Below are 115,343 nucleotides of genomic sequence, written 5' to 3'. Positions count from 1 at the left end.
TCAACATATTGCAAGTAAGCAAATACGCTTGCAAGAAGACATACAATAAAAAGGATCAGGGTGCTAATTAGTCCCAATATTTTTGTTTGTAATGGAATCTTATTTTTCTTCAATGTATTTTTTCCTTTTCGACTAGTGTACTTCATTTATTACTGTTAATTTTCACCTCACTATAGTTAAAAATATGCCACTCCAATTATTTAAAAAGCGAAAACTTTTTTCATGTCGTTGCTAGGAAATATAAAGACAAAGCTATGTAATCTGACTGCTTTTTTGAATAGGAAGAATCTATAAAAACTTACTAAATATCATAAGAAAGGCTAGTTTGAATCAAACTTAATTTCTTGATTATACTATAGTTCAAAGGAATAGTTGAATAGCCTTCAACCAAATCAGTTGAAGGCTTTATATACCATTAAATGACAGAGGACTTTTGAGAGGAAAACATAAATTATAATTATTGCAGAAGTTTTTAATCTTTATAAAAAACCTTGGTACAGTAACAACTACTCTGCTTTATTTGTCCATTAAACCTTGGATTACTCACTGTTAAGTTAAAAAAAGGTCTTATACTTTCAAACGCTAAAAGACGCATTTTTAAATTCTTTTTATTGGATAAGATATCCACATAAGTGTTGCAAAAAAGTTGTATACTTAGGAATTAATAAAAATCCTCAATATAGGACATAAAGCTCCTTTATTGTGGGTTTTGCTTTTAATTTTCATTATCATTGGAAGGAAAGTGTGTTTCTCGATTATTTATAATAATTGTGTATGGCTCGATCCTTTTAATTTTATAGTTGATTTGTTGCCCAACAATTGCACACGATTGTTGAATATAAAAATACACGAAAATTAGATTGTCATCATCTATGTTGGGGAAAATCCATATTTGTGTATCATTAACGCTTCTTTACTTCCTGTTGTTAAACATACCTACAGTCTTGTTGCTATTGTAAAGATCTAACATTTCTTTTGATGTATGACACTTAGAAAATCTCCCTTCATATTGAAACTCATCTACATCCAAAGAACTCTCAGTTCAAGTCTGATTCTGTAACAGCAGGGGCTAGAACCTTTTGCCTGCATTTTTGAACCTTTACTTTTTAACTCCTAAGCTAGAAGTCAAATATGGTTTTTTTCAAATTAATAAACCTGATTTTTTAGTAGAGTATATTCCGTGTATACAAAACGATGGATTTATGTACAAATTTCTAATGAGAAAAAAATACCTTACTCCTTTTAGGAATAAGGCAAAAAAATTTCAATGTTTTTTATTTGTTTTTAAGTTCATTTTTTATATCTTTTAATAACTCAATTATCTCTGAATTTTTATCATTCATTTTTTCTATTTTTTTTTCTATTGTGCTACTCGTGAAAAAAATAATTAATAATATTGCTATTAAAACTATAATGTCCATAATTTATCTCCCTTACGGCTAATTCATATTAAATATAAAAAGACAAAACCTAAATAATTGATTTTGTCTTTTAATATTTAAAAAATTATTGCCATTCTAGTCTAGCATAAATACTTGAGTTTGTTGCATATACTGCAAGATCTCTTGTAACTGTGTACAAACCTGTTTTATGAGAAGCCTTGAATTTCCAAGCAGTTCTAGCTGGTTTTGAACTAGTTGCCGTTGGATTAGTAGCTTTTTGATCCAATGTTAACCAATCGTATAAAACCATATCAACATATAGGTCTCTAGGATCTGTTATTGTAGTTTGTCCACCCTGTACACGAGTTACTGTTGTTTTATATGAAATAGTCCATATTAAATCATTGTATTTTACTGTAACAGTACATGTATTATATCCAGAACCTGAAGAACAACTGTTGCTCACAGGTACTTCAGAATACCCATATGGTGTAATTAAATTTTCTTCTTCCATTTGTAAAGCAATTCTCGAACCGTCATCAAAAACTATGATATTTGTTTCGCCATCTGGTAGTAAAACAAGCTCATGTTCTTTTTCTTTAATTTTTTCAGGGTTTTGTGAATCTAATAGCTCCCCATTTAATACTTTTTGAATTAGCTTTTCTCCTGTTACTTCATCAATACCTAGTGATATGTAATTTTCTCTCAATTTTTCAATCTCTGTGTCGTTTAAAACTACTTCACTTGCATTAGATGTACCGACATTCAATAGAAAAATAAACGCAAAAGAAAAAATTACTGAAAAAAACCTTTTAGTATTCATTTTCCATTTCCTCCTCTATTTGGTTTACGATATTAGTGTAACATAATAAACGCAAAAGTATATGCATTGCAAGTAAATTGGTAATTAACTACCAATATAACCGAAATATTATTATTTAAATATATGTTCCGGTCTAAAAGTATTGATTTAATTCTGGGAAAATAGACTGATAAACAGTGTTTTTATATGCGCTTATTGTTCAGCAGCAATGCATCAATAGTTTGTTTTGAACTCTAATTAATCTAAAAGGCACTTTCCACGTTTCCAGGAAAGCGCCCTATTATTGAAATACTATTACATGATGTCCTCAAAATGTTCAGTAACATAATTTTTTAATTAAACCTTTTTAAATTTTAACCATACTATCCTTACATTGTAATTATGGGTATTATGGGTGGAAATCCAAAAGATGAACCATTGCATTATGGTGAAGTATTTAGTGTTTGGTCGGGTTTAGTTGTGAACAACTATGGTATAATTTCTGGCTATCAAACATTTTACAATCATGCTGGAGATGAAGACCTTAAGAAAATTATTGAAGATATTATTGAACTTTGTAGAGATGAGTAAAACAATTAGAAAAAATTCTAAAAACTAATGGTATTGCTCTACCTCCTGCTTCACCCGAACGACCTGTTGCAAGGATGGAAGATATTCCTCCTGGAGCAAAATTTAATGATCCTGAAATAAGTGCTGCACTTACAGCCGACCTTGCTACAGGATTAGTTGCATGCAGTCAAGGAATGGGAACATCTACTCGAGAAGATATTGCACTAATGTATAGTCAATTTCATACAGCAAAAGCTCAAATCGGTGCAAAACTACTTCGTCTAAATAAAAATAAAGGTTGGTTAGTTCCACCACCATTACATGTAGATTATCCAGAAAAATAATATTTTTACCTGACAAACCGTCTCCCCAGTATCAAACTGGGGTTTTTGTTATCAATAAAATGTACAAGAACCATTAATCTGTACAAATTATTTTTGAATGTACCCAACGTACTTAAATACATACTTATTAAGACGAAAAGGAAAACAATGATTCTACATCTTTTTCTTTGCATATATTAGTGTTACTTCTTATTTAGAGAAATGCGCCCGATTGTGGAAGAGGACAAATCTCTCCTGTAGGAGGATATATAGGGGATATTCAAATCATCTATATATTAAAAGAAAAAATGTATCAAGTAAAATCAATTAAATTTATACCTCATGAGTGTTCTCGAAACTTTACTGACTATTCTACTGATTTGCTAAGTTAATGGAGGTAAAACCTTCCAAATATTGGTTTGATAACATAATATAAATGAAAATGATTTTATTCCACAATCTGGCCCGTTTGAAGAATAACAAAAATGAGATTTTAATTATTGGCTAGAATATAAAAGAAAATCTCAAAGCTATAAAACTTTAAAGAACCTATTCATAAACACTAAAAAACCTCTTGCCAATATTTTATTGGCAAGAGGTTTCTTTATCAGACTTTTTTACGTATTATCAATCTTTTACCCTTATTATCAGTCTTTTTTACGTATTATCAATCTTTTTTTCAAGTCTACAAATACAACTTTTTTAACATAAAACCTTACTCAACAGTCACTGATTTTGCTAAGTTACGTGGTTTATCCACATCACAGCGGCGATGTAGAGCAGCATAGTAACTAATTAATTGTAGTGGCACTACAGACACAAGTGGTGTTAGTAATTCGTGTACATGTGGTATTACTAGACGGTCACCATCTTCGTCAATGCCAGCCATTGCGATAATACATGGATATGCCCCACGAGCCACTACTTCTTTAACATTACCTCGGATGTTTAGCCCGACGGATGCTTGTGTGACAAGAGCAAACACTGGAGTACCTTCTTCGATTAAGGCAATTGTTCCGTGCTTTAGTTCTCCACCAGCAAAGCCTTCTGCTTGGATGTAAGAGATTTCTTTTAGTTTTAATGCCCCTTCAAGGCTTACATAGAAGTCCATATTACGGCCAATGAAGAATGCGTTCCGTGCGATTTTTAAGTAGTCTTCTGCAATATCTTCTAACACGTCTTTTGAATCAATGATTGTTTGGATGCCATTTGCAGCAATCGCAAGCTCTTGTTTTAAATCAAATTCTAAGCCTTTGCCATTTGCCTTTGCCGTTACATAGGCTGCTAAAGCAAGAACCGCTACCTGTGCAACATAAGCTTTTGTAGAAGCTACTGCAATTTCCGGACCTGCATGTAATAACAATGTATGATCTGCTTCACGTGATAGTGTGGAGCCAGGTACATTTGTAATTGTTAGTGTTGGGTAACCAAGCTCTTTAATTTTCACAAGCACTTGACGGCTGTCTGCTGTTTCACCTGATTGTGTTATAAAGATAAATAATGGTCTTTCTGAAAGTAATGGCATATTATAGCCGAATTCACTAGAAATATGAACCTCTACTGGAATACCCGCCATTTTTTCGAAATATTGCTTACCAATTAATCCTGCATGGTAGCTTGTGCCTGCTGCGATAATATATAAACGATCTGCAGCTCGTAATGCCTCTAAAATCTCTGCGTCAATCGTTAAATCGCCATTGTCCCCTTCATATGCTTGGATAATTTTACGAATAACTGTAGGCTGCTCATCCATTTCTTTAAGCATATAGTGAGGATATGTCCCTTTTTCAATATCACTCATATCAAGCTCAGCTGTATATGGCGCACGCTCTACTACAGAACCATCTAATTTTGTAATTTCAACACTTGCTTTGTGTACGATAACTACCTCTTTATCGTGAAGCTCTACGTATTGATCTGTTACTTGTAGCATCGCCATTGCATCTGAAGCTACAACATTGAAGCCTTCACCAATTCCAACTAGAAGTGGCGATTTATTTTTCGCTACAAAGATCGTATCTGCCGCTTCTGCATCTAATAGTGCAAGTGCATATGAACCATGTAATAGAGATAGAGTTTTACGGAAAGCATCAGCTGTGCTCAAACCTTCTTTCACAAATAACTCTACTAATTGGACGATAACCTCTGTATCTGTATCAGATTTCATTGGAATGCCTTTTAAATATGTTTTTTGTAATAAATGATAGTTTTCAATAACGCCATTATGCACAAGTGTAAAGCGTCCTGATGCACTTTGATGTGGGTGAGCATTTAAACGATTTGGCACACCATGTGTTGCCCAACGAGTATGACCAATACCAATTTTTGCTGCAACTTCCTCATCTACCGCTTCACGTAAGTCGGCAATACGTCCTTTTTCTTTAAAAACCGTTACGCCTTCTTCATTGCGAACTGCAATACCCGCTGAGTCATAGCCACGGTATTCTAGTTTTTCTAAGCCCTTTAATAAGATTTCCTTTGCATCTGATTCCCCAATATATCCTACAATTCCACACATAATTTTTCTTCCTCCGATAATGTCAATTTAATGCAATGACAAATTAGACCTCATCTTATCAAACTTTTTTGAATGGACAAGCTATACTTTATTTTTATAAAAAATAAAGCCTCCTGTACATGCAAACAAATTACTGATTCAGCCATTCTGAACCGAGCTCTTTCGATATGTGAAGTTTCTTCTATTTATCTTTTGCTTTTAACTATACCTTTTTCATTTTCTGTACATTCAATCACTTAAATGCTTTCAAAATGAAAAATGACAATCGGGTATGTCGATCGGGAGGCATCCGCCGAATTTTCGATAATCCTCCACCTCGTCTGCTGAAGATCTATTCGTCCGATTTCTTCAGCTCAGGCGCTATAATTGTTTTCCGATTTTACGCTTTCTTCCCCTCCTTATGCGCTCGTTAAAGAACAAGGTCGGACCTCATCTTCAACTTCTCCATCATACTCAATCATATGCTATCCGTCAAATTTTCGTTATAAAAAAGACCTATTCATAATGCTTTTTCGTGACAATTATGTAAACAAAATAATATTAGCTATCATAAAAGAGTTACCAATTGATATGATCAAATAACATATGAATTCATTTACAGGTCAACGCCAGAGCCATAAAAAAGCACAAGCAACTTCATGCTTGTGCCCGCTTTTTATTTACTACCCAATAATTTAACGATTTCTCTATTAAAGGCTGGGAGGTCATCTGGTGTTCTACTTGTTACAAGCTGCTTTTGACAAACAAAGACTTCTTCATCATGGAATATTGCCCCAGCATTTTCTAAATCTACTTGAATGGATTTATAGCCTGTTGCATCACGACCATTTAAAGTCTTAGCTGTAATGAGCAGTTGTGGTCCATGACAAATGGCAAAGGTAGGCTTCATATCATCCATAAAGGATTTAACAAATGCCACTACACGATCATCCGCGCGTAATATATCAGGAGAAAAACCACCAGGGATAAAGAGAGCATCGAATTCTATAGCTTTTACTTCATCAATGCCTTTATCGATTTTTACGGTCGCTCCATGTTTCCCCTTTACTTCCTTACCTGCTTCCGTATCAATTGTTACTAGCTGATGTCCAGCCGCTTCTAAAGCTTCTTTAGGACTTGTAAATTCAATGTCCTCGAACATATCCGTAATAACTGTAGCAATTTTAGCCATATCAATAAAACACTCCTTGTTATTGTGACTCCTTATTACTGTTCCCCATCTCACTTATTTAAAACATTTTTACAAATAAGAAAAACCCGATCTCCTGTAAATGGAAATCGAGTTTCTAATTAACACTATTCTGTTAAACCCATTTCTTGACGTACAACGTCCGCAATACGCTCAACAAAATGCTCACAATCATTTTCTGTTGCAGCTTCCACCATAACACGTACTAGTGGCTCTGTACCTGAAGGACGTACTAAGACACGACCATTGCCTGCCATTTCAGCTTCTACATCTGCAATTACAGCTGCAACCTTCGTATTATCCGTCACAGCATGCTTGTCTGTTACGCGAACATTAACAAGACGCTGAGGGAATATTTTCATGTCAGCAGCAAGTTCTGAAAGCTTTTTACCTGTCGCTTTCATAATATTAACAAGCTGAATTCCTGTAAGTAAACCATCACCTGTTGTATTAAAATCTAGAAAAACGATATGTCCTGATTGTTCGCCACCTAAATTGTAATCATTGGCACGCATTTCCTCGACAACATAACGATCTCCTACAGCTGTCTGTACACTTTGCATATCATTGTCTGCTACAGCTTTGTAGAAGCCCATGTTGCTCATTACTGTTGAAACAATTGTTTGCTTCTTCAAACGTCCAACCGCATTTAAATGCTTACCAATGATAAACATAATCTGGTCCCCATCAACAATTTTACCGTTTTCATCTACAGCAATTAAACGGTCGCCATCACCATCAAATGCTAAACCTACATCTGCATTTTTATCTAAAACAAATTTAGCTAATCCCTCTGGATGTGTTGAGCCTACACCATCATTAATATTTAAGCCAGTTGGGGAAGCACCCATTGTAGAAATGTCAGCTTCTAGATCCGCAAATAGATGTGTAGCCAATGATGATGTTGCACCATGTGCACAATCTAGTGCGACATGGATACCATCAAATTCTTCATCCACTGTTTGCTTTAAGTATTGAATATATTTTTGACCACCTTCGAAGTAATCACTTACAGAACCTAATTCTGCGCCGATTGGACGTGGTAATGTATCCTCTTGAGCGTCCAGTAGTACTTCAATTTCCTCTTCTTGTGCATCAGTTAGCTTAAAGCCATCCGGACCAAAAAATTTAATGCCATTATCAGCAACTGGGTTATGTGAAGCTGAAATCATGACGCCTGCATCTGCGCTCATAATACGAGTAAGATATGCCACACCTGGCGTTGAAATAATACCCAGACGCATTACCTCTACTCCAATTGATAAAAGACCAGCAACAAGTGCACCTTCAAGCATTTCACCTGAAATACGTGTGTCACGACCAATTAAAACCTTTGGACGGTCAGTTGCATCCTTTGTTAAAACATAGCCACCTATACGACCAAGTTTAAATGCAAATTCCGGTGTTAATTCACTATTCGCGACGCCACGGACGCCATCTGTTCCAAAATATTTACCCATTCTACTTATTCTCTCCTTCAATGCAAGACTGTGCCTAATGAATAAATTCATTAGATACTTGTCCGCCTACTTTTGGAAAAGTCTGTTTTGTTCATTCATTGGTAATTATTAACATTCCTATCAGCCAGTTTGTTTGGTGAAAGAATAATTCCTACTCACCAAAACAAACTCCGATTGGATTTTTGATTTAGAATCAAAATAAAATTATAGTCACATATTGTTTAAGAATCAATATCTTCCGTTTCCTCAGTTGGCGTATTTTTATCAGTAGTAGTGTTATCATCAACCTCATCAGTTTCTTCAGTTGGAGGTGGCGGTAACTGTGGCGTTTCCTCTGTAGAAGCTGGTGTTTTCGGTTGTTCCTCTTTCTCTACCTTTGTAATATCTGCCTTCACTTTTATTTTTTTGTCAGATATTTTTGTTACACCATCTGGTAATTTTACATCAAATTCATATGTTTTGGACTCTGTAATTTTTGACAGGTCAACTGTAATTGGTATTTCAGTTAAACCATCAATAATTGATTTTCTACCAAATACTTTAATCATTTTCGGTGTAAATGTTAATGAATTAATCGTAATGTCTTGTGCCGCTTGCCCTGTTTCCCTGAGCACAACAGGTATCTCTCGACTATATTCTTCGATATCTACTTGAACCTTAACTGTTTCAGGTTCAATTGTCACATCTAACTTATTTAAATCTCGATCTAATACTTTTACTGCTGCCTCCTGTGAAAATGACTGAGTAAGACCTTGTTCACCTGTAACAGTAGCTTTTACATAGCTTATGCTTTCAATAGCACTTTTTGCACCCGTCACGTAAACGGTAGGAGGATTGGCTGTCATATCTTTTAATATATAACCTTCTTGGATGAGACGCTTATTCATTTCAGGGTCAACACGGAATTCCTGTGTGACCTTTTCCTCAATATTCACATGAACTGTTGCAGGGTCTAATGTAACCTTTAACTTATCAGAAATATTTTCGTATTTTAGCTTTACATCATGCTCTCCAATCAATAAATTGCTTAAATCAACAAATATAGAAAAGTCTTTTGCGGCTTTTGCTTTTAAAACCAGAGGCATTGGACCTTCAATGGTAACATCGACTGTTTCAGGTAAGCCTGATACAATAAGATTTTCATTATCGTAATAAACATCTACTGGAACATCACGAATGACATCTGTTTGTTCGTTCGTTGTTGTTTTACTTATTGGAGATAGCTCAGTACGAACTGAGAAAAAAAGCAAAAATGCTAAAAATAGCGCGATGATTCTTAATACCCAAGGGCTATCCATCATTTTATCCATTCTTTTTCCCCCTCCAAGTCAACTTAGAGGCTGCATTAGATTCCTGTGCTGAACCGAACCACATTTTGCGTAACAGTGTTTCGAACTCCTCTAGAGAAAGATTGCGATGGAGATTACCGTTTAATGTAAGACTAATTGCACCCGTTTCCTCTGATACAACAATTGTAATAGCATCTGTAACTTCACTTAAACCAAGTGCAGCACGGTGACGTGTCCCTAGCTCTTTTGAAATAAACGGACTTTCAGAAAGTGGTAAATAACATGCTGCTGCCGTAACTTTATCTTTTTGCATAATAACCGCTCCATCATGTAGCGGCGTATTAGGTATAAAGATATTAATGAGAAGTTCTGACGAAATTTCAGCATTTAGTCCTATACCTGTTTCAATATATTCATTAAGACCCGTTTCTTTTTCTATAGAAATTAACGCACCAATTCGTCTTTTAGCCATATAACTAACAGACTTCTTCATAGCCTCAATGAGTCTTGTTTGTTCTTCTTCTTCTTGACTAGATGAACGTTGGAATAGCTTTCCTCGGCCAATTTGTTCTAGACCACGTCTGATTTCAGGTTGGAATATGATAATAATCGCTAAGAAACCAAACTCAATGACCTGTTGTAACATCCAGCCTAGTGTTTGTAACCCTAAAAGGTCTGTTGCAATTCGTGCAATAATAATGACGAAAATTCCCTTAAGTAATTGGACAGCCTTTGTACCTTTAATGAGGGTTAAGACTTTATAAACAACGTACCAAACGAGCAGTACATCAATGAAGTTAATAACAATATTCACAGGAGTTAAATCCGTGAAATGTTCGATAATTTGCACGTGGCATCCCCCACTTTTCATTGCGAATCCATACACATTCAAGTATATCACATTCTTAACAAATGTAACTTTTTTCAAATAAAAAGTCTACTCTAAAGAGTAGACCTTTCAGCCTCTCACGTGCACTATTTTTTAGGACGTATAGAGTGTTATTTAGTTTCTTCTTTTTCCTCAAATGTCATGGCCGTCTTTACAGAATTTTTAATCGTATACCAAAGCCATTCAAATACTTCGTCAATTTCCTCAATTCTTCCGGAAACTACCGCTGAAGATGCCATATATTGCCCGTTAATCACTGTGACGTTGCCATCAACTTCACCTTCAACAATCAAATCGCCGTTTTTCACAACAATATCACCCTTCACCACTTCTCCTTCAGGTACAATCACCGTTTGACCATCCACAACTAAATTTGGTTGTTTGGTTACGGAGAAATGCTGATCATCCATGAAGCTACCTAATAATGTAGCACTCATAAATAAGCAAAATACTGCTGCTGCCACAAAAAACGGATGCCGGCGTATCCATTTTTGTATACCTACTCGACTTTTTGGCTTAGGTAAACGAGCCATTACTGCTGCTTCAAAATCCGGAGGCGCTGTAATATGGGAAGCACTCTTCACAAAGGCGATTGTTTCACTCAATTCTTGCATCAACTGTTTACAATCATTACATGTATGCAAGTGTTGTTTCAACTCTTGCTCATGCTCACGACTAATGTCACCGTCTAAATAATCATGCATATAGTCTATAATATGCTCTGGACAAGTATTCATGACGCTCCCCCTCCTACAGATTGTTTAACTGTTTACGTAATGCCTCACGTCCGCGGTGAATCCTTGTTTTCACCGTTCCAAGCGGCATATCTAAAATCTCGCTAATCTCTTGCAACGATAACTCTTCTATATACTTCAATACTATAACTGAACGGTATTTATCCGGCAAACGTCCAATTTCATATTGAATGCGATCTTGCAGCTCCATTTGCTCTAACTGCTCCTCTGGTAGCTGGTCGTCTGCTGCGATTTGCGAATACATATCAAGCCCTTCTGTACCAGCTACTTCTGCATCTAAATAATAATCCGGTTTCTTTTTTCGAATACGGTCAATGCAGAGGTTTGTCGCTATGCGATAAAGCCACGTCGAAAACTTTCTTTTCTGATCAAATGTATGCAAGTTCATATAAGCACGCACAAAAGCCTCTTGAGCAATGTCTTCGGACTCTTGTTTGTTGCCTAACATTCGATAGCATACTTGGTACAGTTTGTGCTGATAGAGACTCACAATATCGGCAAATGCGTTTTGATCGCCTTTAAGCACTTGTTTTATTCTCTTATTTACTAACGCATCCATCGTGTTGACTTCTCCACCTTTACAACTGTCTTATACTATACGACCCATCGATAAGAAAAGTTTCGTTTTAATTTAATTATAGCAAAAGATTTTTATGCAATGTGGCAACAGGCAATTTTTTGTAAAATTTTCTTTAAACTAGTGTTTCTCCAAATAATGATCCCATTAATGCAACAGCTACATTTGCCGTTGTATTCTTCTCATCTAAAATTGGATTTACTTCTACAAACTCCGCTGATGTTACCATCCCAGATTCCTGTAGCATCTCCATTGCTAAATGACTTTCACGATACGTAATTCCTCCTGGAACAGGCGTACCAACCCCTGGAGTATATAGCGGATCTAATCCATCTAAATCAAGAGATAAATGTAAACCATCAACATTACGCTCTTTTAAATAAGCGAGTGCATCTTCCATGACACGCGTCATTCCAAGTCGGTCAATCTCATGCATTGTATAAACTTTGATGCCTTGCTCTTTAATCAAATCACGCTCACCAGGATCTACTGAACGAGCTCCGATAATAATAACGTTCTCTGGTTTAATTTTTGGAGCATAGTTGCGAATTTGGACTAAACGTTCGTGACCTAGTCCGATACTAACCGCTAATGGCATACCATGGATATTACCTGAAGGTGTTGTCTCAGGTGTATTTAAATCCGCATGAGCGTCATACCAAATAACACCAAGGTTTTTATAATGCTCACCTAGTCCCGCTAATGTCCCAATCGCAATACTGTGATCTCCACCAAATACAAGCGGGAACTTTTTCTGTTCCACTACTTCATGCACACTATTAGCTAAAGCAGTACTAACCTCCACTACTTCCTCTAAATTAAGTAATTTTTCATCTACTGCGGCATCCGCTTGCTTTTGGCTAACACGAATATCCCCTTGATCTTGTACTTCGTGTCCAATAGCTTCTAAACGTTCTACAACCCCCGCATAACGGATAGCACTAGGTCCCATATCTACACCACGACGTGCTTGTCCGTAATCTGTTGGTACTCCAATAATAGAAATATTAAGTTTATTCATGTTTTTATACCCCCTAAAAGTTATAAGATTATTGTAAAGCCTACATACCACTTGGCTCAACCCGACAAAAATGTGCATATTTATTCAAATTTAGAGAACATAAAAAAATCTCCTACTGTTTTCAGTAAGAGATTAGTTATCAGTAATTAATATAACACTTTTGAATGTATTTTATTCTAAAAAAGTGAGCCATGAAGGACTCGAACCTTCGACCCTCTGATTAAAAGTCAGATGCTCTACCAACTGAGCTAATGGCTCATAAAAGAAAAATGGCTGGGGTACTAGGATTCGAACCTAGGCATGACGGAATCAAAATCCGTTGCCTTACCGCTTGGCTATACCCCAATCATTTATAAAACTGGTGGAGGGGGACGGATTCGAACCGCCGAACCCTAAGGAGCGGATTTACAGTCCGCCGCGTTTAGCCACTTCGCTACCCCTCCGGAATAACACAATAATGGTGGAGGATGACGGGCTCGAACCGCCGACCCTCTGCTTGTAAGGCAGATGCTCTCCCAGCTGAGCTAATCCTCCATAGAAACAGGTGTTATGTCACAGTTTATTTTCTTTTTAAAGCCTATGTTTTAATGGTGACCCCTACGGGATTCGAACCCGTGTTACCGCCGTGAAAGGGCGGTGTCTTAACCACTTGACCAAGGGGCCATTCTTATGTCTTAAACAGGACAAGACTTATAATAACATCTTTTCCTAATTGTTGCAACACTTTTCTACAAAAAAATTTTATGTACAACAGAATCTTAAAAATGGACAAAAAAATGGCTCCGAAGGCAGGACTCGAACCTGCGACAACCTGATTAACAGTCAGGTGCTACTACCAACTGAGCTACTTCGGAACAATACTATTCAATTCGGTTTTAAATAACCTCTTAAGTACATTTCTTATTATAGCAAGCATTCTAAATAATGCAACACATTTGGTGAAAATTTTTATATTTTTTTGTCGAAGGATGCTTACAGATTAATTCAATGCATAATAGTTCTCTATTATATCTAATATTTCTATTTTACGTACTAAATATTCTTGCTGTATATTATTGTAATTGTTAAAATAAAAATAGTTTTATGAATTTTCTATCAAATTTCCTGGGGGAGGAATGTTCTTATGGTATCAAATGATTTAATTGCACCTGAGTTTTATAACATCACAGAGGAATTAGAAAAGTTTTCGCAGGATAGTGATCGTCAAGCAATACGTTGGTTAAATACACAACAAGAGAGAAGAACAGTTTCATATGTTGAACTTGTCCAAAAAATGAACCAATACGCCAATGCGTTTACGAAGATAGGGCTTCAAAAAGGGGATCGCGTTTTAGTTATTATACCTCGCCTACCAGAAGCCTATTTCGTTTTTCTTGGCTGCTTAAAGGCTGGCATTGTTCCTATTTCATGTTCAGAAATGCTACGTGCAAGTGACTTGGAATATCGTATGGAACATTCTTCTGCTAGTGCCGTTATTGCCTATGAGGCATTTACTGGTGAGGTTGATCAAATAGCTTCTACTGTAGACGCATTAAATAACAAATTAGTTATCGGTAGTGCAAAAGAAGAATGGACTTCTTTAGATGAATTAGCAAGTACACAGCCAACTACATTTACAGCTGTAGCGACAAAACGTGATGATATGGCATTCCTTTCGTATACTTCAGGGACAACCGGTAAACCTAAAGGTGTTGTTCATTCACATGGCTGGGGATATGCACATATTCGAACAGCTGCTTCAAAATGGCTTTGCGTTCGTGAAGGTGATTTAGTTTGGGCAACTGCAGCCCCGGGATGGCAAAAATGGATTTGGAGTCCTTTCTTATCCACAATCATGCTTGGTGCCACAGCATTCGTTTATCATGGTGGGTTTGATGCAAAGACATACCTTCAATTAATGCAAGAGGAAAAAATTAATGTCCTATGTTGTACACCGACTGAATATCGTATCATGGCGAAAATTGATAATCTACAAGACTATAATCTTTCCTCTCTCCGTAGTGCCGTTTCTGCTGGTGAACCATTAAATCGTCCAGTCATCGAAACTTTCATGAAGCATTTTGGACTTAAAGTACGAGATGGTTACGGGCAGACAGAAAATACATTATTAATTGGTACACTTGAAAACACTGAATTACGTCCAGGATCAATGGGTGTTCCAACACCAGGTAATATTGTACGTATTATCGACAATGAAGGTAATGAAGCACCGGTTGGCGAGGTTGGTGATATTGCCGTTCACAAATCCTCCCCTGCTCTATTTAAAGAATATTACAAGGAGCCTGAACGTACTCAAGCAGCATTCCGTGGTGATTGGTATATTACTGGTGATCAGGCAAAATGCGATGAGGATGGTTACTTCTGGTTTGAAGGTCGTGGAGATGACATTATTATTTCATCTGGTTATACCATCGGACCATTCGAGGTAGAGGATGCCTTAAACAAACATGAAGCTGTACAAGAGTGTGCAGTTGTTGCCGCGCCAGATGAAATTAGAGGGCATATTGTAAAGGCCTTTATTATTTTACGAGACGGCTTCAAGGCCCGTGATGAAGAAGAGTTAATAAAGGAGCTACAAGAGCATGTAAAAACGTTAACAGCGCCTTATAAATACCCTCGAAGTATCGTCTTTATTGATGAGTTACCGAAAACAACATCCGGGAAGATTCGCCGTATTGAACTTCGAGCTTCTACTGTTCATACGCATTCATAACAACATATTGAAAATAAAAAGGCGCTCCTATTAAGGAACGCCTTTCTTACTATATACAATTTTTTTATCAGCATAAATAAAAAAAGCCACTACTGAGTGTATCAGCAGCGACTTTTTGCGCCTAGCGACGTCCTACTCTCACAGGGGGAAGCCCCCAACTACCATCGGCGCTAAAGAGCTTAACTTCCGTGTTCGGTATGGGAACGGGTGTGACCTCTTTGCCATCATCACTAGACTATATTCGACCTTCAATACACGGCGTATTACTCCGTCAGCTGCTCTCGCTCAATCAGTCACGTACATTAGTACGCTCCCTCAATCACTCGGTTGCTTCCTTGTTCTACTTGTGTCTTGAAGCTCTCATTTTTATTGTTGAAAGTATTGTTCTTTCAAAACTGGATAAACGGTGCATTGAATGCTTCAAACAATTTGGTTAAGTCCTCGATCGATTAGTATTCGTCAGCTCCATGTGTCACCACACTTCCACCTCGAACCTATCTACCTCATCGTCTTTGAGGGATCTTACTTACTTGCGTAATGGGAAATCTCATCTTGAGGGGGGCTTCATGCTTAGATGCTTTCAGCACTTATCCCGTCCACACATAGCTACCCAGCGATGCCTTTGGCAAGACAACTGGTACACCAGCGGTGTGTCCATCCCGGTCCTCTCGTACTAAGGACAGCTCCTCTCAAATTTCCTACGCCCACGACGGATAGGGACCGAACTGTCTCACGACGTTCTGAACCCAGCTCGCGTACCGCTTTAATGGGCGAACAGCCCAACCCTTGGGACCGACTACAGCCCCAGGATGCGATGAGCCGACATCGAGGTGCCAAACCTCCCCGTCGATGTGGACTCTTGGGGGAGATAAGCCTGTTATCCCCGGGGTAGCTTTTATCCGTTGAGCGATGGCCCTTCCATGCGGAACCACCGGATCACTAAGCCCGTCTTTCGACCCTGCTCGACTTGTAGGTCTCGCAGTCAAGCTCCCTTGTGCCTTTACACTCTACGAATGATTTCCAACCATTCTGAGGGAACCTTTGGGCGCCTCCGTTACCTTTTAGGAGGCGACCGCCCCAGTCAAACTGTCCGCCTGACACTGTCTCCTGCCCCGCTAAGGGGCATGGGTTAGAATTTCAATACAACCAGGGTAGTATCCCACCGACGCCTCCTTCGAAGCTGGCGCTCCGAGATCTCTGGCTCCTACCTATCCTGTACAAGTTGTACCAAAATTCAATATCAGGCTACAGTAAAGCTCCACGGGGTCTTTCCGTCCTGTCGCGGGTAACCTGCATCTTCACAGGTACTATAATTTCACCGAGTCTCTCGTTGAGACAGTGCCCAGATCGTTACGCCTTTCGTGCGGGTCGGAACTTACCCGACAAGGAATTTCGCTACCTTAGGACCGTTATAGTTACGGCCGCCGTTTACTGGGGCTTCAATTCGCAGCTTCGCTTGCGCTAACCACTCCTCTTAACCTTCCAGCACCGGGCAGGCGTCAGCCCCTATACGTCACCTTACGGTTTTGCAGAGACCTGTGTTTTTGCTAAACAGTCGCCTGGGCCTATTCACTGCGGCTCTCATGCGCTTGCACGCTCAAGAGCACCCCTTCTCCCGAAGTTACGGGGTCATTTTGCCGAGTTCCTTAACGAGAGTTCTCTCGCACACCTTAGGATTCTCTCCTCGACTACCTGTGTCGGTTTGCGGTACGGGCACCTCTCACCTCGATAGAGGCTTTTCTTGGCAGTGTGAAATCAGGAACTTCGTCCATACGGACTCGCCATCACAGCTCAACGTTACAATGTGCGGATTTGCCTACACACACGCCTTACTGCTTGGACGCGCATAACCAACAGCGCGCTTACCCTATCCTACTGCGTCCCCCCATTTCTCAAACGGTGAGGAGGTGGTACAGGAATATCAACCTGTTGTCCATCGCCTACGCCTGTCGGCCTCGGCTTAGGTCCCGACTAACCCTGAGCGGACGAGCCTTCCTCAGGAAACCTTAGTCATACGGTGGACGGGATTCTCACCCGTCTTTCGCTACTCATACCGGCATTCTCACTTCTAAGCGCTCCACCAGTCCTTCCGGTCTGACTTCAACGCACTTAGAACGCTCTCCTACCACTGACATCGTAGATGTCAATCCACAGCTTCGGTGAATCGTTTAGCCCCGATACATTTTCGGCGCAGCGTCACTCGACCAGTGAGCTATTACGCACTCTTTAAATGATGGCTGCTTCTAAGCCAACATCCTGGTTGTCTGTGCAACGCCACATCCTTTTCCACTTAACGATTACTTTGGGACCTTAGCTGGTGGTCTGGGCTGTTTCCCTTTTGACTACGGATCTTATCACTCGCAGTCTGACTCCCGTGTATAAATATCTGGCATTCGGAGTTTGTCTGAATTCGGTAAACCGGGATGGCCCCCTAGTCCAAACAGTGCTCTACCTCCAGTATTCTCATCACGAGGCTAGCCCTAAAGCTATTTCGGAGAGAACCAGCTATCTCCAAGTTCGATTGGAATTTCTCCGCTACCCACACCTCATCCCCGCACTTTTCAACGTGCGTGGGTTCGGGCCTCCAGTAAGTGTTACCTTACCTTCACCCTGGACATGGGTAGATCACCTGGTTTCGGGTCTACGACCACGTACTATTTCGCCCTATTCAGACTCGCTTTCGCTGCGGCTCCGCCTTCTAAAGCTTAACCTTGCACGTAATCGTAACTCGCCGGTTCATTCTACAAAAGGCACGCTATCACCCATTAACGGGCTCTAACTACTTGTAGGCACACGGTTTCAGGATCTCTTTCACTCCCCTCCCGGGGTGCTTTTCACCTTTCCCTCACGGTACTGGTTCACTATCGGTCACTAGGTAGTATTTAGCCTTGGGAGATGGTCCTCCCGGATTCCGACGGAATTTCACGTGTTCCGCCGTACTCAGGATCCACTCAGGAGAGAACGAACTTTCGACTACAGGGCTTTTACCTGCTCTGGCGGACCTTTCCAAGTCGCTTCATCTAACTCGCTCTTTTGTAACTCCGTATAGAGTGTCCTACAACCCCAAGAGGCAAGCCTCTTGGTTTGGGCTCTTCCCGTTTCGCTCGCCGCTACTCAGGGAATCGATTTTTCTTTCTCTTCCTCCAGGTACTTAGATGTTTCAGTTCCCTGGGTCTGCCTTCAAGACGCTATGTATTCACGTCAAGATACTACGCGATTAAACGTAGTGGGTTCCCCCATTCGGAAATCTCCGGATCAAAGCTCACTTACAGCTCCCCGAAGCATATCGGTGTTAGTGCCGTCCTTCTTCGGCTCCTAGTGCCAAGGCATTCGCCGTGCGCCCTTAATAACTTAACCAAGTTATTAAGCCTATAAAAAACTTAAAAAATAAATGTGTTTGTTACAATTTCAATGTCGTTTTATCCAGTTTTCAAAGAACAAAGTTACTGCCTGCTTCTACTTCTTCGCAGCTTTGCGACGAAAGCGTAGCGACAGGAGCACATATTTGAAGTATTTCATTCGGAAGAATGAACCTTCAAAACTGAACGCAAAACGTAATCTTACAAACCCTAGGTTTGTATTCCGAAAATATCCTTAGAAAGGAGGTGATCCAGCCGCACCTTCCGATACGGCTACCTTGTTACGACTTCACCCCAATCATCTATCCCACCTTCGGCGGCTGGCTCCAAAAGGTTACCTCACCGACTTCGGGTGTTACAAACTCTCGTGGTGTGACGGGCGGTGTGTACAAGGCCCGGGAACGTATTCACCGCGGCATGCTGATCCGCGATTACTAGCGATTCCGGCTTCATGTAGGCGAGTTGCAGCCTACAATCCGAACTGAGAACGACTTTATCGGATTAGCTCCCTCTCGCGAGTTGGCAACCGTTTGTATCGTCCATTGTAGCACGTGTGTAGCCCAGGTCATAAGGGGCATGATGATTTGACGTCATCCCCACCTTCCTCCGGTTTGTCACCGGCAGTCACCTTAGAGTGCCCAACTAAATGATGGCAACTAAGATCAAGGGTTGCGCTCGTTGCGGGACTTAACCCAACATCTCACGACACGAGCTGACGACAACCATGCACCACCTGTCACCGTTGCCCCCGAAGGGGAAACTATATCTCTACAGTGGTCAACGGGATGTCAAGACCTGGTAAGGTTCTTCGCGTTGCTTCGAATTAAACCACATGCTCCACCGCTTGTGCGGGCCCCCGTCAATTCCTTTGAGTTTCAGTCTTGCGACCGTACTCCCCAGGCGGAGTGCTTAATGCGTTAGCTGCAGCACTAAGGGGCGGAAACCCCCTAACACTTAGCACTCATCGTTTACGGCGTGGACTACCAGGGTATCTAATCCTGTTTGCTCCCCACGCTTTCGCGCCTCAGCGTCAGTTACAGACCAGAAAGTCGCCTTCGCCACTGGTGTTCCTCCAAATCTCTACGCATTTCACCGCTACACTTGGAATTCCACTTTCCTCTTCTGCACTCAAGTCCCCCAGTTTCCAATGACCCTCCACGGTTGAGCCGTGGGCTTTCACATCAGACTTAAAGGACCGCCTGCGCGCGCTTTACGCCCAATAATTCCGGACAACGCTTGCCACCTACGTATTACCGCGGCTGCTGGCACGTAGTTAGCCGTGGCTTTCTAATAAGGTACCGTCAAGGTACAGCCAGTTACTACTGTACTTGTTCTTCCCTTACAACAGAGTTTTACGATCCGAAAACCTTCTTCACTCACGCGGCGTTGCTCCATCAGGCTTTCGCCCATTGTGGAAGATTCCCTACTGCTGCCTCCCGTAGGAGTCTGGGCCGTGTCTCAGTCCCAGTGTGGCCGATCACCCTCTCAGGTCGGCTACGCATCGTCGCCTTGGTGAGCCGTTACCTCACCAACTAGCTAATGCGCCGCGGGCCCATCTTATAGCGACAGCCGAAACCGTCTTTCAGTGTTCCACCATGAGGTGGAACAGATTATTCGGTATTAGCCCCGGTTTCCCGGAGTTATCCCAAACTATAAGGTAGGTTGCCCACGTGTTACTCACCCGTCCGCCGCTAACGTCAAAGGAGCAAGCTCCTTCTCTGTTCGCTCGACTTGCATGTATTAGGCACGCCGCCAGCGTTCGTCCTGAGCCAGGATCAAACTCTCCATAAAAGAAATTTGATTAGCTCAAATTGTTTTGCTGGCATCAATTTTGATGTCCAAAATTTTGTTTTGTTCACTAGCCGAAACTAGTTACTTAAAACTTTATTGATTACGTTTTGCTTGTTCAGTTTTCAAGGTTCATGTTGTTGATTTCTCTGTCACCTCTTGGCGACTTATACATAATAACATCGATTATTCATGAAAGTCAACAGTAAATCATAAGTTTTTTTAAAGAGATTCATTTTTTCTTTAAAATTTTAGAAACGGGGTTATTATTATGGTCCGCAAAACGTTGATTTCACTGCTTTTTATCGTAACTCTCTTTGTTTTTCTAAAGCCTATAAATTCAACGATGATTTCTGTATTTAATATTGCTAATGCACCAGTAGTAGTCACGAAAGGACATTATGGTACGTCTCTTATTGTTGAGATTTCATTCTCAGATGACTCTCTATTAGAATGGCTCCAAACGGTAAAAGAACCTTATCCACTTTTACTTTTAGATACAGATTGGATTAAGCGTTCCCCCGAACATATAAAAATCATACATGAACGAAAATTACCTACGGGGTTGCTTGGCCCAGAAGATTCAACAGATGAACCAGTAGACATTGCTCTCATAGAAAAAGAAATTAATACCTATGAAAAATATTTGAAGGAAAAACCACTGTGGTTCGCTACTCGGAATCATCAATATTCACAGGACCTGCAAAAATCTCTGTTTCAGCAACAAATGAATTTATTGTCACCTTCTCTTATTTGGCAAGGTGAGAAGACTCCAAAATTGCAAAAAGGCGATTTTGTATTTTTCCCGCTCCATCAAAACAATAAAATACCTTTTAAAGATCTAAATAAACTTATACAACAAAATAAGTTTATGTCAATTGAAGAAAATATATTTGGCTATAAGGTTCAAACAAAAAAATCCCCATAAAAAAATTGCCTCCATTAGTAGAGGCAATTTTTCTTATGCATTTTTTGCTTGTTGACGACGTGCTTTGCGACGTGCTTCTAATTTTTGACGATCTTCATCGGATTTTGCATTATATTTCGGTAATACTAATAATTGATACGCATTAACAGCCAATAACGGGAATAATAATAGCGCAACATATTCATTAATGTTTTCATCACGACCCATTAAAGCAATTGTCCATTCCAATGTTGTAATCACAATCATAAAGAAAAGGGCAGAAATTAATACATGTTTTTTTCCTGTTAATTTTACTTTTTGGACCGCTGTCGCTAATGCTCCAAAAATGAGAACGATCAATAAACCCGTATAAAATAACCAGCTTTGCCCATCCTTTACCCCCGGTACGAAACGGAAGAAGACAATATCAAAAATAGTAATTGCGATTAATAAAAGCTGTACCCAATTCCATAATGTCAGTGTTCTAAAAATATTTACACCTACTTGATGAAGTGTTAAATAAGCAAAAAAACCTGCCTGTGCAATAACACTCATTGTAAAGCCTAAGAAAACCATCCATAAAAGACCAGCAAAAAACTCGCCCCATTGACCGTTTACTATGTAGGGTTGGAAGAATTCCCAGCGAATAAATAAACTAAAAACTCCGTTGACTACACCACCAACGAGCATTGCAAAGAAGAAAAACTTTGCCCAATTTCGTATCGTCACAACTAAAAGTCCCCCAATTTCTCAATATATCTGTCCTTATTTTATCAATGCATTGTTAAAAAAGCTAATTCTCATCCTATCCAATACATAAAGTCATCAGAAATGTGAACAATAATTGAAAGAGTCTATCTAGAGAAAGGACTGATTGTCGATGCGAAAATTCATCTTATTATTGATTTTAATGCTTTTTCTTTCTGCCTGTGCACAAGATAAAACCTCTACCATGTCCTATGATGAAATAAAAAAAATCATGATCGACTCTTTACAAACAGAGGATGGTAAGAAGGCATTGCGACAGCTTTTAGAAGAGCCAAGTTTCCGTGAGCTTTTGATTTTAGAGCATGATGAAGTGAAAAAGGCTACAGAAGAAACATTACTTTCCAAGGAAGCAGAAGACTTTTGGAAGAAAACCTTTGAAGATCCAAAATTTAAAGAAACTGTTGCGAAAAGCATGCAAAAACAGCAACAGGATATTATGAAGGAATTAATAAAAGATCCTACTTTCCAAAAGGATATGGAGGCTTTTTTCGGGCAACCTGATATGCAGAAGCAGTTAGAAACCATCCTAAAATCATCCAATATGCGCAAGCAAATGGAGGAAGTCGTGAAGGATACAATCGAAAGCCCTTTAATGCAATCTAAATGGCAAGAACTTATTAAAAAGAGTGGCGGCGGCGAAACGGGTTCATCTGGAAGTGGCGATAAGAAGGAAGCAAGTGGCGATAGTGCTGGCGGTACGGATAAGGAGCAAAAAGGCACTGAATAACCAGAATAGCAATATAAAAACCGGATTTTCCCCAAAGTGGAGATTATCCGGTTTTTTATTTATTTACTTAATTTCTCAATGACTTTCGTTGCGATATCTAAATAAATTTGACCTGTTGAATGGTTTTCAGCATAAACAGAAGGAGCAAAATCTTCATCCGTCCAATCAGGTTGCCCAAGTGGGATTTGTCCAAGTAGCTCTGTACGTAGCTCTTCAGCTAGCTTAGGACCACCGCCTTGACCAAAGACAAATTCTCGCTCGCCTGATTTAGATTCAAACCAAGCCATATTTTCAATAACACCTAAAATTTCATGGTCTGTTTGCAGAGCCATAGCGCCTGCACGAGCTGCAACAAATGCAGCTGTTGGATGTGGTGTTGTAACAACGATTTCTTTTGATGACGGTAACATTTGATGAATATCTAATGCTACATCACCTGTTCCCGGTGGCAAATCTAATAGTAAATAATCAAGCTCTCCCCATTCAACATCGCGGAAGAATTGATCTAATACTTTACCTAACATTGGCCCACGCCATACGATAGGTGCATTGTTTTCCACAAAGAAGCCCATAGAAATCATTTTTACACCAAAGCGATCTACTGGGTATATACGATTGTCTACTACCTTAGGCATATCTGTAACACCCATCATATCTGGCACACTAAATCCATAAATATCTGCATCAATTAAGCCCACTTTTTTACCTAAACGGGCTAAAGCAACAGCTAAGTTAACAGATACAGTAGACTTACCTACACCACCTTTACCAGAAGCAATAGAAATTACTTGAACTGTGCTTAATGGTGATAAAATATCCTGAGCTTCTGATTCTGTAGCTGTGCCACGGAAGCTTTGTAATTTTTCTGCTGATAATTCTTCAAAGCGAATACCGACTGTGTTTGCACCCGCTTCTTTTAAAACCTCAACAATTTTCATTTGAAGCTGTAATTGTTCTGGTGTGTTTAATTTAGCGATCGCAACTTTTACACTGACATGATTTTTTTCTTCTTTAATTGCTACGTTTGTAATACCATCTGTTTCTGCAAGCGATTTATGTAAAAATGGATCTTGTAGTTGTCCCAGTATTTCTCGTACTTGTTGTTCAGTAATCACGGCGAACACTCCCCTTATCTTGTCTCATTGTTAGTATATCATAATGATTTGATTTACGTTGTAGATGTTGCTCTACTCAATTTTAGCTAATAAATACTCTTCTATACCTTCAACTATAGCATCTGCCATTTTTTCTTGGTAATTCTTATCTATTAATAGTGCACGTTCCTCATCATTACTAATAAATCCAGTTTCCACTAATGCTGCAGGTACTTCCGCTTTCTTCAGTAAATAGATTTGTTTAATAGACAACGCTTCTCGATCGGTGTTTTTTAAGTTATTACGAATGGATTGCTGAATACTTTTAGCTAATATCTCACCATCAGCATGTCCTTCCTTATGATAAAATACTTGGGCACCACGCCATTTTGTTTCCGGTATGGCATTTGCATGAATAGTAATAAACACATCTGGTTTTTCTTTTTCCACGATATCCTTTCTTAAAAAGATATCCTGCTTTTTCCGTTCTCTTAATGTCCCATATTTTTCTGATGGCGCATGCTCATCAATAACATCTCCATTTTTTGTACGTGTCATTACGACTGTTGCGCCTTTCTTCTTTAATTGCTTCTCAACATGCTGAGCAATTGCAAGTGTAATATCCTTTTCAATTACTTCGCCCTTTGAAGCTCCTCCATCCTCCCCACCATGCCCTGCATCAATGACAATTTTAATGCCACCAAGTGGGTCTGGTAAAAAGAAGTTACGGTCCGAAGCATTTGTTTCATATGCCACGACCACTATACTCATTAGCATAATTACTCCTAGTGCAAGCCAGCGCTTCACCCATATCCACCACCCTTTTACATATAGTGTACGAAATTAGTGGATGAACTATGCCAGAAAGAAAAAAAAACTCCCAAGTATTGAACTGCCCCGTAAAAGTTAGACACCAATCTAACTTTTACGGGGGTTTTTTTATGGCAAAAGTAAAGGCTGAACAACGTATTCAAGCAGTCCAGCGATACTTAAATGGAGATGAATCTATGATTGAAATCGCAGAAGACATCGGAGTGACAAAAAGGGTTGTAAGTGAATGGGTTCGCCGATATCAAAAAAATGGTGTAGAGACTTTCTTAAAGTCCTATACAAACTATTCAGCTGACTATAAAATGAATGTACTAAATTATATGAACGAGACAGGTACATCTTCAGTTGATACAGCTGCTCTCTTTAATATTTCATCTTCTGGCTTAATTCGGGGTTGGAAATTAAAGTTTGAAGTTGGTGGTTATGATGCTCTTGTTTCCAAGAAAAAGGGGCGTCCATCCATGAAAAAAGACACAAAAAGAACAACGAAATCAATACCAGCTGAAGGGTCTGTTGAGGCGTTAACAGCACGTATTAAACAATTAGAAATGGAGAATGCCTACTTAAAAAAGTTGAATACTTTAGTTCAAATGAAAGAAAAATTACCAACCAAATCAAAGCGCAAGTAATTTACGAACTAAAGGAAATCTATGAAGTGGTGGAATTAATCAAAGTCGCTGATATTCCACGTAGTACGTATTATTACTGGGAAAAGCGTTTGAATCGTACTGATAAATACGCTGATGTGAAAGTCGCAATTCAGTCCATTTATCATGAACATAAGGGACGTTATGGCTATCGTCGGATTGCTAAAGAACTTAAAAAATACGGCATTGTTCATGATCCCAAAACGATTAACGGTTTGATGAATGCCATTGGCATAAAATGTGAAGTCCGCATGAGGAAATATCGTTCGTATAAAGGAAAAGTCGGAAAAATTGCCCCAAACATATTACAACGTGATTTTACAGCGAAAAAAATGAACGAGAAATGGGTAACAGACGTGACAGAGTTCCATCTATTTGGTGAGAAACGCTATTTATCACCAGTCCTTGATTTATGTAATGGCGAAATTATTGCATACACGGTAATGAATCGTCCAGTGTATAACCTCGTCCATGATATGCTAGAACAAGCATTGGAGCGCATTCAATCAGGTGATCAAGTCGTTCTTCATTCGGATCAAGGTTGGCACTATCAAATGAAAAAGTATCAACGAACCTTAAAACAACATGGGATTACGCAAAGTATGTCCCGTAAGGGCAATTGTTTAGATAACGCAGTCATAGAAAATTTCTTTGGCTTATTAAAATCTGAACTCCTGTATCTACAAGAATTTGAATCCATGGCACATTTCGAACAGGAACTTCATGACTATATTCACTATTACAATCACAAACGAATGAAGGCAAAATTAAAAGACCTAAGCCCGGTGGAGTACCGAACTCAGGTCTTAGAAGTAGCTTAACTAAATATGTCTAACTTTTTTGGGTCAGATCATATTGAACTTGAGAGTTTTTTTTCTTCTATATTAAAGGGAGGAAGAACAATTTTATTGCATTGTAAATTCTGGCTCGAATTCACCTTCGTATGGCTCATGCTCTACAAATACCGTTACATCATTACCATCTTTATCTTTACCTGTTCGTTTGTACGTAAACTTCTTATCATTCATTTCAGTAATTTCAAGTGCGACACCATATTTATTGTCACCAAGAGAAACGTGAGCTCTTATTTTATTATCATGGATGACATCAAAGTAGCCATAGTCTCCACGACTTTCACCCGTTTCAGGATTGAAAAATTCATATTTATTTGTATCAGCATCATATTTTGCAATGCTGATGAAATTTGAATTGAATTCTGTTACATCATGACCCGCTTCATCTAAAACAACAGTTCCATGCCATAGTGTGTTTGCTAAAATTTTGTCTCCATCAATGTTTGTAACAATATCACCAGTTGATGCATCTAGTGTTTTATCCGAATCTGTAAATGCCAAATCTTTTTCTTTATAAGGTATATGTTCCACAAATACTTCTACATCATTCCCAGCAGCATCCTTCCCCATTCGTTTATAAGTAAAGATACTATCGTTTAACTCAATAATCTCTACAACTGCTTGATAGTTCTTGGATTCAGAAATTAAAATCCTTTGTTTCCCATCATTTGTAATAAAGAATGTTCCTTTATCGTCACGACTTTCACCTGTAGCAGCATCAAAAAATTCATAGTGACCTGTTGCAACATCATACTTTGCTAAACCGATGAAATTTGAGTTCTCCGCGGTTAAATCATTTTGATCCTTATCGTATACTTTTGTACCTTGCCAGTTTGTACTGCTTAGAATATTGGCCATTTCTTGACCCTTCGTTAATTGCTCCTGCGCTTGGTCATTCGTTGGATTTTCTGATGTAGCACCTTCTGTTTTTACTTCCTCACTATTCGTAGTGTTGCCTTTTGCAGGCTCCTTATCTTGACATGCTGCAAGTAGTGCCATTGCTGCAACAGAAATTATTAAGAACTTTTTCATAGCTAGTTACCTCCACTGTTTATATTTTTGAGTTATGTCAAACTCATTATGAAAAAACGAAAGGTTTCTTATACCTTCAAAACTATATTAAAACGGAATGTTAAACTTCCTCTAAATAATTTCTTAAAAAAGCATAAACTTATGCGAAAATATTTTTAATAATTTTAAATGGGGCAACTGACTTATCAAACATGTTCTTCGTTCTCATCGTTGTACAATCTGTCCTTGTCTATTATATGAAAAAGCTAAGCCATGCATATTTTTTAAATATTATTCATGTAAAATGCTCCATGTTACCATATTTTTATAAGACGGTTAATGATGCTATAGCACGAAATCAGTTCTGCTAGTAACATTTAGCTGCTTTATTGTGGAGATATAATGAAAGAAGGTGGAGGAAATGGATGATCAATTGATTATTAACGCGGCGAACGGTAATACGGAGATAGTATTATCGCTTCTGCAAAATGGAGTGAATATCAATACCACCGATCAAATTGGAAGAACAGCTGTCTTAGCTGCAACCTATAATAATCAGGTGGATACTGTGAGGGTACTTATTGAGCATGGCGCTGATATTAATAGTAGAGATAATAATCTTGAGAATGTACTTTTACATGCAGGTGCATCAGGCTACCTTGAAATAGTAAAGCTTGCTATAGCAGCAGGAGCTGATACAAAGCTAACGAATCGCTTTGGGGGAGTAGCTATCATACCAGCTTCAGAACGTGGACATGTAGAAGTAGTTCGTGAGCTACTTAATCATTCAGATATTGATGTTAATCACATTAATCATTTACATTGGACAGCCCTATTAGAAGCAGTCATATTAGGTAATGGCGGTGAGAAACATCAGGAAGTCGTACAATTATTGGTCGATTATGGTGCTGATTTAAATATTGGCGATAGAGACGGTATTACACCGTTGCAGCATGCGAAAAAATTAGGTTTTCATGAAATCGAAAGTATTTTAAAAAACGCAGAATCTGAGCGCTCTTCTAATAGCTAACATAAGGAGGATTTTTCATGATTCAAGAAACAGATTTAAAGCATCTAAAGAGATGTATTGAACTTGCCCAAAATGCGCTAGATGCTGGTGATGAGCCATTCGGTTCGATTCTTGTGGCTGCTAATGGCGAGGTGCTAGCAGAAGATCAAAATCATGTATCTGGTGGTGACCATACACAGCACCCCGAATTTGCATTGGCACGTTGGGCAGCTAAAAATATGAGTCCCGAGGAAAGAAGTACGGCAACAGTTTACACTTCAGGCGAACATTGCCCAATGTGCGCTGCGGCTCATGGCTGGGTGGGGTTAGGAAGAATTGTTTATGCTAGCTCCTCTAAACAATTAGCACAATGGCTAAAAGATATGGAGATATCTTCTGCATCCCGTGTTCGTAATCTATCCATACAAGAAGTAATTCAAGATACTATCGTAGAAGGCCCGGTGGCAGAACTAGCTGAACAGGTGCATCAACTACATCGTCAGTTTCATAAAAAATAATACTAAGCAATCTTTGGGATCACTCCAAAGATTGCTCTTTTATATTGCTTCCTAACAAAAAAACTCTTTCCACAAAAGTAGAAAGAGTTTTTGTATAAACGCTGATATTAACGTTTTGAGAACTGAGGTGCACGACGAGCGCCGCGTAGACCTGGTTTTTTACGTTCTTTCATGCGTGAATCACGAGTAAGTAATCCAGCTGATTTTAATGCAGCACGGAAATCTGGGTCTACTTGAAGTAGAGCACGAGCGATACCGTGACGAACAGCACCAGCTTGACCAGTGTATCCACCACCGTTAACGTTTACGTGGATATCATAGCTTCCTGTAGTTTCAGTAGCTACTAATGGTTGTTTAATTACTTCACGTAATGCAGCGAATGGTACGTATTCTTCGATTTCACGTTTGTTGATAACAATTTTACCTGTACCTGGTACTAAACGTACGCGAGCTACAGAGCTTTTACGGCGACCAGTGCCGATGTATTGAACTTGTGCCAAAGTAATATCCTCCTCTTAATTTATATTATCCGCGAAGCTCGTATGCTTCTGGTTTTTGTGCAGCATGTGGATGCTCTGTTCCAGTGTAAACATTAAGTTTAGTGAACATTTTGCGACCTAAAGAGTTTTTAGGAAGCATTCCTTTAACTGCTAATTCGATCATTCGTGTTGGGTACTTGTCTAGCATTTCACCAGCAGTACGAGTTTTTAAACCACCAGCGAATTGAGTGTGGTGACGGTAAAGTTTACCTTCTAATTTGTTACCAGTTAAATGGATTTTGTCAGCGTTGATGATGATTACGTGATCACCTGTGTCAACGTTTGGTGTGAATGTTGGTTTATGTTTACCACGTAAGATTGCAGCTACTTCAGAAGCTAAACGTCCAAGAGTTTGGCCTTCTGCATCAACTACTAACCATTTACGGTCTACTTCGTGACCTTTAGCCATGAATGTTGTACGCATGTATATATCCTCCTAATCGATTCGATTACCGTTATTTTTCATTAAACTACACTATAAGTTTCGGGGCTTATTTGTGGTGGTAATGAAAATACCATCTGTTATCATATAATGAATGACTTCTAAAGTCAAGCAATTTCATTAAACACCTGGTGATGTTGTTCAGAATTTCAGAACCCTATTAATAGAACACCTTTTCTAAGTATAAGCCTTGTGGTGGTGCGGTTTTTCCGGCTTTATCACGATCTTCAGAAGCGACTACAAGTGCCAAGTTGTCTATTGTACGACGACCTACACCAACCTCCCAAAGTGTACCCGCAATAATACGCACCATATTATATAAAAAGCCATTACCTTCAATCACCATGTGAAGCTCTTCTCCATGCCATTCAAATTGCAGAGTCTTAACTGTTCGTACCTTATCCTTCACACTTGTATTCGCCGCACAAAAGCACGAAAAGTCATGTGTACCGATTATAGCCTTTGCTGCCTCCTGCATTGCCTCAACATTAGGCTTAACCCCATTTGTCTCAACCGTGTAATGTCTGCGGAATGGGCTTTGAATAAGCTCACAAGACCATATATAGCGGTATCTTTTCCCTACAACGCTGTAGCGTGCATGAAAGTCATTTGCCACTTCCTCTACCGATAATACACGAATATCTCTAGGTAGCTGTACATTCAATGCCTTGTGGTACTTTTCTGTTGGAATGGAGAGTGGTGTATCAAAATGCAATGTTTGCCCTGTTGCATGAACTCTAGCATCTGTACGCCCACTTGCAGTTACTTTAATCTTTTCCCCTTTATGCATAATAGCTAGTACTCGCTCCAGTTCAGCCTGCACTGTACGTTCCCCAGGCTGTACTTGATAGCCTGAGAAATGCGTTCCATCATAGCTGATAATTACTTTTAATCGTCGCATAAAGCTTACTCCTTTTAACTTCTATAGAAGAATAGCAATACGCCTATTGCTACTAATAGCACAAGCGCAAATGTGTCGCCCATATCCCATTTTAGTCTACGATATCTAGTACGACCTTCACCACCACGATAGCCTCTTACCTCCATCGCTGTTGCTAAGTCCTCAGCTCGCTTAAAGGCACTGACAAAGAGAGGTACAAGCAATGGTACGACAGCTTTTATTCTATCTTTTATCGGTCCAGAGGATAGGTCTGAACCTCGTGCCATTTGTGCTTTCATAATCTTATCTGTTTCATCCATTAAGGTCGGAATAAAACGCAATGAAATAGACATCATTAAAGCCAATTCATGTACTGGTACCTTCAATGCTTTTAATGGATTTAGAAGCACCTCAATACCATCTGTAATAGAAATAGGTGATGTTGTTAATGTTAAAATCGACGTCATAAAGACTAATACTAGAAATCGTATAGAAATATAGATCCCTCGTCTAATTCCTTCATCATAAATGGTAATGAACTTTGATTCAAAAATAGGAACGCCTTCTTTTGTCATAAATATATGAAGAAGGAATGTGAAGGCCATCAGAAAGATAACAGGCTTTAATCCATTAATTAAAAAATATAGGCGAATCCGTGATATTAAAACTACCAATAGTGTAAATGCCAGTAACATAGCGTATGTCACTGTATTATTCGCCAAAAAGACAATAATAATAAACGCAAAGACGAAAATGAGCTTAGACCTTGGATCCAGTTTATGCACAGGTGAATCACCAGGGAGGAAGCGTCCAAATATCATTTTTTCCATCATGGCTCTCCACGCTCCTCTCTTAGGCCTTGAGCAATTTCAGCTGCAAGCTCCTCCTCTGTTAAGCAAACCTTAGAGAAGGAACGTCCTATCATATGCTCAACCCTCTGCTGAAAGCGAACAATACGTGGTGGCTCTAAGCGGAAACTCTTTAATGTTTCTACATCTTTAAAAATATCCCGTGGTGTTCCACTTAAGACATTCTTACCTTCATGCATAATCACAATATTATCCGCATATCGTGCCGCATCCTCCATACTATGTGTTACTAAAATTGTTGTGAGATGTCGTTCTTGATGAAGCTGATAAAACATATCCATAATTTCTTTTTGACCTCGTGGATCAAGACCAGCCGTAGGTTCATCTAATACAATAACCTCTGGGTCCATTGCTAAAACACCTGCAATCGCCACTCGACGCATTTGACCGCCTGATAAATCGAATGGGGATTTCTCAAGTACGTTGTCAGGTAAACCAACTAAGCTAACAAGTTCCCTTGCACGAGCTTCTGCTTCCTCCTCTGATACTCCAAAGTTCATAGGGCCAAACATAATATCCTTTAAAACCGTTTCTTCAAATAATTGATGCTCTGGAAACTGAAAGACAATACCGACCTTTTGACGTACAGCTTTTAAATCCTTTGCTTTTTTACCAGCTACAATAATGCGATCCCCAATATGTACTTCTCCTGAAGTAGGTCTTAGAAGTGCGTTAAAATGCTGAAGAATAGTCGATTTACCAGAACCAGTATGGCCAATAATCGCTTGATAAGTATGGGAGGGGATATCAAAATCTACATCGAAAAGAGCCCGCTTTTCAAAAGGCGTCCCCTGCGAATAGGCATAGCTTACTTGTTGAAGTTTGATGTCCATAAATCATTCACCAACTCTTCTTCTGTCATATGTTGTCCCATTAACGGAACACCTTCCTTTTGCAATAGCTTTGATAACTTCAAGGCAAATGGTAAATCCAGTCCGAATTCAACTAGCTTGTCCCCGAGTGCAAAGATTTCAGCAGGTGTACCTTCTGCAAATTTCTTGCCATCATTCATAAAAAGAACACGATTTGCTAGCATCGCCTCTTCTAAATCATGTGTAATCGATATAACTGTTAATCCTGTTTCCGCACGTAAGGTCTGGACAGTTTGCAACACCTCTGCACGCCCCTGTGGATCTAACATAGATGTAGCCTCATCTAAAATAAGAAGCTTTGGCTTTAATGCAAGTGCTCCAGCGATGGCAACACGCTGTTTTTGCCCTCCTGATAGATGATGCGGTTCATGGTCTAAAAACTGGCTCATTTTTACTTGATCCAGTGCTGCATGGACACGCTTTACCATATCCTCAAAAGGTACACCGTTATTTTCGAGTGCAAATGCTACATCATCTTGCACGGTTGCGCCGACAAATTGATTGTCAGGGTTTTGAAATACCATTCCCATTAAAGAGCGGGACTCCCAAAGGTTATCTTCACTTAAAGGCTCACGTAATATACGTACATCTCCTTGTTGAGGAAATAATAAACCATTCATCAACTTAGCGATTGTGGATTTACCAGATCCATTATGACCTACTATGGCAATCCATTCACCTTCTTCAACTGCAAAGCTAACGTTTTCGACAGCATTACGGCTAGCTTGATCTTCTGGCGTATATGAAAAAGTCACATTATTTAAAGATAAAATTTCAGGCATATCTAGTACTCCTCTCTCCATGCTCTGCTCTACTAACTAACTTACACTTTTTTATGTATGAATTCTACTACATTCCGTATGTCGATAAAAGAAAAATACTACAATAACAAGTCAAACTAATAATAGGGTAATGGATAACAAATTAAAATCCATATATTAAAAAAAGCACCACAAATTGGCGCTGTCTTTAATAATAAAAAAGCGCGCACCTCATTCGATAGAAATGCGCTAGTCGTTACATTTACAAGAAATACGGGTGCTCAAGCCCTTATTTCTCCTGAATGAGGTGCGGAGAGCTAAACGAGACGCCACACCACATAGAGTGTCCGCTCATCATAACGCTCAGCTTAATTATTTGTCGTATAAATCATTTATAAAGAAAGAGGGTGGTGATTCCCACCCTCTTCACCACAAGTTTTCTCTTATGATTAAACTAGTTCAATCACAACAACAGGTGCACCGTCACCACGACGAGGACCTACTTTAAGAATACGAGTGTAACCACCTTGACGCTCTGCATAACGTGGTGCAACATCATCAAATAACTTTTGAAGTGCAAATGATGTTGTTTCGTTACCTTCAGCATCAGTCGTTGTTACTAGTTCACGACGGATGAATGCAGCAGCTTGACGGCGTGCGTGTAAATCTCCGCGTTTACCTAAAGTAATCATTTTTTCAACAGCTTTACGTACTTCTTTAGCGCGAGCCTCAGTAGTTTCGATACGCTCGTTAATGATTAAATCAGTAGCTAAGTCACGTAACATCGCTTTACGTTGAGAACTTGTACGACCAAGTTTTCTGTAACCCATGGATGTTTCCCTCCTTTATAGAAAAAAATCTGATCTTGTTAGTTGTTTTAAATCGCTTAGTCTTCTTTGCGTAATCCTAAACCAAGCTCTTCTAACTTCGCTTTTACTTCTTCTAGTGACTTACGTCCAAGGTTACGAACTTTCATCATATCGTCTTCTGATTTATTCGCAAGTTCTAGTACTGTATTAATACCAGCGCGTTTTAAACAGTTGTAAGAACGAACAGAAAGATCAAGCTCTTCGATAGTCATCTCTAAAACTTTTTCTTTTTGATCTTCTTCTTTTTCGACCATGATTTCAGCAGTTTGTGCCTCATCCGTCATGCCAACGAAGATGTTAAGATGCTCGGTTAAAATTTTTGCTCCGAGCGAAATCGCCTCTTTCGGACCGATGCTGCCATCTGTCCACACATCAAGAGAAAGTTTGTCGTAGTCAGAAGACTGACCAACACGAGTATTTTCCACTTGGAAATTGACGCGTGATACTGGAGTGTAAATAGAGTCGATCGGGATCACGCCGATAGGAAGATCCTCACGTTTGTTTTGATCAGCAGGAGTGTAACCACGGCCACGTTGTGCATACATACGCATACGTAAATGACCGTTTTTAGCGATTGTTGCAATATATAGATCTGGGTTTAAAATTTCTACGTCACTGTCATGTGTAATGTCAGCAGCCGTAACTGTACCATCGCCTTTTACATCAATCTCAATAACTTTTTCTTCGTCAGAGTAGATTTTAAGAGCTAGTTTTTTCACGTTCAAAATGATTGAAGCTACATCTTCTACTACGCCTTCTACAGTTGAGAATTCGTGAAGAACACCATCAATTTGAATTGAAGTGACAGCAGCTCCTGGTAATGAAGACAGAAGGATACGACGTAAAGAATTACCCAAAGTGTTTCCATATCCGCGTTCAAGCGGTTCTACAACAAACTTTCCATATTTGGAATCTTCGCTGATCTCCACCGTTTCAATCTTTGGTTTTTCAATTTCGATCATTTTATTTACCCTCCTTCAAAACATCGAATGTATAGGTTCTTTCCATCATAGATTCGATCGTCAATGACGTATCGTTTATTATCTGCACAAGACAGTCTGTACAAAAAATGATGTTCTCATACAATATGAGACGCACCCATTACACGCGACGACGTTTTGGCGGACGGCAACCATTATGAGGAACTGGAGTAACGTCTTTAATAGCAGTTACTTCTAAACCAGCAGCTTGAAGTGCACGAATAGCAGCTTCACGACCAGCACCAGGACCTTTAACAGTTACTTCCAACGTTTTCAGACCATGTTCAAGGGATGTTTTAGCAGCAGTTTCTGCAGCCATTTGAGCAGCGAATGGTGTAGATTTACGTGAACCACGGAAACCAAGAGCACCAGCACTTGACCAAGATACAGCGTTACCTTGCATATCTGTAATCGTTACGATTGTATTGTTAAATGTAGAACGAATGTGTGCAATACCAGATTCGATATTCTTTTTCACACGACGTTTACGAGTTTGTTGTTTACGAGCCATGTTAAGAAGGAACCTCCTTTACCAATTATTTTTTCTTGTTCGCAACTGTTTTACGAGGACCTTTACGCGTACGCGCATTGTTCTTCGTATTTTGACCACGAACAGGTAAGCCACGACGGTGACGGATACCACGGAATGAACCGATTTCCATCAGACGTTTAATGTTTAATGAAGTTTCGCGACGTAAGTCACCTTCAAGTTTGTAAGAATCTAATTGTTCACGGATTTTGTTTAACTCATCTTCAGTTAAGTCGCGTACGCGTGTATCTTCTGAAATACCTGCATCAGCTAGTACTTTCTGAGCTGTAGTTTTACCAATACCGAAAATGTACGTTAATGAAATTACCACGCGTTTGTCGCGAGGAATATCAACACCAGCAATACGTGCCATGTACGTTGTGCACCTCCTTTAGAATTAACCTTGTTTTTGTTTATGTTTAGGATTTTCACAGATTACCATTACTTTACCGCGTCGGCGAATTACTTTACATTTTTCGCAGATCGGTTTCACAGATGGTCTCACTTTCATCTAACCTAACCTCCTTAGTAGTCCGGAGCGCAAAAGATTATTTAAAACGGTATGTGATACGACCGCGAGTTAAATCATAAGGAGATAACTCGATAGTAACCTTATCTCCAGGTAGAATACGGATAAAGTGCATACGAATCTTACCAGATACGTGTGCTAGAATCACATGTCCATTTTCTAATTCTACCTTAAACATCGCGTTTGGCAAAGTCTCAACAACTGTCCCTTCGACTTCAATTACATCATCTTTCGCCATCTACTCTGTCTCCTCTCTATATGCAAATTAAAGTTCTCATCGTTACATCAAACGGATATCTGCTGCAACTATAGAAGCAACCTCGTTTCAACATATGTTTGGATTGTATGAGAGATGTTTGAAAGACGCTCGTCTGGTTTCGCTTCACACAATCCACGGAATATACAGAACCAGTAAGGGCACTGAATCTCCCATGTTTACACGAATACCGGAATGTCTTGGATGAGATATTCATACCCGTTACACAGATGCTTCCACGAAACCCATTATACTCCTCCAAAAGGTATGTTGCACTTTTTGGTAGAAATATATACCGGGCACAATATGCTTTTGCAACTCTCAAAAAAATTATGTTTCGTTGTTGCTCCCGCATGCCTCCCGCGGAAGCAGTATTCTGCGCCCGGAGCCGGGTATCAGCTGCGGCTGCCCTGTAAAAGAGCATCAAGATCAGCAAACACTTTGTTAATATCTTGCTGTCCATCTATATTAGTTAACACACCTTTTGCTTTATAGAAATCAAGTAAAGGTTGTGCTTGTTTCATATTTACTTCCAGACGGTTCGCAACCGTTTCAGGATTATCATCTGCACGTGTATAAAGCTCGCCACCATCTTTATCACATTTTCCTTCCTCAGCTGGAGGGTTGAAAATTAAATGATAAGAAGTACCACAAGTTTTACAAATACGTCGACCTGATAGACGAGCGATTAACTCATCTTTTTCAACTTGAATGTTAATTGTATGCTCAATCGCTTTATTTAGATCAGCAAGGATGCTATCTAAAGCTTCAGCTTGAGGAACAGTACGTGGGAATCCATCAAGTAAGAATCCCTTTTCACAGTCAGGTTTAGCCAGTCGCTCACGAACAATACCAATCGTTACTTCATCTGGTACAAGTGCACCTTGATCAATAAACGATTTAGCTTGTAAGCCTAGTTCAGTACCTTCTTTGATTGCAGCACGGAACATATCGCCTGTAGAAATATGAGGAATTGCGTACTTCTCAACAATTTTATCTGCCTGTGTGCCTTTACCAGCACCTGGCAGACCCATTAAAACGATATTCATTAGGAAATATTCCTCCCACAAAAGGTTTGCTGATTTAAGGAAACGATGGAACGTTCCCTAAAAACCAACATTACTTCATAAAGCCTTTGTAGTGACGTTTAACAAGTTGAGATTCTAGCTGCTTCATCGTTTCCAGCGCTACGCCGACTACGATAATAATACTAGTACCACCGATCTGCACTGAAGCAGGTAAATTCATAAAGTTTATGAATATAATCGGCATTACAGAAATAACAGTTAAGAAAATCGCGCCGACAAATGTCAGTCGATATAACACGCTTGTTAAATACGTTTGAGTGTTTTCACCAGGACGAATACCCGGAATATAAGCACCTTGTTTTTTCAAGTTATCTGCCACATTTTCTGGATTCACTTGTACGAATGCATAGAAATATGTGAACGCGATGATTAATGCAACATAAATAATCATCCCAACAGGTTTTGTATAATCAAAAGTGTTATTAATGAATGTTGTTACATTATTTTCACCGAAGAACGGAACTATCGTACGAGGTGTCATCAGAAATGCCGAAGCAAAGATTACAGGAATAACCCCTGCAGCATTTACTTTTAACGGTAAATGCGTTTGTTGACCACCCGTCTGTTGGTTACGCCCAGTAACTCGTTTTGCATATTGAATTGGAATTTTACGAAGTGCTTGTTGCACGTAAATAACTCCAACAACAACTGCTAATAAAACTAATACAAGCAACGCAAGGATGATGATGTTGATAAATAATTTATCTCCTGCACCCTCGATTTGCTGTGCAAAGATTTGGTTAATTCCTGTAGGCAATGCTGCAACGATACCTGCGAAAATGACAACAGAAATACCATTACCAACACCATGAGCAGTAATTTGCTCAGCAAGCCATACTAGGAATGCTGTACCCGCTGTCAATACTATAGCAATTGTAACATACGTTAGAACGCCTTCTTCTTTAATCAATGATCCACCGTACATTCTGTTAAAACCGAATGACATTGCGAATGATTGGATAAAAGCAAGAATAATAGTAAAGTAGCGAGTGAATTGTGCAAGCTTACGTCTTCCGACTTCACCTTGCTTTGCCCACTCAGCAAATTTCGGTACTACGTCCATTTGCAATAACTGAACAATGATTGAGGCCGTGATGTAAGGCATAATCCCCATCGCAAAGATGGAGAAGTTCTTTAAAGCACCACCGCCAAAAGTATTGAGGAAACCAACGAGGTTAAACTCATCAGTTGCCTTTAATACATTAGCGTCAACGTTAGGTACCGGAACAAATGTTCCAATACGGAAAACGATTAACATTAAAAGAGTGAAAATGATTTTATTTCTTATATCTCGAACACGCATAAAGTTAGAGATTGTCTGAAACATTAAATCACCTCAGTAGTTCCGCCGGCATTCTCAATTGCTTCTTTAGCTGAAGCTGAGAATTTATGAGCCTTAACAGTAAGCTTTTTATTAAGAGTTCCGTTGCCAAGAACTTTAATTCCAGCTTTTTCGTTACTCACTAGACCAGTTTCAAGTAATAATGCAGCAGTTACCTCTGCACCGTCTTCGAAACGGTTTAAAGCATCAAGGTTAACGATCGCGTATTCTTTACGGTTGATGTTCGTAAAGCCACGTTTAGGTAAACGACGGAATAATGGGTTTTGACCGCCCTCAAAGCCTGGGCGTACACCGCCACCAGAACGAGCGTTTTGACCTTTATGACCTTTACCTGCTGTTTTACCGTTACCAGAACCGATACCACGACCAACGCGATTGCGTTGCTTACGAGAACCTTCTGCTGGTTTTAACTCATGCAGTTTCATAGTGGGTGGCACCTCCTTGTTCAATAATTGAAAATTAAATTTCTTTTACAGTAACTAAGTGAGCTACTTTATCAAGCATACCGCGAGTAGCTGCGTTATCAGCTTTCTCTACAGTTTGGTGTAATTTACGTAAACCTAAAGCTTCAACAGTTTTGCGTTGTGCAGGTTTAGTACCAATCACAGATTTAGTAAGGGTGATTTCTAATTTGTTAGCCATTATCTTTCCCCCCTTATCCTAATAGTTCTTCCACTGATTTACCACGTAATTTAGCTACGTCCTCTACGCGTTTTAATTCAGTTAAACCTTGAATTGTAGCACGCACCATGTTAATTGGTGTGTTAGATCCAAGTGATTTTGAAAGAATATCAGTAATACCAGCAAGTTCTAGTACGGCACGTACTGGACCACCAGCGATAACTCCTGTACCAGGAGCAGCAGGTTTGATTAGGATTTCTCCTGCACCAAAGCGACCTTGCACTAAGTGTGGAGTTGTTCCACCTACGCGTGGCACTTCGATTAAGTTTTTCTTCGCATCTTCAACAGCTTTGCGGATAGCATCTGGCACCTCTTGAGCTTTACCAGTACCGAAACCAACATGACCGTTTCTATCGCCAACTACAACTAATGCTGTGAAGCGGAAGCGACGTCCACCTTTAACAACTTTAGCAACACGGTTAATAGTAACTACGCGTTCTTCAAGTTCTCCAAGTTTGTTTGCGTCAATACGACTCATGAAATGTGTCCCTCCTTCTTATTAAAATTCTAAACCGTTCTCACGTGCAGCTTCAGCTAAAGCTTTAACGCGTCCATGATATAAGTAACCACCACGGTCAAATACTACAGCAGTAATATTTTTTTCCGTAGCGCGTTTTGCGATTGTTTCACCGACTTTAGTTGCTGCGTCAACATTGCTACCAGCACCTTCGAAACCTTTTTCTTGAGAAGATGCGCTAACAATTGTTACGCCTGCTACGTCATCGATAAGTTGCGCGTAAATGTTCTTGTTAGAACGGAATACGTTTAAGCGTGGACGCTCAGCAGTACCCGAAATTTTAGAACGTACACGAGCATGACGTTTTTTACGAACCTGATTTTTATCTTGTTTCGTAATCACAAGGGTCACTCCTTTCTAATGCTTAAGCAGCATTATTTACCTGTTTTACCTTCTTTACGACGTACATATTCGCCTTCATAACGAATACCTTTACCTTTATAAGGCTCTGGTGGACGAACGTCACGGATGTTAGATGCAAGAGCACCAACGCGTTCTTTGCTGATACCTTTAACGATGATTTTAGTGTTAGAAGGAACTTCAATTTCAAGACCATCTTCAGGTGTGAACTCTACTGGATGAGAGTAACCAACGTTAAGTACAAGTTTTTTACCTTGTAATTGCGCACGGTAACCAACACCGATAAGTTCTAAAGCTTTTTCGAAACCTGCAGAAACACCAGTAACCATGTTCGCAAGAAGCGCACGAGTAGTACCGTGGTTTGTGCGGTGTTCTTTTGATTCAGAAGGACGAGATACAGTGATTACGTTACCTTCTTGCTCAATTTTCATATCTTGGTGGAAAGAACGAACAAGTTCGCCTTTAGGACCTTTAACAGTAACAGTGTTGTTTGTATCAACAGTAACAGTTACGTTAGCAGGTACCTCGATAATTTTTTTACCTACACGAGACATTTAGTTGCACCTCCATTCATTTATTGCTAATTACCAAACGTATGCTAGAATTTCTCCGCCAACTTGTTTAGCGCGAGCTTCTTTATCTGTTAATAAACCTTGTGAAGTTGACACTAAAGCGATACCAAGACCGTTCAATACTTTAGGTACTTCATTTGTTTTAGCATATACACGTAATCCAGGTTTAGAAATACGTTTTAAGCCAGTGATAACACGCTCGTTATCTTTACCGTATTTTAAGAAGATACGGATGATACCTTGTTTGTTGTCTTCCACGTATTCTACGTCACGTACGAAACCTTCACGCTTTAAAATTTCAGCGATCTCTTTTTTCACGTTGGAAGCTGGTACTTCTAACTTCTCGTGACGAACCATGTTCGCATTACGAATGCGAGTAAGCATATCTGCAATCGGATCAGTCATTGTCATTACATTTACCTCCTTCCCAAATTAGGGGATTACCAGCTGGCTTTTTTCACGCCAGGAATTTGTCCCTTATATGCAAGTTCTCGGAAACAAATACGGCAAAGTTTGAATTTGCGATATACTGAATGTGGACGACCACAGCGTTCACAACGTGTATACTCTTGCACTTTAAACTTTTGCTTACGTTGTTGTTTAACGATCATAGATTTTTTAGCCACGTTTTCGCCCTCCTTGTTTGATTACTTTTGGAACGGCATACCGAATTGTGTCAATAACTCGCGAGCTTCTTCGTCAGAATTCGCTGTCGTTACGATCACGATGTCCATACCGCGTACTTTTGAAACTTTATCGTAATCGATTTCTGGGAAAATTAATTGTTCCTTAACACCTAAAGTGTAGTTACCGCGACCATCGAATGCTTTTTTAGAAACACCACGGAAGTCACGTACACGAGGTAGTGAGATAGAAATTAATTTGTCCAAGAATTCATACATACGCTCACCGCGTAATGTAACTTTAGCACCGATAGGCATACCTTCACGAAGACGGAAACCTGCGATCGATTTTTTCGCTTTAGTTACTACTGGTTTTTGACCAGTGATAATTGTTAATTCTTCAACAGCTGCATCTAGCGCTTTTGAGTTTTGAACTGCATCACCAACACCCATGTTGATAACGATTTTCTCAACTTTTGGTAGTTGCATAACTGATTTATATCCAAATTTGCTCATAAGAGCAGGTGAAACTTCATTTAAATATTTTTCTTTTAGGCGGCTCATGTGTGTACCTCCCTTCTATTTATACTAATTAGTCGATTACTGCACCTGATTTTTTTGCTACACGAACTTTTTTACCGTTTTCGATTTTATAACCTACACGAGTCGGCTCGCCAGATTTAGGATCGATTAGCATTACGTTCGAAACGTGAATTGCAGCCTCTTGGCTTACAATACCACCTTGTGGATTCAATTGGTTAGGTTTAACGTGTTTTTTCACGATGTTCACACCTTCAACAAGAACGCGATCTTGTTTTGGGTAAGCTGCAAGGATTACGCCTTCTTTGCCTTTATCCTTACCAGTGATCACCTTAACCTTGTCACCTTTTTTTACATGCATGCTGTCGCACCTCCTTGATTGGCACTGTCATGAAATTAAAGAACTTCTGGAGCTAGAGAAACGATTTTCATGAAGTTGCTGTCACGTAGTTCACGTGCAACAGGTCCGAAAATACGAGTTCCGCGTGGTGATTTATCATCACGAATAATTACACAAGCATTTTCATCAAATTTGATGTACGTGCCGTCTTTACGACGAACGCCTGATTTAGTACGAACGATAACAGCTTTAACAACGTCACCCTTCTTGACAACGCCACCTGGTGTTGCTTTCTTAACTGTACAAACAACGATATCACCGATGTTAGCAGTTTTACGGCCAGAGCCACCAAGCACTTTAATTGTAAGAACTTCACGTGCACCTGAGTTGTCAGCAACTTTCATACGACTTTCTTGTTGGATCACTTAGGTTACCTCCCTTCGGAAATTGGTTGTTCCGAAATAGTTATTAAATAATAACCGCTTTTTCTACAACTTCTACTAGACGGAAACGTTTAGTAGCTGATAGCGGGCGAGTTTCCATGATACGTACGATATCACCGATTTTCGCTGTGTTTAACTCATCATGAGCTTTAAACTTTTTAGAGTATTTTACACGCTTACCATAAAGCTTGTGCTTTTTGTAAGTTTCAACTAAAACAGTTACAGTTTTGTCCATTTTATCTGAAACAACGCGGCCCGTGTAAACTTTGCGTTGATTGCGCTCAGTCATACTTGAAAACCTCCTTTATCAGTTATTTGCACTGATTTCTCTTTCACGAATAACAGTTTTCATACGCGCGATTGCTTTACGCACTTCACGAATACGAGCTGTGTTTTCTAATTGACCAGTCGCCAATTGGAAGCGAAGGTTGAAAAGCTCTTCTTTCAGTGATTTCACTTTTAATTCTATTTCAGAAGTAGCAAGGTCACGGATTTCATTAGCTTTCATTAGATTCACCACCAGTTTCTTGACGTTTTACGATCTTACATTTAACAGGAAGTTTGTGTGATGCTAAACGAAGTGCTTCACGTGCAACTTCTTCAGATACGCCAGCAATTTCGAACATTACTTTTCCTGGTTTAACTACTGCTACCCAACCTTCAGGAGAACCTTTACCAGAACCCATGCGGACTTCTAGAGGTTTTTTAGTGTAAGGTTTATGTGGGAAGATTTTAATCCAAACTTTACCGCCACGTTTCATGTAACGAGTCATCGCGATACGAGCAGATTCGATTTGACGGTTAGTAATCCAGCTAGCAGTTTGAGCTTGTAAGCCCCATTCGCCGAAAGTTACTTCTTTACCGCCTTTCGCTTCGCCACGCATGTTGCCGCGGTGTTCACGACGGTATTTAACGCGTTTAGGCAATAACATATTATTTGCCTCCTTCCACAGATTTCTTCGTAGGAAGAACTTCACCACGGTAGATCCATACTTTAACGCCTAATTTACCGTAAGTAGTATCAGCTTCTGCGTGTGCATAGTCGATGTCAGCACGTAGAGTATGAAGTGGAACAGTTCCTTCACTATAATGTTCAGCACGCGCGATATCAGCGCCACCTAAACGACCAGATACTTGTGTTTTAATTCCTTTTGCACCAGCGCGGATTGTGCGTTGGATCGCTTGCTTTTGCGCACGACGGAATGATACACGGTTTTCTAATTGACGAGCGATGTTTTCAGCTACTAGACGAGCGTCAAGATCAGCACGTTTGATTTCGATAATGTTGATGTGTACACGTTTACCAGTTAAATCGCTAAGGTATTTACGAAGGTTTTCAACTTCAGTACCACCTTTACCGATTACCATACCTGGTTTCGCAGTGTGAATTGTAATGTTTACACGGTTTGCAGCACGTTCGATTTCTACTTTAGAAACAGAAGCGTCTTTAAGAGCCGTTTCAATATATTTACGCACTTTGATGTCTTCGTGAAGTAGAGTTGCATAGTCTTTTTCAGCGTACCATTTTGACTCCCAGTCACGAATAATACCAACGCGTAGTCCTATTGGATGTACTTTTTGACCCACGGATTAACCCTCCTTCTTCTCAGATACCACTAGAGTAATGTGGCTTGTGCGTTTGTTAATTGCGCTTGCACGTCCTTGTGCACGTGGACGGAAACGTTTTAATGTTGGACCTTCGTCAACAAATACTTCAGAAACTACTAAAGAGTTGATGTCAAGATCGTAATTGTGCTCAGCGTTAGCAACTGCAGATTTTAATACTTTCTCAACGACTGGAGACGCCGCTTTTGGAGTATGACGTAAAATTGCAACTGCTTCACCAACTTGCTTACCTCGGATTAAGTCTACAACTAGACGTACTTTACGAGGAGCAATGCGTACTGTACGAGCGATAGCTTTAGCTTGTGTCATTAGGATTTACCTCCTCTCAAAATTAGCGTCTTGTTTTCTTGTCGTCTGCACCGTGACCTTTGTAAGTACGTGTCGGTGCGAACTCACCAAGTTTATGGCCTACCATATCTTCTGTTACGTATACAGGAACATGTTTACGTCCATCATATACAGCAATCGTTAAACCGATGAAGTTCGGGAAGATTGTAGAACGGCGTGACCAAGTTTTAATAACTTGTTTTTTCTCAGAAGCCTCTTGTGCTTCCACTTTTTTCATTAAGTGGTCATCAACAAAAGGTCCTTTTTTCAAGCTGCGACCCATGTAGGAACCTCCCTCCGTGATTCCACCACGGCTCTCACATAGAACCGTAGTTTAATCACTTTATTTTTTACGACTACGGATGATAAATTTATCCGATTTGTTTTTCTTCTTACGAGTTTTGTAACCAAGTGCTGGTTTACCCCAAGGAGTCATTGGTGATTTACGTCCGATTGGAGAACGTCCTTCACCACCACCGTGTGGGTGATCGTTAGGGTTCATTACAGAACCACGAACTTCTGGGCGTTTACCTAACCAACGGCTACGACCTGCTTTACCGATGTGTACAAGTTCGTGTTGTTCGTTACCAACTTGACCGATTGTAGCGCGGCAAGTAGCTAAAACTAAACGTACTTCACCAGATTGTAGACGAACGATTACGTACTTATCTTCACGACCAAGTACTTGAGCAGAAGTACCAGCTGAACGTACTAATTGTCCACCTTTACCAGGTTTTAACTCGATGTTATGGATTGTTGTACCCATTGGAATGTTTGCTAATGGTAATGCGTTACCTACTTTAATATCAGCATCTGGACCAGAAACGATTGTTTGACCAACCTCTAGACCTTTTGGTGCTAAGATGTAAGCTTTTGCTCCATCAGCGTAGTTGATTAATGCGATATTCGCAGAACGGTTTGGATCATATTCAATAGTAGCAACTTTTGCCGGAATGCCATCTTTAACACGTTTGAAATCGATAACACGGTATTGCTTCTTATGACCACCACCATGATGACGAACAGTGATTTTACCTTGGTTGTTACGACCAGCTTTGCGTTTAGTTGGTTCAAGCAATGATTTCTCAGGCTTGTTAGTTGTAATTTCCGCAAAGTCTAATGACGTCATGTTACGACGACCATTAGAGGTAGGTTTATACTTTTTAATCGCCATTGTGTTTCCCTCCTTCTTGAGTGTTCAAATCATATATCCATTAAGGATTACATTTCGAATAATTCGATTTCTTTGCTATCAGCAGTTAATTTAACAATCGCTTTACGACGTTTGTTAGTGTAACCACCGTAACGGCCAACACGCTTGAATTTACCTTTGTAGTTAAGAACGTTTACTTTCTCAACTTTTACGCCAAAGATTTCTTCTACAGCGTCTTTTACTTGAGTTTTGTTAGCGCGAGTGTCTACTTCGAAAGTATACTTTTTCTCTGCCATAAGTTCTGAAGAACGCTCAGTAATGACCGGACGTTTTAAAATATCACGTGCTTCCATTATCCAAGCACCTCCTCAACTTTTTCTACTGCAGATTTAGTGAATACAACTTTATCATGACCTAATAGATCAAGAACGTTGATTCCATTTGCAGTTAAAACTGTTACACCTGGGATGTTACGAGCAGATAATGCTACGTTTTCATCTAGGTCAGCAGTTACGAATAAAGATTTTTTCTCTAAAGAAAGATCTTTAAGAATTTTTGTGAATTCTTTTGTTTTTGGTGCTGCTAGAGTTAGAGCATCAAGAACTAAGAAGTTTTGTTCTACTACTTTAGCTGATAAAGCTGATTTAAGAGCTAAACGACGAACTTTTTTAGGTAATTTATAAGAGTAGCTACGTGGAGTAGGACCGAATACGATACCACCGCCGCGCCATTGTGGAGAACGGATAGAACCTTGACGAGCACGACCAGTTCCTTTTTGACGCCATGGTTTACGACCACCACCAGCAACCTCAGAACGGTTTTTAACCTTGTGATTACCTTGACGAAGAGAAGCACGTTGAGCTACTACAGCGTCGAATAATACTGCTTCATTTGGCTCGATTCCGAAGATCGCATCGTTTAATTCGATTTCACCAACTGAAGCACCTGTTTGACTAAGTACAGATACTTTTGTCATTCCTGTTTCCTCCTTTCCTGAAGTGATTACTTAGCTTTAATTGCAGTTTTTACTGTAACTAGAGCTTTTTTAGAACCAGGAACATTACCTTTAACAAGTAGTAAGTTACGATCTGTATCAACTTTCACGATTTCTAAGTTTTGGATTGTAACTACATTGCCACCCATTTGACCAGGTAATTTCTTTTGTTTGAATACGCGGTTCGGAGCAACTGGACCCATTGAACCAGGACGACGGTGGTAACGAGAACCGTGGGCCATTGGACCACGAGATTGACCGTGGCGTTTGATAACACCTTGGAAACCTTTACCTTTAGTAACACCTGTTACATCAATTACATCGCCTTCTGCGAAAATTTCTACTTTGACTTCTTGACCAACTTCGTATTCTTCCACGTTCACGTTGCGGAATTCACGAATGAAGCGCTTAGGAGCAGTGTTCGCTTTTGCTACGTGACCTTGTTCTGGTTTATTAGAAAGCTTAACGCGCTTATCTTCGAAACCAACTTGAATTGCTTCGTAGCCGTCTGTTTCAACAGTTTTCTTTTGAAGAACTACGTTTGGAGTAGCTTCGATAACTGTTACCGGGATTAAATCGCCGTTTTCAGCGAAAACTTGTGTCATACCAATTTTTCTACCTAAGATTCCTTTAGCCATTTGTCACACCTCCTGTAAGTTTTAAAAAGTTATATTGTTTTTACCATTAAAGTTTGATTTCGATATCAACGCCAGATGGTAAATCAAGTTTCATTAACGCATCAACAGTTTGTGGTGTTGGGTTAACGATATCGATCAGACGTTTATGCGTACGCATCTCGAATTGTTCACGAGAATCTTTATACTTGTGAACCGCACGAAGAATTGTGTACACAGACTTCTCAGTTGGGAGTGGAATCGGACCTGATACACTTGCACCTGAACGTTTTGCAGTTTCCACAATTTTCTCAGCAGACTGATCTAAAATACGGTGATCATACGCTTTTAAACGAATACGAATCTTTTGTTTTGCCATTATTTTCCCTCCTTCTCGCCTATTTTCTAGACATTCTCCACGAAAATTCTCCCACACACCGCCATGGCAAAGCGGCCGGGTGTGTCGGCAACCTCTCGCTTCATCGCAGTCAAAGACCAACATTCAACATTATATACAATAAAAAAAGAATAAGCAAGTCTTTTCGCTAAATTCTTTTAAATGTTGCAGATATTCTTAGTACTACTATTTTCTTCGCTTATTTAAGCCGTTTACTAGTATATAAAATTTTAAAACATAATGCAACACTTAAGGTTGTTATATCAACGTTTTCGGACATTTCAAACAACTTGTTAGAAGTAGTCTCTATAGTTTATAGAAACTACTTCTAACTTATAAAAAGAAAACACAGGCAATCCAGCCAAATACAATCAGGGGAATGTTAATAAAAATAAATGTCGGGACACAGGTATCCCAAATATGATGGTGCTGTCCGTCTACGTTTAAACCTGCAGTCGGTCCAAGTGTTGAATCTGAAGCTGGAGAGCCTGCATCTCCTAACGCACCTGCCGTACCAATTAAACATAGTATTGCTAAAGGACTCAATCCTAACCCTTGTGCTAAAGGAACAAATAACGTAGCAATAATAGGCACTGTTGCGAACGATGAACCAATCCCCATCGTTACAACTAAACCAACAACCAACATGATAAAGATCGCTAGACTTCTATTTCCTTGTAGAATAGTAATAGAGCTTGTAATTAAACTGTCCACATCGCCAGTAGCATTAATAACTGCTGCGAAACCATTTGCCGCAATCATTACAAACCCGATAAAGGCCATCATCTTCATTCCTTCAGATAGAATATCATCTGCCTCTTTCCATTTAAGCGCACCTGTAAAATACATGATCATAATGCCAGCGAACGAACCTACAATCATTGAATCTGTTAGTACTTGCGCACATAACGCTACAACTAATGCAAGTCCAGTAGAAAACATAACATACTTGGTGACGTTAACATTTAATGATTCCGTCTCCACATCATCCTGTCTATACTGTCGTGGCTTACGATAAATAATGAAAGCCATAATCAACCCTACCAGCATGCCTAGCACTGGGATCGCCATTGCTGCAGGAACATCACGTGAAGATACTGTCATTCCAGCCTCCGACACTTGCGTTGCCACGATATCTTGAAAAATCGCTCCAAAACCAGCAGGCACAAAACTGTAAGTACCTATTAAGCCTACAGCAATTAGGGTTGCAATTATACGTCGATCAACTTCCAAGATATTTAAAATTTTTAAAATGGGAGGAATCATTAATGGAATAAAAGCAATATGAATAGGAATGACATTTTGAGATAAAATAGACATCACGAAAATAAGGAAAAAAATTAAGACCTTCACTAACCCTTTTCTATTACTTTCTCCGTTGAGGATGTTTAACATTCCAGCAATCATTAATTCTGGTATTCCTGTTTTGGCAATGGCAATAGCAAAACCGCCAAGAAGACCATAGCTTAAAGCAATTGTTGCTCCTGCCCCTAACCCTTCTGTAAAGGATTGGACGGTTGCTTCAATGCCCATCCCACTTGTCAGGCCACCAACAAAGGCTCCTAAAACTAAGGAAAGAACCACATTAATTCGGAGTAAGCTTAATATTAACATAACGGCTACCGCCATTATAACTGCATTCATAACCACACTTCACTTTCACTTGCTAAATTACTAACATGTTAAACTTTATTATTCAGATAATTGAAAGTCAAGGATTTTCACGGTTTCAAAATAAAAACAGTGTGAAATAGAATCATCACACTGTTTTGAGTTTCTCATTATTAAATTGTTACAATGATTCTCGTACCACTTTTTTATAGTACCCTACCGAAAGGATGGCGAAAATTGTATATAAAGCGATATAACAGCACATCGCAATCCATAATGGGGCCGTTAACTCGGTGCCAAATAAGAACCAACCTGATTTAACAGCAAAATAGCTATGCAGTAAGCCAATAACTAATGGAACACCAAAATTAAACGCTTGCTTCATATATATACCCTTCATTATATCTCTTTCTGCAAAACCAATTTTTCTTAGGATCGTATAGGAACCACGCTCTTCCTCTGCCTCTGACATTTGTTTGAAGTATAGAATACTACCAGTCGTCATTAAAAATGCTAATCCTAAAAATGCTGTTGTAAAGATTGTAAGACCTAATGACTCAATATTATCTTTACGTTTCCCTTCATAAGATGATTGAGTATATTGCTGTGTCTCACCTTCAGGTTCTGTAGCCGTAACAACACCCGCATTAGTTTGAATATATAGTTCCTCTGCTCTTTCTAACTCCTCTTTTGACTTTAAAGTAATGGTTGTTTGTTGGTGCCAAGGATAAAACTCTGATTGTGTAGATAATTTTGTAAACATATCATCTGTCACAACAAAGATTGGGCCGCCACCACCAGCTGTTACAACACCACTAATAATACTTTTATCATGAACTTCTACAACGTGAAATGTTTCCTTCAGCTCCCCTGCCGTTACATTTAAGTCATGATCCTTCTCTAAGGGGAACATCTCGGCCATATACCCTCCATAGTTTGTTAAAACAACATCGTTACCTGTTAATGAGGCTTCTGGAACACTTTGCTGATAATCCGAAAGTGGAATGGTATAAATGGTTCCTTCCATTGTATATAAAGGATTATCCTTTTGCTTTTTAGACATTAATTGACCTACCGAAGCTGTTACACCTTGTAAACGATAATCTACTTTATCATAGGCAATGTTATTGTTCTCTAACTCATCTAAAAATTGAGTACCTTGCCCCTCAAGCAGAATGAAATCACCTGGTACTTGGCTATATGCAGATGCCTCTGACGAATAGTAGGCGATATAGGATAAAGTCGTTACACCTAGCGATACACCAGTTAACACGGTGATAAGTGTTAAAGACTTTGCGTTACTCTTCATACGATGCATAATTGGCGTTAATGCTAGTACATCTCGAATTGATAGATGCCCTTTTTTCTTTAAACGAATCGTATTCATAATAAATGCGACTGAGAAACGAAAGACAAGGAATGTCCCGCCTATTGTAGTAGCTAATATGATAATCATATTGATAAATAGGTTACCTGCAGATTCAATATCAAATAACTTTGTTGACGCATAGTAGCCATAAACAATCAGGACAAGCCCAATAAAGCCAATTGCCATTTGTAATGCACTAAAACGTCTTACACGCTCGTCTGCTTGTTTGGCTGCGCTAAATAATGATAATAATGAAACGTGATGGATCATCCAAGCCATCTGTACAAGGACAATGATTAAAAGAATGGTAAAGACAATCATTGACTGCTGTAATGCCTGTGTACTAAACGTCATAGTTACAAGCGCTTCTTTTTCAAGTACACGTAATAAAATCATCGCAAATACACGAGAGCTAAAGAAACCAGCAAGCATTCCTAAAATAACAGCCCCAACAAATAATAAAATGTTTTCGATTGCTAATAAACGGACAATCAATCCCTTTGTCATGCCTATCAATTGGTACAAGCCGATTTCCTTGCTACGTCGCTTCATAAATAAGTGATTTGCATATAGGACGAAGAACAAAACGATAAAATATAGAATATAAGTTGCTGCCTTAAATCCTGCTGTGGCCGTTCCGCTCATTTGAACAGCGTCCCATACTTCAGAATTATTTTGCAATGTTACAAAGGAAAAATATAAAGTAACACTAAAAATAAGTGCAAAAAAATATAGATAGTAGTGCTTCATATTTTTCTTCATACTCTTTAGCACTAACTTACTAAGACTCATAACCATCACCGCCTAGCACACCTTGAGTATGCATGATTTCCTGAAAGAAAGCCTGTCTTGTTTTATCGCCTTTATATAGCTCACTATAAATATGACCGTCTTTTAAAAATAAAACACGTGTACAGAAGCTTGCAGCGACAGCATCATGCGTAACCATCATGATTGTCGCTTCTTTTGTCTCATTAATGTTTTGTAGATTTTGGAGCAAGGCTGTGGCTGATTTTGAATCTAATGCACCAGTAGGCTCGTCAGCAAACACTAACGATGGATTCGTAATAAGTGCACGGGCAGCAGATGTACGCTGTTTTTGCCCACCTGATATTTCGTTAGGATATTTATTTAAAATTTCAGTGATACCTAGTAAGGATGTGAGTTCCTTCACTCTACTTTCTGCAACAGCTTTCGGTAACTTACTGATCGCTAACGGTAGAAGAATATTCTCCTTTACTGTTAAAGTGTCCAGTAAATTATAATCTTGAAAAATGAAACCAAGCTGCTCTCGACGGAAGTTCGCTAAAGCCTTTTCTTTCATACCACGCAAATTATGACCGTTTATTTCAATAACACCTTCTGTCGCAAAGTCAATTGAGCATAAGACGTTTAAAAGTGTTGTTTTCCCAGAGCCAGAAGGACCCATAATCCCTACGAACTCACCTTTATTCACTTCTAAATCAATACCCTTTAATACTTCTTGAGCGGTTGATTTTTTACCATATACTTTCTTTATCTTACGACCAATTAAAACTGTCACTTGATAGCGCCCCTTTCTATATTCCAAGTGTACCCTGTCACATCTGAACATTCGTGCGTTTTACATGACAATATAAAAAGGTAGGTGACATTTTCGTCATCTACCTGTTAGTTTGATATATTCATTTTGTAATGGGAAACGCAACGTAAATAATGAGCCTTCCCCAACACTCGATTGAACATTAATACGAATACCAATTTTCTGGGCTACATTATACGCTAAATAAAGACCCATTCCTGTAGATTGTGAGGATTCTCTTCCTGCTGTTCCTGTATACGATTTTTGAAAAATTCTAGGTAGATCTTCCAAGGGTATTCCAATACCTACATCTTTAATATGTAATAAAGTGGCTCCGGTTGGGTCAAGTTCAGTAAAGATCGTTATTTCAGAACTTGCTGGACTATACTTGATGGCATTTGAGAGTATTTGTCGAACAATAAACGCCAGCCATTTAGGATCCGTTGTAACCGACTCTGTGAGCTCATCGACTTCAAAGCCAATCCCCTTTTCAATACACCATGCTTGCAAATCCCTGATTTCTTTATATACGATCGGTTTCAGTTCAACTATATTTAAATAATTATCCTTTTCAATTGAGGCTAACCTTGTTAGATGCAGCTGTTGGTCAACCAAAAGATGTAACCTCAGCCATTCATTCTCTAATTTTCGACGCAGTTGTAAGTCTTCAACATGTTCTAACATTAAATTAATGGTTGTTAAAGGTGCCTTTACTTCATGAACCCAGGCCAATAACTCATCTGAATACTCTTGTAGCTGCACTTTAGCTTGATTTAATTCCCTGTTCTTCTCATCAAGGATATCTTCAACTTTTCGAAAGCATACATCCTGAAAAGGAGTTAAAGCAAGGCCGCCTTTATGTGCATCATCAAGATGGCTATCCATATTTCCCAGGAAATCTTTTAATTTCCCAACTTCAAAAACATAACGCCACATCAAAAAAAGTGAAAAGCTAACAAGCAAACTAACGTTAACATACCAAATGGAGACACTATTTAAACCAACATCTAGAAGAAATAACATATTTAACATTACAATAATGAAGATAAAAAAGCCTATCCATGCAATGCGTTCTCTAATAAATAATATCAAATTACTCACATCCCTTGGCTCACTGCCATATACCCCAGGCCTTTTTTCGTTTGAATCACATCACGTAAACCAATATCCTCTAACTTTGTACGTAATCGATTAACATTTACCGACAAAGTATTATCGTTTACAAAACGTTCATCATCCCACAGTTTTCTCATTAACTCATCTCTCGAAACAATATGATTAGCATTTTCTACTAAAATCCGTAATATAAAGAGCTCATTTTTAGTTAATGAAGCGATACTCCCGTCATACATAATTTCACTTCTAGCATAATCAATAACAGCATCATTAAAACGTGTGACGTCCATTTTATCATCAACATAGTCATATGTTCTTCGCAATATAGCCTGTGCTTTTGCAAGTAACACTTCCATATGAAAGGGCTTTTGTATAAAATCATCTGCCCCCATTTGCATGGCCATTACCATATCCATAGGATGATCTCGGGAAGATAGAAAAAGAATTGGTACTTTTGAAAGATGACGGATTTCTCGACACCAGTGAAAGCCGTCAAAGGCAGGCAATTGAATATCGATTAGCACAAGATGAGGCTTCTCCTCTATAAAATCATCCATTACTTTTTGAAAATTTTTAGGTCCGAAAACATGTAATGACCACTGCGCAAACCGTTCTTGAATCATCCTAAAAATAGAAGGATCATCTTCAATCAGCAATATTTTCATTTCCATATTCAAAACGCCTTTCTTTTTAAATATTTTTTCTAAATGACATGCTAACAACTATATACACATAAACTAATAAAAACCTTATTTTCCCTTTATTTTAACACAAAAAAACCAATCTGTAGGCGTCCCTACAGATTGGTTTGAAATTAGCATAAGCTAAAATTATTTTTGGATAGAAGCAACTACGCCAGCGCCTACAGTACGGCCACCCTCACGGATAGAGAATTTAGTACCTTCTTCTAGAGCGATTGGAGCGATAAGTTCAACTGTCATTTCGATGTTGTCACCAGGCATTACCATTTCAACGCCTTCTGGTAAGTTACAGATACCTGTTACGTCAGTTGTACGGAAGTAGAACTGAGGACGGTAGTTAGAGAAGAATGGAGTATGACGGCCACCCTCTTCTTTTGATAAAACGTAAACTTCAGCTTTGAAGTTAGTGTGTGGAGTGATTGAACCTGGTTTAGCTAATACTTGACCACGTTGGATTTCTTCACGAGCTACACCACGAAGTAAAGCACCGATGTTGTCTCCAGCTTCAGCATAGTCTAATAATTTACGGAACATTTCTACACCAGTTACAGTAGTAGATTTAGCTTCTTCAGCAATACCGATGATTTCAACTACGTCACCAACTTTAACTTGACCACGTTCAACACGGCCAGTTGCAACTGTACCACGACCAGTGATAGAGAATACGTCCTCTACTGGCATCATGAATGGTTTGTCAGTTTGACGTTCTGGAGTTGGGATGTAAGAATCTACAGCGTCCATTAATTCAACGATTTTTTCTTCCCATTCTGGTTCACCTTCAAGAGCTTTAAGAGCAGAACCTTTGATTACAGGAATATCGTCACCTGGGAAGTCATATTCAGATAGTAGGTCACGGATTTCCATTTCTACTAATTCTAATAATTCTTCGTCGTCAACCATATCACATTTGTTCATGAATACTACTAAGTATGGAACACCTACTTGACGAGATAAAAGGATGTGTTCACGAGTTTGTGGCATTGGGCCATCAGCAGCAGATACTACTAAGATACCGCCGTCCATTTGAGCAGCACCAGTGATCATGTTTTTAACATAGTCAGCGTGTCCTGGGCAGTCAACGTGTGCATAGTGACGAGTAGCTGTTTCGTATTCTACGTGAGAAGTATTGATTGTGATACCACGCTCTTTTTCTTCTGGAGCGTTATCGATGTCAGCGTAAGATTTAGCTGTACCACCCATTTTTTTAGAAAGAACTGTAGCGATTGCAGCAGTTAAAGTAGTTTTACCATGGTCAACGTGTCCGATTGTACCAATGTTAGCATGCGTTTTAGAACGGTCAAATTTTTCTTTAGCCATTAGAGATTGCCTCCTCAAAATTGTATGTTTTAGATTTAAAATTTATAGAATGAATGCTGATAGAGAACGGGCCCATCCCCTATCCTGCAATCATAGCTTACAAATTAGTTATACTTTATGCAAGATGAAATTTCAATTATTCACCTTTATTTTTTTTGATGATCTCTTCAGAGATTGATTTAGGTACTTCTTCATAATGATCGAATACCATTGAGAATACACCACGACCTTGCGTTGCAGAACGTAAAGTTGTTGCATATCCAAACATTTCTGAAAGTGGAACCATCGCACGAACAACTTGAGCGTTACCGCGAGCTTCCATACCTTCTACGCGGCCACGGCGAGAAGTGATGTTACCCATGATATCACCAAGATATTCTTCAGGAATTACAACTTCAACTTTCATCATTGGCTCTAAAAGAACTGGGCTACATTTTGATGCAGCAGCTTTAAGTGCCATAGATGCAGCGATTTTAAATGCCATTTCGTTTGAGTCAACATCATGGTATGAACCATCGAATAATTTCGCTTTGATGTCGATTAATGGATAACCAGCGATTACACCGCGGTCAAGCGAGTCACGAAGACCTGCTTCAACAGCTGGAATATATTCACGTGGAACTACACCACCAACGATAGCATTTTCGAATTCAAAGCCTTTACCCTCTTCGTTTGGAGAGAACTCGATCCATACGTCACCGTATTGACCACGACCACCAGATTGACGAGTAAATTTACCTTGAACTTGAGCAGAGCCACGGAATGTTTCACGGTAAGATACCATTGGAGCACCAACGTTAGCTTCTACTTTAAATTCACGACGCATACGGTCAACTAAGATATCAAGGTGAAGCTCACCCATACCTGAGATGATTGTTTGACCAGTTTCTTGGTCTGTATGTGCACGGAATGTTGGATCTTCTTCTTGTAGCTTTTGTAAAGCTTGACCCATTTTATCTTGGTCAGCTTTAGATTTAGGTTCTACAGAAAGAGAGATAACTGGCTCTGGGAACTCCATAGACTCAAGGATAACAAGGTTTTTCTCTTCACAAAGAGTGTCACCAGTTGTTGTATCTTTAAGACCTACAGCAGCTGCGATATCACCAGCGAATACTTTTGAAATCTCTTCACGGCTGTTTGCGTGCATTTGTAGGATACGACCTACGCGCTCACGTTTACCTTTTGAAGAGTTTTGTACGTATGAACCTGATTCAAGAACACCAGAGTACACACGGAAGAACGTTAATTTACCTACGAATGGGTCAGTCATAACTTTAAATGCTAAAGCTGCGAATGGCGCCTCGTCTGAAGATGGACGTTCAGTTTCATCACCATCTGGAGTTGTACCTTTAATAGCAGGTACATCAACTGGAGATGGTAAGTAGTCGATAACTGCATCAAGCATTTTACGAACACCTTTGTGTTTGAATGCTGTACCACAGATTACTGGATAGAATTCTACTGCGATTGTCGCTTTACGGATAGCCGCTTTAAGCTCTTCTTTAGTAATTTCTTCACCAGCAAAGTATTTTTCCATGATTTCTTCATTAACTTCAGCAATTGCTTCGATTAACTTTTCACGGTACTCATCTGCTTGAGCTTGATATTCTTCAGGAATTGGTTGACCTTCACGTAATGCTGTACCTTCTTCGTTATCGTAGTAAGTTACATCCATTTCTACTAAGTCAATAATTGCTTTGAATTCATCTTCCGCACCAATTGGTAATTGGATTGGATGAGCATTTGCTTGTAAACGCTCGTGTAAAGTACCTACAGAATATAGGAAGTCTGCACCCATTTTATCCATTTTGTTAATGAATACGATACGTGGTACACCGTAAGTTGTAGCTTGACGCCATACAGTTTCTGTTTGAGGTTCAACACCAGATTGAGCATCAAGTACAGTTACTGCGCCGTCAAGTACACGTAAAGAACGTTCTACTTCTACAGTGAAGTCTACGTGTCCAGGAGTATCGATGATGTTTACGCGGTTGCCTTTCCATTGAGCTGTTGTCGCAGCAGAAGTGATTGTGATACCACGTTCTTGCTCTTGCTCCATCCAGTCCATTTGAGAAGCGCCTTCATGAGTTTCACCGATTTTGTGAATCTTACCTGTGTAATAAAGGATACGCTCAGTTGTTGTTGTTTTACCAGCATCAATGTGAGCCATGATCCCAATATTACGAGTATTCTCTAGAGAGAATTCGCGTTTCATTAGGTATTTCTCCTTCCATATTGGGCTTATGCTATGTTTAGATTACCAACGGTAGTGAGCGAATGCTTTGTTCGCTTCTGCCATTTTGTGCATATCTTCACGTTTTTTAACTGATGCACCAGTGTTGTTAGAAGCATCAAGAATTTCGTTAGCTAAACGCTCTTCCATAGTTTTTTCACCACGAAGACGAGAATAGTTAACTAGGTAGCGAAGACCTAAAGTTGTACGACGTTCTGGGCGTACTTCAACTGGTACTTGGTAGTTAGAACCACCAACACGGCGAGCACGTACTTCAAGAACTGGCATTACGTTATTTAGAGCAGCTTCGAATACTTCGATTGGATCTTGACCAGAACGTTCTTTAACTAGTTCGAACGCACCGTATAAAATCTTTTGAGAAGTACCTCTTTTACCATCAATCATCATTTTATTGATTAAACGAGTTACTAGTTTTGAATTATAAATTGGATCTGGTAACACGTCACGTTTGGAAACAGGACCTTTACGAGGCATGTGTTTTCCTCCTTTCATTGAGTAAATAACTTATATATTTTATATTATTTTTTTTCTTTAGGGCGTTTTGTACCGTATAGAGAACGTGATTGCATACGACCGTTTACACCAGCAGTATCAAGAGCACCACGAACGATATGGTAACGAACACCCGGTAAGTCTTTTACACGACCGCCACGGATAAGAACAACACTGTGCTCTTGTAAGTTATGGCCTTCACCAGGAATGTACGCAGTAACCTCGATTTGGTTAGTTAAACGTACACGAGCGTATTTACGTAACGCTGAGTTTGGTTTTTTAGGCGTCATTGTACCTACACGAGTACAAACACCACGTTTTTGTGGAGATTTAACATCAGTTAAAGATTTTTTAAATGAGTTATATCCTTTGTTTAACGCTGGTGAATTTGATTTCGTGATTTTAGATTTACGAGGCTTACGTACCAATTGGTTAATTGTAGGCATCGATTTTTCCTCCCTTCATTCCTTCTTTTTTTAATACCACACATCCAGGTGGTTCATTTTTTGGGTAAAAACAAAGTCTTTGTGCTTTTTACACAAAAACTACTCTACAGTAATCGCAACTACTGCAGCTCCAACATGGATTCCACAGGCCTTGCCCAGTTCCTTTTTGGACTCAACAAGAATAACTGGTATACCGATTTCTCTCGCGAAAGATATGGCCGAATCGGTTACCCAATTGTCTGCATCAAGTGCCACAAAAAGTTCTTTCACTGAACCAGCTTGCATTGCTTTTACTGCTTGCTTTGTACCTATGATTGTTTGACTAGCCCTTACTTTATCATAAGACATTTTCATATCCTCCGAAGTACAGACAGTTAACTATCAACCTTCAATATATTATCATTACCAGATTACACTGTCAACCAATATCTTTAAAAAGTCCGAAGAGATGATGAAAATACATCTCTTCGGCCCTATTTTAATGTTTATTCAGCAGAAACGACTTCTGTGTCAAGCTCATCTTTTTCGATGCGGATTTGACGATAACGTTGCATACCAGTACCTGCTGGAACAAGCTTACCGATAATTACGTTCTCTTTTAATCCAAGAAGCTCATCACGTTTACCCTTAATTGCTGCATCTGTTAACACACGAGTTGTTTCTTGGAATGATGCAGCAGATAAGAATGACTCTGTTTCAAGAGAAGCTTTTGTAATACCAAGGATCACTGGACGACAAGTTGCAGGGTTTTTGCCATTCATAACAGCATCTGCATTTGCCTCTGAGAATTGGTGGATATCTAGTAATGAACCTGGTAGTAATTCTGTATCACCAGCTTCAATTACACGAACTTTACGAAGCATTTGGCGAACCATTACCTCAATGTGTTTATCCCCAATTTCTACCCCTTGCATACGGTATACTTTTTGAACTTCTTTTAATAAATATTCTTGAACAGTTGAAACGTCTTTGACTTTTAGCAATTGTTTTGGATCGATAGAACCCTCTGTTAAAACTTGACCACGTTCTACATTATCACCTTCGATAACTTTTAGACGTGCATTATAAGGTGCTTGGTATTTACGAGTTTCTACATCACCTTGAATAGTAATTTCTTTTAAGCCTTCACGAATTTCTGTGATATCTGAAACAGTACCAGCAATTTCTGAAATAACAGATTGACCTTTTGGATTACGTGCTTCAAAGATCTCTTGGATACGTGGAAGACCTTGTGTAATATCATCTCCGGCAACCCCACCTGTATGGAATGTACGCATTGTTAATTGTGTACCTGGTTCACCGATTGATTGAGCTGCAATAATACCAACTGCTTCCCCAACTTCAACCTTTTCACCTGTTGCCAAGTTCATGCCGTAACATTTTTTACATACGCCATGTTTTGTATTACATGTAAATGCTGAACGGATTGTCACTTCTTCAATACCAGCCTCGATAACTGCACGAGCGATATCTTGGTCGATTAATCCGTCTTTTTCTAGAATCACTTCACCAGTTTCAGGATGGAAGATTGTTTTCTTCGTATGACGACCAACAATACGCTCATCAAGAGCCTCAATTAATTCAGTGCCTTCCATTAATGCGCCAATTGTTAAACCGCGGTCAGTACCACAGTCATCTTCACGCACAATAACATCCTGTGCAACGTCAACAAGACGACGAGTTAAGTAACCTGAATCGGCAGTTTTTAGGGCAGTATCGGCAAGACCTTTACGAGCACCGTGAGTAGAGATGAAGTACTCTAATACTGTTAAACCTTCACGGAATGAAGATTTAATTGGAAGTTCGATGATACGACCAGCCGGGTTGGCCATCAGTCCACGCATACCAGCTAACTGAGTAAAGTTAGATGCGTTACCACGGGCACCTGAATCAGACATCATGAAGATTGGGTTTGTTTTCTCAAGTGATTTCATCAGCTTCGCTTGAATTTCATCTTTCGCAGCACTCCAACTTGAGATTACACGATCATAACGCTCATCTTCTGTGATGAAACCACGACGGAATTGCGCTTGAACTTTATCCACTTTTTCTTGAGCTTCAGCTAAAATTTCACCTTTATCTGGTAATACCACGATATCAGATACACCTACTGTAATACCAGCACGTGTTGAATATTTGAATCCTAGGTTTTTCATGCGGTCAAGCATTTTAGATGTTTCAGTAATGTGGAAACGTTTAAATACTTCTGCAATGATATTACCTAAGAATTTTTTACGGAATGGATTTACAACTGGTACAGATGCAAAATATTTACGTAATACAGCTGTACGTTGTGCATCGATTTTCCCTTTTTCATCAAGATTTTTGTAAGCATTATCTGATTCAAGCTCTTTTAGCGTTTCTTCGTCAATTGTTAAATTAGCGAAGTATTTTTCAGGTGTTTCATGCTCTAAGTTGAAATCAGTTGGCTCATTGATGTACGGGAATGACTCAGGCAATATTTCATTAAAGATAACTTTACCAACAGTTGTTAATAAGAACATATTATTTTGTTCTTCTGTGAATGTTGGGTTATTTAACGAACTTGCTTTAATAGCGATACGTGTATGCAAATGTACATGACCTGTGTCATAGGCAATTAACACTTCATTTGGACCATAGAATACAGTACCTTCACCACGAGCACCTTCACGTTCAAGTGTTAAGTAGTAGTTACCTAATACCATATCTTGAGATGGTGTTACAACAGGTTTACCGTCTTTTGGATTCAGGATGTTTTGCGCAGCAAGCATTAGAAGACGAGCTTCAGCTTGTGCTTCAGCTGATAACGGTACGTGAACCGCCATTTGGTCACCATCGAAGTCAGCGTTATAAGCTGTACATACTAATGGGTGAAGACGGATCGCACGGCCTTCAACTAGTGTTGGTTCAAATGCTTGAATACCAAGACGGTGAAGCGTTGGTGCACGGTTTAGTAGTACTGGATGCTCACGAATAACATCTTCTAAAACGTCCCATACGTCGTTGTTTAAACGTTCGATTTTACGTTTAGCAGATTTAATGTTATGTGCAAGACCACGTTCTACTAGCTCTTTCATTACGAATGGCTTGAATAATTCGATCGCCATTTCTTTCGGTAAACCACATTGGTACATTTTTAAGTTTGGACCTACTACGATAACGGAACGACCAGAATAGTCAACACGTTTACCAAGTAAGTTTTGACGGAAACGACCTTGTTTACCTTTCAACATATGTGAAAGTGATTTTAATGGGCGATTACCTGGACCAGTTACAGGACGTCCACGACGACCATTATCAATTAGTGCGTCAACAGCTTCTTGTAACATACGTTTTTCGTTTTGTACGATGATGCTTGGAGCACCTAAATCTAATAAACGTTTTAAACGGTTATTACGGTTAATTACACGACGGTATAAATCGTTTAAATCTGAAGTTGCAAAACGTCCACCATCTAATTGCACCATTGGACGAAGCTCTGGTGGAATAACAGGTAGTACATCTAAAATCATCCATTCAGGTGAGTTACCTGAGTTACGGAAAGATTCGACAACTTCAAGACGTTTGATCGCACGAGTACGTCTTTGACCTTGTGCAGACTTTAACTCTTCTTTTAAAGATTGTGTTTCATCTTCTAGGTCAATTTTGCCTAATAATTTTTTGATTGCTTCTGCACCCATTGAAGCTTCGAATGTGTTTCCGAATTTTTCACGGTATGCACGGTACTCTTTTTCAGAAAGTAATTGCTTGCTTTCTAAATTTGTAGCACCTGGTTCAATCACAACGTATGATGCAAAATAAATAACTTCTTCTAATGCACGTGGTGACATATCTAAAATTAGACCCATACGGCTAGGAATACCTTTGAAGTACCAGATGTGAGAAACTGGTGCTGCTAATTCGATGTGTCCCATACGTTCACGACGAACTTTAGCGCGTGTTACTTCAACACCACAACGATCACAAACAACGCCTTTATAACGTACACGTTTATATTTACCACAATGACATTCCCAGTCCTTAGTTGGACCAAAAATACGCTCACAGAATAAACCATCTTTTTCTGGTTTTAATGTACGGTAGTTAATAGTTTCAGGTTTTTTAACCTCACCATATGACCAAGAACGAATCTTGTCAGGAGATGCTAAACCAATTTTCATATATTCAAATTCATTAACGTCTATCAAGGAGCCTACCTCCCTCTAGTATAGGTCTTTATAAAGACTCTTTTACGCAGCTCGATAATCGTTTGCAAAGAATTGCCTCTTTGGCAAAGGATTAGAAATAGAATGATTTATTAAAAGAAAAAGCCAGGCAGGGCGTTAAATCCTGCCCGGCTAATTTGAAAAATAAGTTTGACCTATTCACAACTGTGAATTTGGTTTTCCATTATTCAAAAGACTCTACTGGCTCTTCTTCTGTATCTGGCTGTGGTGCAATGTTAAGTGCGTCAGCTGGTTGAAGATCGTCTTCTTCATCTAGATCACGAAGTTCTACTTCTTCATCATTAACTGTTAACATCTTAACATCCATACCAAGAGATTGAAGTTCTTTAATCAATACTTTGAATGATTCTGGAACGCCTGGCTCTGGTACACTTTCACCTTTAACGATGGCTTCATAAGTTTTCACACGACCAACAACGTCATCGGATTTAACTGTTAAAATTTCTTGAAGTGTATAAGCAGCACCATATGCTTCAAGTGCCCATACTTCCATCTCACCAAAACGTTGTCCACCAAATTGCGCTTTACCACCAAGTGGCTGTTGCGTAACTAGTGAGTAAGGACCAGTTGAACGTGCATGAAGTTTATCGTCAACCATGTGAGCAAGTTTGATCATGTACATGATCCCAACTGATACACGGTTATCGAATGGTTCACCTGAACGTCCATCATACAGGATTGTTTTACCATCACGGTTCATACCTGCTTCTTCCATCGTTTCCCAAACATCTTCTTCATTGGCACCATCAAATACTGGTGTAGCCATATGAACGCCAAGGTAACGAGAAGCCATACCTAAGTGCAACTCTAAAACTTGTCCGATATTCATACGAGAAGGTACACCAAGTGGATTTAACATGATATCAACAGGCGTGCCATCTGGCATGAATGGCATATCTTCCTCTGGTAAGATACGCGAGATAACCCCTTTGTTACCATGGCGTCCGGCCATTTTGTCACCAACGCGGATTTTACGTTTTTGAACAATATAAGCACGAACTAATTGGTTAACACCTGGTGGTAATTCATCGCCATCTTCACGGTTAAATACTTTAACGTCAAGAATGATACCGCCAGCACCGTGTGGTACACGTAATGAAGTATCACGAACCTCACGAGCTTTTTCACCGAAGATTGCGTGTAGTAAGCGTTCTTCAGCTGTTAATTCTGTAACCCCTTTAGGCGTTACTTTCCCTACTAGAATATCACCATCACGTACTTCTGCACCGATGCGGATAATACCACGTTCGTCTAGGTTACGAAGTGCATCTTCCCCAACGTTAGGAATATCGCGAGTGATTTCTTCAGGTCCAAGCTTTGTATCACGAGACTCTGATTCATATTCTTCAATATGAACAGATGTATAGACATCGTCTTTTACAAGGCGCTCACTCATAATGACAGCATCCTCATAGTTAAAGCCGTTCCATGTCATGAATGCAACTAATACGTTACGTCCAAGAGCTAGTTCACCTTTTTCCATTGAAGGACCATCTGCTAAAATGTCACGTGGTTTCACACGCTCGCCTACTTTTACAAGTGGACGTTGGTTATATGAAGTACCTTGGTTTGAACGAATGAACTTTTGTAATTTATATTTCGTTAAATCGCCTTTAACCTCTTTACCGTCTACGACTTCAATGCGGCGAACATGGATAGAGCGAGCTTCAACGTGCTCAACAATACCATCATATTTCGCTACTACAGCTGCACCTGAATCACGCGCATCAACATGTTCCATCCCAGTACCAACGAATGGTGCTTCTGGGTTAAGAAGTGGAACTGCTTGACGTTGCATGTTGGCACCCATAAGTGCACGGTTCGAGTCATCGTTTTCTAAGAATGGGATACATGCAGTCGCTGCAGAAACTACTTGTTTAGGAGAAACGTCCATGTAGTCCATTTGAGCTTTATTGAATACTGTATTATCCCCACGGAAACGACCTACTACTTCGTCGTTAGCAAAAGTACCGTCTGGATTTAACGGAGAGTTTGCTTGTGCTACGTAGTAGTTATCTTCTTCATCAGCTGTTAAGTAATCAATTTGGTCCGTTACTCGACCTGTTTCATGGTCAATACGACGATATGGTGTTTCGATGAAACCAAATTTATTTACTTTGGCAAATGAAGATAATGAGTTGATTAACCCAATGTTTGGACCCTCTGGTGTCTCGATTGGACACATACGACCATAGTGAGAGTAGTGAACGTCACGTACTTCGAAACCAGCACGTTCCCGTGTTAAACCACCAGGTCCTAATGCAGATAAACGACGTTTATGTGTTAACTCTGCTAATGGGTTTGTTTGGTCCATGAATTGTGATAATTGAGAACTTCCGAAGAATTCTTTAATTGACGCAATTACAGGACGAATATTAATTAATTGCTGTGGTACGATCGCAGCTGTGTCGTTAATTGACATACGCTCACGTACAACACGCTCCATACGAGATAAACCAATACGGAACTGATTTTGTAGTAACTCACCAACAGAACGTAGGCGACGGTTACCTAAGTGGTCAATATCATCTGTAGCTCCTACTTGGTAAAGTAAGTTGAAGAAATAACTTACTGAAGCTAAAACGTCAGCAGGTGTAATATTCTTCACTTCTTCATCAATGTACGCATTACTAATGATATTAATTTCTTTTTGCGCTTCATCTTTTGGTGCATAAATCTTAATAGATTGGATGGTTACATCATCCTCAAGCACACCACCAACTTGTGATAAAGTGCGGAAACCGATACCTTTCGATGAATCTTCAAGGTAAGGTAGGATTTTATCTAAAGTACGACGATCAAGTACAGTACCTTTTTCTACTAAAATTTCGCCTGTTTCTGGATCTACAAGCGTTTCAGCAATCGTTTGGTTAAATAAACGATTCTTAATATGAAGCTTTTTATTCATTTTGTAGCGACCAACATTCGCTAGATCATAACGTTTAGCATCAAAGAAACGAGAGTATAATAAGCTCTTCGCGCTCTCTACTGTTGGTGGCTCACCTGGACGTAAACGTTCATAGATTTCTAAAAGTGCCTTTTCAGTACTTTCAGAGTTATCTTTTTCTAACGTATTACGTAAATACTCGTTATCACCGATAATATCGATAATCTCTTGGTCTGAACCGAAACCTAACGCACGAAGTAACACTGTTACTGGTAGCTTACGAGTACGATCGATACGCACATATACTACGTCTTTTGCATCTGTTTCGTACTCTAACCACGCACCGCGGTTTGGAATAACTGTAGCGCCAAAACCTTTTTTACCGTTTTTATCAGTTTTATCATGGAAATACACACTTGGTGAACGAACTAATTGTGAAACGATAACACGTTCAGCACCATTGATAATGAACGTACCTGTTTCAGTCATTAATGGGAAGTCACCCATGAAGACATCTTGTTCTTTCACTTCGTCTGTTTCTTTGTTGTAAAGACGTACTTTCACACGTAATGGAGCTGCGTAAGTAACATCTCGCTCTTTACATTCATCAACATCATATTTAGGCTCACCTAATGAATAATCGATGAATTCTAATGAAAGATTACCTGTAAAGTCCTCGATCGGCGAAATGTCACGGAACATTTCACGTAAACCTTCTTCAAGGAACCACTCGTAAGACGCCGTTTGAATCTCAATCAGATTTGGAAGCTCAAGCACCTCTTTAATACGCGCAAAGCTTCTACGCTGGCGGTGTTGTCCGTACTGAACTAGTTGACCTGTCAACTCATTCACCCCTCAATAAAGCGATATTAGGTCTTTGCAAAATCATACAAATAGTGTATGATTTCGAAAGACAAAAAGAAAACGAGTCTTCAAAAAGATCTCATTTTCGGTTAACTAAACTTATCTTGGCAAGTATACCCACATTAAAACAAAATTATACAAAAAGGGCATACGACCTCAAAATAATATTTTTGCATTGTATCATATTATCATAGCCGATTTGTCAAGTCAATAAATTATACATATTTCATTTATTTTTTTGCACGTACTATCCAGTATCCTTTTTTCTTCTCAACAACATCGACTTCTGAAAATTTTCCTTCCAAGTAACTCACTGTCGATGGCGCTCCCTGTTTCTTCTGGATTACTACCCAAAGCTCACCTGAAGACACTAGTCGATCATAAGCTCCATCGTAAAAGCGGAAAATCGTTTCCTTCCCCGCACGAATTGGTGGATTCGTTAAGATAGCTGCTGCTTCCACATCGTTATCAACCATCGATAGGCCGTCACTCACAAATATTCGCACATTTTGAACACCGTTCACTTGCGCATTTTTTTGCGAAAGCGCAACTGCACGTTCGTTTATATCCATCATAAAAACGGTACGGTCTGGATTTGTTTTGGCAATCGATAACCCTATTGGACCATATCCACAGCCTACATCAAAAATCGCACCATCAATATCTGGCATTTGAAAAGCGTCTATTAAAACACGGGATCCAAAATCTACTTCGCTTTTACTAAAAACACCTGCATCCGTTTCAAAAGTAAACGAATGCCCCAGTAACTTGAATGTCCAGTGACGTGGTTTACTCTCAGTTTGAGGCTTGCTTGTATAATAATGATCTGACATTTTTTCACGCCTCCTCAGAATGAAGAAAAAAGCTCGCCAAAATGACGAGCTTTCCTTTTGTTAAAAAGTAACGCGAGATTACTTAACTTCTACAGATGCGCCAACTTCTTCAAGTTTAGCTTTGATTTCTTCAGCTTCATCTTTAGAAACGCCTTCTTTAAGAGCTTTAGGAGCGTTATCTACTACTTCTTTAGCTTCTTTAAGACCTAAACCAGTGATTTCACGAACCACTTTGATTACTTTAATTTTTTCTGCACCAGCAGATGCTAATACTACGTCGAACTCTGATTTTTCTTCAGCAGCGCCAGCAGCACCACCAGCAACTACTGCTACAGGAGCAGCAGCTGTTACACCGAATTCTTCTTCGATAGCTTTTACTAAATCGTTTAATTCAAGAACTGTCATAGCTTTGATAGCTTCTAAGATTTGCTCTTTATTCATTATAATTTCCTCCTAATTGGATAATGTTTTATTGTTTGCGATCAGGCCGCAGAAGTGTTGATGCGTATTAAATTACGCGCCTTGTTCTTCTTTTTGTTCTGCAACAGCTTTTGTTGCAAGTGCGAAGTTACGCACAGGAGCTTGAAGTACAGATAAAAGCATAGAAAGTAGACCTTCGCGTGATGGAAGTTCTGCAAGTGCTTTAACATCTTCAACAGAAGAAATCGTACCTTCAATAATACCAGCTTTAATTTCTAAAGCTTCGTTTTTCTTAGCGAACTCGTTGATGATTTTAGCAGGCGCTACAACATCTTCATTTGAGAACGCAATTGCGTTAGGACCAACTAATACGTCGTTGATTCCTTCAAGACCAGCAGCTTCAGCAGCACGACGAGTTAAAGTGTTTTTGTAAACTTTGAACTCAACGCCAGCTTCACGAAGTTGTTTACGAAGCTCAGTTACTTGTGCAACGTTAAGACCACGGTAATCCACAACTACTACAGAAGAAGCGTTTTGGAATTTTTCAGTAATCTCTTGAACTTGTACTTGTTTGTTTTCGATTGCTTTGCTCATGATGACACCTCCTATTAGAATGGGTCATTTATACCGACAAAAGAAAAGCCTCTGAGTCAAATAGACACAGAGGCTGAAAGTCATCATCTTTAAATAAGAATCTGAATTCCGATGTCCTCGGTAGGAACATTAAGTGACAAGTCACTCCTACTGTCTACGGTACAAATGGATAATTCACAACAGCAATCATGATATCATGTATTATTGCTGTTGTCAACATATATATAAATTATTTTACTACTACATTAGCAGCGTCAATTTTAACAGCTGGACCCATTGTAGTTGTAACGTTTACAGATTTCATGTAAGTACCTTTAGCTGCAGCAGGTTTTGCTTTTTGCACTACATCAAATACAGCTAAGAAGTTTTCTACTAATTTTTCTGCTGAGAAAGAAACTTTACCGATAGGAGCGTGGATGATACCAGCTTTATCAGCGCGGTATTCTACTTTACCAGCTTTGATTTCTTCGATAGCTTTTGTTACATCAAAAGTAACTGTACCAGTTTTAGGGTTTGGCATTAAACCTTTTGGTCCTAAAACGCGTCCAAGTTTACCAACTTCACCCATCATGTCAGGAGTTGCTACGATTACATCGAAATCAAACCAACCTTGTTGGATTTTTTGGATGTACTCTGCATCACCTACATAGTCAGCGCCAGCTGCTTCAGCTTCTTTAAGTTTTTCACCTTTCGCGAATACTAATACGCGTTGAGTTTTACCAGTACCGTTTGGAAGCACTACTGCACCACGGATTTGTTGGTCGTTTTTACGAGTATCAATACCTAGACGGAAAGCAACTTCTACAGTAGCGTCGAAGTTTACTGTGCTAGTTTTTTGAGCAAGTTCGATTGCTTCTTGAGCACTGTATAGTGAGTTACGATCAATTAATTTTGCTGCATCTTGCAGTTTTTTACCTTTTTTAGCCATTATATATTTCCTCCTTGATTGTGGTTATAGCGGATTTTACCTCCCACGAATAAAGGTTGCGTGTTCACAAAGAAACTTCGCAACCTTCCAAAAAACAAAACATCAAGTAAATGGGATTAGTCTTCGATAACAATACCCATGCTTCGTGCAGTACCTTCAACCATTAACATAGCAGCTTCTACTGAAGCAGCGTTAAGGTCTGGCATTTTAGTTTCAGCGATTTCGCGAACTTTATCACGTTTAACCGTTGCCACTTTTTTACGGTTTGGTTCACCAGATCCAGATTGGATACCAGCTGCTACTTTAAGTAGAACTGCTGCAGGTGGAGTTTTTGTAATGAAAGTGAAAGAACGGTCCTCGAATACTGAAATTTCAACTGGAATAATAAGACCAGCTTGATCAGCAGTACGCGCATTGAATTCTTTACAGAATCCCATGATGTTCACACCCGCTTGACCTAATGCAGGACCAACCGGTGGAGCTGGGTTAGCTTTACCAGCAGGGATTTGAAGTTTTACAACTTTAATAACTTTTTTAGCCACGAGACACACCTCCTTAAGTCCGTGATGTGGTAATTGGGTTGCCCCTCCCACTCAATATCTGTCTGTCAGCTAATTGCCGATAACATTAAAATTATCATTACAGATGTCAAACCAAAGTATGACAGTCTGACCTATGAAATGATACCACTTTTAATTTTTTTAAGCAAGTAGTAATTAACAAAATCTGCGAAACATCTACCAATTGACATGCTCACAGTTCTATTATTGGAACTATAATTTTTGAATTTGTTCGAAATCTAGCTCCATAATCGTTTCGCGACCAAACATATCAACTGTCACTTTTACTTTGCCTTTTTCCGTGTCAATTTCTTCAACACGTCCTTGGAAATGAGCAAACGGCCCTTCTAACACTTCCACTGCTTCACCAACCGTTATATCCACTTCTACAACCTTATCAGTCATACCCATTTGTTGTAGTAAACGGTCCGCTTCTTCTGGCAGTAAAGGAGTTGGTTTTGCTCCACCACCAGATGAACCGATAAAGCCCGTAACACCCGGTGTATTTCGAACTACATACCAAGAATCGTCTGTCATAATTAACTCTACTAATACATAACCAGGGAAAACTTTACGCATCATTGTACGTTTTTTCCCATCCTTCATTTCTGTTTCCTCGTGCTCTGGCACAATCACACGGAAGATTTTATCTTGCATTCCCATTGTTTCTACACGTTTCTCTAGGTTTGCTTTTACACGATTTTCATACCCAGAATACGTATGAACAACATACCAATTTTTCTCCATAATTAATAGGACTTCTCGTCCGTCCCTCCCTTACAAATAAAAGTGAAAATGATTTGCGATATGCTCAGCGCATTCTTTACTCTTTTCACAAACATCTCATTTGAAAATCTTATTTTCGCTAATAGTAAGCAAAAGCTTGCGGATATATACCGAAACTAGCATAGTCATCTATCGCTACTATCATACTCTCCTAGTAGCATCCTTATCATAATGAGAATAAATTACTGCTCTTCATTTCACCTAACCAATAATATGGAGCTACGATTGAATGAAGATAAAACAAACGAAAAAACCCGTTATTGCTATGGACGGGCTATTTCAAAAGTATGCTATTTACTAAATTATAAATCTAAGTACCAGCGGAATAATGATGAAATGCCTAAGTCAACTAACACAAAAAATAAAGCCATAATGACTACAGTTGAAATTACAACGACTGTATATTTCGTCAGTTCTTTACTTTTTGGCCAGCTTGTCTTGCGCATTTCCGACATTACATCGCTGAAAAAGCCTTTGATCTTGCCCATTCTAGCTTAACCTCCGAATCAATCATATCTGTCTATTTTCATATCATTTTTATAGCGTTTGTTTATGCACTGTATGTTCATTGCAATGCGAGCAAAATTTCTTTAATTCGAGACGTACAGTAGATCCTTCTTTAGCCGGGAACGTGTAATTTCTCGATCCACATTTCTCGCAAGTCAGCACGACTTTTTTTGCCATTTAATCACCTTTTTCGGCACTATGTCTTTTTAAGACTAACACCGATATTTGTCAATGTCAATAAAGGCCTATAAGGCTAAGACATTTCCTCAAGAACTAAATGTCGCTCTAATTTACGCTTCACTCGCTGCAATGCATTATCAATGGATTTCACATGACGGTTTAATTTTGCAGAAATTTCATGATAAGACTGGCCATCTAGATATAGGGCTAAAACTTGTAACTCTAATTCACTTAAAATCTCACTCATCTTTTCTTCTAAATATCCAAACTCTTCTCTATGAATCATCAATTCTTCTGGATCATCCATAATAGCACCTGTTAGCACATCCATAAGCGTTCGATCTGATTCTTCATCAAATATGGGCTTGTCCAAAGAGATATAGGAATTTAACGGTATATGTTTTTGCCTAGTGGCTGTTTTAATAGCCGTGATAATTTGCCTTGTAATACATAACTCTGCAAAAGCCCTGAAAGATGCAAGTTTATCTCCCTTAAAATCGCGGATTGCCTTATATAAACCGATCATGCCTTCTTGCACAATGTCTTCCTTATCTGCTCCAATCAAAAAATAGGATCTTGCCTTCGCTCTTACTAACAAACGGTATTTCGTAATTAAAAAATCCAACGCATCTGTATTACCTTGATGCACCATTTCAATAAGTTCTTCATCATTGAATCGTTCAAAATCTTGTGTCACTTGTACAATGCTATTTTTAAACATGGTATCACCTCAGTCACAACAGATAATTAGGAACAGTATAACGGAATTGGAAAATATGCGTCAATCAATCTTTCAAGCCACGTCTCCATTTTTCAAAGGCAAGAGCAACATCTGGCTTTAATTCTATACGAGAAGGTGGCTTGCTTTCTTGTTTTCGCTTTACATCATGTGAAATTTTATGTTGGATAATGCTAGTATCAATTTCTAGCTCTCTTGCTGATTTCCTTAGGGCGCCATTACCAAATATAACGCTTTGCTCTGCCATATCAGAGGTTGCTACATGTATTTGTACATTTCTAGCCTTTAATTCATGTGTCATTTTTTCAATACGTTCATCTGCTGTTTCATTTTTCCGAGTATAAATGACCTCTACATCATTTTCTATATAAGATTGCTCCACTCCTGGTACAAGGTGTGCGTCAAAAACAATAATTACGCGCCAACCTATAGCTGCTTTATATTCAGCCATAAGTTCGATTAACCTTCTGCGCGCATCTTCAAAATTTGTGTCACGTAATGGCCGCAGCTCTTTCCAAGATCCAATCATATTATAGCCATCAACAAGCAAAATGTTTTTCATTGTTAGTCATTCGCTTCTTGACGTTTACGATACACTTCGTACATTAAAAGCGCTGCAGCTACTGATGCGTTCAGTGATGTAACATGCCCAACCATTGGTAAGTGATATAAAAAATCGCATTTTTCTTTTAATAAGCGACCCATTCCCTTGCCCTCACTACCAATAATGATGGCTAATGGTAATGTCGCATCCATTTTTCGATAATCGACAGAACCTTTCGCATCTGTACCAGCAATCCATATACCTCGTTCTTTTAACTCATCAATTGTTTGAGCAAGATTGTTCACACGTACAACTGGCACGTGCTCAATAGCTCCTGTAGATGCCTTTGCTACTACAGCTGTTAAACTTACTGATCGACGCTTCGGAATAATAATTCCATGAGCTCCTATAGCATCGGCCGTTCTCATAATAGACCCTAGGTTATGAGGATCCTCTAACTCATCTAAAATTAAGAAAAAGGGATCTTCCTGTTTATTTGCAGCTGCTGTAAATAAGTCCTCAAGTTCAGCATACTGATATGCTGCAACAGAAGCAACAATTCCTTGGTGATTAGCACTCGATAATTGATCGACTTTCTTTTTTGGAACAAACTGAACGATGACACCACGTTCTCGAGCTAAATCTAGCAATTCATTCACACCAGATTTTTTAACACCCTCTGCAATCCATACTTTATTCATATCGCGGCCTGAACGAAGTGCTTCTAACACTGGGTTTTTACCGGCAATAATTTCACCATTTTGTTCTACCATTATTTCGACACTCCCTTTGATTCCTCGATTATTTGAATAGCATATGCAATGATTTCATACACCCGTTCTAGTTCATTTAATAAATATAAACTACCAAGCACCGCCTCAAAGCCTGAGCTATTACGATAGGTTTGGATATCAGTATTCTTTGGTACAGAGCCGGATTTGGCATTGCGTCCACGACGGAACACAGCCAATTCCTCCTCAGTTAAATAATTTTCATCCATCATGCGATGAACGATCATAGATTGTGCTTTTGCTGAAACATAGCGAGTCGCCTCACGATGGAGTGTATTTGGTTTAACCCGTCCAGAGCGTAGTAAATGTTCACGGATTTTTTGCTCCAATACAGCATCACCCATATAGGCTAACGCTAGCGCATTTAATTGCTTAACATCTTCATTGCGAAGTTTATCCAACTTAATTACCCTCGTTTCCATCTTGTTCCTTGTCGTGTATCTTCTAAAATGATACCTTGGGCTTGCAAATGGTCACGGATCTCATCAGATCGAGCAAAATCACGATTTTTACGTGCCTCTACGCGTTCTTGTAGCAATGCTTCAATTTCTTCGTCTAATAGTTCTTCTTCTTTTGCAAATTCAATACCTAAGACGTCACCTAATACCTCAAAAGTTTCAATAAATGTTTCTAATACTTTCTTGCAAGTATTAGCTTCATTCAAGTAAATATTAGCAATACGAGCTATCTCAAATAATACAGAAATAGCGTTAGCTGTATTAAAGTCATCATCCATCGCCTCTTCAAAATGCGCTTTTTGTTCAGCAATTTTGCTAAGCCATTCTTCTGAGTTGTCGCCTAGGCTCGCCGTAGTAGTAAGGCGATGCTTCACATTGTTGTAAGCTGTACGAATGCGTTCTAAGCCCGATGCAGCAGCTTCTACTAAATCTTTCGCAAAATTAATTGGATGGCGGTAATGAACAGATAACATAAAGAAACGAAGTACCTGCGGGTCAATTTGTTTACGGATATCATTAACAAGAATGAAATTACCAAGAGATTTGGACATCTTTTCATTATCGATATTAATATAACCGTTATGCATCCAATAACGCGCAAATGTTTTGTCATTATGTGCTTCCGATTGAGCAATTTCATTTTCGTGATGCGGGAAAGTTAAATCCTGCCCACCAGCATGAATATCAATAGTATCTCCTAAATGTTCACGAGCCATTACAGAACATTCAATGTGCCAGCCTGGACGGCCATCTCCCCATGGACTTTTCCAGAAAATCTCATCTGGTTTAGCCGCTTTCCACAAGGCAAAATCTAGTGCATCATCTTTTTTCTCTCCTGCTTCAATACGGGCACCAATTTTTAAATCATCCACTGATTGGTGCGATAATTTACCATAGCCATCAAACTTACGAGTACGATAATACACATCGCCAGCAGATTCATATGCGTAGCCTTTTTCAATTAACACTTGAATAAATTGAATGATATCGTCCATATGTTCTGTCACTCGTGGATGAACATCTGCTTTTTTGCACCCTAGTGCTGTTACATCTTCAAAGTATGCAGCAATAAAGCGCTCTGTTAATTCATGTACTTCTTCTCCCAGCTCATTTGCTGCCTTAATAATTTTATCGTCTACATCCGTAAAATTTGATACAAACTTTACATCATAGCCTTTATATTGAAAATAACGTCGTACTGTATCGTAAACAATTACAGGACGTGAATTCCCGATATGAATATAGTTATAAACAGTCGGACCGCACACATACATTTTCACTTTACCTTCTTCTAGCGGTACGAAGGTTTCCTTTTGTCTTGTTAATGAGTTAAAAATTTGAATACTCATCGTGTTTCTCTCTCCTTTTGTAAGCGTTCGATTTCCTGCTGCAATTCGGCGATCTGCTTCTCGAAACCTTGACAACGTTCTTCTACAGGATCAGGTATATTTTGATGATCTAGCTTTTTCTCTAGACGCACGCCATCCTTAATTACTATTTTACCAGGAATACCGACAACTGTAGCGTTTGGTGGTACTTCTTTTAAAACAACAGAGCCAGCACCAATTTTACTATTTTCGCCAATCGTGATAGAGCCTAAAACTTTAGCTCCTGTTGCAACAAGCACATTGTCTTCTAAAGTAGGGTGTCGCTTCCCTTTTTCTTTTCCTGTACCTCCTAAAGTGACACCCTGATACAAGGTAACATTATCACCAATCTCACAAGTTTCACCAATAACAACACCCGTACCATGATCTATAAAAAAGCGTCGGCCAATTTTCGCACCAGGATGAATTTCAATACCAGTAAAGAAACGGCTAATTTGCGAAATGGCACGAGCTATAAAGTAAAAGCGTCTTTTAAAGAACCAATGTGCCACTCGATGTGCCCATGTAGCATGCAGGCCTGAATAGGTTAACACCACTTCAAAAACACTACGTGCTGCTGGATCATTCTCAAAAATCGTAGCCACATCTTCCTTCATTCTTTTAAACACAAAAAACTCCCCCTCTTCATGTTGGTCTAATTTACATCCTTTGAAATCCTACAAAGCAATTGTCATTTTCCTTCAGACTCTCCTGGGTAGATGATTGTGGTAAGGACGCTTCTTTAAGCCTTGCCTAATTACCGCTCTTGAGATGCTTCACTAAAAATAAAAAGCGCCTCTATCATCCCAAAAAGGAATGACAGAGACGCTAAAATAACGTGGTTCCACTCTGATTGAAGGCAAAAAAGCCTTCCACTTTGGACGTTCTTTAACGGGAACGACTCGATAAAGCCTACTATAGTTCAGCTTTACGCTCAAAGGTGCATTTCAGTTTTGCCTAGACTCAGACCACTTTCAGCCGGTGATGGTCCTCTCTTGAGAGCGTGCGCCACTTACTTCTCCTTATCAACGCTTTTTCAATGTAAATACATTTTACAACGAAAGAATGAATTGTCAATAAATTTCTCTTATTGTGCAAATTTTCCTACGCGGTCAATTGTTTTTTCTTTCCCAATTAAGCAAATTGCATTTGGTAACTCTGGGCCATGTGTTTCACCTGTTGTTACAACGCGGATTGGCATAAATAGATTTTTACCTTTATGACCTGTTGCTTTTTGCACAGCTTTTATAGCAGCTTTTACTGTGTCTGGTGTAAATTCTTCTAACTCCTCGAGCTGTGCTTTAAATGCAGCCATTACTTCAGGAACTTGCTCACCTGCTAAGACCTCTTTTGCTTCTTCATCATATTCAATATGATCGTTAAAGAATAGGCTAGATAGTTCAACAATTTCCGCACCAAAGCTCATTTGATCGTGGTAAAGGGCAATTAAATCTGTCGCCCATGCACGTTGCTCCGCAGTAAGTTCTTCGGGTAATAGGCCAGCTTTTTGCAAATGTGGTAAAGATAAAGCCACAACTTCTTCTAAAGATAGCTTTTTAATATATTGATTATTCATCCATGTTAATTTTTGCTTATCAAACATCGATGGTGATTTAGATAGACGTTTTTCATCAAAGATTTTAATAAATTCTTCTTTGGAGAAAATCTCTTCTTCCCCTTCTGGAGACCAACCAAGTAGTGCAAAGAAATTGAACATCGCTTCAGGAAGATACCCTAAATCTTTGTATTGTGTAACAAATTGAATAATTGATTCATCACGTTTAGATAACTTTTTACGGTTTTCATTAATAATTAATGTCATATGTCCAAATCGAGGATATTCCCAGCCAAATGCATCAAAAATCATCATTTGTTTTGGTGTGTTTGATAAATGCTCTTCACCACGGAAAACGTGAGAAATTTCCATGAAATGATCATCTAAAACAACAGCATAGTTGTAGGTCGGGATACCATTAGCTTTAACAATTACCCAATCACCAATGTCCTTTGATTCAAAAGTAACTTGGCCACGAACTAAATCTTCAAATTCATACGTTACATTTGCCGGTACACGCATACGGATTGTGTATGGCTCACCTGCTGCTTCTTTAGCTGCAACTTCTTCTGCAGATAGGTGACGGCATGTACCATCATAAGTTGGAGCCGCCACACCTCTTGCTTTTTGTTCTTCGCGAGATGCTTCAAGTTTTTCTGACGAACAGAAACATTTGTAAGCTACACCTTGCTCCAATAGCTTTTCAGCGTGCTCTTTATAAATATCAAGACGTTCCATTTGACGATAAGGCGCATAAGGTCCACCAATATCAATGGACTCATCATATTCAATACCTAACCATTTTAGGTTATCTAGCTGAGATGCTTCTCCGCCTTCTACATTACGTTCAATATCCGTATCTTCAATACGTACAATGAATTTACCGTTATGATGTTTTGCATATAAATAATTGAATAATGCTGTACGCGCTCCACCGATATGTAAATAACCTGTTGGAGATGGCGCGTAACGAACGCGAACTTCTTTCGTCATAATTAAAAGCCTCCTAAATTTTCGATCAAAAATTGACTTTGTTCATTTTACCACTCTGTTACTGGAAATAAAAGCGTTGTTAATCCGCAGTCACTTCTTTATCAATAGAATTGTTGCCATAGCTGCTATACCTTCTTCACGACCTGTAAAACCTAATCGTTCAGTTGTTGTTGCCTTTACATTGACTTGTGATGGTTCTGCGTGTAACAGTTCTGCGATGCGATTTTGCATCTGTCCAATATATGGGGCCATTTTGGGACGCTGTGCCATGATTGTACAATCAACATTCCCTAGAACATAGCCTTTATCCTCAACCAGTTTCCAAATATACTCTAATAATTTTGCTGAATCTGCATCTTTAAAGGCTGGATCTGTATCAGGAAAATGACGACCGATATCTCCTTCTCCAATTGCCCCTAATGCCGCATCCGTAACTGTGTGTAAAAGCACATCAGCGTCTGAGTGTCCTACTAACCCTTTTTCATGCGGAATAGTAATACCTCCAATAATTAATGGTCGACCTTCTTCAAATGCATGTACGTCAAAACCTTGTCCAATTCGAAACATATGATAGAGAGACTACTTTAACAAAACATGTGGATTTGATCAGTACTTGTTTGCTAAATACGCAGTCTCATTCACCTTCTTTCACTTTTATATTTACTCACTATTATACCCTCACATTTTAACATATTTCCTAGGAAATTGAGCTGATAGCAAATAGTGAGTATTTTGTTGCACAAACACATAAAATCTCATTAGCAACAATCGCCAATGAGATTTTTTAAACTACAAATTATGCTCGCTTGCGTAAAATGGCCTCTCCAAATAGTAAATCTTCTTGTGTCGTCATTTTGACATTTTCGTAGCTACTTTCTACAATGTGCACCGTATGTCCTAAACGTTCGACTAGCATAGCTTCATCTGTACCAAGAAAACCAACTTTCTCAGCAACGTCCTCAGCCTCCACTATTAAATCATATTGAAAGGCTTGTGGCGTTTGAATCATCCATAGGCTGTCACGGTCAACAGTCTCTTCAATGATACCATTACGGACCTTTTTCATCGTATCCTTCGCTCGAACCCCAGCAATAGCTGCACCGTTTTGATGTGCACTTTGTACAAGATTGGCGATAATATCATGCGTAATAAAAGGTCGGGCTGCATCATGGACAAGCACAATATCCACCTGTTGCATCTCTTTCATACAGGAATGAACTGAATGCTGCCGCTCCGCACCACCAGCAGGCAAGCCCTTCACCTTTGTAATCCCAAATTGCTCTAGCAATCCTTGAATATAGACGCGTTCTTCCGGTTTTACAGCCAACCAAATCCCTGTGCAAAAAGGGTCTTGTTGAAACACTTCTAACGTGTGTATCAAAATTGGTTTATCCAAAAGCTCTAAAAATAACTTATTTTGTCCTGCGCCCATGCGTTTTCCGCTTCCCGCTGCAGGTAAAACTACTTCATAATGCATGTTTCCACATCCTAATCGTCCTTCGGCTTCGCAAATATCATACGACCTGCTGATGTTTGCAGCACACTCGTTACTGTAACTGTAATTGCCTGTCCTATATAGTTACGACCACCTTCAACAACAATCATCGTTCCATCATCTAAATAGGCAACTCCTTGATTATGCTCTTTACCATCCTTTATAACCACAACCTGCATATCTTCTCCTGGGATTACCACAGGCTTCACCGCATTCGCTAAATCATTAATATTTAATACCTTCACATGGTGTAGCTCACAGACCTTATTAAGGTTAAAATCATTCGTGACAATTTGCGTGTCGTTACCCATTTTCTTTGCAAGTCGTACGAGCTTTAAATCTACTTCTTGTACATCCTCAAAATCCTCGTCCGTTATCTCAACTTTTGTCTTACGCTCATCTTGGAGTTTTCTTAAAATATCTAAACCACGACGACCTCTTGTGCGTTTTAACGTATCAGAAGAATCCGCAATATGCTGAAGCTCCGTGAGGACAAATTGGGGTACAACTAGGATACCTTCTATGAAGCCTGTTTCTGAAATATCCGCAATACGACCATCAATAATAACGCTCGTATCTAGCAGCTTATAGCTCCCTCGTACTTCTGGGATCTCAGCACCTTCAGTAGCTTTTTTCTTTGTATTATTACTCCGTAAGGTAAAAAGCTGTATTAATTCATCTCTTTTTCTAAAACCAAGACGAAAGCCTAAATACCCTAATACAAATGACAGGATAATAGGGAGTACCTCTGTAATAACAGGAATTTGCACACTATCGATAGCAAAGCCTAAAAAATAAGCGACTATAAGGCCAATTATTAAACCAAGCGTACCAAATAATAAATCTCCGACAGGGACCTTAAACAGGACCTCTTCCATCCAGCTAATGAGCTTCACAAAATAATCGGAAAATGCAAACGAAAGGGTAAAAAGTAAAAGTGCGCCTAATGCTACCGATACGTAAGGATTATCTAGCCAAGGATTAGATGATAGATGAAGCAATTCGTATAATGGCGGTAAGAAAACAAGGCCTAATGCTCCTCCAATCAGTAAAAACGCAATTTGAACAAATTTTTTCACAAGCTGTCACCTCCTATTGTTAGTTAAGATTATACATAGTTTACAGTAGAAAATCTTTCATCAGGTCATCAAATATCATTATTTTTAATGTTCCTGAACTTAGATAAATTATTTACATAAAATTCTTCAAACATCCATTTTAGTTTGTTTTATATTATTTCTTCATAACTCTTTTCTTACTATAAACAAGGACGTTTATCCCCTTACTTGAGTTTCCGAATTCATCGTCAAAAATGAAGGAAAAAATGCATGTCAGAATAATATCCAACATGCACATTTTTTTACAACTCTCTGAAGCAGGCATTAAGCGCATCTTTTATCGTTTCTACACCGACAATTTCAATTCCCTGTGGAAAATCCCAACCACCGATATTAGATGCGGGAATAAAGGCTCTTTTAAAACCTAGCTTCGCTGCCTCAATAACACGTTGTTCTATACGGGATACACGACGCACCTCACCTGTTAGCCCTACTTCACCAATAAAACAGTCCGTTGCTCGTACTGCTTGATCCTTAAAACTAGAGACAATGCTAGTTAACACAGCTAAATCAATAGCTGGCTCATCCAGTTTGACGCCACCAGCAACTTTAATATATGCGTCCTGGGCTTGTAGCATGAGACCCATCCGCTTTTCTAGTACCGCCATTAGTAGTTGCACGCGGTTTTGGTCAACACCAGTAGCCATACGTTTAGGATAGTTAAAGCTTGTAGGTGTAACTAAAGACTGAATCTCAACAAGAATTGGCCTTGTCCCCTCCATCGATGCAACGATAGTTGAGCCCGCAGCTCCTTGTGAGCGCTCCTGCAAAAATAGCTCAGAAGGATTTAAAACTTCCTTTAAACCTCCTTGAAGCATCTCAAATATCGCAATTTCATTTGTGGAGCCGAAGCGGTTTTTTTGGCTTCGTAGAATACGATGGTTATGATGTCTTTCCCCTTCAAAATACAATACGGTATCCACCATATGCTCTAAAATACGAGGCCCGGCAATTTGTCCTTCTTTTGTTACATGTCCAACTAAGAAAATTGCAATACCCTTTGTCTTAGCAATTCTCATAAGCTCTGCTGTACATTCACGGACCTGTGAGACACTTCCTGGTGCACTCGTTACCTCTGGATGGAAGACCGTTTGAATCGAGTCGACAATGACAAATTTCGGCTGTACTTCATCAATTGTTTGGTTTAAAAATTCAAGGTTCGTTTCGGAATAGATGTAAAGCTCCTGGGAAACAACCCCCAAACGCTCTGCGCGTAACTTCGTTTGACGAATGGATTCCTCACCCGAAATATAAAGTACACGATGCCCCTTATTCGAAAGTAAAGCCGAAACTTGTAATAATAAAGTAGATTTCCCTATCCCAGGATCACCACCTATTAACACTAGAGAGCCCGGTACGATGCCACCACCTAGAACGCGGTTCAATTCGCCCATTTCCGTCGCAACACGGGATTCTTCAGTTGCTTCAACCTGTATAATCGGAAGGGCTTTCTGGGTTACTGTAGCAGAATGTTGAAATGCGCCACGTGGTCCTTTTGCTACGACTTCTACTTCTTCCACCATTTTATTCCATTCTCCACATCCTGGACATCTACCCATCCATTTAGCAGATTCATAGCCACAGCCCGAGCATACGAATTTCGTTTTTTTCTTCGCCAAATTCTTTTCACCTCGAATATTTGTTCTTATCATCAATTGTACAGAAAAAAAGACAGCTTGGCACCTATGAACTGCCCCGTAAAAGTTAGACACCAATCTAACTTTTACGGGGGTTTTTTTATGGCAAAAGTAAAGGCTGAACAACGTATTCAAGCAGTCCAGCGATACTTAAATGGAGATGAATCTATGATTGAAATCGCAGAAGACATCGGAGTGACAAAAAAGGTTGTAAGTGAATGGGTTCGCCGATATCAAAAAAATGGTGTAGAGACTTTCTTAAAGTCCTATACAAACTATTCAGCTGACTATAAAATGAATGTACTAAATTATATGAACGAGACAGGTACATCTTCAGTTGATACAGCTGCTCTCTTTAATATTTCATCTTCTGGCTTAATTCGGGGTTGGAAATTAAAGTTTGAAGTTGGTGGTTATGATGCTCTTGTTTCCAAGAAAAAGGGGCGTCCATCCATGAAAAAAGACACAAAAAGAACAACGAAATCAATACCAGCTGAAGGGTCTGTTGAGGCGTTAACAGCACGTATTAAACAATTAGAAATGGAGAATGCCTACTTAAAAAAGTTGAATACTTTAGTTCAAATGAAAGAAAAATTACCAACCAAATCAAAGCGCAAGTAATTTACGAACTAAAGGAAATCTATGAAGTGGTGGAATTAATCAAAGTCGCTGATATTCCACGTAGTACGTATTATTACTGGGAAAAGCGTTTGAATCGTACTGATAAATACGCTGATGTGAAAGTCGCAATTCAGTCCATTTATCATGAACATAAGGGACGTTATGGCTATCGTCGGATTGCTAAAGAACTTAAAAAATACGGCATTGTTCATGATCCCAAAACGATTAACGGTTTGATGAATGCCATTGGCATAAAATGTGAAGTCCGCATGAGGAAATATCGTTCGTATAAAGGAAAAGTCGGGAAAATTGCCCCAAACATATTACAACGTGATTTTACAGCGAAAAAAATGAACGAGAAATGGGTAACAGACGTGACAGAGTTCCATCTATTTGGTGAGAAACGCTATTTATCACCAGTCCTTGATTTATGTAATGGCGAAATTATTGCATACACGGTAATGAATCGTCCAGTGTATAACCTCGTCCATGATATGCTAGAACAAGCATTGGAGCGCATTCAATCAGGTGATCAAGTCGTTCTTCATTCGGATCAAGGTTGGCACTATCAAATGAAAAAGTATCAACGAACCTTAAAACAACATGGGATTACGCAAAGTATGTCCCGTAAGGGCAATTGTTTAGATAACGCAGTCATAGAAAATTTCTTTGGCTTATTAAAATCTGAACTCCTGTATCTACAAGAATTTGAATCCATGGCACATTTCGAACAGGAACTTCATGACTATATTCACTATTACAATCACAAACGAATGAAGGCAAAATTAAAAGACCTAAGCCCGGTGGAGTACCGAACTCAGGTCTTAGAAGTAGCTTAACTAAATATGTCTAACTTTTTTGGGTCAGATCACCTAAAGCCTCGCTGTCTTTACATGAAATTATTTAGAGATAGAAACTCCCTCTTTTTTCTTCACAACAAATTCATCATTTACATAATCAATGACTACTTGATTACCCTTTTCTACGTTACCTTTAAGCAATTCTTCGGATAATCGATCCTCTACTTGTTTTTGTAATGCACGGCGTAGTGGACGCGCACCGTATTGAGGGTCATAGCCTTCCTCTGCAATTTTCTCAAGGGCTGCATCTGTTAGCTCTAACGAAATATCTTGCTCTTTTAAGCGTTTCGTTAATGCATTGCCCATCATTGCAATGATCTCTTTTAAATGCTCTTTTTCTAATGAGTGGAAGACAATCATTTCATCGATACGGTTTAAGAACTCTGGGCGGAATGCTTTTTTCAATTCTTCTAGCATTGTACCCTTCATGTCTTTATGTTTAGATGCCGCACCGCCTACATTGAAACCAAGGCTCTTTTGATATTTTAAAGCATCAGCACCAACGTTAGATGTCATAATAACCACTGTATTGCGGAAGTCTACAACACGCCCCTTAGAGTCTGTTAAACGACCATCTTCAAGAACTTGCAGAAGAATATTGAACACATCAGGGTGTGCTTTTTCAATTTCATCTAATAATACTACTGAATAAGGTTTACGACGAACTTTTTCAGTCAGTTGACCACCATCATCGAAGCCTACATAGCCTGGAGGTGAACCTACTAGGCGTGAAGTCGAATGTTTCTCCATGTATTCAGACATATCGACACGTATCATAGCATCTTCATCACCAAACATTACTTCAGCAAGCGCTCTTGCAAGCTCTGTTTTACCAACACCTGTAGGTCCTAAGAAGATAAATGAACCGATTGGTCGTTTTGGATCTTTTAAGCCTGCTCTTGCACGGCGGATTGCACGGGAAATGGCCTCTACCGCTTCTCCTTGCCCAACAACACGTTTGTGTAATTCCTCTTCGAGTTGTAACAACTTCGATGATTCTTCGGAAGCAATTTTAGCTACCGGGATTCCTGTCCACATCGATACTACTGCTGCAACATCATCCACAGTCACCTTTGATTCGGCTTTGCCTTGCTCTTCTTTCCAATTTTTCCGAGTAGCTTCAATTTCATCTTTCAGCTTTTGCTCTGTGTCTCTTAGAGATGCTGCCTTTTCAAACTCTTGGCCCGATACGGCTGCATTTTTTTCCGAGCGAACATTTTCAAGCTTATCTTCAAGTGCCTTTAGGTTTGGTGGCACTGCAAATGAACGTAAGCGTACTTTAGAACCAGCCTCATCAATTAAGTCAATCGCTTTATCTGGCAAGAAGCGGTCAGAAATATATCTGTCACTCATTTTTGCAGCTGCTTCGATTGCTTCATCTGTTATTTTTACGCGGTGATGTGCTTCATAACGATCACGTAAACCTTGAATAATTTGAATCGCTTCTTCTACTGTTGGTTCATCCACTTGAATTGGTTGGAAACGACGCTCTAATGCTGCATCCTTTTCAATATATTTACGGTATTCATCAAGCGTAGTTGCCCCAATACATTGAAGCTCGCCTCGTGCTAAAGATGGTTTTAAAATATTGGATGCATCAATCGCACCTTCTGCACCACCAGCACCGATTAATGTATGCAATTCATCGATAAATAAAATAATATTACCAGCTTGGCGAATTTCATCCATTACCTTTTTCAAACGGTCCTCAAATTCACCACGATATTTTGTACCAGCAACGACAGTTCCCATATCGAGCGTCATCACTCGCTTGTCACGAAGGATTTCAGGCACTTCGTTATTTATAATTTGCTGTGCTAGCCCCTCCGCAATAGCTGTTTTACCAACACCAGGCTCACCAATCAATACAGGGTTATTTTTAGTACGACGTGATAAAACCTCGATGACACGTGTAATTTCCTTACTTCGACCAATAACAGGGTCTAATGTACCTTCACGTGCAATTTGTGTTAAATCACGTGCTAGGCTATCTAATGTTGGAGTATTGGCAGCTTGTGCTGCTTGTTGTCCAGATTGTGCATTATCGTTATTACCTAGTAGCAATAGTACTTGTTGACGTGCTTTATTTAAACCGACACCGGCGTTATTTAGGACACGAGCTGCCACCCCTTCTCCTTCACGAATAAGGGCTAGTAGCAAATGCTCTGTGCCGATATATGAGTGACCTAATTTACGTGATTCGTCAACTGATAGTTCAATTACTTTCTTAGCTCTTGGCGTATAATGAACAATTGGGCCAACGTCTTCTTTACCCTTACCAACTAACTCTTCAATACCAGCTTCAATTCTTTGAGGACTAATATCAATAGCTTCTAACGCTTTTGCAGCAATACCGCCGCCTTCACGTATAAGCCCTAATAGAATATGCTCTGTGCCAATAGATTCGTGCTTCCAACGAATAGCCTCTTCTTGAGCAAGCTGTAAAACTTTTTGCGCGCGTTGTGTAAAACGATTAAACATCATATAAATCCTCTCCTTTTTCCCCATTTATAGGCTTATTCGTATATTCTCGAGATAACGCCTCACGTAGCATTTCTGCTCGTACACGATCTCGTTCAGCAGGGGGCAGTGCCTCGCCTGCATAGTGCTGTAAAAAACCTGGTTGCATACTGACAACACACTCATTTAACGTTGTTGCATGAATACCTGCAATCAACTCTAAATCCACACCTAGACGAACATTAGATAGACAGGTAGCTGCTTCCTCACTTGTTAAAATTCTCGCATGAGTTAGAGTACCTAAAGCTCGATATACTCTATCTTCTAGAGCAAGCTCCGCTTTTTCCATCAATTTACTTCTTGCATGTCGTTCTTTCTGAATAATCTTTTCAGCGACACTTTGGATATCTGCTAAAATGTCCTCTTCTGTCTTACCAAGAGTAATTTGGTTAGACACTTGATAAACATTGCCTAAATTTTCGCTGCCTTCTCCGTATATACCTCTTACAGTCATGCCTAAGCGTGTCATAGCATTAATAATTTGATTCATTTGTCCCGTTAAGGTTAGGGCAGGTAAATGCATCATGACGGATGCTCGGAGACCCGTACCAATATTCGTCGGACAACTTGTTAAATAGCCAAATGTATCTCGGAAGGCGTAAGGTAATACCTTCTCTAGAATACGATCAATTTTATTTGCTTGTTCATAAGCACTTTGAAGTTGAAAACTTGCTGTCATACATTGAATGCGCAAATGATCTTCTTCATTCACCATAATGCTAACGGATTCATCTTCAGAAAGTAGGATAGAGCCCACTTGTTCTTTTTTAGCTAATTGCGGACTAATTAAGTGCTTTTCGACAAGAATTTGACGCTGCAAAGGTGTTAAATCCTTTATAGCAAAATAAGCATAATCATTTTGAAGCGTTGGGCTATCACTTACTGCATGTGTAACTGCCTGCTCCACTTGCAATGCTTCATTCTCTGAGAATGCCAGCGGAAAACGATAACCATCTAAATTTCGAGCAAGGCGAATACGTGTACTAATGACAATATCTGAATAATCATCCTCGATATGCATCCAAGATGGCGTCGCACGCTCTAAAAATGATTCAATCATCATGTCACATCACCACCTTCAAATTGCAGCTGCTTCTCTAACTCTTTGACTTCATCTCGAAGCTTAGCCGCCTCTTCAAATTGTTCTTCATCAACAGCCGATTTCATACGCTTACGAATATCCTCAATTTGCTTTTTAATTACATACACATTACTGCGAGCGCCAGGCATTTTTCCGATGTGTTGGGGTCCTGCCTGGATGCGATTAAAGAGCTTTGGTAAATGCTCACTAAATGTGTCATAACAGCTTGGGCATCCAAATTTCCCTTCTTTTAAAAATTGTTTATACGAAAATCCACATTGTGGGCATGTTTGCTGTTGTGGTTGTACTTGTTGTTTTTCTCCAACCTTTTGCCACGTTGGTGAGCCAAACCAGTTTGATAATAACTGTTGTATAGAAACTGGCTCTTGTTTAAATTCTGCATGAAATGGATGGAACTGTGAGGCGCAGACGTCACAATAATGGTGCTCCACCTTTTGCCCATTTTGAACTTGTGTTACTGTAACTGTTGCATTACGTTGTTTACAATGTTCGCATATCATTCCCATCACCTCACTATTTTTGCTGTTCATATTTGATTGTTGTCAGCATCGCTCGCAATATTTTTGATCGAATGGTATCTCTTAGAGGGAGATGTAAATCGATCGTTGAGCGATCAATTGCTGCTAACATTAATTTCGCTTCTCGTTTTGAAATTACCTGCTCATCGATAAGCCGATATATTAAATCCTCTGCCATCGTTTGTGAGGCTCCACCTTCAATTTGCCTGAGAACATCATCGATTAAATCAATCTGTGAATTCGCGCGGACACGTAAAATTCGAATGTATCCACCACCACCACGTTTGCTCTCAACAAGGTAACCTCGCTCGGCAGTAAATCTTGTATTAATGACATAATTTATTTGTGATGGGACACATTGAAATTTATCAGCAATCTCACTACGTTTAATTTCAATATGCCCTTCTCCACCTAATTCAAGTACTTGCTTTAAGTAACCTTCTATGATGTCTGATATATTACGCATTTTAGGAATACACCTCGCTTGCTTCACTGACTTTGACTATCTTTGACTTTCTTTGAGTATATTATACAAAACGCTTGAAAATAATTGCAATGATTTCGCCCATAGAAAATGAAAAGTACTGAAATTGGCTATTTTATGCTCTTGAAACTAGCTCTTTTTTTATCATATCTGTTCGGTTTTCTATTTCCTCATACACTTAATGTACCCTTATTAGCCATAGAAAAAACGCAAGCATATGCAACTAGCATATACTTGCGTTTATAAAATTTATACCCAACGTCCAACTATTGGATAACGCCAAGGTTCATCAGACAGTGCTTTAACGATACCGATAATCGGTACAACAAATAGCATAATGCCGAAAATAAGTAAAAACGGTAATCCAATAAGGACAAAGCTTAAAACAACAGAAATAGCAATTAAAACTCCCATAACGATTTGGAATAGCAATGCTTGAATGGAAATTGCTTTCACTTCCTCATCAGAACTAATTAAGAAGAAAATAATGGGTACTAACCATGGCGCAAAAAATGCACTAGCGTGTATGATTACTTTAGACCATTTACTCTCCATATATATCAACCCTTTCTTATCCTTTGTTTATGTTTTATGTACTTCTATTTACGGAACTATACCCGTAATAGTTTCACATTGAATTGGATTTTTAAAAATTTTTTTGGAAGGCAGTGATGCATGATGGAATTTAACAATACTTTAGCAAATGAATATGAAAAAGGTATTCGTCGTACTTTACCAAGCTATGATGCAATGCTTCGTTTAATACAAACCTTTTATCATTCTACATTGCCTGAAAAGGCTGAGATATTAATCGTAGGTTCAGGAAGCGGCAACGAGATTTTACAACTTGCAGAAGGCAGACCCTTTTGGTCATTTACTGGCATTGATCCCTCAGAATCCATGCTCAAAATAGCTAAAGAACGTTTAAAATCACTAACCAATAGGATGTCATACCATCAAGGAACAATACTAGATACTCAGTTATCTACTGAAAATTATGATGCAGCCAGCCTAGTACTCGTCCTTCATTTTATTCAGGATTATGAGGATAAGCTATCGACATTGAAAGAAATAGCAAAACATTTAAAACCCGGTGCCCCCTTTGTCATTGTCTCAAAATATGGTGAACCCGGTTCGATCGAAACAGAGCTTCAATTTGATTTATGGCGTTCCTATTGGTTACAACATACAAAGCTTTCGGTATCCGATGTAGCAGAAATGGAAAAATCCATTCGCTCCCTTTCCTTTATGCGAGAAGAAGATATTGTGACATTGTTACAGAAAGCGGGTTTTATAAAACCTAGTAGATTTTTTGCCACTACTTTGTTTGGTGGATGGGTATGCTTTAAAGAGGAGCATTAAATAAATATTTTGTAGTAATAACTTTGAGGTGAAAGCTGTGATAAGCACCATTGGCATTACAAAAAAACAACAACTACTAAAAGATTTCCCTTTGGAAACTATACATCAGCAAGAGTTTGAATGGTATTGGGTTGATTTTAACTGTCCTACTGCAGAGGAGGAATCTTTGCTGGATTCATTTTTTCATTTCCACCCGCTAGCAATTGAAGATTGCTTAATGCGCTTACAGCGTCCAAAGCTCGATTTTTACGATGATTTTCATTTTTTTGTTATTCATCGATTAAACGAAGAGACATTAGGAGCGGAAGAGGTAAATATCTTTGCCTCTAATAAATATATTGTGACATTCCATAAGAACCCTGTACCCGAAATAGAGAGGGTTCAAAAACTTTTGGAAAACCAGCCAAAGAATTGGGAACGTGGAACTGTTTACCTAACGTATCAAACTATTGATAAAATCGTTGATAGTTATTTCCCTCTTGTTTATAAAATTGAAGATCATTTAAATGCACTAGAAGGCGAGCTTACATACCAAAGCAATGTAAATGCTATGAAGATTGTCTTCGAATTTCGAAGCGATTTGCTTGACTTAAGACGTACCATTTTACCAATGCGTGACCTTTTATATCGGGTGCTTAATTCTTATCGATTTTCATTAAATAAATCAGAACGAGCTTATTTTGGAGATATCTACGACCATTTACTTAAATTAACAGAAATGGTTGAATCCAATCGAGAACTTACAGCAGATATGCGCGATAGTTATATGGCCATGAGTTCAAGTCGTATGAATGGTATTATGATGACTTTAACGATTGTGTCGACCATCTTTATACCGCTAACTTTTATTGCTGGCGTCTATGGGATGAATTTCGATAATATGCCTGAACTTCACGGTCAATATAGCTATTTTATTGTACTTGGCATCATGATTATTATCGTTATCTTTATGCTTGCTATCTTTAAACATAAAGGCTGGTTTAAACTTTTTAAACCATAAGGACAAAAAACTGCTCGTTTTTTTTGGAAAAAACGAGCAGTGCTATTTATCTATTGTTAATACGGCCCACGATCATCAATTTTATTTTCCCCTTGTTGCGGGAATAAGAAGTATGCTAATACCCCAGACCCTAAAGTTGCACATACAGCAATTAATAATTGCTCAACATCTGGTACCTCAGCATAATAGTTTCGTAACATGTAAATGGAACCAATTGCGACAATAACCATGACTGGAATAACAAATTTAAAACGTTTTTTCTCCATGCAATACCTCCTCTATTTCTTTTTTACGAACAATTAGTAGCTGTTTAAACAGTTCGTATTTTACAGGTTTCCTCATTTAAATTCAAATGTACTTTGCCACAAAACGGTCTGATAATAAAGTAAAAAAATAAAGAAATATCCAAAATTTTATCCAAATATTCAGCAATTAATAGTAAAATAGATTTAGTACCAATTATTTATCAAATTTACAAAACAAACATTTCAAAAGTACTTTTTACTTTCAATTTATTATGGATATTAAGAATGGAGCAAACAATAATGAGTTGGTTTTCAAAAAAAAGCAGTTCTAGCTACTCAATTTCATTAACACCAGAAATTTTTAAGAGCGATGTAAAACTAGATGTATTGAATCATCCAAATCTCCAAAAACAGTTACAACTTTTAAACTTAACGATTGAGGATTTAGCGATTATTAAGCAACTACAACCTTTAGCAAAGGACTTAATCCCTGCAATGGTGGAGCAATTTTATGCAGCCATTAGTTTGAGCCAAGATTTACTTGATATTATTAATAGAACTTCGCATATTGATCGTTTAAAAATTACATTACATAAACATTTAAGTGATATTTTTGAAAGTCATATTGATGATGCCTATATTGCCGAAAGAAAAGCAATTGCTGAGGCTCATGTGCGTATTGGGTTACAATCAAAATGGTATATTGCATCATTCCAATCACTCACTTCTACCTTCACAAATTTTGTGAATGAAGTAGATCTTTCAAAAAAGGATGCTATTCGTGCCATAAACGCTTTTTGTAAAATCATTAATTTTGAGCAACAACTTGTAATTGAGGCCTATGAAAAAGAAGAAGAACGTATTCGTACAGCTGCCGATGCAACAAAAAATGCACTTGTTACGACCATTCAAAGTACTGCAGAGGAGCTTAATGCGATTAGTGAGGAAACAGCCGCTTCACTACTAGTAATTTCCTCACAAACTGATGATATTGCTGTCGCGACCAAACAAGGGTTGAGCTTCGTTGCAGATACTCAAGAAAAATCAAGACGTGGTCAACAGCAGCTTAAAGAACAAAATGATTTAATCCAAGTTATATTGCAAAGTGTTAACAGTCTTGAGGTAACGATGAATCAGCTACGTACCTCTTCTCAAAAAATATCTGAGATTGTTGGACTTGTTACAGGCATTGCTGATCAAACAAATTTATTAGCGTTAAATGCATCGATAGAGGCTGCTCGGGCTGGAGAACACGGTAAAGGATTCGCAGTAGTAGCCGAGGAAGTACGTAAGCTTGCTGAGGAAACAAAAAATGCCGTGCAGAATGTTTCTCACCTCATTAAAGAAACAGAAAGTAATATTACAACCATGGCTAGTTCTGTTATCAACGTTGATCAAAAAATTCAGCATAGTGTCAATACACAAGAGAATTTATCCAAGTCATTTAATGATATTGCAGATGCTGTTGCAGGGATTCAACAGCAATATGTCAATACATCTAGAGATATTTCAGCCATCTCTAATTTAATTACTGAATTATCACAAGGTGCTACCCTTGTTTCTTCATCTTCTGACTCGCTCATTAATGTCGTCAACGAACTAAATATGTAAAATAACAAAGGGAGCCTCACTATTTTAATAGTGGAGCTCCCCTTGTACTTAGTGTGGCAATGCACGTTTTTGTTTACGGTGCTCTCGTCTTGCTGGCCCTGTTTCAAATAAACGCTTTTCCTCATCTGTTTCAGGGTAAATCGCAGGAACCGGTACTGGTTTCCCTTTCTCATCTACCGCAACCATCGTAACAAATGATTCTGTCGTTAATTTTTCCTCACCAGTCTCAATATTGCGAGAAACAACGCGAACATAAACCTCCATTGAAGAACGTCCTGTAGACGAAACAATACTCTCGATTTCAAGAATATCTCCTACATGTGCGGCTGATAAAAAATCAACCGAATCGATAGAAGCCGTAACTACAAGTCCCTTAGCATGTTTCATTGCTGTAATAGCAGCGATTTCATCAATATAAGCTAACACTCTTCCGCCAAATATAGAATTGTGATTATTAGTGTCTGGGGGTAATACGAGACGCGATTGAACCGTACGTGATTGGCTCATAGGTACAGCGTTGTTTGGCATAATTCATGCAACTTCCCTTCATGTATGTTCTGTCGTCATCGTATCGCAGAAAAAGAGCTGATGCAAATCTAGAATGACTTTTTCATCGAAATAAATTTCATATCTGTCATTTCTTCAATTGCCCACTTAATTCCTTCACGTCCATAACCACTCATTTTCACTCCACCATATGGCATGTTATCTATCCTGAATGTCGGAATATCATTAATAATGACAGCACCAGCTTGCAATTCGTCTGCTGCATAAAGGGCGTCGGATAATATATTCGTGTAAATACCTGCATTTAAACCAAGGTCCGACTCGTTCACAAGTCGAATCGCGTCGTCTAATGTTTCATATGAAACAATTGAGACGATTGGTGCGAATGTTTCCTGACAAACAATTTTCATATCAGCAGTGACATTCGTCATAACGGTCGGTGTTAAAGAACTTTCTGTAAACACACCGCCAGTTGCAATCACTGCACCTTGTTCCTGAGCTTCCTTGATCCAATCCCTAATTCTTACAACTTCATTCGGATTAATCATCGCACTAACATCGGTATTTTTATCTAATGGATCTCCTACTATAAGTTTTTCAGTTTCTGCAACAAATGCTTTAGTAAACTCATCAACTATAGAAGAATGGACATAAATACGTTGTAATGAAATACATACTTGTCCAGCAAAATTAAAGGCCCCGCTCACACAGCGACTAATAATTTTATCGATTGGCGTCGATGGTTCGACAATTACTGCTGCATTAGAACCTAGCTCTAATGTTATTTTACGCAGGCCTATTTTTTCCTTAATTTTCAAACCTACTTTACCACTACCTGTAAATGTTACCTTTTTGACATAAGGATGTGTAACAAGTGTATCACTAAGCTCACCACCACTTCCTGTCACAATCTGTAGCGCTCCGTCCGGTAATCCTGCTTCACGAAAAATATCAGCCATGACAATAGCACTTAATGGTGTTTGCGTTGCTGGCTTTAACACTACCGTATTACCCACTGCGAAAGCCGGACCTAATTTATGTGCAACTAAATTGAATGGAAAATTAAACGGTGTAATGGCAGAAATAACGCCCAACGGTTCGCGCTTTGTCCATCCTATACGATCCCCTGCTCCAGGTGCTGCATCCATCGGCACAGTTTCACCCTTTGCCTGTTTTGCGCCCTCTGCTGCAAATTGATAAGTTGCAATGGTGCGGTCGATTTCTGCTATTCCAGCTGTTATCGGTTTTCCTGCCTCTAATGCTAAAATCTCGGCCAATTCATCTTTACGTTGCCGCATTATATCAACGACTTTATATAATATTTCGGCACGCTCGTAGGCTGTTGTTTTTTTAAACAATTGGAATGCCTGCTGTGCGCCTTCGATCGCTCTTTCTACATCTTGAATCGATGCTTTTGCTATATGAGCAATAACCTCACCACTATATGGAGATGTTAACTCATAGCTTTTCTCTGTATCTTGCCACTGACCATTAATCCACAGTTTTGTTTCCTTCATCCTTGAATGCACCTCCAAATAATATGTTCCTTCTTATTCTATCACGAAGAACTTGAACTAGAAGCAATGGCGGCTGCACTAACCGCTGCCATCATCGCAGCTTGCTGTGCTTGAATTAATAATTCAATGGAAGACATAATGGTCATGGAAAGAGATTTTTGCACCTTCGCCATGTCGTAAATGGCAATTTGTACAGCCATAAACAGGACAAATTCGCGGTGCCATTTTAATAATTTCAAATCCTTTAATTCATGATGAAGATCAATGATATCTTGTAGTTGTGTTTTATTAAGATTTAGTATGGCCAAAAAACCAAGTAAAGGATAGTGCATAGCCCTGACCTTAATATTTTGCTTTTTGAGCGTATCTCTTAGCATCACAACATTTGGTACTAGTTGACCATCAAATTGAGGTGATAAAAAAGTTAATACTTGCGATAGCCATTGAAGCTCATTACCAGCGTTAAAATTATAGGTTCGTAGTTCTTTATAGTAGCGATTCATTGTTTCTGCACGTAACTCACCATCATCATTGGAGCTACTTAGCAATACTGCATAAGGAATATCTTCATAAGATGTTAAAAATGGATGGTGTTTACGGATTGCATCGAACAAAGATCTAGCTGCCTGTGCATGTGCTTTTTTATCCTTTTCATCCTCTGTCAAAAATTGTGCTCCGATATAGCTAAAATTGCCGCTTCTAAATTTCGCGTCCCTTAAGATACTCACATTTGTTAATAAATCCTTTACGGCCTTTTCAACATTTTCTTGTTCCATTAAATTAGCAGCAATGCTGTATCCAACTGTTGATCGTAAAGGAGACATCCACGACGACTGCTTCTTCATCTCTTGCAATACACTTTTATACTTCGCTGTATCAAACGTTTTCCCTGACGCAACAAATGTACTAGCAATAGCTAATATAATTTTACGGTCCACTGTCCAGCCCGCAGCTTTGGATACTTCCTCTACTGTATTGGTAAATGTATTTTCAATCATCACGTAATCCATATTTAGCACACTCCTTTACTCATTTTACGTTACATATTGTGAGAAAGATTCACACGCTTTGTAACAATTAACATAAAAAGTAAACTTAATTTAATGTATGTTACTTAATTTATTTGTTTTAATAGGAAATATTAGTAACTATAAAAAGGGGGATTGACGATGATAGGAAAAACCACCAGGAAACTATTATTTACTATGACCTTAAAGGATCGATTAAAACTATTTTTATTATTAAGAAATTCATCACATAATATTGATTTACATACTCTTTTCCATAAAAATTAAACAATTTAGCCTCGTTAATCTTTGAATCAAGATAAAAAACAGCGGCAGAATTCTTTGCCGCTGTAACATATTTGTTAAATTAACCCTAGCTCCTGTAACTCTTCTGGTGTGAAGGCTCTTGACCTTGTTAGAAAACGTTTTCCTTCTACGCCCTCAAGCGAGAACATACCACCTCTTCCATCCACCACATCCAGTATGATTTGTGTATGCTTCCAGTAATCATACTGATTTTTGTGCATGTAGAAAGGAGAACCACCAATTTCTCCAAGACAAACATCCTGATCACCTAAAAGTAAATCACCCTCTGGATAGCACATAGGTGAGGAGCCATCACAGCATCCCCCTGATTGATGAAACATAACAGGTCCATGTTTCTCTTTTAAAAGTTCGATTAGTGCCAGCGCTTCTGTCGTAGCTAATACACGTTCAACCACGCTCATGCACCTCCCTACAAATTAGAAGAAACCAAGTTTATCTTCGCTGTAGCTAACTAATAAGTTTTTCGTTTGTTGGTAATGAGCAAGCATCATTTTATGGTTTTCACGACCAACACCTGACATTTTGTAGCCACCGAATGCAGCATGTGCAGGATAAGCATGGTAACAGTTTGTCCAAACACGGCCTGCCTGAATTTCACGACCAAAACGGTAAGCTGTATTAATATCTCTTGTCCAAACACCTGAACCTAAGCCATATAATGTATCATTCGCAATTTCGAGTGCTTCCTCTTTCGTCTTAAACGTAGTTACTGCAACAACTGGGCCAAAAATTTCCTCTTGGAAAATACGCATTTTATTATGTCCTTTGAAGACAGTTGGTTTGATGTAGTAGCCGTTTTCGAAGCCTTCACCTACATTATTTTTCTCTCCACCAATTAAACATTCTGCTCCTTCTTGCTTACCAATATCTAAATAAGAAAGGATTTTTTCCATTTGCTCGCTTGAAGCCTGAGCACCCATCATCGTATTTGGATCAAGTGGATTGCCAACTTTAATGGCTTCAACTCGCTGTATTACACGTTCCATAAATTTATCGTAAATAGACTCCTGAATTAATGCTCGAGAAGGACATGTACATACTTCCCCTTGGTTTAGTGCAAATAATACGAAGCCTTCAACTGCTTTATCTAAAAAGGCATCATCTTTATCCATAATATCTTCAAAGAAGATATTTGGTGATTTACCACCCAACTCTAATGTAACTGGGATAAGGTTTTGAGAAGCATATTGCATAATTAGACGGCCAGTTGTCGTCTCCCCCGTAAAGGCAATCTTCCCTATACGTGGATTAGATGCAAGCGGTTTCCCTGCTTCTAAGCCAAATCCATTCACAATATTAATAACACCTGGCGGTAATAAATCTTCTATTAATTCTACAAGCACCATAATAGATGCCGGTGTTTGTTCTGCAGGTTTTAATACAACACAGTTACCAGCTGCAAGTGCCGGCGCAAGCTTCCATACTGCCATTAATAGCGGGAAGTTCCAAGGAATGATTTGACCAACTACCCCTATTGGCTCATGGAAGTGATAAGCAACTGTATCGTTATCAATTTGGCTCACTGAGCCTTCTTGAGCACGTAATGCTCCAGCAAAATAACGGAAATGATCAATTGCAAGAGGGATATCTGCATTTAATGTTTCACGTACCGCTTTCCCGTTATCCCATGTTTCGGCAACGGCTAGTTTTTCTAAATTTTGTTCGATGCGGTCCGCGATTTTAAGTAAAATGTTTGCGCGTTCTGTCGGTGATGTTTTGCCCCATGCATCTTTAGCAGCATGTGCTGCATCTAGAGCAAGTTCAATATCCTCAGCTGTGGAACGTGCTACTTGTGTAAAAACTTGTCCAGTAACAGGAGTAACGTTATCAAAGTACTGACCCTTCGTTGGAGGTGTCCATTCGCCACCAATATAATTATCATATTTCTCTTTGAATTGAACTACCGATCCTTCAGTGTTTGGAAATGCATAAACCATTTTACTTCTCCCCTTTACACAAATTAATGAGAACTATCTACAAAAATCGTTATTTTATGTCGGAATAACAATATTTTTATAGAAACCCTCTCACCTAATATATTGTCAGAAACATAAAATAATTTCAACTTTTTCAAAAACTTTTCCAATTAATTTATTTTTGCTAGAAAAGCTTCTAGAATTCACTGTATCCATGGCGTTAATGTATACTTAACAATAATATAAAATTTAGGAGAACATTATGCGTATTAATAAATATTTAAGTGAAACAGGAATCATATCACGTCGTGGTGCTGATAAATGGATAGCTGATGGAAAAGTAACGATTAATGGAGAACTCGCAACAGTTGGTAGTCAAGTTGAGGATGGGGATATAGTTTGTGTTGATGGAAAAGAGGTAAAGAAGGAACAACAGCTTGTCTATATTGCTCTCAATAAACCTGTCGGCATTACAAGTACAACAGAGCGCCATATAAAAGGCAATGTCGTTGACTTTGTCAACCATCCTTTGCGTATATTCCATATTGGACGTTTGGATAAGGAATCAGAGGGATTATTGTTATTAACCAATGATGGGGATATCGTTAATAAAATTCTACGTGCTGAAAACCATCATGAAAAAGAGTATATTGTTCAGGTGGATAAGCCTATAACAGAGCAATTTATCAAAAAAATGGGAGCGGGTGTCGATATTTTAGATACCACTACATTACCTTGCCAAGTTGAAAAGATTTCGGACAAAGTTTTTAAAATTATTTTAGAGCAAGGCTTAAATCGTCAAATTCGCCGAATGTGTTCTGCACTCGGTTATTCTGTTAAACGTCTACAGCGTATTCGTATTATGAATATCAAGCTTGGCAATTTAAAAGTCGGTCAATGGCGTGATTTGACAGATAAGGAACGAGCAGAGCTTTTCAGACTACTCAACTACACACCAAAATAAAATATTTAAGGGAGGACGGGGACTATGTTAGCTATTCAAAGTACAGAGCAACTCACAGGGGTACGAATTAGTGCCGATTATTGGGATTTAGACGAATTAATCAACGCTATTTATAAGGTAACTGGGGACGAAAACAAATACTATGATTATCAGGGTCCTCGACTACGTATTTTAAGCGTTTGCTACAAACTAAGACATGCTATGCTCGGTGAACATCACCTCGAGTTTGTCGGTAATGGACTTAATAAGAATGTCCTTACCCAACATGAACTGATCTTCCCAAATAAAAATGTTTATTTTGCCACAGAAATTCTTTGGCCAGAAATAATCTTTTGTACCATTGCATTAAATGATTTTATTGATTTACACCAAAAATTAAACAAAGCGGCTATGTGGAATAATGAGATGGCTATTATCCGCAAGTTTCAAGCAGCTATTGCTAATTGTTTAGAACAAGAAGTTAATGAGGAAGATTATATGGTTTTTTTAAGAATGCTTCATACTAAAAATCCGTTAACCTTTCGCTTTGCTACACAGTATGTGGATGTTCTGAATCTAGAATATATCCAATTAAGTAAAGAGGAACGTAAAGCACATTTAGCTGCATTTGCTGTACGCTTGCTGGTAGAGGACCATGAATATGTTGCTTTAAAAGCCCATCTAATGGAAGCAGCGATTGCGACTAAAAAAGCGTTACATGATATTCAAATTCAGCTCAATTATCCTGAAGAGATATTATGGTAAAAAAAGATGCCGTCTCATAAGCAATGAGACGGCTATTTTTCTACATGATTTTTTTGTATGCCATTTTACGAATAACTTCCTCATGCTGAGGATAATCCGCTAAAAGCTCCTCTTGTGTAAATAATTCAAAATCCTCAAAATCAAAACCAGGTGCTACCATACATCCAACTAAACTAAACGTATCAGATTCCTCAACTGATGAGCCAAAAATTGTATTTTTCGGCACTGCAATTTGTGGTACTTCTCCAGCTCCTACGTTCAAGCCTAGCTTCTTCGCCTCATATGTACCATCTGGAAAGATCATATGTACTGTTAGTGGGCCTCCTGCGTGATAATACCATAGTTCGTCTGATTGCAATCGATGTAAGTGTGATATATCTTGCGATCGTAATAAGAAATAAATACTAGTATAAATTGGTCTCTGAACATCTCTCACTGCTATATTATCTGAAGCACGAAATGATGATACATAATAACCTCCTTCTGGATGTTCGGCTAAATTTAATTGTTTAATAAAATATTGTGCTGAATACTTCAAAAAGCATCTCTCCTTTTTTCCACCTTACCAAAAAATAAAGTAAACATGCTACTTTTGATTATTTAATAACAAGGAAAACCAAAAGGGCATCTCATTTCTGAGACACCCTTCTAATTTTATAAGCCACCTAAATAAGCCGCTTTTACTTGCTCGCTCTCCTGAAGCTCTTTTGCCGAACCAGATAAAACAATACGTCCCGTTTCAAGTACATAGGCACGGTTAGCGACAGATAAGGCCATATTCGCATTTTGCTCTACAAGGAGTACAGTTGTACCCTCTTTATTGACTTGCTCAATAATATTAAAGATGTTTTTAACCATCAATGGTGCAAGTCCCATGGAAGGTTCATCCATTAATAGTAGCTTTGGCTTCGCCATTAAAGCACGCCCCATTGCGAGCATTTGCTGTTCCCCACCCGACAATGTACCTGATTGCTGCTTGCGGCGCTCTAATAGCCGTGGAAATAACTCGAAAACATGATCCATATCTTTTTTAATACCTGCTTTATCATTTCTTAGATATGCTCCAAGCTCTAAATTTTCCTCCACTGACATATTGGCAAAAACACGACGACCTTCAGGAACGTGAGAAATCCCCGACTTCACAATGGTTTGAGCAGCTTTCCCGGCAATAGAAAAGCCTTCATATTCAATAATGCCACCTTTGGGCTTCAATAAACCTGACAATGTCTTTAACAACGTACTTTTTCCAGCACCATTTGCACCGATTAACGTTACAATTTCACCCTCGTTTACTTCTAAAGAGAGGCCCTTTAATGCTTGAATGTTGCCATAAAAAACATCTATATTTTGTACTTTTAGCATTAGCCGATAACCTCCTCGCCAAGGTACGCTTCAATTACCTTTGGATTGTTGCGAATTTCTTCTGGTGTCCCATCAGCGATTAATTGTCCATGATCGAGTACATATATGCGTTCACAAATACCCATAACTAGGCTCATATCATGCTCAATAAGCAAAATTGTTAAGCCAAACTCTTTACGAATAAAAGCAATTAACTCCATTAAATCATGTGTTTCCTGTGGGTTCATACCTGCTGCTGGCTCATCTAATAAAAGGAGCTTTGGCTTTGCTGCCAATGCACGAGCAATTTCTAAACGACGCTGCATCCCGTATGGTAAATTTTTTGCTAGTTCATCTTTATAGACGTCTAAGCCAAAGATTTTTAAGAACTCTATGGATTGAAGCTCCATTTCTGCCTCACCTTTGAAGTGGTTGGGCAAACGAAAAATTGAAGACCACATTGAATGCTTAGCAAGCGAATGGTTGGCTACCTTAACATTGTCTAAAACAGATAGCTCTTTAAAGAGACGAATATTTTGGAATGTACGACTAATCCCCTTTTGTGTAACTTGGAATGGTGCAAGTCCATTTAATTTCTTACCATCAAAAGTAATAGTGCCTTCTGTCGGTGTATAGACTCCCGTCAACATATTAAAGCTAGTTGTTTTCCCTGCACCGTTAGGTCCAATAAGCCCTACCAATTCGCCTTGATTAAGGTACATGTTAACTCCCTGTACCGCCTTTAAACCACCGAATTGAATACCCATGTTTTCAACATTGATAAGAAGGTTTCCAGTCATTATTTCGTACCTCCTTTTTTACCAAACTTAAATAAATCAGTAATTTCTTTTGTTCCCATTAAGCCTGTTGGACGATAAAGCATTACGATAATTAAAACTAAACTATAAATGATCATACGAGTCTCTGGGAAGTTTGCTAGATACGTAGATACTACTGTTAGGAAAATCGCAGCAATCACTGATCCTGAAAGACTACCTAACCCACCCAGTACAACATAAATTAAAATATCAAAAGACTTTAAGAAGCCGAAAGTCGTCGGCTGAATAATATAAAAGTTATGGGCGAAGATAGCTCCAGCTAGACCGGCAAAGAAAGAGCCAATCGCAAATGCAACAACCTTATAATAAGTTGTATTAATACCCATAGCATCTGCTGCAATCTCGTCTTCACGAATGGAAATACATGCACGACCATGTCGAGAATTTGTAAAGTTTGAGATAACTAGGATGGTTAACACTACACCAAAGAATGCATACGTCCAGTTAGATAAATATTTAACCTGCATCCCTGCTGCACCACCAACATAATCCGTATTTAAGAAGATAATACGAATAATCTCTGCAAAACCTAGTGTGGCAATCGCTAAATAATCACCTTTTAAGCGAAGAGTTGGAATACCTACAATAAGACCTGCAATGGCTGCTGCAACTGCCCCTAATAAGATAGCCAGTGGGAATGGCAACATTAACTTTGTTGTTATGATAGCAGATACATATGCTCCCACAGCAAGGAACCCAGCATGCCCAATCGAGAATTGTCCAGTAACCCCAATAACAATATGCAAGCTGACAGCCAACATGATGTTAATACACATAGTAATCAACATATTTTTATAGTACATATCAATTACTTCAGTCGTAATTAACAATTGTACAACGGCATAGATGACTAGCGCTATTACGGCATAGCCCCAGAAAACTTTAGACTTTTTCATAAAACCGCTCACCTACACTTTCTCACGGGCGTTTTTACCAAAGATACCCGATGGTCTGAAGATTAAGATTAAAATTAAAATAACGAATGCTGCAGCATCACGCCATAACGAGAAGCCTAAAGCACTTACTAATGACTCTACAACACCTAGTAACATACCACCGACCATAGCTCCAGGAATGATACCAATTCCACCAAGAACAGCTGCGATAAATGCCTTAACTCCTGGTATTACCCCCATTAACGGGTCAATTTTTGTATAATAAACACCGAAGATAACACCTGCTGCACCAGCTAAAGCAGAACCAATAGCAAATGTTGCAGAGATTGTATTATCAACGTTAATGCCCATTAAACGAGCTGCATCCGCATCATGGGAAACGGCACGCATGGCTTTCCCAATTTTTGTTTTATGTACGATGAATTGTAAAAGAATCATCAGTACAATTGCGACTGATAAAATTAAGATGGATGTACTGCTAATTTGTACCCCGAAAATATCAAATGATTTATTCTTAAAAACTTCAGGATAGGCTGCCGGTTGAGCACCTCTGAAGAAAATCGTTGTATACTCAATTAACAACGACACACCAATCGCTGTAATTAGCGCTGCGATACGTGTTGCATTTCGTAGACGTTTATAGGCAATACGTTCAATTAAAACACCAAAAATTGCACAAATGGCCATGGCCAATAATAATGCCGGGAAGAAGCCAAGCTCCCATTTAGCAATTGCGTAAAAGCCAATAAATGACCCGATCATGAAGACATCACCATGAGCAAAGTTAATCAGCTTAATAATCCCGTATACCATCGTATACCCTAACGCTATTAACGCGTAGATACTTCCAAGTGAAATACCATTCACAAGCTGCTGTATCCATTCCATGCGTATTCACTCCTTTAAATTGTCTGAAAATTGAAAAATCAGTACATACATCTTTACTAAAAAGTTATGATTTACTCTACCATTCTAGTTATCTAAAACATAAAAAAGGGAAGGCGTGTTTACCCGCCTCCCCTTGCTTACAAAACATTAAGGATTAACTTTAGAGTTGAACACTTGTTTACCGTCTTTAAATTCAAGAACTGTTGCTGTTTTAATTGGGTTATGATTTTCGTCAACTGAGAATGTACCTGTTACTAAAGAAAGATCTTTTGTTGCAGCTAATTCATTTTTAATTGCTTCCCCATCCGTAGAACCTGCACGTTTAATCGCATCCGCAATGTAGTAAATTGAGTCATATCCAAGTGCGTTGAATGCGTCAGGCGCTTTGTCTCCATTTGCAGCTTTAAATGCCTTTACGAAATCTTGAATTTTTTGATCTGGGTCTTCAGCAGAATAGTGGTTTGTGATGTATGTGTTATTCAATGCATCAGCGCCAGCTAGTTCTATTAAAGTTGGAGAATCCCAACCATCAGCACCCATTAGAGGTACATCAATACCCATCTCACGTGCTTGTTTTACGATTAATCCAACTTCTTCATAATATCCAGGGATGAAGATAAAGTCTGGATTTGCAGCTTTAATATTTGTTAATTGTGTACGGAAGTCTGTATCCTTCGCTACATATGCTTCTTCTTTTACAACTTTTCCGCCACTCTTAGTAATCGTTTCTTTAAAGGATTTTGCTAAACCTTTTGCATAATCTGATGCGTTATCTGCGAAGATAGCTACGTTTTTCGCATCTAGCTCACCAGAAGCGAAGTTAGCTGCCACAATCCCTTGGAATGGGTCAATAAAGCAAGTACGGAATGCATATTCATTAACACTACCATCTTCGTTCACTGTAATATTTGGAGCCGTACCTGAACCAGTAACAATCGGAATTTTATTATCATTAGCAATTTGAACCGTTGCTACTGTATTCCCCGATGTTGCAGGTGCAAGCATTGCTACTACTTTATCTTGTGTTGCTAGTTTAATAGCGGCCGCAGTTGCCTCAGAGTTTTCAGATTTATTATCTACTTTAATCAGTTCAATTTTCTTACCATCAATACCGCCAGCATCATTAATTTCTTTTACAGCAAGTTCTGCGCCTAGACCAATTGAAGAACCATAAGATGCTACATTCCCTGAAAGTTCTAAGTTTGCTCCGATTTTAATTGTATCGCCGTCAGATGAACCTCCACCTGATGAAGAACCTCCACCAGAACTTGAATCGTCTCCGTTACCGCAACCCGCAAGAACACCAGCAAGTAATGAAGATGCTACTAAAAGTGAACCGAACTTCTTAAGCTTTTTGCTCTCTTTCATAATTAAATTCCCCCTGAAAGTTTCTCAAATATTAGATATTTCAGATAATTATAAACAATTACATTCATTTGCTCAATAGCAAAAATAATTATTTATAACTACCTTAAACAAATGAAAAATATTATTCATATAAGCCTTTTACATTGTAAAACATTCTTTATATTTAGTCTAGAGTGATTTTTCAGTATAATTAGTTATTTGTGAATTATCTTTTAATTAGGTTTTTAATCTAGTGCTAAACTCTTAGATAGAATCACTTTTTCACAATAAAGTTTAGCTAATTATAATGTCTCCTATTACTACTACGATTATTTCCCTGAAAATAATCGCGCGAATAATCATGAAACTCTCATTCACGTCACTTAAAACTGTGTAATATTTGAAAATAGTAAAAAGCTTAGAACGGGTTTCTCCAAGGCTCTAAGCTTTTTTTAATACGAATACACAAAGACGTTCATTAATATTTGTTTCATTTTCTAAATTGACTTCATGAAGTAATTCAAATGGCGTTCCCTGATGTAAAAACTGTAAATAATCATATGGTGGATAATATAAAATTATATGAATATCTCGCATTTGCTGCTCATAGGATTTCCAAATATTATGAATGACTGTGCGAAAAATATGAATCGAAAAAGGATTAAAAAAGAAAAATACATTATCGCGTGGCTTTATTTCATAAGCCTCAGCTATCGTATGAATAAATGTAATAGGTGCATGTGCTCGTACCTTTTGGAGATAATTACGTTTATTATCTTCAGCTTCTGCATAAAACCCTGCATCCATTTCTACCCCAATGGTTGGAATATGAAATTTATGGTACACATAAATAGGAACACGCCCTTTTCCACACCCCATATCAATAAATACAGGATGATCAGGCATCTCATATGCTGCAAATAATTGTTCCAATCCTTTGTAGGGTGTAGGCTCATAACGATGGTAGTGTGCAAGCTTAGGAAAACCATATTGTTCTCCAACCGTGTTAATATGCAAAAGTTTATCAAACTGCTGTTCATTCATATGAAAGACTCCTCTGAAAAGAATGCTTTATTTTAGCACGATAAAAAGCAAAAACCATACCCAAAAGTTTTGGATATGGTTACTTTTTTACTGACCCCTACGCTTGAATCGAACAACAAAGAGGAGTGCTAGGAGAAGAATCACTAGGCAAGCAACTGCTGTAAATACTGTTTGTTTATCGATAACAGGTGCTCGATAGGATGTTTCAATAGCCGCATTCGGCATAGGCATACCTATCAGATTTCCATTTTCATCCGGACGTTGCATTTGTTCCCCATTCTGTCCTTCTCTTGGACCATTGCCCTCCTTGTTAAACGGTGGGCCCTGTGATGGATCAAAATCCTCTGGGAGCTGACTCGCATCAAAATCACCTGGCATAGAATTTATTTCACCATTTTCATTTGGAGTGCGTATCCCCCTATTCTGAGAGGCTGTAGAGGCTTCTACGACAAGTTCACCCGACAGTTGCTTTAAAATAGATTGAGAGCGCTGTTTAGCAAATTCAGGTAAGCTATTTTCACCTTCAACCGCTTCTAAAAACTGCTCTGTGGTAGAAAATTTAGTTGGATCTGCTTCAACATAAGTAGTTAATAAAACTGCTAACTTTTTAGTAATCGATTGAACATAGTCTTCAGTTAAATATGTTGTGGCAAACTCTTCTAAATAACTTTCATATTTATTACGATATTCCTCTTGTGCAAGCAAGGCATTCAACAGTGGTCGCTCCTCTAACGTTGTGCCAGAAACGGGGGTCGTTACACTAAAATTTATAGCACTCTCGGTTAATAAGTTGCTCGACATCCCCATTCCCATGTTAAAGCCACCGCCCTGCCGTTGCTTATTTCCATTAAAATCCTGATCAAGTGATTCATTGTTTTGCTCTAACGGTCTTTGCATCGTAGTAGAATCGTCGGTTGTATTTTGACTATTTCCTCTGTCTCCTCCAACACCAAAGCCACCAAAGGACATATTATAATCCCAAGGAATCATAGAAAAAACTCCATTCTGTTCGTACAAATAGTAGTTATGTTTCATATTTCCTTGATAACTATCTAAATTTACAAGCGCCGTATTGACGGCAAAATAGCGTAACATTTCATCGACATCAATATATTTTTCTATGTCCCCGTTATTATTTATAGCATCTAGCATTTCAACAAACTTTGACTGATCTATATTGCCTTCATTAGTTTTCAATCCAATGCCCGTATAGTCTGCTATATTATCACTTATATATTTCAGATCACTGCCTACCCCATCTGGCTTAAATAAAAAGCCATCATTAGAGCCATAATTTTTAGCTAAGAATGTCTCATCCACTGCTTCTACTCCTAAAAACAAACCTCGATCCTTACCATTTACTGTAACATACATATAAGAATGTGCTGGCGTTGGTATACCCATTTGCTCCATCAATTCATAAGATATATATTCTCTCATCAGTGTAGCGTCACTATAATTATTATTTAAATTTAATTTTTTCAGTCCATATAAACTTTGAGTATCATCATAATAATCAAAATCAATTTTTAAACTATAACGATCAGAGTCACTGTTGACAACCGATCGTAATGATAAATTTCCTTTTGTTCGAATAGCAACATTCTCAATTTTTTTGCCGTTTACTGTAATATCCGCCTGTTTTAACTCCTCAGCAGCTGCATTTTCGAGCATGTCATCCCACTCTTCCTCATTTATCTCGATATCAACTGTCGTTACTTTATTGTTATTAAATACTAGATTCTCATAGGAAAACTCAGAATTTTTCGATTTAATTCCTACATTTGGAAGAACAGCATATATAACGACAAAGAGAAGGAGTAATATTGCCATGAACAGGTAGACTATTCGTGTTTTAATCATAGCTTGCACCTCCTTTGTAATCCTTTGTATTAATGAGGTCATTACGCTGTGAAATTTCCATCGTAGCTAAGCATGATGGCAGATTTTACACCAGTCACTTTTGTCAGTTCATCCATCAATTGAGCATCATTTTGTTTGACACGAATTTCATATGTTGTTTCAATTTCTTCATTTTGCATTATTGATTTTGACTTAAGGGCGAATTTTTTTGTTTGTGTGGCAATAATTCTCTCCACCTTAGCATTTGCTCGCTCTTCTTCATACTTAACAATCAATAAATAAGGGTTTTCTACTGTAATTTTGTTAACGAATACTAGTAGTACAAGCCCAATTAATACAGCACCTATAATGACTAATGGGATAAAACCTGCACCACATAAAATACCTGAAACAATTGCCCAGAAAATATAAACTAAATCCATTGGATCCTTAATAGGTGTACGGAATCGTACAATGGATAAAGCACCAACCATCCCAAGTGATAACAGAACATTTGAGCTGATTCCCATTATGACAAGTGCTGTTGCCATCGTCATAATTAACAATGATATATTAAACGAATGGGAGTAAATGACACCATTAAAGGTTTTCTTATATACAGCGTAAATGAAAAGTCCGATAAAAAACGCTACTACTAAACCAATAATGGAATCGATTAATGAAAAAGAAGTTGTTTTTTCTAAAAAGTTGGATTTAAATATATCACTAAATTTAATTGTATCCATGTTTATTCTCCTTTGTATTAGCCATACATCCGACTAAGTTGATATTTTGAATAGGCCTCAGCATGTGTATCCACAGACTGTAGCAAATACTTAATGATATCCGGTAAATATTCATCGTATTTTACCTCTAAAATGACAAGATTCGACTCGAGTACATCTACCATAGGCAAGTTTTGATTAAACATATCTGTATTACGCAGACTTGATTGCACCTTACTATCAAAAGTAACTCGCACATTACCGTATGGATAGATATAGGCCTCTCGTTCATAATCCACCACCGTTGTAGGTTTTAATTGGCTATAATACATCTCTTGATATAAGTCTTGAATTAATCCTCGATTGTCTTTTTCCATCCATGATAAATCTCCAACCCGTATTTTTTCATATTCTGTTTGAGATATTGCACATTTAGTTTTAAACGTTAAATTATTTCGTTTACTCTTTCTTTCCAAATTAATAACGGTACTAGATCTTCCATATATGCGTACCCGATATTTATCTCGATTGATATAACCCTCCTTCTTCTCATTCAGCACTTTATTCGCGAAATTATCGAAATACGTACTACGAATTAAATATTTTCCGTCCATACCTGCATGCTTGTCTAACTGCATAACATGCTGAAGCTTCGTTTTTAACAATGTATAATCCGGATAGGAAATGGCTTGTTTAATTTCCTTACGCCCATTTGGATTAAATGAAGTTACTCTAGGCATTTCACACTCACTCTCCCTACTTAATTTCATTGACCATTGAAATATGGCGGTATGACGATCCCAAACTACGTCTTCTCTGTTTGTCGTCTACACTTTTTACTATAAAGAGCATTTGTGTCAGACAGATGTCAGCTTTACACTTTCTTCAACTATTTTTACAATAAAAAACTACTCCGCTTTTATAGCGAAGTAGCTCTTTGTAGCACTAACTCAAAGGACGTTCCTGAGGCATTACTTTCAATTAATATCAAGTCACCTCCACTGGATTGTGCCATCATTTTACTAAGAGGTAACCCTAAACCCAAACCACGAATAGTATATTTTTTATTCTCTCCTCTATAAAAACGCTCAAAAATAAAAGCCTGATCCTCTAGAGGAATTCCGTGACCTGTATCCTTCACAATAATCGATAGTTTATCCCCTCGCTCCTTTAGTATGAGCGTGATCGTTCCTTTATCCATTGCCTGCTTAGCATTAGTTAATAGGTTTGTCATGATTTGTTGAATACGGACAATGTCTACCTGTACATACACTGCTTGTTCAATCAAATGTAAATTTACTTTTACACTGTCTTCATCCTGTAAAACTTCCCATTGCGCCACGGCATCTCGCAACAGCTGATTAACATCCACGGACTGAATTTTAACTGGAATTGCGTCCACAGCAAAATGGTTAAAGGCAAGTAAGTCACCGACCATTGTTTTCATTTTTGTTGTTTCAACCATAGCCATTTCAATAAAATCCATGGCATCCAATCCTGTTACAACACCATCTTTTACAGCTTGTAGTAAGCCACTTATGGAGGTAACAGGTGTTTTCAATTCATGGGTAACGCCCGCTAATAACTCCGTTCGAGTTTTCTCTAGCTGCTCTAATTTGTTTGCCATATTTTCAAAAGATGTAACAAGCTCATAGACCTCTTTTTCCTTACTATCTTGAGGCAAATCAACAGTATAATTACCTTCCTGTATATGCTTGGCTGCCTCTGCTACTTGTTTAATTGGACGAGCTAAACGTTTTGATAAGAAGTAAATAGCAATCCAACCCAATAAGGCTAATGCTCCAATTAATAAAGCAAGCTGACCATATGCTTGGTTAACTCTTGTTAGATTGTCCTTCTTCTCCTTCACAAGTACCCAGCCCAATAACTGATTATTACCTTCTATCTTTCTTTTCACCACATATTCAGGCTCTAGCCCCCCTGTTATTTCCTTCGTACCTTCTTCATCGTCCAACAAGCCCGCTACATTTTTAGCACTACCAGGTGGTACGGGTCGGTTACTTGTAAGGATATTGCCTTCTGTATCAACGACATATAAAATAGGATCTATTTCTCTCATATTAAAACGCTCTCGATCCCCAATAAAACCTGGTATACCATTAATTGGACCATTATTTGGGTTTGTTGTATCCGTTAAACGATAGACCGTCTCGTCTGCTAAAAATTCCATTAATTCTAATCGATTTTCAAATGTTGTATGGCGAATCCACGCTGCCGAGATGAGAAAAATGATAGCCAATCCTATAAAAAGTGTAAGTAAATAACGGCTTGTCCAATAATGAAGTAAGGATATACGCTTATTTTTTTTGAACACTTAACTGATACCCCAATCCACGTAGCGTTTTTATTTCTCCTTCTGTCACATCCCAATCTTTTAAAGCCCTTCGTAGCCTTTTTATTGCTAAATCTACCGCACGATCACTACCTTCATACTCCCAACCCCAAATTTGATCTATTAGCTGCTCACGGGTAAATGTTTGATTAGGATGATCAACTAAAAACATAAGCACCGATAAATCTCTTGGCGTTAATATAATTTCTTCGCCTCCCAGAAATACTCTATGTGCTTTCCTATCAATTTGGAGCGATCCATAACGTTTTATTGTGGATGAATCTAGGCTTCCTTCGGCACGTCTTAAAACAGCCTTTACTCTTGCAACAACCTCATCCGCTATAAAGGGCTTGGCAATATAATCGTCTGCTCCATGATTAAATCCTTCTAAGCGGTAATTAACCTCTCCTAATGCTGTCAGCATAATAATAGGACACGTACTTAACTCCCTAATCTCCTGTAAAATAGCCCAACCATTTTTTTCTGGTAACATAATATCTAACAACACTAAGTCTGGCTTTGTCTTAAGAAACATATCCAAGGCTTCCCCACCATTAAAACATTGTGACACCTCATACCCTACTTTTTGTAAATATACCTTTAAAACCTGACTTATTGCATATTCATCCTCTACTACTAGTATGTTTACCATCGTCATTCACCTCGCTACTAGCTCGCTTTTGGCTTTATTATAGCATCGGATTATGTCAGTTAAATGTCAGCCTTCCCCTGCTCATAACCCCCGTAAGAGAATATCTAGGGGGCATCTATTGACAATGTCTTCCTACGCCAATTATCATTGATTGCGAATGATAATCATTGATAATTCATTCATAGACCTACAAAAATAAAATAAGGGGGGTAATAGCATGATTATTGTGACTAATCGTATTCAAGTAAAGCCAGGCTTTGCTGCAAGAATGGCACCAAACTTCACAAAGCCGGGACCACTTCAACAATTTGAAGGCTTCCATAAAGTAGAGGTATTAATTTCAACCGATGATCCTACTTATGATGAAATGAGTGTAAATATGTATTGGGAATCTAAGGAGCATTTCCAAGCATGGCGTAATAGCGATGCATTTGCTGCAGCCCATCATCGTCCAAATTCGGGTTCTGAGGGAGATAAAGCTGATAGCCCAATTATCGGTAGCAAAATCGTAGTTGCAGAATTAGCAACTTCTATTGAAGCTTTACGTTCATAAACAACAACTAAAATACTTATCTTCTGATTCTATCTAAAAAGCCCTGCACGCTGATCTACCATGCAGGGTCTTTTTTCTATTTAATTAGACACTGTCCAGACCCGTATCAAGTCAAAAATATGACTAGTATATAGCCCAGTATGGATAGACAGACAGAACCAACTAAACCAGCGATAAATGCCTTTACACCAAGCTCCTTAAATGTTTTAATCTCGACATTTAATCCAAGACCAGCCATCGCCATAGCAATTAAAATATAAGCAATATTTACAAATGCTTGCGCCACATTCGCTGGTATTATCCCTAATGAATTGATAGCGCTCATCGCTAAAAACCCTAAAATAAACCATGGAATAATAGACAATGTAAATCCCTTTTTCTCTTCGCTTTTATCCATTTTTCGATAGAAAATACCAATAATAATGGCTACTGGTACTAGCAGTGCAACACGTGTTAATTTCACAATGACAGCTATATCAATTGCTTCATTCCCGCCAGCTGAAGCTGCTGCAATAACGTGGGCGATTTCATGTAATGTACCACCTGCGAAAATTCCATACTCCGTTGGTGTTAAGTCAAGAATAGAGTAGAGTACTGTATAAATAAGTGTAAATACAGTTCCTAATAGGGCCACAATTGCTGCCCCTACTGCCGTTTCCTTTTGATTTGCTTTAATTTGTGGTGCGATTGCCACTACAGCAGCTGCTCCACAAATTGCTGTCCCACAGGCAGTTAATATTCCTAGCTTCTGATCAACTTTGAGCATTTTTGTTAATCCGTAGACAACCATTAACGCAAACAACAAATTAATAACTGCAATCAAGAAAACGCTCGCACCTGCATGATAGATATCCGCTAAATTTAAGCGCATGCCCAATAATATGATTCCCAACCTTAAGAGTTTTTTGCTAGAGAATGCAATCCCCACTTGCCAGGTATCCTGTACTTTAAATGCTGCTCGCCAAGCCATTCCTACTATAATGGCAATAACCAACTGTCCCAAAATAGAGAAGAAAGGGAATGTAGCAATATATTTCGCTACTAAAGCAATAAGGAGCGTTAACAATATTCCCTTCAAGAAATTTGGAGTAAGGGTGGATTTTTCTTTATTCTGTCTTATAACCATGTTGTTCACTTCTTTCTCCCTTGTTGATTATTACTTTATTAAAAAGCACACTATTAGTAAAATACATATATATAATCGTTATTATTAATATTTCTAATAATAGAGGTGGAGCTATGCAATTCGACGCTTTAAAAACTTTCGTCACACTAGTTGAGGTGAATAACTTTACGAAAACCTCTGAATTACTTCATATTTCTCAACCAAGTGTTAGTCTACACATTAAAAATCTAGAGCAGGAATTACAGACAACCTTATTTATTCGTTCACCTAAGTCTGTACAAATTACACCAACTGGTGAAATTCTTTATAAAAGAGCTAAACAAATCATGGCTATTGCGGAAGCAGCGAGAGAAGACATAGCAGCCTACCATCAAGAGGTCCAAGGTACACTAGTAATAGGGGCGAGTTTTACGATTGGAGAATATATATTGCCTCCCATCATAGCAGGCTTGCAGCAGCAGTTCCCGCAGCTTGAGCTTCAAGTTATTATTGGCAATACAAAAGAAATCATTCAATATACAAAATTATTGCAAGTTGATATTGGTCTCATAGAAGGGCAGGCTCATGATAATGAACTATTGATTAAACCATTTATGAAGGATGAGCTATTTATTGTCAGTGCCAGCAATCATCCTCTCACAAGGGAACAACCTATTACTGCTGACAAACTTCAACAGCAAAGTTGGGTTGCACGTGAAGAAGGGTCTGGAACACGCTATTATTTAGATCATTTATTCAGAGCAAATGGTCTACAGATTCATTCCCTTTTGACTATTAGCAGTAATCAAGGGGTCAAGGAGAGCGTTATCCAAGGACTTGGACTTTCCCTGCTGTCTGCCTGTGTGATTGAACGTGAATTAAAAAATGGCGATATGACCATTTTGCCACTTGAAGGACAGCATTTTATGCGGACATTTTCTTATCTTTGCTCACCAACCGTGAAAAATAAACGCAATGTCGACATTCTCATTGATGTATTAAAAAAAGAAAGCTTAGCAACTTTTCTAGTCGCTAAGCTTTCCTGATTGTCCTTCTCGTATTCAAACTTTTTGATTCAATGATTTCGACAAATTTTGTCGCGGCTCTAGAAAGAGGTACTGTTTTCAAATAACACATACCAATACTTCTTGCCGGGATACTTTCCTTTAAGGTTAATTCGTAGAGGTGACCTCGTTGAAGATAATCCTTTGAAAACTCCTTTGTTACACACGCAATGCCGAGGTTACTACGGGCAAACTCTAGCACTAGATCGTGGGAGCCTAGCTCAAACTCTGGTTCAATATAGATCCCTCTTGCAAGGAGATAATCTTCTACATATTTTCGTGAATTTGATTTTTTCTCAAGGAAAATAAGTGGGAATTTCAACAGATCCTCATAGCGTAAACTTTTAGATGATAGTGTTTTATACTTCTCCCCGCAGACAAAGATATCTTGAATATCTGTGCATACTGTTAACTGTAAAGTAGAATCTTCTATTGGAAAATTACAAAATCCTATATCTACCTCACCTGATTTAATAAAATTACAAATCTCAGAGGTTGTACCATTTAGCATCTGTAATTTAATATTCGGATACATAGTATGAAACGCTTCTAAATAAGGCATTAAAAAGAAGCGTGAAATGGTATCTCCTACCCCAATCTTTAATTGCCCTGTCGTTAAATTTTTAAATTCCAGTAACTTCTCTTCTCCAGCATCTAGAAGTCCTAAAGCTGAATTTGTATATTCGAAAAGTAGGCTGCCCTCTGTGGTCAAAGTCACACCTTTCGGGGTCCGATTAAAAAGACGTGTACCGAGCTCTTTCTCCAATTGCATCATAGCCTGACTAACAGCTGGCTGTGTCATGTATAAATCCTTAGCAGCCCTCGAAAAGCTATTATTTTTTGCTACAACACTAAAAACGCGATATAAATCTAATTTCCCTATCATATAAGCACCCCTTATAGCTATTATATGA

General features: G+C 38.8%; 119 protein-coding genes, 6 tRNA genes, 3 rRNA genes, 4 pseudogenes and 2 other annotated features (1 of these 134 cut by a window edge). Of the genes and pseudogenes, 16 read left to right on the top strand and 116 right to left on the bottom strand.

The window, feature by feature from the left end; all coding sequences use genetic code 11:
• From SJW71_RS01800 to SJW71_RS01790, 3 genes are all read right to left on the bottom strand, one after another.
• A protein-coding gene (locus tag SJW71_RS01800) for an ATP-binding protein (protein ID WP_431811679.1) crosses the window boundary here: on the bottom strand, nt 1-113 show its start. The gene continues 1,486 nt to the left of window position 1, outside the view; only the first 113 of its 1,599 coding nucleotides appear in the window; it begins with the start codon at nt 111-113; the stop codon falls past the left edge of the window.
• Nucleotides 114-1,274: 1,161 nt separating this feature from the next.
• On the bottom strand, nt 1,275-1,421 hold the full coding sequence (locus tag SJW71_RS01795) for a hypothetical protein (protein WP_169745643.1): 147 nt from the start codon (nt 1,419-1,421) through the stop codon (nt 1,275-1,277).
• Nucleotides 1,422-1,506: 85 nt separating this feature from the next.
• Nucleotides 1,507-2,205 carry a hypothetical protein gene (locus tag SJW71_RS01790; RefSeq protein ID WP_407135430.1) on the bottom strand — a complete coding sequence of 233 codons (699 nt, stop codon included), beginning with the start codon at nt 2,203-2,205 and terminating at the stop codon, nt 1,507-1,509.
• Nucleotides 2,206-2,586: 381 nt separating this feature from the next.
• Here SJW71_RS01790 and SJW71_RS01785 point away from each other — a divergent pair.
• Nucleotides 2,587-3,098, top strand: a pseudogene (locus SJW71_RS01785) (DUF3231 family protein).
• A 694-nt stretch (nt 3,099-3,792) separates the two neighbouring features.
• On the opposite strand, the gene glmS reads toward SJW71_RS01785, so the two are convergent.
• From glmS to SJW71_RS01715, 14 genes are all read right to left on the bottom strand, one after another.
• A complete protein-coding gene (glmS, locus tag SJW71_RS01780; protein ID WP_322610530.1) occupies nt 3,793-5,595 on the bottom strand; it encodes a glutamine--fructose-6-phosphate transaminase (isomerizing) in 1,803 nt (600 codons plus the stop codon).
• 655 nt (nt 5,596-6,250) lie between these two features.
• Nucleotides 6,251-6,766, bottom strand: coding sequence for a type 1 glutamine amidotransferase domain-containing protein (locus tag SJW71_RS01775; RefSeq protein ID WP_274794927.1), 516 nt, complete (start codon nt 6,764-6,766; stop codon nt 6,251-6,253).
• Between the two features lie 125 nt (nt 6,767-6,891).
• Nucleotides 6,892-8,244, bottom strand: coding sequence for a phosphoglucosamine mutase (gene glmM, locus SJW71_RS01770; protein ID WP_274794929.1), 1,353 nt, complete (start codon nt 8,242-8,244; stop codon nt 6,892-6,894).
• Between the two features lie 221 nt (nt 8,245-8,465).
• Nucleotides 8,466-9,554 carry a CdaR family protein gene (locus SJW71_RS01765; protein ID WP_274794930.1) on the bottom strand — a complete coding sequence of 363 codons (1,089 nt, stop codon included), beginning with the start codon at nt 9,552-9,554 and terminating at the stop codon, nt 8,466-8,468.
• A complete protein-coding gene (gene cdaA / locus SJW71_RS01760; protein ID WP_274794931.1) occupies nt 9,547-10,383 on the bottom strand; it encodes a diadenylate cyclase CdaA in 837 nt (278 codons plus the stop codon). The genes SJW71_RS01765 and cdaA overlap by 8 nt, the downstream gene beginning before the upstream one ends.
• A gap of 149 nt (nt 10,384-10,532) precedes the next feature.
• Entirely contained in the window at nt 10,533-11,159 is a 627-nt protein-coding gene (locus SJW71_RS01755; RefSeq protein WP_312506593.1) for an anti-sigma factor family protein, read from the bottom strand.
• Nucleotides 11,160-11,172: 13 nt separating this feature from the next.
• Nucleotides 11,173-11,736, bottom strand: a complete 564-nt coding sequence (sigW, locus tag SJW71_RS01750) for an RNA polymerase sigma factor SigW (protein WP_004225410.1) — start codon at nt 11,734-11,736, stop codon at nt 11,173-11,175.
• A gap of 133 nt (nt 11,737-11,869) precedes the next feature.
• Nucleotides 11,870-12,775, bottom strand: a complete 906-nt coding sequence (gene rocF / locus SJW71_RS01745) for an arginase (RefSeq protein WP_274794933.1) — start codon at nt 12,773-12,775, stop codon at nt 11,870-11,872.
• Nucleotides 12,776-12,960: 185 nt separating this feature from the next.
• Nucleotides 12,961-13,033, bottom strand: a tRNA-Lys gene (locus SJW71_RS01740).
• 12 nt (nt 13,034-13,045) lie between these two features.
• Nucleotides 13,046-13,120, bottom strand: a tRNA-Gln gene (locus SJW71_RS01735).
• A 14-nt stretch (nt 13,121-13,134) separates the two neighbouring features.
• Nucleotides 13,135-13,218, bottom strand: a tRNA-Tyr gene (locus SJW71_RS01730).
• A gap of 15 nt (nt 13,219-13,233) precedes the next feature.
• Nucleotides 13,234-13,309: transfer RNA gene (locus SJW71_RS01725), tRNA-Val, on the bottom strand.
• 54 nt (nt 13,310-13,363) lie between these two features.
• Nucleotides 13,364-13,438 (bottom strand) — tRNA-Glu (locus tag SJW71_RS01720).
• Between the two features lie 114 nt (nt 13,439-13,552).
• Nucleotides 13,553-13,629, bottom strand: a tRNA-Asn gene (locus tag SJW71_RS01715).
• Between the two features lie 269 nt (nt 13,630-13,898).
• Here SJW71_RS01715 and mbcS point away from each other — a divergent pair.
• Nucleotides 13,899-15,488, top strand: coding sequence for an acyl-CoA synthetase MbcS (mbcS, locus tag SJW71_RS01710; protein ID WP_274794934.1), 1,590 nt, complete (start codon nt 13,899-13,901; stop codon nt 15,486-15,488).
• 119 nt (nt 15,489-15,607) lie between these two features.
• On the opposite strand, the gene rrf is transcribed toward mbcS, so the two are convergent.
• The 3 genes from rrf to SJW71_RS01695 form a co-directional block, all read right to left on the bottom strand.
• A 5S ribosomal RNA gene (gene rrf / locus SJW71_RS01705) occupies nt 15,608-15,723 on the bottom strand.
• Between the two features lie 194 nt (nt 15,724-15,917).
• Nucleotides 15,918-18,845 (bottom strand): 23S ribosomal RNA (locus SJW71_RS01700).
• A gap of 241 nt (nt 18,846-19,086) precedes the next feature.
• Nucleotides 19,087-20,638, bottom strand: a 16S ribosomal RNA gene (locus SJW71_RS01695).
• The 16S, 23S and 5S rRNA genes sit together here, the layout of an rRNA operon.
• Nucleotides 20,639-20,906: 268 nt before the next feature.
• Here SJW71_RS01695 and SJW71_RS01690 point away from each other — a divergent pair.
• Complete coding sequence (locus tag SJW71_RS01690; RefSeq protein WP_274794935.1) at nt 20,907-21,563, top strand: hypothetical protein; 657 nt, start codon at nt 20,907-20,909, stop codon at nt 21,561-21,563.
• Between the two features lie 33 nt (nt 21,564-21,596).
• On the opposite strand, the gene SJW71_RS01685 is transcribed toward SJW71_RS01690, so the two are convergent.
• Nucleotides 21,597-22,271, bottom strand: a complete 675-nt coding sequence (locus SJW71_RS01685) for a KinB-signaling pathway activation protein (protein ID WP_274794936.1) — start codon at nt 22,269-22,271, stop codon at nt 21,597-21,599.
• Nucleotides 22,272-22,422: 151 nt separating this feature from the next.
• Between SJW71_RS01685 and gerD the strand changes: the two genes are divergently transcribed.
• Complete coding sequence (gerD, locus tag SJW71_RS01680; protein WP_431811678.1) at nt 22,423-23,037, top strand: spore germination lipoprotein GerD; 615 nt, start codon at nt 22,423-22,425, stop codon at nt 23,035-23,037.
• A gap of 59 nt (nt 23,038-23,096) precedes the next feature.
• Here the strand turns inward: gerD and SJW71_RS01675 are convergent, their stop codons facing one another.
• Together SJW71_RS01675 and SJW71_RS01670 are read right to left on the bottom strand one after the other, a co-directional pair.
• Nucleotides 23,097-24,152 (bottom strand): P-loop NTPase, encoded by a 1,056-nt coding sequence (locus SJW71_RS01675; RefSeq protein WP_274794938.1) that lies wholly within the window; start codon nt 24,150-24,152, stop codon nt 23,097-23,099.
• A gap of 72 nt (nt 24,153-24,224) precedes the next feature.
• A complete protein-coding gene (locus tag SJW71_RS01670) occupies nt 24,225-24,938 on the bottom strand; it encodes an N-acetylmuramoyl-L-alanine amidase (RefSeq protein ID WP_274794939.1) in 714 nt (237 codons plus the stop codon).
• Nucleotides 24,939-25,072: 134 nt separating this feature from the next.
• Here SJW71_RS01670 and SJW71_RS01665 point away from each other — a divergent pair.
• A protein-coding gene (locus tag SJW71_RS01665) for an IS3 family transposase (protein ID WP_274793488.1) occupies nt 25,073-26,430 on the top strand; the annotation gives its coding sequence in 2 pieces (ribosomal slippage) (nt 25,073-25,526 and nt 25,526-26,430; 1,359 coding nt in all).
• An 84-nt stretch (nt 26,431-26,514) separates the two neighbouring features.
• Here the strand turns inward: SJW71_RS01665 and SJW71_RS01660 are convergent.
• Nucleotides 26,515-27,342: pseudogene (locus tag SJW71_RS01660) on the bottom strand (DUF4822 domain-containing protein); the annotation flags it as partial.
• A 553-nt stretch (nt 27,343-27,895) separates the two neighbouring features.
• Here SJW71_RS01660 and SJW71_RS01655 point away from each other — a divergent pair.
• Both SJW71_RS01655 and SJW71_RS01650 read left to right on the top strand, forming a co-directional pair.
• Nucleotides 27,896-28,504 carry an ankyrin repeat domain-containing protein gene (locus SJW71_RS01655; RefSeq protein WP_274794941.1) on the top strand — a complete coding sequence of 203 codons (609 nt, stop codon included), beginning with the start codon at nt 27,896-27,898 and terminating at the stop codon, nt 28,502-28,504.
• Nucleotides 28,505-28,521: 17 nt separating this feature from the next.
• A complete protein-coding gene (locus tag SJW71_RS01650) occupies nt 28,522-29,001 on the top strand; it encodes a nucleoside deaminase (RefSeq protein WP_274794942.1) in 480 nt (159 codons plus the stop codon).
• 107 nt (nt 29,002-29,108) lie between these two features.
• Here SJW71_RS01650 and rpsI read toward each other — a convergent pair whose 3' ends face one another.
• The 67 genes and pseudogenes from rpsI to radA form a co-directional block, all read right to left on the bottom strand.
• Nucleotides 29,109-29,501: a 30S ribosomal protein S9 gene (gene rpsI / locus SJW71_RS01645; RefSeq protein ID WP_004233744.1), complete on the bottom strand. Its 393-nt coding sequence runs from the start codon at nt 29,499-29,501 to the stop codon at nt 29,109-29,111.
• A 25-nt stretch (nt 29,502-29,526) separates the two neighbouring features.
• Nucleotides 29,527-29,964, bottom strand: coding sequence for a 50S ribosomal protein L13 (gene rplM, locus SJW71_RS01640; RefSeq protein WP_004233742.1), 438 nt, complete (start codon nt 29,962-29,964; stop codon nt 29,527-29,529).
• 178 nt (nt 29,965-30,142) lie between these two features.
• Nucleotides 30,143-30,883 carry a tRNA pseudouridine(38-40) synthase TruA gene (truA, locus tag SJW71_RS01635; protein WP_274794943.1) on the bottom strand — a complete coding sequence of 247 codons (741 nt, stop codon included), beginning with the start codon at nt 30,881-30,883 and terminating at the stop codon, nt 30,143-30,145.
• A 14-nt stretch (nt 30,884-30,897) separates the two neighbouring features.
• Entirely contained in the window at nt 30,898-31,695 is a 798-nt protein-coding gene (locus tag SJW71_RS01630) for an energy-coupling factor transporter transmembrane component T family protein (RefSeq protein WP_274794944.1), read from the bottom strand.
• The gene (locus tag SJW71_RS01625; protein ID WP_322605798.1) at nt 31,692-32,564 is read right to left on the bottom strand and encodes an energy-coupling factor ABC transporter ATP-binding protein; all 873 of its coding nucleotides are present in this window, start codon (nt 32,562-32,564) and stop codon (nt 31,692-31,694) included. The genes SJW71_RS01630 and SJW71_RS01625 overlap by 4 nt, the downstream gene beginning before the upstream one ends.
• Nucleotides 32,540-33,385 (bottom strand): energy-coupling factor ABC transporter ATP-binding protein, encoded by an 846-nt coding sequence (locus SJW71_RS01620; RefSeq protein ID WP_341387084.1) that lies wholly within the window; start codon nt 33,383-33,385, stop codon nt 32,540-32,542. The genes SJW71_RS01625 and SJW71_RS01620 overlap by 25 nt, the downstream gene beginning before the upstream one ends.
• Nucleotides 33,386-33,813: 428 nt before the next feature.
• Nucleotides 33,814-34,194 carry a 50S ribosomal protein L17 gene (rplQ, locus tag SJW71_RS01615; protein ID WP_012296051.1) on the bottom strand — a complete coding sequence of 127 codons (381 nt, stop codon included), beginning with the start codon at nt 34,192-34,194 and terminating at the stop codon, nt 33,814-33,816.
• A 56-nt stretch (nt 34,195-34,250) separates the two neighbouring features.
• Nucleotides 34,251-35,195: a DNA-directed RNA polymerase subunit alpha gene (locus tag SJW71_RS01610; protein ID WP_004233733.1), complete on the bottom strand. Its 945-nt coding sequence runs from the start codon at nt 35,193-35,195 to the stop codon at nt 34,251-34,253.
• Nucleotides 35,196-35,334: 139 nt separating this feature from the next.
• Nucleotides 35,335-35,724, bottom strand: coding sequence for a 30S ribosomal protein S11 (gene rpsK, locus SJW71_RS01605; RefSeq protein WP_004233731.1), 390 nt, complete (start codon nt 35,722-35,724; stop codon nt 35,335-35,337).
• Nucleotides 35,725-35,749: 25 nt separating this feature from the next.
• Entirely contained in the window at nt 35,750-36,115 is a 366-nt protein-coding gene (gene rpsM, locus SJW71_RS01600; protein ID WP_004233729.1) for a 30S ribosomal protein S13, read from the bottom strand.
• Between the two features lie 24 nt (nt 36,116-36,139).
• Nucleotides 36,140-36,253: a 50S ribosomal protein L36 gene (gene rpmJ, locus SJW71_RS01595; RefSeq protein WP_000868344.1), complete on the bottom strand. Its 114-nt coding sequence runs from the start codon at nt 36,251-36,253 to the stop codon at nt 36,140-36,142.
• A gap of 37 nt (nt 36,254-36,290) precedes the next feature.
• Entirely contained in the window at nt 36,291-36,509 is a 219-nt protein-coding gene (gene infA / locus SJW71_RS01590) for a translation initiation factor IF-1 (RefSeq protein WP_004233690.1), read from the bottom strand.
• An 86-nt stretch (nt 36,510-36,595) separates the two neighbouring features.
• Nucleotides 36,596-36,673, bottom strand: a pseudogene (locus tag SJW71_RS01585) (type I methionyl aminopeptidase); the annotation flags it as partial.
• 249 nt (nt 36,674-36,922) lie between these two features.
• A complete protein-coding gene (locus SJW71_RS01580; RefSeq protein ID WP_274794947.1) occupies nt 36,923-37,576 on the bottom strand; it encodes an adenylate kinase in 654 nt (217 codons plus the stop codon).
• A gap of 70 nt (nt 37,577-37,646) precedes the next feature.
• Nucleotides 37,647-38,942, bottom strand: coding sequence for a preprotein translocase subunit SecY (gene secY, locus SJW71_RS01575; protein WP_274794948.1), 1,296 nt, complete (start codon nt 38,940-38,942; stop codon nt 37,647-37,649).
• Nucleotides 38,942-39,382: a 50S ribosomal protein L15 gene (gene rplO / locus SJW71_RS01570; RefSeq protein WP_004233670.1), complete on the bottom strand. Its 441-nt coding sequence runs from the start codon at nt 39,380-39,382 to the stop codon at nt 38,942-38,944. The genes secY and rplO overlap by 1 nt, the downstream gene beginning before the upstream one ends.
• A gap of 34 nt (nt 39,383-39,416) precedes the next feature.
• Nucleotides 39,417-39,599 (bottom strand): 50S ribosomal protein L30, encoded by a 183-nt coding sequence (gene rpmD / locus SJW71_RS01565; protein WP_004233668.1) that lies wholly within the window; start codon nt 39,597-39,599, stop codon nt 39,417-39,419.
• Nucleotides 39,600-39,612: 13 nt separating this feature from the next.
• A complete protein-coding gene (gene rpsE / locus SJW71_RS01560) occupies nt 39,613-40,116 on the bottom strand; it encodes a 30S ribosomal protein S5 (RefSeq protein WP_004233664.1) in 504 nt (167 codons plus the stop codon).
• A gap of 21 nt (nt 40,117-40,137) precedes the next feature.
• Entirely contained in the window at nt 40,138-40,497 is a 360-nt protein-coding gene (rplR, locus tag SJW71_RS01555) for a 50S ribosomal protein L18 (protein ID WP_274794949.1), read from the bottom strand.
• A 32-nt stretch (nt 40,498-40,529) separates the two neighbouring features.
• Nucleotides 40,530-41,069: a 50S ribosomal protein L6 gene (rplF, locus tag SJW71_RS01550; RefSeq protein ID WP_340808251.1), complete on the bottom strand. Its 540-nt coding sequence runs from the start codon at nt 41,067-41,069 to the stop codon at nt 40,530-40,532.
• 30 nt (nt 41,070-41,099) lie between these two features.
• Nucleotides 41,100-41,498: a 30S ribosomal protein S8 gene (gene rpsH, locus SJW71_RS01545; RefSeq protein ID WP_004233658.1), complete on the bottom strand. Its 399-nt coding sequence runs from the start codon at nt 41,496-41,498 to the stop codon at nt 41,100-41,102.
• A gap of 29 nt (nt 41,499-41,527) precedes the next feature.
• Entirely contained in the window at nt 41,528-41,713 is a 186-nt protein-coding gene (locus SJW71_RS01540) for a type Z 30S ribosomal protein S14 (protein WP_004233656.1), read from the bottom strand.
• A gap of 21 nt (nt 41,714-41,734) precedes the next feature.
• Entirely contained in the window at nt 41,735-42,274 is a 540-nt protein-coding gene (gene rplE, locus SJW71_RS01535; RefSeq protein ID WP_004233654.1) for a 50S ribosomal protein L5, read from the bottom strand.
• A gap of 28 nt (nt 42,275-42,302) precedes the next feature.
• Complete coding sequence (gene rplX / locus SJW71_RS01530; protein WP_053482809.1) at nt 42,303-42,611, bottom strand: 50S ribosomal protein L24; 309 nt, start codon at nt 42,609-42,611, stop codon at nt 42,303-42,305.
• Between the two features lie 35 nt (nt 42,612-42,646).
• On the bottom strand, nt 42,647-43,015 hold the full coding sequence (gene rplN / locus SJW71_RS01525; protein WP_004233650.1) for a 50S ribosomal protein L14: 369 nt from the start codon (nt 43,013-43,015) through the stop codon (nt 42,647-42,649).
• A gap of 43 nt (nt 43,016-43,058) precedes the next feature.
• Nucleotides 43,059-43,322, bottom strand: coding sequence for a 30S ribosomal protein S17 (gene rpsQ, locus SJW71_RS01520; RefSeq protein ID WP_004233648.1), 264 nt, complete (start codon nt 43,320-43,322; stop codon nt 43,059-43,061).
• An 18-nt stretch (nt 43,323-43,340) separates the two neighbouring features.
• Entirely contained in the window at nt 43,341-43,541 is a 201-nt protein-coding gene (rpmC, locus tag SJW71_RS01515; RefSeq protein ID WP_004233646.1) for a 50S ribosomal protein L29, read from the bottom strand.
• Entirely contained in the window at nt 43,531-43,965 is a 435-nt protein-coding gene (rplP, locus tag SJW71_RS01510; protein ID WP_004233644.1) for a 50S ribosomal protein L16, read from the bottom strand. The genes rpmC and rplP overlap by 11 nt, the downstream gene beginning before the upstream one ends.
• A 1-nt stretch (nt 43,966) precedes the next feature.
• Complete coding sequence (gene rpsC / locus SJW71_RS01505) at nt 43,967-44,620, bottom strand: 30S ribosomal protein S3 (RefSeq protein WP_004233642.1); 654 nt, start codon at nt 44,618-44,620, stop codon at nt 43,967-43,969.
• A 3-nt stretch (nt 44,621-44,623) separates the two neighbouring features.
• Nucleotides 44,624-44,968: a 50S ribosomal protein L22 gene (rplV, locus tag SJW71_RS01500; protein WP_004233639.1), complete on the bottom strand. Its 345-nt coding sequence runs from the start codon at nt 44,966-44,968 to the stop codon at nt 44,624-44,626.
• 22 nt (nt 44,969-44,990) lie between these two features.
• On the bottom strand, nt 44,991-45,269 hold the full coding sequence (gene rpsS / locus SJW71_RS01495; protein ID WP_004233637.1) for a 30S ribosomal protein S19: 279 nt from the start codon (nt 45,267-45,269) through the stop codon (nt 44,991-44,993).
• A 60-nt stretch (nt 45,270-45,329) separates the two neighbouring features.
• A complete protein-coding gene (gene rplB / locus SJW71_RS01490; protein WP_036124661.1) occupies nt 45,330-46,160 on the bottom strand; it encodes a 50S ribosomal protein L2 in 831 nt (276 codons plus the stop codon).
• A gap of 47 nt (nt 46,161-46,207) precedes the next feature.
• Nucleotides 46,208-46,492, bottom strand: coding sequence for a 50S ribosomal protein L23 (rplW, locus tag SJW71_RS01485; RefSeq protein WP_004233628.1), 285 nt, complete (start codon nt 46,490-46,492; stop codon nt 46,208-46,210).
• Nucleotides 46,492-47,115, bottom strand: a complete 624-nt coding sequence (gene rplD / locus SJW71_RS01480) for a 50S ribosomal protein L4 (RefSeq protein WP_004233626.1) — start codon at nt 47,113-47,115, stop codon at nt 46,492-46,494. Before rplD ends, rplW begins: the two co-directional genes overlap by 1 nt.
• A gap of 26 nt (nt 47,116-47,141) precedes the next feature.
• Nucleotides 47,142-47,771 carry a 50S ribosomal protein L3 gene (gene rplC, locus SJW71_RS01475; protein ID WP_004233625.1) on the bottom strand — a complete coding sequence of 210 codons (630 nt, stop codon included), beginning with the start codon at nt 47,769-47,771 and terminating at the stop codon, nt 47,142-47,144.
• A 46-nt stretch (nt 47,772-47,817) separates the two neighbouring features.
• A complete protein-coding gene (gene rpsJ / locus SJW71_RS01470; protein WP_004233624.1) occupies nt 47,818-48,126 on the bottom strand; it encodes a 30S ribosomal protein S10 in 309 nt (102 codons plus the stop codon).
• A gap of 351 nt (nt 48,127-48,477) precedes the next feature.
• Complete coding sequence (locus SJW71_RS01465) at nt 48,478-49,788, bottom strand: Na+/H+ antiporter family protein (RefSeq protein WP_431811677.1); 1,311 nt, start codon at nt 49,786-49,788, stop codon at nt 48,478-48,480.
• Nucleotides 49,789-49,936: 148 nt separating this feature from the next.
• Complete coding sequence (locus SJW71_RS01460; RefSeq protein WP_322611857.1) at nt 49,937-51,916, bottom strand: ABC transporter permease; 1,980 nt, start codon at nt 51,914-51,916, stop codon at nt 49,937-49,939.
• Entirely contained in the window at nt 51,906-52,667 is a 762-nt protein-coding gene (locus SJW71_RS01455) for an ABC transporter ATP-binding protein (protein WP_274794954.1), read from the bottom strand. The genes SJW71_RS01460 and SJW71_RS01455 overlap by 11 nt, the downstream gene beginning before the upstream one ends.
• Before the next feature lie 96 nt (nt 52,668-52,763).
• Nucleotides 52,764-53,786 (bottom strand): sensor histidine kinase, encoded by a 1,023-nt coding sequence (locus tag SJW71_RS01450; RefSeq protein ID WP_431811676.1) that lies wholly within the window; start codon nt 53,784-53,786, stop codon nt 52,764-52,766.
• Nucleotides 53,783-54,472, bottom strand: coding sequence for a response regulator transcription factor (locus tag SJW71_RS01445; protein WP_274794956.1), 690 nt, complete (start codon nt 54,470-54,472; stop codon nt 53,783-53,785). Before SJW71_RS01445 ends, SJW71_RS01450 begins: the two co-directional genes overlap by 4 nt.
• 159 nt (nt 54,473-54,631) lie before the next feature.
• Entirely contained in the window at nt 54,632-55,819 is a 1,188-nt protein-coding gene (tuf, locus tag SJW71_RS01440; RefSeq protein WP_274794957.1) for an elongation factor Tu, read from the bottom strand.
• A gap of 136 nt (nt 55,820-55,955) precedes the next feature.
• The gene (gene fusA, locus SJW71_RS01435; RefSeq protein WP_274794958.1) at nt 55,956-58,034 is read right to left on the bottom strand and encodes an elongation factor G; all 2,079 of its coding nucleotides are present in this window, start codon (nt 58,032-58,034) and stop codon (nt 55,956-55,958) included.
• A 42-nt stretch (nt 58,035-58,076) separates the two neighbouring features.
• Complete coding sequence (gene rpsG / locus SJW71_RS01430; RefSeq protein ID WP_004233610.1) at nt 58,077-58,547, bottom strand: 30S ribosomal protein S7; 471 nt, start codon at nt 58,545-58,547, stop codon at nt 58,077-58,079.
• A gap of 44 nt (nt 58,548-58,591) precedes the next feature.
• On the bottom strand, nt 58,592-59,011 hold the full coding sequence (rpsL, locus tag SJW71_RS01425) for a 30S ribosomal protein S12 (protein ID WP_004233609.1): 420 nt from the start codon (nt 59,009-59,011) through the stop codon (nt 58,592-58,594).
• Nucleotides 59,012-59,110: 99 nt separating this feature from the next.
• On the bottom strand, nt 59,111-59,359 hold the full coding sequence (locus SJW71_RS01420) for a ribosomal L7Ae/L30e/S12e/Gadd45 family protein (RefSeq protein ID WP_132362679.1): 249 nt from the start codon (nt 59,357-59,359) through the stop codon (nt 59,111-59,113).
• Between the two features lie 137 nt (nt 59,360-59,496).
• The gene (rpoC, locus tag SJW71_RS01415; protein WP_274794959.1) at nt 59,497-63,180 is read right to left on the bottom strand and encodes a DNA-directed RNA polymerase subunit beta'; all 3,684 of its coding nucleotides are present in this window, start codon (nt 63,178-63,180) and stop codon (nt 59,497-59,499) included.
• Nucleotides 63,181-63,382: 202 nt separating this feature from the next.
• Nucleotides 63,383-66,958: a DNA-directed RNA polymerase subunit beta gene (gene rpoB / locus SJW71_RS01410; RefSeq protein ID WP_274794960.1), complete on the bottom strand. Its 3,576-nt coding sequence runs from the start codon at nt 66,956-66,958 to the stop codon at nt 63,383-63,385.
• 242 nt (nt 66,959-67,200) lie between these two features.
• Nucleotides 67,201-67,803, bottom strand: a complete 603-nt coding sequence (locus tag SJW71_RS01405; RefSeq protein ID WP_312506407.1) for a class I SAM-dependent methyltransferase — start codon at nt 67,801-67,803, stop codon at nt 67,201-67,203.
• Between the two features lie 78 nt (nt 67,804-67,881).
• Nucleotides 67,882-68,244, bottom strand: coding sequence for a 50S ribosomal protein L7/L12 (rplL, locus tag SJW71_RS01400; protein WP_274794962.1), 363 nt, complete (start codon nt 68,242-68,244; stop codon nt 67,882-67,884).
• A 72-nt stretch (nt 68,245-68,316) separates the two neighbouring features.
• A complete protein-coding gene (gene rplJ, locus SJW71_RS01395) occupies nt 68,317-68,817 on the bottom strand; it encodes a 50S ribosomal protein L10 (RefSeq protein WP_025116453.1) in 501 nt (166 codons plus the stop codon).
• 32 nt (nt 68,818-68,849) lie between these two features.
• Nucleotides 68,850-68,995, bottom strand: a sequence feature (ribosomal protein L10 leader region).
• 51 nt (nt 68,996-69,046) lie between these two features.
• Entirely contained in the window at nt 69,047-69,745 is a 699-nt protein-coding gene (gene rplA, locus SJW71_RS01390; protein WP_274794963.1) for a 50S ribosomal protein L1, read from the bottom strand.
• Between the two features lie 116 nt (nt 69,746-69,861).
• Nucleotides 69,862-70,287 (bottom strand): 50S ribosomal protein L11, encoded by a 426-nt coding sequence (rplK, locus tag SJW71_RS01385; protein WP_004233593.1) that lies wholly within the window; start codon nt 70,285-70,287, stop codon nt 69,862-69,864.
• Nucleotides 70,288-70,518: 231 nt separating this feature from the next.
• Nucleotides 70,519-71,052, bottom strand: coding sequence for a transcription termination/antitermination protein NusG (gene nusG / locus SJW71_RS01380; protein WP_274794964.1), 534 nt, complete (start codon nt 71,050-71,052; stop codon nt 70,519-70,521).
• Between the two features lie 341 nt (nt 71,053-71,393).
• Nucleotides 71,394-71,579, bottom strand: a complete 186-nt coding sequence (secE, locus tag SJW71_RS01375) for a preprotein translocase subunit SecE (RefSeq protein ID WP_205446172.1) — start codon at nt 71,577-71,579, stop codon at nt 71,394-71,396.
• A 49-nt stretch (nt 71,580-71,628) separates the two neighbouring features.
• Nucleotides 71,629-71,775, bottom strand: coding sequence for a 50S ribosomal protein L33 (rpmG, locus tag SJW71_RS01370; protein WP_274794965.1), 147 nt, complete (start codon nt 71,773-71,775; stop codon nt 71,629-71,631).
• Nucleotides 71,776-71,851: 76 nt separating this feature from the next.
• Nucleotides 71,852-72,499, bottom strand: a complete 648-nt coding sequence (gene sigH, locus SJW71_RS01365; protein WP_274794966.1) for an RNA polymerase sporulation sigma factor SigH — start codon at nt 72,497-72,499, stop codon at nt 71,852-71,854.
• 64 nt (nt 72,500-72,563) lie between these two features.
• Nucleotides 72,564-73,079 (bottom strand): NYN domain-containing protein, encoded by a 516-nt coding sequence (locus tag SJW71_RS01360; RefSeq protein ID WP_274794967.1) that lies wholly within the window; start codon nt 73,077-73,079, stop codon nt 72,564-72,566.
• A gap of 2 nt (nt 73,080-73,081) precedes the next feature.
• Nucleotides 73,082-73,834, bottom strand: a complete 753-nt coding sequence (gene rlmB, locus SJW71_RS01355; protein ID WP_274794968.1) for a 23S rRNA (guanosine(2251)-2'-O)-methyltransferase RlmB — start codon at nt 73,832-73,834, stop codon at nt 73,082-73,084.
• Nucleotides 73,834-74,274, bottom strand: a complete 441-nt coding sequence (locus tag SJW71_RS01350; RefSeq protein ID WP_396631745.1) for a Mini-ribonuclease 3 — start codon at nt 74,272-74,274, stop codon at nt 73,834-73,836. Before SJW71_RS01350 ends, rlmB begins: the two co-directional genes overlap by 1 nt.
• Complete coding sequence (cysS, locus tag SJW71_RS01345) at nt 74,259-75,659, bottom strand: cysteine--tRNA ligase (protein ID WP_312506406.1); 1,401 nt, start codon at nt 75,657-75,659, stop codon at nt 74,259-74,261. The genes SJW71_RS01350 and cysS overlap by 16 nt, the downstream gene beginning before the upstream one ends.
• The gene (gene epsC, locus SJW71_RS01340; protein ID WP_312506405.1) at nt 75,656-76,306 is read right to left on the bottom strand and encodes a serine O-acetyltransferase; all 651 of its coding nucleotides are present in this window, start codon (nt 76,304-76,306) and stop codon (nt 75,656-75,658) included. Before epsC ends, cysS begins: the two co-directional genes overlap by 4 nt.
• Nucleotides 76,307-76,495: 189 nt before the next feature.
• Nucleotides 76,496-76,715: a binding site (T-box leader), on the bottom strand.
• A gap of 49 nt (nt 76,716-76,764) precedes the next feature.
• Nucleotides 76,765-78,225 (bottom strand): glutamate--tRNA ligase, encoded by a 1,461-nt coding sequence (gene gltX, locus SJW71_RS01335; protein ID WP_312506404.1) that lies wholly within the window; start codon nt 78,223-78,225, stop codon nt 76,765-76,767.
• Between the two features lie 90 nt (nt 78,226-78,315).
• The gene (gene ispF / locus SJW71_RS01330; protein ID WP_274794973.1) at nt 78,316-78,792 is read right to left on the bottom strand and encodes a 2-C-methyl-D-erythritol 2,4-cyclodiphosphate synthase; all 477 of its coding nucleotides are present in this window, start codon (nt 78,790-78,792) and stop codon (nt 78,316-78,318) included.
• 229 nt (nt 78,793-79,021) lie between these two features.
• On the bottom strand, nt 79,022-79,702 hold the full coding sequence (gene ispD / locus SJW71_RS01325; protein ID WP_312506403.1) for a 2-C-methyl-D-erythritol 4-phosphate cytidylyltransferase: 681 nt from the start codon (nt 79,700-79,702) through the stop codon (nt 79,022-79,024).
• 11 nt (nt 79,703-79,713) lie between these two features.
• On the bottom strand, nt 79,714-80,799 hold the full coding sequence (locus SJW71_RS01320) for a PIN/TRAM domain-containing protein (RefSeq protein WP_274794975.1): 1,086 nt from the start codon (nt 80,797-80,799) through the stop codon (nt 79,714-79,716).
• A gap of 281 nt (nt 80,800-81,080) precedes the next feature.
• Nucleotides 81,081-82,457: a DNA repair protein RadA gene (gene radA / locus SJW71_RS01315; RefSeq protein ID WP_312506402.1), complete on the bottom strand. Its 1,377-nt coding sequence runs from the start codon at nt 82,455-82,457 to the stop codon at nt 81,081-81,083.
• Nucleotides 82,458-82,577: 120 nt separating this feature from the next.
• Here radA and SJW71_RS01310 point away from each other — a divergent pair.
• Nucleotides 82,578-83,935 (top strand): IS3 family transposase gene (locus tag SJW71_RS01310; protein WP_431811675.1). Its coding sequence is split into 2 segments (ribosomal slippage): nt 82,578-83,031 and nt 83,031-83,935, totalling 1,359 coding nucleotides; the frame shifts between segments, so codons are not numbered across the junction.
• 60 nt (nt 83,936-83,995) lie between these two features.
• Here SJW71_RS01310 and SJW71_RS01305 read toward each other — a convergent pair.
• The 5 genes from SJW71_RS01305 to SJW71_RS01285 form a co-directional block, all read right to left on the bottom strand.
• Nucleotides 83,996-86,440: an ATP-dependent Clp protease ATP-binding subunit gene (locus SJW71_RS01305; RefSeq protein ID WP_274794977.1), complete on the bottom strand. Its 2,445-nt coding sequence runs from the start codon at nt 86,438-86,440 to the stop codon at nt 83,996-83,998.
• On the bottom strand, nt 86,430-87,539 hold the full coding sequence (locus tag SJW71_RS01300; protein WP_274794978.1) for a protein arginine kinase: 1,110 nt from the start codon (nt 87,537-87,539) through the stop codon (nt 86,430-86,432). Before SJW71_RS01300 ends, SJW71_RS01305 begins: the two co-directional genes overlap by 11 nt.
• Nucleotides 87,536-88,078 (bottom strand): UvrB/UvrC motif-containing protein, encoded by a 543-nt coding sequence (locus tag SJW71_RS01295; RefSeq protein WP_274794979.1) that lies wholly within the window; start codon nt 88,076-88,078, stop codon nt 87,536-87,538. Before SJW71_RS01295 ends, SJW71_RS01300 begins: the two co-directional genes overlap by 4 nt.
• A 13-nt stretch (nt 88,079-88,091) precedes the next feature.
• Nucleotides 88,092-88,562: a CtsR family transcriptional regulator gene (locus tag SJW71_RS01290; RefSeq protein WP_274794980.1), complete on the bottom strand. Its 471-nt coding sequence runs from the start codon at nt 88,560-88,562 to the stop codon at nt 88,092-88,094.
• Between the two features lie 267 nt (nt 88,563-88,829).
• Nucleotides 88,830-89,135 carry a DUF4870 domain-containing protein gene (locus SJW71_RS01285; RefSeq protein ID WP_274794981.1) on the bottom strand — a complete coding sequence of 102 codons (306 nt, stop codon included), beginning with the start codon at nt 89,133-89,135 and terminating at the stop codon, nt 88,830-88,832.
• A gap of 120 nt (nt 89,136-89,255) precedes the next feature.
• Between SJW71_RS01285 and SJW71_RS01280 the strand changes: the two genes are divergently transcribed.
• Together SJW71_RS01280 and corA are read left to right on the top strand one after the other, a co-directional pair.
• Nucleotides 89,256-89,942 carry a class I SAM-dependent methyltransferase gene (locus tag SJW71_RS01280; protein WP_341387092.1) on the top strand — a complete coding sequence of 229 codons (687 nt, stop codon included), beginning with the start codon at nt 89,256-89,258 and terminating at the stop codon, nt 89,940-89,942.
• Nucleotides 89,943-89,979: 37 nt separating this feature from the next.
• Entirely contained in the window at nt 89,980-90,942 is a 963-nt protein-coding gene (gene corA, locus SJW71_RS01275) for a magnesium/cobalt transporter CorA (RefSeq protein WP_274794983.1), read from the top strand.
• A gap of 56 nt (nt 90,943-90,998) precedes the next feature.
• On the opposite strand, the gene SJW71_RS01270 is transcribed toward corA, so the two are convergent.
• The gene (locus tag SJW71_RS01270) at nt 90,999-91,208 is read right to left on the bottom strand and encodes a hypothetical protein (RefSeq protein ID WP_274794984.1); all 210 of its coding nucleotides are present in this window, start codon (nt 91,206-91,208) and stop codon (nt 90,999-91,001) included.
• 264 nt (nt 91,209-91,472) lie between these two features.
• On the opposite strand from SJW71_RS01270, the pseudogene SJW71_RS01265 reads away from it, so the two are divergent.
• Nucleotides 91,473-92,033: pseudogene (locus tag SJW71_RS01265) on the top strand (protoglobin domain-containing protein); the annotation flags it as partial.
• A gap of 168 nt (nt 92,034-92,201) precedes the next feature.
• Nucleotides 92,202-92,798 (top strand): methyl-accepting chemotaxis protein, encoded by a 597-nt coding sequence (locus SJW71_RS01260; protein WP_396631746.1) that lies wholly within the window; start codon nt 92,202-92,204, stop codon nt 92,796-92,798.
• A 48-nt stretch (nt 92,799-92,846) separates the two neighbouring features.
• On the opposite strand, the gene SJW71_RS01255 is transcribed toward SJW71_RS01260, so the two are convergent.
• The 5 genes from SJW71_RS01255 to adh form a co-directional block, all read right to left on the bottom strand.
• Nucleotides 92,847-93,326 (bottom strand): acyl-CoA thioesterase, encoded by a 480-nt coding sequence (locus SJW71_RS01255; protein WP_274794986.1) that lies wholly within the window; start codon nt 93,324-93,326, stop codon nt 92,847-92,849.
• A 68-nt stretch (nt 93,327-93,394) separates the two neighbouring features.
• Nucleotides 93,395-94,822, bottom strand: coding sequence for an aldehyde dehydrogenase family protein (locus SJW71_RS01250; RefSeq protein ID WP_431811674.1), 1,428 nt, complete (start codon nt 94,820-94,822; stop codon nt 93,395-93,397).
• Nucleotides 94,823-94,863: 41 nt separating this feature from the next.
• Nucleotides 94,864-95,832 carry a DUF4003 family protein gene (locus SJW71_RS01245; protein ID WP_274794988.1) on the bottom strand — a complete coding sequence of 323 codons (969 nt, stop codon included), beginning with the start codon at nt 95,830-95,832 and terminating at the stop codon, nt 94,864-94,866.
• A gap of 359 nt (nt 95,833-96,191) precedes the next feature.
• The gene (locus SJW71_RS01240) at nt 96,192-96,551 is read right to left on the bottom strand and encodes a DUF779 domain-containing protein (RefSeq protein WP_274794989.1); all 360 of its coding nucleotides are present in this window, start codon (nt 96,549-96,551) and stop codon (nt 96,192-96,194) included.
• A 21-nt stretch (nt 96,552-96,572) separates the two neighbouring features.
• Nucleotides 96,573-98,093 (bottom strand): aldehyde dehydrogenase, encoded by a 1,521-nt coding sequence (adh, locus tag SJW71_RS01235; protein ID WP_274794990.1) that lies wholly within the window; start codon nt 98,091-98,093, stop codon nt 96,573-96,575.
• A 241-nt stretch (nt 98,094-98,334) separates the two neighbouring features.
• Between adh and rluF the strand changes: the two genes are divergently transcribed.
• Nucleotides 98,335-99,036: a 23S rRNA pseudouridine(2604) synthase RluF gene (gene rluF / locus SJW71_RS01230; protein WP_274794991.1), complete on the top strand. Its 702-nt coding sequence runs from the start codon at nt 98,335-98,337 to the stop codon at nt 99,034-99,036.
• Nucleotides 99,037-99,060: 24 nt separating this feature from the next.
• Nucleotides 99,061-99,780: a DUF6904 family protein gene (locus SJW71_RS01225; RefSeq protein WP_274794992.1), complete on the top strand. Its 720-nt coding sequence runs from the start codon at nt 99,061-99,063 to the stop codon at nt 99,778-99,780.
• A 40-nt stretch (nt 99,781-99,820) separates the two neighbouring features.
• Here the strand turns inward: SJW71_RS01225 and SJW71_RS01220 are convergent, their stop codons facing one another.
• The 12 genes from SJW71_RS01220 to SJW71_RS01165 form a co-directional block, all read right to left on the bottom strand.
• Nucleotides 99,821-100,318, bottom strand: a complete 498-nt coding sequence (locus SJW71_RS01220; RefSeq protein ID WP_341387093.1) for a cupin domain-containing protein — start codon at nt 100,316-100,318, stop codon at nt 99,821-99,823.
• Nucleotides 100,319-100,434: 116 nt separating this feature from the next.
• Nucleotides 100,435-101,142 carry an ABC transporter ATP-binding protein gene (locus SJW71_RS01215; protein ID WP_048395515.1) on the bottom strand — a complete coding sequence of 236 codons (708 nt, stop codon included), beginning with the start codon at nt 101,140-101,142 and terminating at the stop codon, nt 100,435-100,437.
• Nucleotides 101,142-101,921, bottom strand: a complete 780-nt coding sequence (locus SJW71_RS01210) for an ABC transporter ATP-binding protein (RefSeq protein WP_274794994.1) — start codon at nt 101,919-101,921, stop codon at nt 101,142-101,144. The genes SJW71_RS01215 and SJW71_RS01210 overlap by 1 nt, the downstream gene beginning before the upstream one ends.
• Nucleotides 101,921-102,856, bottom strand: coding sequence for a branched-chain amino acid ABC transporter permease (locus SJW71_RS01205; RefSeq protein WP_274794995.1), 936 nt, complete (start codon nt 102,854-102,856; stop codon nt 101,921-101,923). Before SJW71_RS01205 ends, SJW71_RS01210 begins: the two co-directional genes overlap by 1 nt.
• Before the next feature lie 12 nt (nt 102,857-102,868).
• Nucleotides 102,869-103,744, bottom strand: coding sequence for a branched-chain amino acid ABC transporter permease (locus SJW71_RS01200; protein ID WP_274794996.1), 876 nt, complete (start codon nt 103,742-103,744; stop codon nt 102,869-102,871).
• A 147-nt stretch (nt 103,745-103,891) separates the two neighbouring features.
• On the bottom strand, nt 103,892-105,112 hold the full coding sequence (locus tag SJW71_RS01195) for an ABC transporter substrate-binding protein (RefSeq protein ID WP_312506394.1): 1,221 nt from the start codon (nt 105,110-105,112) through the stop codon (nt 103,892-103,894).
• Nucleotides 105,113-105,532: 420 nt separating this feature from the next.
• The gene (locus SJW71_RS01190) at nt 105,533-106,135 is read right to left on the bottom strand and encodes a class I SAM-dependent methyltransferase (RefSeq protein WP_274794998.1); all 603 of its coding nucleotides are present in this window, start codon (nt 106,133-106,135) and stop codon (nt 105,533-105,535) included.
• 87 nt (nt 106,136-106,222) lie between these two features.
• Nucleotides 106,223-107,998, bottom strand: a complete 1,776-nt coding sequence (locus SJW71_RS01185) for a CotH kinase family protein (protein ID WP_431811673.1) — start codon at nt 107,996-107,998, stop codon at nt 106,223-106,225.
• Between the two features lie 41 nt (nt 107,999-108,039).
• On the bottom strand, nt 108,040-108,723 hold the full coding sequence (locus SJW71_RS01180; RefSeq protein WP_431811672.1) for a DUF4956 domain-containing protein: 684 nt from the start codon (nt 108,721-108,723) through the stop codon (nt 108,040-108,042).
• A gap of 17 nt (nt 108,724-108,740) precedes the next feature.
• The gene (locus tag SJW71_RS01175) at nt 108,741-109,442 is read right to left on the bottom strand and encodes a polyphosphate polymerase domain-containing protein (protein WP_312506391.1); all 702 of its coding nucleotides are present in this window, start codon (nt 109,440-109,442) and stop codon (nt 108,741-108,743) included.
• Nucleotides 109,443-109,621: 179 nt separating this feature from the next.
• Nucleotides 109,622-111,037: a sensor histidine kinase gene (locus SJW71_RS01170; RefSeq protein WP_322611868.1), complete on the bottom strand. Its 1,416-nt coding sequence runs from the start codon at nt 111,035-111,037 to the stop codon at nt 109,622-109,624.
• Nucleotides 111,021-111,707 carry a response regulator transcription factor gene (locus tag SJW71_RS01165; RefSeq protein WP_431811671.1) on the bottom strand — a complete coding sequence of 229 codons (687 nt, stop codon included), beginning with the start codon at nt 111,705-111,707 and terminating at the stop codon, nt 111,021-111,023. The genes SJW71_RS01170 and SJW71_RS01165 overlap by 17 nt, the downstream gene beginning before the upstream one ends.
• Before the next feature lie 217 nt (nt 111,708-111,924).
• Between SJW71_RS01165 and SJW71_RS01160 the strand changes: the two genes are divergently transcribed.
• Nucleotides 111,925-112,260, top strand: coding sequence for a heme oxygenase (locus SJW71_RS01160; protein WP_274795005.1), 336 nt, complete (start codon nt 111,925-111,927; stop codon nt 112,258-112,260).
• A 106-nt stretch (nt 112,261-112,366) separates the two neighbouring features.
• Here SJW71_RS01160 and SJW71_RS01155 read toward each other — a convergent pair whose 3' ends face one another.
• Complete coding sequence (locus tag SJW71_RS01155; protein WP_274795006.1) at nt 112,367-113,386, bottom strand: YeiH family protein; 1,020 nt, start codon at nt 113,384-113,386, stop codon at nt 112,367-112,369.
• Between the two features lie 113 nt (nt 113,387-113,499).
• On the opposite strand from SJW71_RS01155, the gene SJW71_RS01150 reads away from it, so the two are divergent.
• A complete protein-coding gene (locus SJW71_RS01150; RefSeq protein ID WP_431811670.1) occupies nt 113,500-114,411 on the top strand; it encodes a LysR family transcriptional regulator in 912 nt (303 codons plus the stop codon).
• On the opposite strand, the gene SJW71_RS01145 is transcribed toward SJW71_RS01150, so the two are convergent.
• Nucleotides 114,398-115,315 carry a LysR family transcriptional regulator gene (locus SJW71_RS01145; RefSeq protein WP_274795008.1) on the bottom strand — a complete coding sequence of 306 codons (918 nt, stop codon included), beginning with the start codon at nt 115,313-115,315 and terminating at the stop codon, nt 114,398-114,400. The genes SJW71_RS01150 and SJW71_RS01145 overlap by 14 nt on opposite strands.
• Nucleotides 115,316-115,343: the final 28 nt, after the last annotated feature.

Source organism: Lysinibacillus sp. FW12 (assembly GCF_050817245.1).
Lineage (GTDB): Bacteria > Bacillota > Bacilli > Bacillales_A > Planococcaceae > Lysinibacillus > Lysinibacillus irui.
This window is presented reverse-complemented; position numbering and strand designations above follow the sequence as displayed.

Bases quoted from the DNA above. Each gene is read 5' to 3' on its own strand.
- SJW71_RS01205 (WP_274794995.1), bottom strand. From the start codon at position 102,856: ATGAAAAAGTCTAAAGTTTTCTGGGGCTATGCCGTAATAGCGCTAGTC.
- SJW71_RS01690 (WP_274794935.1), top strand. From the start codon at position 20,907: ATGGTCCGCAAAACGTTGATTTCACTGCTTTTTATCGTAACTCTCTTT.
- SJW71_RS01295 (WP_274794979.1), bottom strand. From the start codon at position 88,078: ATGATATGCGAACATTGTAAACAACGTAATGCAACAGTTACAGTAACA.
- SJW71_RS01245 (WP_274794988.1), bottom strand. From the start codon at position 95,832: ATGGATTACGTGATGATTGAAAATACATTTACCAATACAGTAGAGGAA.
- SJW71_RS01630 (WP_274794944.1), bottom strand. From the start codon at position 31,695: ATGATGGAAAAAATGATATTTGGACGCTTCCTCCCTGGTGATTCACCT.
- SJW71_RS01200 (WP_274794996.1), bottom strand. From the start codon at position 103,744: ATGGAATGGATACAGCAGCTTGTGAATGGTATTTCACTTGGAAGTATC.
- rplB (WP_036124661.1), bottom strand. From the start codon at position 46,160: ATGGCGATTAAAAAGTATAAACCTACCTCTAATGGTCGTCGTAACATG.
- SJW71_RS01650 (WP_274794942.1), top strand. From the start codon at position 28,522: ATGATTCAAGAAACAGATTTAAAGCATCTAAAGAGATGTATTGAACTT.
- SJW71_RS01250 (WP_431811674.1), bottom strand. From the start codon at position 94,822: ATGAAGGAAACAAAACTGTGGATTAATGGTCAGTGGCAAGATACAGAG.
- SJW71_RS01305 (WP_274794977.1), bottom strand. From the start codon at position 86,440: ATGATGTTTAATCGTTTTACACAACGCGCGCAAAAAGTTTTACAGCTT.
- fusA (WP_274794958.1), bottom strand. From the start codon at position 58,034: ATGAAACGCGAATTCTCTCTAGAGAATACTCGTAATATTGGGATCATG.
- SJW71_RS01195 (WP_312506394.1), bottom strand. From the start codon at position 105,112: ATGAAAGAGAGCAAAAAGCTTAAGAAGTTCGGTTCACTTTTAGTAGCA.
- rpmJ (WP_000868344.1), bottom strand. From the start codon at position 36,253: ATGAAAGTGAGACCATCTGTGAAACCGATCTGCGAAAAATGTAAAGTA.
- SJW71_RS01285 (WP_274794981.1), bottom strand. From the start codon at position 89,135: ATGGAGAGTAAATGGTCTAAAGTAATCATACACGCTAGTGCATTTTTT.
- rplD (WP_004233626.1), bottom strand. From the start codon at position 47,115: ATGACAAAAGTATCTGTACTTAGTCAAACAGGTGCTTCAGTTGGTGAA.
- SJW71_RS01655 (WP_274794941.1), top strand. From the start codon at position 27,896: ATGGATGATCAATTGATTATTAACGCGGCGAACGGTAATACGGAGATA.
- secY (WP_274794948.1), bottom strand. From the start codon at position 38,942: ATGTTTCAGACAATCTCTAACTTTATGCGTGTTCGAGATATAAGAAAT.
- glmS (WP_322610530.1), bottom strand. From the start codon at position 5,595: ATGTGTGGAATTGTAGGATATATTGGGGAATCAGATGCAAAGGAAATC.
- SJW71_RS01175 (WP_312506391.1), bottom strand. From the start codon at position 109,442: ATGCCTAGAGTAACTTCATTTAATCCAAATGGGCGTAAGGAAATTAAA.
- rplJ (WP_025116453.1), bottom strand. From the start codon at position 68,817: ATGAGCAAAGCAATCGAAAACAAACAAGTACAAGTTCAAGAGATTACT.
- SJW71_RS01420 (WP_132362679.1), bottom strand. From the start codon at position 59,359: ATGTCTTATGATAAAGTAAGGGCTAGTCAAACAATCATAGGTACAAAG.
- SJW71_RS01775 (WP_274794927.1), bottom strand. From the start codon at position 6,766: ATGGCTAAAATTGCTACAGTTATTACGGATATGTTCGAGGACATTGAA.
- glmM (WP_274794929.1), bottom strand. From the start codon at position 8,244: ATGGGTAAATATTTTGGAACAGATGGCGTCCGTGGCGTCGCGAATAGT.
- rpmG (WP_274794965.1), bottom strand. From the start codon at position 71,775: ATGGCAAAAAAAGTCGTGCTGACTTGCGAGAAATGTGGATCGAGAAAT.
- rplP (WP_004233644.1), bottom strand. From the start codon at position 43,965: ATGTTATTGCCTAAACGCGTTAAATACCGTCGTGAACACCGCGGCAAC.
- SJW71_RS01795 (WP_169745643.1), bottom strand. From the start codon at position 1,421: ATGGACATTATAGTTTTAATAGCAATATTATTAATTATTTTTTTCACG.
- SJW71_RS01620 (WP_341387084.1), bottom strand. From the start codon at position 33,385: ATGCCTGAAATTTTATCTTTAAATAATGTGACTTTTTCATATACGCCA.
- rplA (WP_274794963.1), bottom strand. From the start codon at position 69,745: ATGGCTAAAAAAGGTAAAAAACTGCAAGATGCAGCAAAATTAATTGAT.
- SJW71_RS01445 (WP_274794956.1), bottom strand. From the start codon at position 54,472: ATGGAAATGAAAATATTGCTGATTGAAGATGATCCTTCTATTTTTAGG.
- rpsE (WP_004233664.1), bottom strand. From the start codon at position 40,116: ATGAGTCGTATTGACGCAAACAAACTTGGAGAACTTGAAGAACGCGTA.
- rplQ (WP_012296051.1), bottom strand. From the start codon at position 34,194: ATGGGTTACAGAAAACTTGGTCGTACAAGTTCTCAACGTAAAGCGATG.
- SJW71_RS01160 (WP_274795005.1), top strand. From the start codon at position 111,925: ATGATTATTGTGACTAATCGTATTCAAGTAAAGCCAGGCTTTGCTGCA.
- SJW71_RS01580 (WP_274794947.1), bottom strand. From the start codon at position 37,576: ATGAATATCGTTTTAATGGGTCTGCCAGGTGCTGGTAAAGGCACACAG.
- rpsM (WP_004233729.1), bottom strand. From the start codon at position 36,115: ATGGCACGTATTGCTGGTGTTGATATTCCTCGCGACAAACGCGTGGTA.
- SJW71_RS01150 (WP_431811670.1), top strand. From the start codon at position 113,500: ATGCAATTCGACGCTTTAAAAACTTTCGTCACACTAGTTGAGGTGAAT.
- gerD (WP_431811678.1), top strand. From the start codon at position 22,423: ATGCGAAAATTCATCTTATTATTGATTTTAATGCTTTTTCTTTCTGCC.
- rplE (WP_004233654.1), bottom strand. From the start codon at position 42,274: ATGAGCCGCCTAAAAGAAAAATATTTAAATGAAGTTTCACCTGCTCTT.
- SJW71_RS01155 (WP_274795006.1), bottom strand. From the start codon at position 113,386: ATGGTTATAAGACAGAATAAAGAAAAATCCACCCTTACTCCAAATTTC.
- rpmC (WP_004233646.1), bottom strand. From the start codon at position 43,541: ATGAAAGCTAATGAAATCCGTGACCTTGCTACTTCTGAAATAGAATTA.
- adh (WP_274794990.1), bottom strand. From the start codon at position 98,093: ATGGTTTATGCATTTCCAAACACTGAAGGATCGGTAGTTCAATTCAAA.
- rpsG (WP_004233610.1), bottom strand. From the start codon at position 58,547: ATGCCTCGTAAAGGTCCTGTTTCCAAACGTGACGTGTTACCAGATCCA.
- secE (WP_205446172.1), bottom strand. From the start codon at position 71,579: ATGGGCAAGATCAAAGGCTTTTTCAGCGATGTAATGTCGGAAATGCGC.
- rpsK (WP_004233731.1), bottom strand. From the start codon at position 35,724: ATGGCTCGTAAACAACAAACTCGTAAACGTCGTGTGAAAAAGAATATC.
- SJW71_RS01145 (WP_274795008.1), bottom strand. From the start codon at position 115,315: ATGATAGGGAAATTAGATTTATATCGCGTTTTTAGTGTTGTAGCAAAA.
- mbcS (WP_274794934.1), top strand. From the start codon at position 13,899: ATGGTATCAAATGATTTAATTGCACCTGAGTTTTATAACATCACAGAG.
- gltX (WP_312506404.1), bottom strand. From the start codon at position 78,225: ATGACGAAAGAAGTTCGCGTTCGTTACGCGCCATCTCCAACAGGTTAT.
- rpsQ (WP_004233648.1), bottom strand. From the start codon at position 43,322: ATGACTGAGCGCAATCAACGCAAAGTTTACACGGGCCGCGTTGTTTCA.
- SJW71_RS01300 (WP_274794978.1), bottom strand. From the start codon at position 87,539: ATGATGATTGAATCATTTTTAGAGCGTGCGACGCCATCTTGGATGCAT.
- rplO (WP_004233670.1), bottom strand. From the start codon at position 39,382: ATGAAACTGCATGAGTTAAAACCAGCAGAAGGTTCTCGTAAGCAACGC.
- infA (WP_004233690.1), bottom strand. From the start codon at position 36,509: ATGGCGAAAGATGATGTAATTGAAGTCGAAGGGACAGTTGTTGAGACT.
- rpsJ (WP_004233624.1), bottom strand. From the start codon at position 48,126: ATGGCAAAACAAAAGATTCGTATTCGTTTAAAAGCGTATGATCACCGT.
- truA (WP_274794943.1), bottom strand. From the start codon at position 30,883: ATGCGACGATTAAAAGTAATTATCAGCTATGATGGAACGCATTTCTCA.
- tuf (WP_274794957.1), bottom strand. From the start codon at position 55,819: ATGGCTAAAGAAAAATTTGACCGTTCTAAAACGCATGCTAACATTGGT.
- sigH (WP_274794966.1), bottom strand. From the start codon at position 72,499: ATGTTTAAAAATAGCATTGTACAAGTGACACAAGATTTTGAACGATTC.
- SJW71_RS01790 (WP_407135430.1), bottom strand. From the start codon at position 2,205: ATGAATACTAAAAGGTTTTTTTCAGTAATTTTTTCTTTTGCGTTTATT.
- rplC (WP_004233625.1), bottom strand. From the start codon at position 47,771: ATGGCTAAAGGAATCTTAGGTAGAAAAATTGGTATGACACAAGTTTTC.
- rocF (WP_274794933.1), bottom strand. From the start codon at position 12,775: ATGAATAAACTTAATATTTCTATTATTGGAGTACCAACAGATTACGGA.
- SJW71_RS01290 (WP_274794980.1), bottom strand. From the start codon at position 88,562: ATGCGTAATATATCAGACATCATAGAAGGTTACTTAAAGCAAGTACTT.
- rpsH (WP_004233658.1), bottom strand. From the start codon at position 41,498: ATGACAATGACTGATCCGATTGCAGATATGCTTACTCGCATTCGTAAT.
- SJW71_RS01610 (WP_004233733.1), bottom strand. From the start codon at position 35,195: ATGATCGAAATTGAAAAACCAAAGATTGAAACGGTGGAGATCAGCGAA.
- SJW71_RS01350 (WP_396631745.1), bottom strand. From the start codon at position 74,274: ATGGAAACGAGGGTAATTAAGTTGGATAAACTTCGCAATGAAGATGTT.
- rpsL (WP_004233609.1), bottom strand. From the start codon at position 59,011: ATGCCTACAATTAACCAATTGGTACGTAAGCCTCGTAAATCTAAAATC.
- cysS (WP_312506406.1), bottom strand. From the start codon at position 75,659: ATGAGTATTCAAATTTTTAACTCATTAACAAGACAAAAGGAAACCTTC.
- SJW71_RS01360 (WP_274794967.1), bottom strand. From the start codon at position 73,079: ATGAAAAACATTTTGCTTGTTGATGGCTATAATATGATTGGATCTTGG.
- rluF (WP_274794991.1), top strand. From the start codon at position 98,335: ATGCGTATTAATAAATATTTAAGTGAAACAGGAATCATATCACGTCGT.
- SJW71_RS01625 (WP_322605798.1), bottom strand. From the start codon at position 32,564: ATGGACATCAAACTTCAACAAGTAAGCTATGCCTATTCGCAGGGGACG.
- rpsS (WP_004233637.1), bottom strand. From the start codon at position 45,269: ATGGGTCGCAGCTTGAAAAAAGGACCTTTTGTTGATGACCACTTAATG.
- ispD (WP_312506403.1), bottom strand. From the start codon at position 79,702: ATGCATTATGAAGTAGTTTTACCTGCAGCGGGAAGCGGAAAACGCATG.
- SJW71_RS01180 (WP_431811672.1), bottom strand. From the start codon at position 108,723: ATGGATACAATTAAATTTAGTGATATATTTAAATCCAACTTTTTAGAA.
- SJW71_RS01210 (WP_274794994.1), bottom strand. From the start codon at position 101,921: ATGACTGGAAACCTTCTTATCAATGTTGAAAACATGGGTATTCAATTC.
- rplV (WP_004233639.1), bottom strand. From the start codon at position 44,968: ATGACACAAGCTAAAGCTATCGCTCGTACAGTACGCATTGCTCCTCGT.
- rplF (WP_340808251.1), bottom strand. From the start codon at position 41,069: ATGTCTCGTGTAGGTAAAAAAATTATCGAGGTACCTGCTAACGTAACT.
- rpmD (WP_004233668.1), bottom strand. From the start codon at position 39,599: ATGGCTAACAAATTAGAAATCACCCTTACTAAATCTGTGATTGGTACT.
- SJW71_RS01225 (WP_274794992.1), top strand. From the start codon at position 99,061: ATGTTAGCTATTCAAAGTACAGAGCAACTCACAGGGGTACGAATTAGT.
- SJW71_RS01765 (WP_274794930.1), bottom strand. From the start codon at position 9,554: ATGGATAAAATGATGGATAGCCCTTGGGTATTAAGAATCATCGCGCTA.
- SJW71_RS01270 (WP_274794984.1), bottom strand. From the start codon at position 91,208: ATGGAGAAAAAACGTTTTAAATTTGTTATTCCAGTCATGGTTATTGTC.
- ispF (WP_274794973.1), bottom strand. From the start codon at position 78,792: ATGTTTCGAATTGGACAAGGTTTTGACGTACATGCATTTGAAGAAGGT.
- SJW71_RS01185 (WP_431811673.1), bottom strand. From the start codon at position 107,998: ATGATTAAAACACGAATAGTCTACCTGTTCATGGCAATATTACTCCTT.
- rplW (WP_004233628.1), bottom strand. From the start codon at position 46,492: ATGGAAGCACGTGATATTTTAAAACGTCCGGTCATTACTGAGCGTTCT.
- rplL (WP_274794962.1), bottom strand. From the start codon at position 68,244: ATGAATAAAGAGCAAATCTTAGAAGCTATCAAAGCTATGACAGTTCTT.
- SJW71_RS01405 (WP_312506407.1), bottom strand. From the start codon at position 67,803: ATGTCAGATCATTATTATACAAGCAAGCCTCAAACTGAGAGTAAACCA.
- SJW71_RS01460 (WP_322611857.1), bottom strand. From the start codon at position 51,916: ATGAGTCTTAGTAAGTTAGTGCTAAAGAGTATGAAGAAAAATATGAAG.
- SJW71_RS01465 (WP_431811677.1), bottom strand. From the start codon at position 49,788: ATGAATGCAGTTATAATGGCGGTAGCCGTTATGTTAATATTAAGCTTA.
- SJW71_RS01755 (WP_312506593.1), bottom strand. From the start codon at position 11,159: ATGAATACTTGTCCAGAGCATATTATAGACTATATGCATGATTATTTA.
- SJW71_RS01255 (WP_274794986.1), bottom strand. From the start codon at position 93,326: ATGCCAAACAACGCTGTACCTATGAGCCAATCACGTACGGTTCAATCG.
- SJW71_RS01165 (WP_431811671.1), bottom strand. From the start codon at position 111,707: ATGGTAAACATACTAGTAGTAGAGGATGAATATGCAATAAGTCAGGTT.
- SJW71_RS01280 (WP_341387092.1), top strand. From the start codon at position 89,256: ATGATGGAATTTAACAATACTTTAGCAAATGAATATGAAAAAGGTATT.
- SJW71_RS01190 (WP_274794998.1), bottom strand. From the start codon at position 106,135: ATGAATGAACAGCAGTTTGATAAACTTTTGCATATTAACACGGTTGGA.
- rplM (WP_004233742.1), bottom strand. From the start codon at position 29,964: ATGCGTACAACATTCATGGCTAAAGGTCACGAAGTAGACCGTAAATGG.
- SJW71_RS01215 (WP_048395515.1), bottom strand. From the start codon at position 101,142: ATGCTAAAAGTACAAAATATAGATGTTTTTTATGGCAACATTCAAGCA.
- nusG (WP_274794964.1), bottom strand. From the start codon at position 71,052: ATGGAGAAAAATTGGTATGTTGTTCATACGTATTCTGGGTATGAAAAT.
- sigW (WP_004225410.1), bottom strand. From the start codon at position 11,736: ATGGATGCGTTAGTAAATAAGAGAATAAAACAAGTGCTTAAAGGCGAT.
- rlmB (WP_274794968.1), bottom strand. From the start codon at position 73,834: ATGGTAGAACAAAATGGTGAAATTATTGCCGGTAAAAACCCAGTGTTA.
- rplX (WP_053482809.1), bottom strand. From the start codon at position 42,611: ATGCATGTAAAAAAAGGTGACAAGGTTAAGGTGATCACTGGTAAGGAT.